80 protein-coding genes (2 of these 80 only partly in view) are annotated in these 115,343 nt (G+C 67.5%); 45 read left to right on the forward strand and 35 right to left on the reverse strand.

Going from position 1 to position 115,343, the window contains the following annotated elements; all coding sequences use genetic code 11:
- On the reverse strand, positions 1-514 hold the 5' portion of the coding sequence (locus tag DM194_RS17250) for a right-handed parallel beta-helix repeat-containing protein (protein WP_111068814.1). 1,364 nt of this gene lie to the left of the window's left edge; the window shows 514 of its 1,878 coding nt (coding positions 1-514); its start codon is at positions 512-514; the stop codon falls past the left edge of the window.
- Between the two features lie 414 nt (positions 515-928).
- Between DM194_RS17250 and DM194_RS17255 the strand changes: the two genes are divergently transcribed.
- A complete protein-coding gene (locus DM194_RS17255) occupies positions 929-1,558 on the forward strand; it encodes a cold-shock protein (RefSeq protein ID WP_246024433.1) in 630 nt (209 codons plus the stop codon).
- Between the two features lie 91 nt (positions 1,559-1,649).
- Here the strand turns inward: DM194_RS17255 and DM194_RS17260 are convergent, their stop codons facing one another.
- From DM194_RS17260 to DM194_RS17270, 3 genes are read right to left on the reverse strand one after another with little or no spacing between them, the layout of a single operon-like run.
- Entirely contained in the window at positions 1,650-3,365 is a 1,716-nt protein-coding gene (locus tag DM194_RS17260) for a ShlB/FhaC/HecB family hemolysin secretion/activation protein (protein ID WP_111068815.1), read from the reverse strand.
- 26 nt (positions 3,366-3,391) lie between these two features.
- On the reverse strand, positions 3,392-5,560 hold the full coding sequence (locus DM194_RS28980; protein WP_281280321.1) for an adenylate/guanylate cyclase domain-containing protein: 2,169 nt from the start codon (positions 5,558-5,560) through the stop codon (positions 3,392-3,394).
- A 10-nt stretch (positions 5,561-5,570) separates the two neighbouring features.
- Positions 5,571-6,296, reverse strand: coding sequence for a hypothetical protein (locus DM194_RS17270; RefSeq protein ID WP_111068816.1), 726 nt, complete (start codon positions 6,294-6,296; stop codon positions 5,571-5,573).
- A gap of 288 nt (positions 6,297-6,584) precedes the next feature.
- Here DM194_RS17270 and phoU point away from each other — a divergent pair, with 288 nt between their 5' ends.
- From phoU to DM194_RS17285, 3 genes are all read left to right on the forward strand, one after another.
- Positions 6,585-7,370, forward strand: coding sequence for a phosphate signaling complex protein PhoU (gene phoU, locus DM194_RS17275; RefSeq protein WP_111068817.1), 786 nt, complete (start codon positions 6,585-6,587; stop codon positions 7,368-7,370).
- Between the two features lie 219 nt (positions 7,371-7,589).
- Positions 7,590-8,744, forward strand: coding sequence for an ATP phosphoribosyltransferase regulatory subunit (locus DM194_RS17280; RefSeq protein ID WP_111068818.1), 1,155 nt, complete (start codon positions 7,590-7,592; stop codon positions 8,742-8,744).
- 102 nt (positions 8,745-8,846) lie between these two features.
- Entirely contained in the window at positions 8,847-10,139 is a 1,293-nt protein-coding gene (locus tag DM194_RS17285; protein WP_111068819.1) for an adenylosuccinate synthase, read from the forward strand.
- A 74-nt stretch (positions 10,140-10,213) separates the two neighbouring features.
- On the opposite strand, the gene DM194_RS17290 is transcribed toward DM194_RS17285, so the two are convergent.
- A complete protein-coding gene (locus tag DM194_RS17290; RefSeq protein ID WP_111068820.1) occupies positions 10,214-10,918 on the reverse strand; it encodes an SDR family oxidoreductase in 705 nt (234 codons plus the stop codon).
- 134 nt (positions 10,919-11,052) lie between these two features.
- Positions 11,053-11,505 carry an RrF2 family transcriptional regulator gene (locus DM194_RS17295; protein WP_111068821.1) on the reverse strand — a complete coding sequence of 151 codons (453 nt, stop codon included), beginning with the start codon at positions 11,503-11,505 and terminating at the stop codon, positions 11,053-11,055.
- Positions 11,506-11,763: 258 nt separating this feature from the next.
- Here DM194_RS17295 and DM194_RS17300 point away from each other — a divergent pair, with 258 nt between their 5' ends.
- Positions 11,764-12,396 carry an MBL fold metallo-hydrolase gene (locus tag DM194_RS17300; protein WP_111069207.1) on the forward strand — a complete coding sequence of 211 codons (633 nt, stop codon included), beginning with the start codon at positions 11,764-11,766 and terminating at the stop codon, positions 12,394-12,396.
- A 31-nt stretch (positions 12,397-12,427) separates the two neighbouring features.
- Here the strand turns inward: DM194_RS17300 and DM194_RS17305 are convergent, their stop codons facing one another.
- Positions 12,428-13,249 (reverse strand): ParB/RepB/Spo0J family partition protein, encoded by an 822-nt coding sequence (locus tag DM194_RS17305; protein WP_111068822.1) that lies wholly within the window; start codon positions 13,247-13,249, stop codon positions 12,428-12,430.
- Between the two features lie 432 nt (positions 13,250-13,681).
- On the opposite strand from DM194_RS17305, the gene DM194_RS17310 reads away from it, so the two are divergent.
- Together DM194_RS17310 and DM194_RS17315 are read left to right on the forward strand one after the other, a co-directional pair.
- Complete coding sequence (locus DM194_RS17310; RefSeq protein WP_111068823.1) at positions 13,682-14,158, forward strand: class I SAM-dependent methyltransferase; 477 nt, start codon at positions 13,682-13,684, stop codon at positions 14,156-14,158.
- Positions 14,159-14,167: 9 nt separating this feature from the next.
- Positions 14,168-15,499, forward strand: coding sequence for a class I SAM-dependent methyltransferase (locus DM194_RS17315; protein ID WP_111068824.1), 1,332 nt, complete (start codon positions 14,168-14,170; stop codon positions 15,497-15,499).
- A gap of 138 nt (positions 15,500-15,637) precedes the next feature.
- Here DM194_RS17315 and DM194_RS17320 read toward each other — a convergent pair whose 3' ends face one another.
- Positions 15,638-17,809 (reverse strand): malate synthase G, encoded by a 2,172-nt coding sequence (locus DM194_RS17320; RefSeq protein ID WP_111068825.1) that lies wholly within the window; start codon positions 17,807-17,809, stop codon positions 15,638-15,640.
- 159 nt (positions 17,810-17,968) lie between these two features.
- Positions 17,969-19,135: a hypothetical protein gene (locus DM194_RS17325; protein ID WP_111068826.1), complete on the reverse strand. Its 1,167-nt coding sequence runs from the start codon at positions 19,133-19,135 to the stop codon at positions 17,969-17,971.
- Between the two features lie 205 nt (positions 19,136-19,340).
- Between DM194_RS17325 and DM194_RS17330 the strand changes: the two genes are divergently transcribed.
- From DM194_RS17330 to DM194_RS17385, 12 genes are all read left to right on the forward strand, one after another.
- Positions 19,341-20,390 (forward strand): hypothetical protein, encoded by a 1,050-nt coding sequence (locus tag DM194_RS17330; protein WP_111068827.1) that lies wholly within the window; start codon positions 19,341-19,343, stop codon positions 20,388-20,390.
- A complete protein-coding gene (locus DM194_RS17335; RefSeq protein WP_111068828.1) occupies positions 20,387-20,812 on the forward strand; it encodes a phage holin family protein in 426 nt (141 codons plus the stop codon). The genes DM194_RS17330 and DM194_RS17335 overlap by 4 nt, the downstream gene beginning before the upstream one ends.
- Positions 20,813-20,822: 10 nt before the next feature.
- Complete coding sequence (locus tag DM194_RS17340; RefSeq protein ID WP_111068829.1) at positions 20,823-21,869, forward strand: hypothetical protein; 1,047 nt, start codon at positions 20,823-20,825, stop codon at positions 21,867-21,869.
- A gap of 304 nt (positions 21,870-22,173) precedes the next feature.
- Positions 22,174-22,644: an SUF system Fe-S cluster assembly regulator gene (locus tag DM194_RS17345; RefSeq protein WP_111068830.1), complete on the forward strand. Its 471-nt coding sequence runs from the start codon at positions 22,174-22,176 to the stop codon at positions 22,642-22,644.
- 45 nt (positions 22,645-22,689) lie between these two features.
- On the forward strand, positions 22,690-24,174 hold the full coding sequence (sufB, locus tag DM194_RS17350) for a Fe-S cluster assembly protein SufB (RefSeq protein ID WP_111068831.1): 1,485 nt from the start codon (positions 22,690-22,692) through the stop codon (positions 24,172-24,174).
- A gap of 91 nt (positions 24,175-24,265) precedes the next feature.
- On the forward strand, positions 24,266-25,018 hold the full coding sequence (gene sufC / locus DM194_RS17355; protein WP_111068832.1) for a Fe-S cluster assembly ATPase SufC: 753 nt from the start codon (positions 24,266-24,268) through the stop codon (positions 25,016-25,018).
- Positions 25,018-26,397 carry a Fe-S cluster assembly protein SufD gene (gene sufD, locus DM194_RS17360; RefSeq protein WP_246024434.1) on the forward strand — a complete coding sequence of 460 codons (1,380 nt, stop codon included), beginning with the start codon at positions 25,018-25,020 and terminating at the stop codon, positions 26,395-26,397. The genes sufC and sufD overlap by 1 nt, the downstream gene beginning before the upstream one ends.
- A gap of 2 nt (positions 26,398-26,399) precedes the next feature.
- Entirely contained in the window at positions 26,400-27,662 is a 1,263-nt protein-coding gene (locus tag DM194_RS17365; protein WP_111068834.1) for a cysteine desulfurase, read from the forward strand.
- Positions 27,659-28,126 (forward strand): Fe-S cluster assembly sulfur transfer protein SufU, encoded by a 468-nt coding sequence (sufU, locus tag DM194_RS17370; RefSeq protein WP_111068835.1) that lies wholly within the window; start codon positions 27,659-27,661, stop codon positions 28,124-28,126. The genes DM194_RS17365 and sufU overlap by 4 nt, the downstream gene beginning before the upstream one ends.
- A 16-nt stretch (positions 28,127-28,142) precedes the next feature.
- A complete protein-coding gene (locus tag DM194_RS17375; RefSeq protein ID WP_111068836.1) occupies positions 28,143-28,592 on the forward strand; it encodes an iron-sulfur cluster assembly protein in 450 nt (149 codons plus the stop codon).
- A gap of 22 nt (positions 28,593-28,614) precedes the next feature.
- Complete coding sequence (locus DM194_RS17380; RefSeq protein WP_111068837.1) at positions 28,615-28,959, forward strand: HesB/IscA family protein; 345 nt, start codon at positions 28,615-28,617, stop codon at positions 28,957-28,959.
- A 129-nt stretch (positions 28,960-29,088) separates the two neighbouring features.
- Entirely contained in the window at positions 29,089-29,904 is an 816-nt protein-coding gene (locus tag DM194_RS17385; protein ID WP_111068838.1) for a hypothetical protein, read from the forward strand.
- A gap of 70 nt (positions 29,905-29,974) precedes the next feature.
- Here DM194_RS17385 and DM194_RS17390 read toward each other — a convergent pair whose 3' ends face one another.
- Together DM194_RS17390 and hmuQ are read right to left on the reverse strand one after the other, a co-directional pair.
- Positions 29,975-30,868 carry a pirin family protein gene (locus tag DM194_RS17390; protein ID WP_111068839.1) on the reverse strand — a complete coding sequence of 298 codons (894 nt, stop codon included), beginning with the start codon at positions 30,866-30,868 and terminating at the stop codon, positions 29,975-29,977.
- 42 nt (positions 30,869-30,910) lie between these two features.
- A complete protein-coding gene (gene hmuQ, locus DM194_RS17395; protein WP_111068840.1) occupies positions 30,911-31,237 on the reverse strand; it encodes a heme-degrading protein HmuQ in 327 nt (108 codons plus the stop codon).
- A gap of 220 nt (positions 31,238-31,457) precedes the next feature.
- Between hmuQ and DM194_RS17400 the strand changes: the two genes are divergently transcribed.
- Positions 31,458-34,472, forward strand: a complete 3,015-nt coding sequence (locus DM194_RS17400) for a bifunctional diguanylate cyclase/phosphodiesterase (protein WP_111068841.1) — start codon at positions 31,458-31,460, stop codon at positions 34,470-34,472.
- A 62-nt stretch (positions 34,473-34,534) separates the two neighbouring features.
- Here the strand turns inward: DM194_RS17400 and DM194_RS17405 are convergent, their stop codons facing one another.
- The gene (locus DM194_RS17405) at positions 34,535-35,644 is read right to left on the reverse strand and encodes a branched-chain amino acid ABC transporter substrate-binding protein (RefSeq protein WP_111068842.1); all 1,110 of its coding nucleotides are present in this window, start codon (positions 35,642-35,644) and stop codon (positions 34,535-34,537) included.
- A 242-nt stretch (positions 35,645-35,886) separates the two neighbouring features.
- Here DM194_RS17405 and DM194_RS17410 point away from each other — a divergent pair, with 242 nt between their 5' ends.
- From DM194_RS17410 to DM194_RS17445, 8 genes are all read left to right on the forward strand, one after another.
- Positions 35,887-36,699 carry an IclR family transcriptional regulator gene (locus DM194_RS17410; protein ID WP_111068843.1) on the forward strand — a complete coding sequence of 271 codons (813 nt, stop codon included), beginning with the start codon at positions 35,887-35,889 and terminating at the stop codon, positions 36,697-36,699.
- The gene (locus DM194_RS17415; RefSeq protein WP_111068844.1) at positions 36,684-37,697 is read left to right on the forward strand and encodes a 2-dehydro-3-deoxygalactonokinase; all 1,014 of its coding nucleotides are present in this window, start codon (positions 36,684-36,686) and stop codon (positions 37,695-37,697) included. Before DM194_RS17410 ends, DM194_RS17415 begins: the two co-directional genes overlap by 16 nt.
- Positions 37,698-37,704: 7 nt before the next feature.
- Positions 37,705-38,358, forward strand: coding sequence for a 2-dehydro-3-deoxy-6-phosphogalactonate aldolase (locus tag DM194_RS17420; protein ID WP_111068845.1), 654 nt, complete (start codon positions 37,705-37,707; stop codon positions 38,356-38,358).
- Positions 38,359-38,427: 69 nt separating this feature from the next.
- A complete protein-coding gene (locus DM194_RS17425) occupies positions 38,428-39,417 on the forward strand; it encodes a tripartite tricarboxylate transporter substrate binding protein (RefSeq protein ID WP_111068846.1) in 990 nt (329 codons plus the stop codon).
- 68 nt (positions 39,418-39,485) lie between these two features.
- Positions 39,486-40,010 carry a tripartite tricarboxylate transporter TctB family protein gene (locus DM194_RS17430; protein ID WP_111068847.1) on the forward strand — a complete coding sequence of 175 codons (525 nt, stop codon included), beginning with the start codon at positions 39,486-39,488 and terminating at the stop codon, positions 40,008-40,010.
- A gap of 51 nt (positions 40,011-40,061) precedes the next feature.
- A complete protein-coding gene (locus DM194_RS17435) occupies positions 40,062-41,588 on the forward strand; it encodes a tripartite tricarboxylate transporter permease (RefSeq protein ID WP_111068848.1) in 1,527 nt (508 codons plus the stop codon).
- Between the two features lie 17 nt (positions 41,589-41,605).
- Positions 41,606-42,382, forward strand: coding sequence for an SDR family NAD(P)-dependent oxidoreductase (locus tag DM194_RS17440; protein WP_111068849.1), 777 nt, complete (start codon positions 41,606-41,608; stop codon positions 42,380-42,382).
- 79 nt (positions 42,383-42,461) lie between these two features.
- Positions 42,462-43,367 (forward strand): MBL fold metallo-hydrolase, encoded by a 906-nt coding sequence (locus tag DM194_RS17445; protein ID WP_111068850.1) that lies wholly within the window; start codon positions 42,462-42,464, stop codon positions 43,365-43,367.
- A 102-nt stretch (positions 43,368-43,469) separates the two neighbouring features.
- On the opposite strand, the gene DM194_RS17450 is transcribed toward DM194_RS17445, so the two are convergent.
- On the reverse strand, positions 43,470-43,850 hold the full coding sequence (locus DM194_RS17450; RefSeq protein ID WP_111068851.1) for a tautomerase family protein: 381 nt from the start codon (positions 43,848-43,850) through the stop codon (positions 43,470-43,472).
- Between the two features lie 94 nt (positions 43,851-43,944).
- Here DM194_RS17450 and DM194_RS17455 point away from each other — a divergent pair, with 94 nt between their 5' ends.
- A complete protein-coding gene (locus DM194_RS17455) occupies positions 43,945-44,802 on the forward strand; it encodes a LysR family transcriptional regulator (RefSeq protein WP_111068852.1) in 858 nt (285 codons plus the stop codon).
- Positions 44,803-44,875: 73 nt separating this feature from the next.
- Here DM194_RS17455 and acnB read toward each other — a convergent pair whose 3' ends face one another.
- On the reverse strand, positions 44,876-47,467 hold the full coding sequence (acnB, locus tag DM194_RS17460) for a bifunctional aconitate hydratase 2/2-methylisocitrate dehydratase (protein WP_111068853.1): 2,592 nt from the start codon (positions 47,465-47,467) through the stop codon (positions 44,876-44,878).
- Between the two features lie 202 nt (positions 47,468-47,669).
- Positions 47,670-48,176, reverse strand: a complete 507-nt coding sequence (gene rraA / locus DM194_RS17465; protein WP_111068854.1) for a ribonuclease E activity regulator RraA — start codon at positions 48,174-48,176, stop codon at positions 47,670-47,672.
- Positions 48,177-48,409: 233 nt separating this feature from the next.
- On the opposite strand from rraA, the gene DM194_RS17470 reads away from it, so the two are divergent.
- Complete coding sequence (locus DM194_RS17470; RefSeq protein ID WP_111068855.1) at positions 48,410-48,784, forward strand: hypothetical protein; 375 nt, start codon at positions 48,410-48,412, stop codon at positions 48,782-48,784.
- Between the two features lie 44 nt (positions 48,785-48,828).
- Here the strand turns inward: DM194_RS17470 and DM194_RS17475 are convergent, their stop codons facing one another.
- Entirely contained in the window at positions 48,829-49,707 is an 879-nt protein-coding gene (locus tag DM194_RS17475; protein ID WP_111068856.1) for a MurR/RpiR family transcriptional regulator, read from the reverse strand.
- A 381-nt stretch (positions 49,708-50,088) separates the two neighbouring features.
- Between DM194_RS17475 and pflB the strand changes: the two genes are divergently transcribed.
- Positions 50,089-52,374, forward strand: coding sequence for a formate C-acetyltransferase (pflB, locus tag DM194_RS17480; protein ID WP_111068857.1), 2,286 nt, complete (start codon positions 50,089-50,091; stop codon positions 52,372-52,374).
- Between the two features lie 157 nt (positions 52,375-52,531).
- On the forward strand, positions 52,532-53,293 hold the full coding sequence (gene pflA, locus DM194_RS17485) for a pyruvate formate-lyase-activating protein (protein WP_111068858.1): 762 nt from the start codon (positions 52,532-52,534) through the stop codon (positions 53,291-53,293).
- Between the two features lie 49 nt (positions 53,294-53,342).
- On the opposite strand, the gene DM194_RS17490 is transcribed toward pflA, so the two are convergent.
- The 4 genes from DM194_RS17490 to DM194_RS17505 all read right to left on the reverse strand — a co-directional run bounded on the left by DM194_RS17490 (position 53,343) and on the right by DM194_RS17505 (position 61,102).
- Positions 53,343-54,866, reverse strand: coding sequence for an FAD-binding oxidoreductase (locus tag DM194_RS17490; protein WP_111068859.1), 1,524 nt, complete (start codon positions 54,864-54,866; stop codon positions 53,343-53,345).
- 139 nt (positions 54,867-55,005) lie between these two features.
- Positions 55,006-56,070 carry a LacI family DNA-binding transcriptional regulator gene (locus tag DM194_RS17495; protein WP_111068860.1) on the reverse strand — a complete coding sequence of 355 codons (1,065 nt, stop codon included), beginning with the start codon at positions 56,068-56,070 and terminating at the stop codon, positions 55,006-55,008.
- Between the two features lie 236 nt (positions 56,071-56,306).
- Complete coding sequence (gene nifJ, locus DM194_RS17500; RefSeq protein ID WP_111069208.1) at positions 56,307-59,840, reverse strand: pyruvate:ferredoxin (flavodoxin) oxidoreductase; 3,534 nt, start codon at positions 59,838-59,840, stop codon at positions 56,307-56,309.
- Between the two features lie 575 nt (positions 59,841-60,415).
- On the reverse strand, positions 60,416-61,102 hold the full coding sequence (locus DM194_RS17505) for an HAD family hydrolase (RefSeq protein ID WP_111068861.1): 687 nt from the start codon (positions 61,100-61,102) through the stop codon (positions 60,416-60,418).
- A gap of 269 nt (positions 61,103-61,371) precedes the next feature.
- Here DM194_RS17505 and DM194_RS17510 point away from each other — a divergent pair, with 269 nt between their 5' ends.
- Positions 61,372-61,863: a MarR family winged helix-turn-helix transcriptional regulator gene (locus DM194_RS17510; protein ID WP_111068862.1), complete on the forward strand. Its 492-nt coding sequence runs from the start codon at positions 61,372-61,374 to the stop codon at positions 61,861-61,863.
- 43 nt (positions 61,864-61,906) lie between these two features.
- Here the strand turns inward: DM194_RS17510 and DM194_RS28985 are convergent, their stop codons facing one another.
- Positions 61,907-75,769, reverse strand: a complete 13,863-nt coding sequence (locus DM194_RS28985; RefSeq protein ID WP_111068863.1) for a tandem-95 repeat protein — start codon at positions 75,767-75,769, stop codon at positions 61,907-61,909.
- A gap of 340 nt (positions 75,770-76,109) precedes the next feature.
- Between DM194_RS28985 and DM194_RS17520 the strand changes: the two genes are divergently transcribed.
- The 5 genes from DM194_RS17520 to DM194_RS17540 all read left to right on the forward strand — a co-directional run bounded on the left by DM194_RS17520 (position 76,110) and on the right by DM194_RS17540 (position 87,081).
- Positions 76,110-80,237 (forward strand): peptidase domain-containing ABC transporter, encoded by a 4,128-nt coding sequence (locus tag DM194_RS17520; RefSeq protein WP_246024436.1) that lies wholly within the window; start codon positions 76,110-76,112, stop codon positions 80,235-80,237.
- A gap of 43 nt (positions 80,238-80,280) precedes the next feature.
- Positions 80,281-81,603, forward strand: coding sequence for an HlyD family type I secretion periplasmic adaptor subunit (locus DM194_RS17525; RefSeq protein WP_111068865.1), 1,323 nt, complete (start codon positions 80,281-80,283; stop codon positions 81,601-81,603).
- A 212-nt stretch (positions 81,604-81,815) separates the two neighbouring features.
- Positions 81,816-82,643: an alpha/beta hydrolase gene (locus tag DM194_RS17530; RefSeq protein ID WP_246024437.1), complete on the forward strand. Its 828-nt coding sequence runs from the start codon at positions 81,816-81,818 to the stop codon at positions 82,641-82,643.
- A 43-nt stretch (positions 82,644-82,686) separates the two neighbouring features.
- The gene (locus DM194_RS17535) at positions 82,687-83,871 is read left to right on the forward strand and encodes an efflux RND transporter periplasmic adaptor subunit (RefSeq protein ID WP_111068867.1); all 1,185 of its coding nucleotides are present in this window, start codon (positions 82,687-82,689) and stop codon (positions 83,869-83,871) included.
- 24 nt (positions 83,872-83,895) lie between these two features.
- Positions 83,896-87,081: an efflux RND transporter permease subunit gene (locus tag DM194_RS17540; RefSeq protein ID WP_111068868.1), complete on the forward strand. Its 3,186-nt coding sequence runs from the start codon at positions 83,896-83,898 to the stop codon at positions 87,079-87,081.
- 18 nt (positions 87,082-87,099) lie between these two features.
- Here the strand turns inward: DM194_RS17540 and DM194_RS17545 are convergent, their stop codons facing one another.
- From DM194_RS17545 to DM194_RS17560, 4 genes are all read right to left on the reverse strand, one after another.
- Positions 87,100-88,152 (reverse strand): serine hydrolase domain-containing protein, encoded by a 1,053-nt coding sequence (locus DM194_RS17545; protein WP_111068869.1) that lies wholly within the window; start codon positions 88,150-88,152, stop codon positions 87,100-87,102.
- A 269-nt stretch (positions 88,153-88,421) separates the two neighbouring features.
- A complete protein-coding gene (gene polA, locus DM194_RS17550; protein ID WP_111068870.1) occupies positions 88,422-91,316 on the reverse strand; it encodes a DNA polymerase I in 2,895 nt (964 codons plus the stop codon).
- Between the two features lie 76 nt (positions 91,317-91,392).
- Positions 91,393-92,145 carry a response regulator transcription factor gene (locus tag DM194_RS17555; protein ID WP_176581457.1) on the reverse strand — a complete coding sequence of 251 codons (753 nt, stop codon included), beginning with the start codon at positions 92,143-92,145 and terminating at the stop codon, positions 91,393-91,395.
- Between the two features lie 118 nt (positions 92,146-92,263).
- Positions 92,264-93,013 carry a substrate-binding periplasmic protein gene (locus DM194_RS17560; RefSeq protein ID WP_111068871.1) on the reverse strand — a complete coding sequence of 250 codons (750 nt, stop codon included), beginning with the start codon at positions 93,011-93,013 and terminating at the stop codon, positions 92,264-92,266.
- A gap of 539 nt (positions 93,014-93,552) precedes the next feature.
- Here DM194_RS17560 and DM194_RS17565 point away from each other — a divergent pair.
- The 5 genes from DM194_RS17565 to DM194_RS17585 all read left to right on the forward strand — a co-directional run bounded on the left by DM194_RS17565 (position 93,553) and on the right by DM194_RS17585 (position 97,942).
- Positions 93,553-95,229 carry a SpoIIE family protein phosphatase gene (locus DM194_RS17565; RefSeq protein ID WP_111068872.1) on the forward strand — a complete coding sequence of 559 codons (1,677 nt, stop codon included), beginning with the start codon at positions 93,553-93,555 and terminating at the stop codon, positions 95,227-95,229.
- A 19-nt stretch (positions 95,230-95,248) separates the two neighbouring features.
- Positions 95,249-95,794 (forward strand): SiaB family protein kinase, encoded by a 546-nt coding sequence (locus tag DM194_RS17570; protein ID WP_111068873.1) that lies wholly within the window; start codon positions 95,249-95,251, stop codon positions 95,792-95,794.
- Positions 95,795-95,814: 20 nt separating this feature from the next.
- A complete protein-coding gene (gene siaC / locus DM194_RS17575) occupies positions 95,815-96,189 on the forward strand; it encodes a biofilm regulation phosphoprotein SiaC (protein ID WP_111068874.1) in 375 nt (124 codons plus the stop codon).
- Positions 96,190-96,227: 38 nt separating this feature from the next.
- Positions 96,228-97,163: a sensor histidine kinase gene (locus tag DM194_RS17580; protein WP_111068875.1), complete on the forward strand. Its 936-nt coding sequence runs from the start codon at positions 96,228-96,230 to the stop codon at positions 97,161-97,163.
- 77 nt (positions 97,164-97,240) lie between these two features.
- Entirely contained in the window at positions 97,241-97,942 is a 702-nt protein-coding gene (locus DM194_RS17585; protein ID WP_246024438.1) for a diguanylate cyclase domain-containing protein, read from the forward strand.
- A gap of 22 nt (positions 97,943-97,964) precedes the next feature.
- Here DM194_RS17585 and DM194_RS17590 read toward each other — a convergent pair whose 3' ends face one another.
- The 9 genes from DM194_RS17590 to DM194_RS17635 form a co-directional block, all read right to left on the reverse strand.
- A complete protein-coding gene (locus tag DM194_RS17590; protein ID WP_111068877.1) occupies positions 97,965-99,866 on the reverse strand; it encodes an AI-2E family transporter in 1,902 nt (633 codons plus the stop codon).
- A 115-nt stretch (positions 99,867-99,981) separates the two neighbouring features.
- Positions 99,982-101,013: an agmatine deiminase family protein gene (locus DM194_RS17595; RefSeq protein ID WP_111068878.1), complete on the reverse strand. Its 1,032-nt coding sequence runs from the start codon at positions 101,011-101,013 to the stop codon at positions 99,982-99,984.
- A 561-nt stretch (positions 101,014-101,574) separates the two neighbouring features.
- The gene (locus tag DM194_RS17605; protein WP_111068879.1) at positions 101,575-102,408 is read right to left on the reverse strand and encodes an ABC transporter permease subunit; all 834 of its coding nucleotides are present in this window, start codon (positions 102,406-102,408) and stop codon (positions 101,575-101,577) included.
- Positions 102,405-103,337, reverse strand: a complete 933-nt coding sequence (locus tag DM194_RS17610; RefSeq protein ID WP_111068880.1) for an ABC transporter permease subunit — start codon at positions 103,335-103,337, stop codon at positions 102,405-102,407. The genes DM194_RS17605 and DM194_RS17610 overlap by 4 nt, the downstream gene beginning before the upstream one ends.
- Positions 103,334-104,485 (reverse strand): ABC transporter ATP-binding protein, encoded by a 1,152-nt coding sequence (locus tag DM194_RS17615; protein ID WP_111068881.1) that lies wholly within the window; start codon positions 104,483-104,485, stop codon positions 103,334-103,336. Before DM194_RS17615 ends, DM194_RS17610 begins: the two co-directional genes overlap by 4 nt.
- Before the next feature lie 99 nt (positions 104,486-104,584).
- Positions 104,585-105,682: an extracellular solute-binding protein gene (locus DM194_RS17620; RefSeq protein WP_111068882.1), complete on the reverse strand. Its 1,098-nt coding sequence runs from the start codon at positions 105,680-105,682 to the stop codon at positions 104,585-104,587.
- Between the two features lie 473 nt (positions 105,683-106,155).
- Positions 106,156-106,530 carry an EamA family transporter gene (locus tag DM194_RS17625; protein WP_111068883.1) on the reverse strand — a complete coding sequence of 125 codons (375 nt, stop codon included), beginning with the start codon at positions 106,528-106,530 and terminating at the stop codon, positions 106,156-106,158.
- A 41-nt stretch (positions 106,531-106,571) separates the two neighbouring features.
- Positions 106,572-109,496, reverse strand: a complete 2,925-nt coding sequence (locus tag DM194_RS17630) for a UbiA family prenyltransferase (protein WP_111068884.1) — start codon at positions 109,494-109,496, stop codon at positions 106,572-106,574.
- Between the two features lie 613 nt (positions 109,497-110,109).
- The gene (locus DM194_RS17635) at positions 110,110-111,453 is read right to left on the reverse strand and encodes a glutamine synthetase family protein (protein ID WP_111068885.1); all 1,344 of its coding nucleotides are present in this window, start codon (positions 111,451-111,453) and stop codon (positions 110,110-110,112) included.
- Between the two features lie 169 nt (positions 111,454-111,622).
- On the opposite strand from DM194_RS17635, the gene DM194_RS17640 reads away from it, so the two are divergent.
- The gene (locus DM194_RS17640) at positions 111,623-112,903 is read left to right on the forward strand and encodes an NAD(P)/FAD-dependent oxidoreductase (RefSeq protein ID WP_111068886.1); all 1,281 of its coding nucleotides are present in this window, start codon (positions 111,623-111,625) and stop codon (positions 112,901-112,903) included.
- A gap of 65 nt (positions 112,904-112,968) precedes the next feature.
- Positions 112,969-114,021, forward strand: coding sequence for a hypothetical protein (locus DM194_RS17645; RefSeq protein WP_111068887.1), 1,053 nt, complete (start codon positions 112,969-112,971; stop codon positions 114,019-114,021).
- Between the two features lie 42 nt (positions 114,022-114,063).
- On the opposite strand, the gene smc is transcribed toward DM194_RS17645, so the two are convergent.
- On the reverse strand, positions 114,064-115,343 hold the 3' portion of the coding sequence (gene smc, locus DM194_RS17650) for a chromosome segregation protein SMC (protein ID WP_111068888.1). The gene runs 2,182 nt beyond the window's last position; the window shows 1,280 of its 3,462 coding nt (coding positions 2,183-3,462); the start codon falls outside the window, past its right edge; it ends in the stop codon at positions 114,064-114,066.

The raw sequence follows: 115,343 nt of genomic DNA on the forward strand, positions 1-115,343 counted from the left end.
CCGCATGGGGCTTCAGCCCCGACGGGATGTCCCCGGCGGAAAAGTTGAAGCTGGTCTTGCTGGCGCCCGTGGACTCGGCCTTCAGCATGTGCCAGCCGCTGGTCGCCGGGTTGGCCGGGTCGAAGTCGCCGGTCTGGGCCGCATGCTGGCGGATGCCGCCGATGCTGACGTCCAGGCCGTTGGGCGAGGAGAGCTTGGCCGAATAGAGCCCTTCGCCCTCGCTGGTGAAGCCGGTCACCCATTCCCCACCGCTCAACACCGGCGTCTCATCTTGATAGGCGAGGAAGCTGTGGCCGTCGTCGCGGGCATCCAGGGTCAGGGTCTTGTCCAGGCGATAGGTGCCGCCGCGGACATAGGCAGTGTCGATATCGCTGGACCGCATGGCGTCGCGCGCCTTCTCGAGACTGGCGAAGGGACCATCGGTGAGGTCGGCGTTGGGCGCGGCGAGCCGCCCGGACCAGCTGTCATTGCCCATGGTGGACACGAAGAAAGCGGTCTGGTCGGTGGTCGGCATCAGTCATTCCTCCGTTTTGATGGAGGTATGAGTCGAATTTTTTGGTTAAATTTCTGTTTACGTACTTATTGCCTCTGATGATAAAGCTCGTCCTGAAAGATGGCATTTTTGCATTTCTCTACCCCATTCGAATTTGGAGAGCTTCATGTTCGGTTTTGTTTTTCGATCTTCGATCACATCGTTTGCCAATACACTCTCAACCGAGCATTTCCCGTTTTGCGTGTGTCGGCAAGCAATCGGCCTCCCGAGTCCGCCATGTAGGCGTTACAGGGCATCACCGCGCTGGTCATTTTCTGGAATTTTATGATAAGCTCGGGCCCGCCGGGGACTTGTTATTGGTCATTCAGCGGAGCCGCGCCCAGTTCAGCGTCAGAGCCGCCCACCCCGGCCTACAGGACGTGAAAGGGACCTGTCTTGAGCGAAGAGTTGAAGAACGTCACCGCGACGAACGTCACCGCGACGGTAAAGTGGTTCAAGCCGGAAAAAGGTTTTGGGTTCGTCCGCCTTGCCGATGGGTCCGGCGAGGCCTTCTTGCACGCTTCGGTCCTGGCTGCCGCCTCCCTGCCCAATCCGGCCGAAGGCACGACGGTCGTCTGCGATCTGGCCCAGGGTGCCAAGGGGCCCCAGGTCGTCGCCATCCACTCCGCGACGCCGCCTGAAAACCCGCCGCCCCCGCGGACACGCAACCAGCGGCCGCCCCGCCCCACCGCGTCGACCCTCCAGCAGTCGGCCGTCCAGCAATCGGCCCAGCCCGAGGATGGCGGAGAACCCCTCGTCCGTGCCCCCAAGCCGCCGCGTGAACGGCGCGAGCGTCAAGCCGAACCCACCGGGCCCGCCACCATGGCCTACGGCACCGTGCGCTGGTACAACCTGGACAGCCAGTCCGGCCTGATCGAACCGTGGGAAGACGGGGCGACCGTCTATTTCGACCGCGCCACCCTGCGTCAGTCCGGCCTGGACATCGTCGCCGACGGCGAAGACGTGCGGTATCTGGCGGTCGGGTCGGAAGATGCGCCGGTCGCTCAGCGCGTCGAGTTGATCTGACGAGTTGATCTGACGGCAGGCCGCCACCGGAAGGCAATGCCGTGCGGAGTCCCTGACAGGTCCTCCGCGCGGCTCTTTGCATTTGTTTCGATCAGAACCGCGTCGACAGGGTGAAGAAAACGCGCGGAGCGCGGTCCTGCGTGCTGAAAGGCGTGGTGATGAAGGGCTTCGCCACCTCCACGGCGCCGTCGATCCGCCGGAACACGCCGAAACGCAAGCCGACACCGGCAGAGGCGAGGGAGCGGCGGCCATGGCGCGTGCCGCCTTCATAATTATAGACGGCACCGTAGTCGCCGAAACCATAGGCGACGGCGTAATCCAGCCCCTCCTCCTGCACCGGCAGAATGTACCGCAGTTCCGCCCGCCCCGCGAAGCCGCTGTCGCCGGTGAGTTCCGACGGGTCGAAGGCACGGCCGTACTGCTTGCCGCCCACGCCGTACTCCTCCGACGACAGCAGTTGGTCGGGGCTGTATTGCGCTTCGGCGGACAGCGCCAGGATCAGCGAGTCGTTCAAAGGCTGGTTGCGCTGGGCCGAGACCAGCAGCTTGCAGAAATCGCTGCGCCCGCCGCTGCGCGTCAGGTTGGCGCTGCCGGAAGAGGTGGAGTTCAAGATGTCCAACCCCTTGGACAGTTCCGCCGTCAGCAGGTTCGCACCACCCCAATCGTCGGCGAAGTCATAGGAGACATTGGCGGCGACGATGCGCAGCCGGTCCTGCGAGAGCTTGTCGCCCAGCGCGTCGGTGCTGCTGTCGCGGATGGTGAAGCTGACGCCGGCCCGCAGGGTCTGCGCCCGGCTGCGGATGAAGGGATGCGCCACCGCGATGCGGGCGGAACTGGCCAGGCCGTACAGCTCCAGCGGACGCACGCTGTCGCCCGGCTCCGACCAGGACCTGCGGACGCCATACTCGACGGTCGTGCCCTCCGCATTCACCGGCACAAGTTGGGTGACGTCGAAGAAGCGCAGTTCGCGGAGCTGCGGGGTGACGATGCCCTGGACGGTGGTACGCTCGAACAGGCCGAGCTGGTCCTCTACGGCGACGACGCCGGTCATCTGCATCGGCCCGATCGGGCGGGTGCCACGATTGTCGAGCGCCACGAATCCGCTGAAAGGCGTGCGTTCCAGGGCCAGCGTCAGCCGGGAGGCGCCGGGGGTATCGGGAGAGGCCTCCAGCACCGTCTTCACAGCCACGCCCGGCAGATCGTCGGCCAGGAGCACGTAGCGCTCCATATCCGCCATGCGCAAGGGACGCGACGCCTTGATCTTCTCCCCCATCCGCCGCAGCAGGCCCAGACGGTCGGCCGCCTCGCCCTGGACGACCACCTCGCTGACATAACCCTCCACCACCTGCAGGCGGACCACGCCGTCGCGGATGCGCTGAGCCGGCACCACGGCCTGCGACAGCACATAGCCGTCGTTGCGGTAGCGCGCGGTGACGGCGTCGCGGATGGCATAGAGGTCGGCGAGCGTCACCGGCTTGCCCAGCTTGTCGCGCCACAAGGCGGACAGGCTGTCGGCGTCATAGACGCTGTTGCCGTCGATGCGGATTTCGTTAAGCGGCAGGGTGATGCGTTCGGCGTCGCGGGGCGGCGGGGCCTTCTCCGGCTCCGGCATCTCGATCTCGGGGACGGATTGCGGCACGGCCGGGCGCTCGAAGCGCTGCTCCAGCCGATTGGGGTCGAGCGAGGGCGGCAAAACCGGCGGAACCGACTGCGCCAGCGCCGGCAACGGAACGGCAGCACCGGCAAGCAGCAGAGCGGACAGGCGGGCCAGGCGCAGAGCGGAACTGGGAATGGAAGAACAGGGCATTGTGGAGATCGCGGTCCTGGGAAGGGCTATTTGTCGGTTAGCGCGGTCACGCCGGCCCAGCCCGGTTCGGCGGGATGGCCGACCCGCTTTTCCGCCTTGTGCAGCATCGCCAGCGCGGCGCCGTCGCCGGCCGCCAAGGCTCGGAAGCCGGATGCCGCCGCCTCGAAACGGCCGGCCCGCCAATGGTCGAGGGCGGCGGCATAGGCCGCCCGCTGGGCGCTATCCTCAGGATCGGCGCGGCGGGCCTCGGGGAGCGGCTCGAACACCTCGACAGGTTCGCTGCGGCCGACCACCTGAACGATGTCGAGGGCGCGGAAGGCCTCCGGGTCGCCATGGTGGCGCATGGTCTCGCCGCTGACCATCAGAGTGGTGTTGTAGTATTTGTTGGCCCCTTCCAGGCGGGAAGCCAGGTTCACCGTGTCGCCCATCACCGTATAGTTGAAACGCCGGGGCGAGCCGATGTTGCCGATCAGCGCCGGACCGGTGGCGATGCCGATGCGGTTGGAGCCGCGCCCGCTGGAGGTCGCCAGCAGGGTCGGGTCGTCCGCCATCGCCTGACGCATCGCCAGCGCCGCCGCCACCGCGGCGCGAGCATGGTTGTCGATGGCATAGGGGGCGCCGAACACTGCCAGAACCGCATCGCCGATGTATTTGTCGACGAAGCCGCCATGCTCCTCGATGATGTCGGTCATCACGGTGAAATAGCGGTTCAGCACGGTGACCAGGGCTTCCGGCTCCATCCCCTCCGACATCTTGGTGAAGCCGGCGATGTCGCAGAACAGGATCGACAGGTCGCGCTCCTCGCCGCCCAGGCTGGGCGATTGGCCCGAGGCGATCATGTCGTCGATCAGGGAACCGGGCAGGTAGAGCTTGAAGGCGTTGCGGATGCGCCGCTGGTCGCGGTCCAGCACGGCGAAGCGGAAGCCGAGCGCCAACGGGAAGACGAGCACCGCCGCCAGCGCCGCCTGCAGGTAGGGCAGGACCAGTCCGGCCTGGAACAGTTCGACCGCCACGCCGCTCCAACCCGCCAGCAGCAGGACCAGGCCGGCGGCGGCCACCGGCGGGCGGGTGGCCAGCGTCACCAGGGCGGCAAGCCCGGCCAGCAGCAGGACCAGCGATGCGCCGGCCGGTTTTCCCATCTCGGCCAGCGCATCGCCGGCCATCAGATTGGAAATGGCGGCGGCGTGGATGTAGACACCGGGGATGCTGTCGCGCGTGCGGCCGGAGACATACAGGTCGCTCATCACCGGCAGGGCGCAGCGTTCGGGCAGGTTCAGCCCCTCCGGCTTCGTCACCCAGCGGTTGGAGGAGAGCTTGCGGTCCTCCACGTCCAGCACGGTGCCGACCATCACCGCCTTGCCCTTGAAATGCCGGGCGAAATAGTCGGACTTGCCGGCCTCGGCGCAGGCGAACAGGTCGGCCAGCGAATAGGTCGGTATGGCACCGGGAGCCGTGGCGTGGTTGACCAGCAGCCGGTTGCCCTCCCCGCCCGGCAGCCGGTAGCCGCCCAGCGAGACGGAGCCGTCGGCCGCCCGCTCCAGCGGCGCCTTCAGCGCGCGGGACGCCACCTCCACCGCCATGCCCGGCTCGGCCTTCGTCTGGCCGCCCTGCTCGCCATTGGCGGGACCGGCCACGCTCAATGTCAGCGGCACGCGGCGAAGAACGCCGTCTGGATCCTCCACCAGATTGACCGAGCGGACATTGTTGACCCCTGCAGCGATCATGTAGCCGCGATAGGGCATCAGCGGGTCGCTCTGGTGCTGCACCTTGGCCAGCACCAGCCGGCCGTCCCTGCCGCCGCGGCGCAGGGTCAGCAGATAGTCGCGTTCGAAGCCGGGGATCAGCGTCTCGACCGAGGTCGGGTGGACGATGTCGAGTCCGACCGCCGCCGCCCCGCCGTCCAGCATCGCCCCCAGCACGACGCCCAGCCGCGGCCCCCACAGCGCCTGCGGCGTGCCGGCGAAGGGCTGGCGGCGGTAGGTCTCCTCGTCGATCCCGACCACGACGACCGGCGACGGATCGGGCGCCGGCCGCGGGCCGTTCAGATGCTCGCGCAGCCAGTAGAGGCTGTCGATCGATGGCCCCTGCAGGAGTGGCGAGACCGCCAGTGCCAGAAGCCCGGCGAGGACCGGTGCGACGGCGCCGAGCAGGACCAGCCTCACGCGCCGGGGCAGTTTGATCGTCGGCAGCCTCACGCCCGGCGGCTCAGAAACGGATCAGGCGGCCGAGAGCCGGACCGCCGCCGGCGACCGCCTTGTCGTCGATCTTGACGACGTAGGACTTCTGCCCGGCGGAGACCTTGTAGAGACCGCCGGGTTCCAGCCCGGTGCCCTGCTTGGCGGTGTCCAGCGTCGTGCCGGGGACGTTGACCGTGGTCAGCGCGATGCCCTGCATGTCCAGCCGGTCGATGGTGACCGGTCCGGGAGCGGACAGGATCAGCACCGGATGGGTCTTGAACAGCGTGAAGTCCGGCTTGGGCAGCGGCGCCTTCATTCCCGGCAGGGCGATGGGCGCGCTGCGGAAGACGGTCACCCCCGCCTTGCCCGCCTCGTTCGACACCAGCAGAAGTTTTCCGCCGTCGCAGGGCAGCGTATGGCGGTCGATGGTTCCGCCCTGCACCGCCGACTCCTGGGCGCCGACCGTCACCGAACCGCCGGTGATCGTCTCGTTCACGCAGGATTCCAGATAGCTCAGCGTCAGCGTCTGGCCCGACTTGAGCGTCACGGTGCGGCCGGCCGCCAGGTAATCCATCGGCTGCACGCCGTCGACGCCGTCCGACACATCCTCCACCAGCGCGGTGGGGGCGCCACCGGCGGCGGCACCCGCAGCGGACGGCGCCGGATCGGCGGCGAGCGCCGCCGGAGAGGCAGTCAGCAGAAGCAGGGCACCGGCGGCGAGCACGCGGGCGGGCATCTGGAACGCGACGGACATGAAAGCGGCCTCCCTGTCAATGCAACGGGGTACACCTGTTGCGGACGGCTTCAATATGGCTGCGCACCCTTTAGCGAAGTTACCGAGTTGATTCAAATCCAATACGTCGGCCCGACATACCATTGTCATGCGGCATCGCCCCTGCAACCGTCGCGGGATTGTCATTAATCCGCAATGAACCCGCCATTCCCGCGTCATCACCCGGCGATACTGTACGTGTCCCGCGCCCTGGCGACCGCTCCGGTCGCGGCGGCGGGAACGGGCATCAACGGGGCGTCGCGACCGATCATGGGCACCGAACACATCGTCCGCTCCTTCGCGCAGGAACTTCAGCGCCTGTCGAACCTCGTGACCCAGATGGGCGGCGTGGCGGAGGCGCAGGTGGAGGCCGCGGTGAAGGCGGTATCGCGCCGCGACGTCGGGCTGGCCACCCAGGTGATGCAGGCCGACGCCCGGCTCGACGCCTACGAACGCGACATCGACGCGGAAGCGGTGCGGCTTCTGGCCCTGCGACAGCCGATGGCCCAGGATCTGCGTGAAATCGTTTCGGCCCTGAAGGTCTCCGCCGACCTGGAACGCATCGGCGACTATGCCGCCAACGTCGCCAAGCGCTCGCTGGCCCTTGCCCAGGTGCCGGTGGTACGTCCGGCGGCCGGCATCCCGCGCATGGGCCGTCTGGTCGCAGCCATCCTGAAGGAGGTTCTGGACGCCTATATCGAGCGCGACGTGGGCAAGGCCATCGCCGCCTGGGAGCGCGACGAGGAACTGGACGACCTCTACACCAGCCTGTTCCGCGAGGTCCTGACCTATATGATGGAGGATCCGCGCAACATCACGCCCTGCACCCATCTGCTGTTCATGGCGAAGAACCTGGAGCGCATCGGCGACCACGCCACCAACATCGCCGAGATCATCCATTTCCTGGTGGTCGGCACCCCGCTGACCATCCTGCGGCCGAAGGGCGACGCCAGCAGCTTCGCCGTGGTGCCGCCCGCCGTGGTGCCGCCGGTCATGCCGCCTACGGATATCCCGGACCTGCCGGATGACGAAGCCGGGCCGGCGGACGCCGGCTGACGGCATACCCCCCTCGATTTCGCAGCGACGTTTTGTCCGGTGAGAGCCGGCGGAATCCCGCGGAATTCCTCATCCGCACAGGGGGCGCAGGGGAGATACCGCCGAAGTGCGGGGCTTTTCCGTTTGCATGCGGCGCGGGTGTCGGGTATTAGCCCGCCCCGTGTGTCCGACATTCGCCGCGGCACCCTGTTCCCTGCCTGAAACGAGACGACGCTGGTCATGCCCGCCGACGCATTGAGTTCCGCCCTGCTTCCCGCCGGACTGCACGACGTGCTGCCGTCCGAAGCGGCGCATGAGGCGGCCGCCGTCGAACGCCTGCTGGCGGAATTCGCCGCGCAGGGCTATCGCCGTGTCGACCCGCCGCTGGTGGAGTTCGAGGAGAACCTGCTCTCCGGCCCCGGTGCGGCGATGTCCAAGCAGACCTTCCGGCTGATGGACCCGCATTCGCAGCGGATGATGGCGGTGCGTGCCGACATCACCCCGCAGATCGCCCGCATCGCCACCACCCGCCTGAAGAACGAGGCCCGGCCGCTGCGCCTGTGCTACGCCGGGCAGGTGCTGCGGGTGAAGGGTTCGCAGCTGCGCCCCGAACGCCAGTTCACCCAGGTCGGCGTCGAGCTGATCGGCGCGCTGGAGGCGGAGGCCGATGCCGAGGTGGTGCTGCTAGCCGTCCAGGCGCTGACCGCCATCGGCGTGCCGCACCTGTCGGTCGACCTCTGCGTTCCCACCATGGTGTCGCGCATCTGCGCCGGGCTCGGCCTGGGCGAGGAGGAAATCCGGCAGCTGCGCGGCGCGCTCGACCGCAAGGACGCCGCCGCGGTGGCCGCCGTCGGCGGACCGGCGGCGACGCTGCTGGAATCGCTGATGAGCGCGTCGGGGCCCGCCGACCGCGCCATGCAGGCGCTGGCCGCCCTGCCGCTGCCGGAGGGGGCCGAGAAGGACCGCCGCCGGCTGACCGACACGCTGGCGCTGCTGCGCGCGGCGATGCCCGACCTGACGGTGACCGTCGATCTGGTCGAGCATCGCGGCTTCGAATACCAGACCGGCCTCAGCTTCACCCTGTTCTCCCGCGCGGCGGGCGAACTGGGCCAGGGCGGGCGCTATCGCGCCGGGGCGCAGGGCGAAGACCGCGGGGAGCCGGCGACCGGCTTCACGCTGTACATGGATACGCTGCTGCGGGCGGTGCCCGCGGCGAAGGCGCCGGGGCGCGTGTATGTGCCGCACGGCTCCGGCTGGGAATCGGCGCGCCGTCTGCGGGCCGAGGGTTGGGTTACGGTGGCCGGGCTCGCCCCGGTGGGTGATGCGGCCGCCGAGGCGAAGCGGCTCCAGTGCGGCCATTGGCTGGCCGGCGGAGACGTCAAGCCGGTCGGGTAATCCGGTTTTTTAGCGTGAACGGACCCCCACGCCGCGCGGATGGTGCCCTGCGGCGGATCGGGTGGTCGAGCGGTACCTTTTGAAGTTTTGCGGAGACGAGAGATGGCCAACGTTGCGGTGGTCGGCGCCCAGTGGGGCGACGAGGGCAAGGGCAAGATCGTCGACTGGCTGTCCAGCCGGGCCGATGTGGTGGTGCGCTTCCAGGGCGGTCACAACGCCGGCCACACGCTGGTGATCAACGGCGTCGAATACAAGCTGAGCCTGCTGCCGTCCGGCGTGGTGCGCCAGAGCAAGCTGTCGGTCATCGGCAACGGCGTCGTGTTCGACCCGTGGGCCTTCATCCGCGAAGTGAACGCGATCAAGGAAAAGGGCGTCTCCGTCACGCCGGAGAACCTGATCGTCGCCGAGAACGTGCCGCTGATCCTGCCGGTCCACAGCTCCCTGGACAAGGCGCGCGAAGAGGCCAAGGGCGCCGGCAAGATCGGCACCACCGGCCGCGGCATCGGCCCGGCCTATGAGGACAAGGTCGCCCGCCGCGCCATCCGCCTGTGCGACCTGACCGACGAAGCCGTGCTGGTGGAGAAAGTCGACGCCCTGCTGGCCCACCACAACGCGCTGTTCCGCGCGCTGGGCGCGCCGGAGATGACCCCTGCCGACATCCTGGACCCGCTGCGCGAAATCGCGCCGCAGGTGCTGCCCTATGCCGCCGTCGTCTGGAAGCAGCTGGACGAACTGCGCCGCGCCGGCAAGCGCATCCTGTTCGAAGGCGCCCAGGGCACGATGCTGGACATCGACCACGGTACCTATCCCTACGTCACCTCGTCCAACACGGTGGCCGGCAACGCCGCCGCCGGCAGCGGCATGGGCCCGCGCGCCGTCGGCTATGTGCTGGGCATCTGCAAGGCCTACACCACCCGCGTCGGCTCCGGCCCCTTCCCGACCGAGCTGACCGACGAGATCGGCGAGCTGATCGGCCAGAAGGGCAAGGAGTTCGGCGTCGTCACCGGGCGCAAGCGCCGCTGCGGCTGGTTCGACGCCGTCATGGTCCGCCAGGCGGTCAAGACCGGCGGCATCGACGGCATCGCCCTGACCAAGCTGGACGTTCTGGACGGCTTCGACGAGATCAAGGTCTGCGTCGGCTACCGCCTGGACGGCCAGGAGCTGGACTATTATCCGGCCAATGCCGGCGCCCAGGCCCGCGTCGAGCCGATCTACGAGACCTTCGAGGGCTGGAAGGACACCACCCGCGGCGCCCGTTCCTGGGCGGAGCTGCCGGCCCAGGCGGTCAAGTATGTCCGCCACATCGAGGAGCTGATCCAGGCCCCGGTCGCCCTGCTGTCGACCAGCCCGGAACGCGACGACACCATCCTGATGACGGACCCGTTCGCCGACTGAGGCGGCGGGGAGTTCCCAGGAAAGAAGGGCCGGCGCTTTGCCGGCCCTTTTTCGTTCTGGAAGGCCTGAAGCGATCAAACCGACCGCGTCAGCCCGCCATCGACCCGGATGTTCTGGCCGGTGATGTAGCCGGCCCCCGGCGAGGCCAGGAAAGCGACCGTGGCCGCGATCTCCTCGCTGCTGCCGTAGCGTTGCATGGGCACGCTCCGGCGGCGCTCCTCCGTCGCGGGCAGGCTGTCGATCCAGCCCGGCAGGACGTTGTTCATCCGCACATTGTCCGCCGCATACTGGTCGGCGAAGATCTTGGTGTAGGCCGCCAGACCGGCCCGCGCGACGGCGGAGGTCGGAAACATGGCGCTCGGCTCGAAGGCCCAGGCGGTGGAGATGTTGACGATGGAGCCCGACTTCTGCGCAACCATGACCGGCGCCACCAGCCGGACCGCCCGCGCGACGTTGAGGAAATAGACCTCGATCCCGCGGTGCCAGTCCTCGTCGCTGATCTCCAGCAACGGACCGCGCGGACCATGCCCGGCGCTGTTGACCAGCGCGTCGATGCGGCCCCAGCGCTCCATCGTGGCGTCGACCAGCCGCTTCAGGTCGTCGTTGGACTGGTTCGACCCGGTCACCCCGATGCCGCCCAGTTCCGCCGCCAGCGCCTCGCCCTTGCCGGAGGAGGACAGGATCGCGACCTTGAACCCGTCGGCCGCCAGGCGGCGGGCCGAGGCCGCCCCCATGCCGCTGCCCCCGGCCGTGACGACGGCCACCTTCTCTCCAGACATCCTGAACCCTCCCGAGATCATGTTGGACCCGCCAACCATAGGGAGACGGGAGCATGGCCTCAAACGCGATTTCAGGATGGGCGCGATTTCAGGATGGGCGCGATTCTAGGATGGGAGGGCGGAGGCCCGGATGGTCAGATGTCGAAGTTGGCGGCGATGCTGCCGGTGGACTGGCGGTGGCGCAGGGCGTCGGCCAGCGTCTGGTTGTCGAGCACCGCGGCGGTGGCGTCGCGGACCTGGACCATCAGCCAGCGGACAGAGCAGGTCTGCGTATCGATGCAATCCTCGCACGGCCGGAAGGAGGCCTTGCTGGCGCAGGGGATCGGGGCCAGATGGCCGTCGATCAGGCGAATCACCTCGCCGAAGGTGATCTGCGCCGCCGGCCGCGCCAGCCGGTATCCGCCGCTCTTGCCGCGCTTGGCGAACAGCAGCCCTTCCTTGCGCAGCTCCACCAGAATCGCCTCCAGGAACTTGCGCGGGATGTTCTCCCGCTCGGCGATGTCGGCGATCAGGATCAGATCGCCATTGTCCTTCTCCGCCAGCATGATCAGGGCACGCAACGCGTATTTGGCTTTCTGCGACAGCATTCCGGCGGAATCCGTATTATTTGCGGCAGCGGCTGGTACTGCCGCCCCGATCTAAAGCTTCAGTGGTTAACATTTGGTGCCGGCCCGGTATTCCACCCAAAGGCATGACACCCGGCCGGACCTGCGGACCTTAGCCAGAATCTCCGCCCAATGCGACCGGCTTTGCGCGAATGGTTTGCGGCCGCCGCCGTGGGCGCGTTAAGGTCGCGCAGCCCAATGGTCCGTTCCGCCAACTCCAAGCAGCCCGAAGGTCAGGACATGCAGTACGCCATCGTTCCGGTCACACCGTTCCAGCAGAACTGCACGGTGCTCTGGTGCCCCGAGACGATGAAGGGGGCGGCCATCGATCCCGGCGGCGACTTGAACCGCATCCTGGCCGCCGCGAAGGCGAAGGGCGTTACGCTGGAGAAGATCCTGGTCACCCACGGCCACATCGACCATGCCGGCGCCGTCGCCGATCTGGCCGACAAGCTGTCGCTGCCGATCGAGGGACCGCACCGCGATGACCAGTTCTGGATCGACGGCATGCCGATGCAGAGCCAGATGTTCGGCTTCCCGCCCGTCCGCTCCTTCACGCCCAACCGCTGGCTGGAGGAGGGCGATACGGTGACCGTCGGCAACCAGACGCTGGAGGTCCGCCACTGCCCCGGCCACACCCCCGGCCATGTGGTGTTCGTCCACCGGCCGTCGAAGCTCGCCATCGTCGGCGACGTGCTGTTCCAGGGTTCCATCGGCCGCACCGACTTCCCCAAGGGCAACTATGCCGACCTGATCGCCTCGATCCGCGACAAGCTGCTTCCCTATGGCGACGACATCGCCTTCATCCCCGGCCACGGCCCGATGTCCAGCTTCGGGCAGGAGCGGCTGTACAATCCGTTCCTGAACGACTGATTAGCCTCTCTCGCCCCGGCCACCCTCCCCTTCAATCCACCATCGGCTCATCGCCGAGCAGCAGATCGATGCGGCGCCGCAGGCTGATCAGTTCGCGGCGCTGCATGTCGTCGACATAGGCGCGGTGCTCGCGCGGGTCGCCCAGCCTGGCGGTGGCGCGGCGCAGCGCGTCGAGGAAGCGGCCGACCGCCGACATGGTGCGCAGCGAGGGTTCCTTGGCGGCGTCCTTGCGGCTGCGGGCGGCCTGGACGGTGCCGTCGCCGGCCTTCACCTGCTCCCACAGCGCCATCTGCTCCTCCAGATCCTTGATCCAGGCGATTTCGATCAGGGTGGAGCGGGAAACGTCGTGGTGGGCGGCGGCATATTCCTGCTTGATCGTCTCCGGCAGGGTGTTCAGCCGCAGGGTATGGCTGACGTTGCTCTGGCTCTTGCCGATGATTCGGCCGAGCTGCTCCTGCGTATAGCCGAAGCGCTCGATCAGCCGGGCCAGCGCCTCCGCCAGTTCCAACGCATCCAGATCGACGCGCTGCACATTCTCCACCAGCGACAGTTCGTCGGGATTGCCGGAGGTGACCAGCGCGTAGATGGTCGCCAGCCCCAGCATCTCATGGGCGCGCAGCCTGCGTTCGCCGGCGACCAGCCGATGGCCGCCCACGACCTCCTGCACAAGGATCGGCTGCTTCAGCCCATAATGCGCGATCGAGTCGGCAAGCCCCCGCATCTCTTCAGGGTCGAAGTGACGGCGCGGCATGGCCGGATTGCGCATGATCCTTGCCACGTCGAGCTCCAGCAGCCGGGGCGGCTTGCCCGTATCGTCGAACAGGTCCGAATGATCGGGCGCGAGCGTCGGCATGGCGTGTTCTGGTCCCCTGATTCCCAGTCCTTCCGGTTTCGCAACGGTGCCCCGGCGGTCCCGGCCATGTCAACGGTGGAGTGGAAGAAAAGGAGAACATTGCGGCCGCGATTCGCGGATGGGCCGGCATTCGCGGTTATTCTCCCGGTTCGGAGTACTCCCAGGGGCGTAGTCCGCCGAAATATTCGGCAGGCATGGAGCTTAACGACGTCTCTCCTGTTTTGTTAAACGATCGTTCAAAATCCATTCGGCTGGCGCAATGAAACGTAACTCAGTAGAAAGGGTTGAAGCAGAGCCGAGGAATTGATCCGGCGTCTGTTGGGAGGTCGGTAGATGTCACTTGCTGAGCGCAAGCTTTTTGTCGAGCGCTGGATTCGCTCACCCCTGAAGGTCGGGTCGGTAACTCCAAGCGGACCTGAACTCTGCCGCGCCATGGCGAAGGCCGCCAATTGCACTCCCACCCGGCGCATGGTGGAACTGGGGCCGGGCACCGGCCCGGTCACGTCGGCGCTGCTGGCCCATGGCGTCGATCCCGGCAATCTGCTGATGGTCGAACTCGACCGCGCCTTCGCCAATCAGCTGTCGATCCTGCACCCGGACGCCACCGTGGTGCATGGCGACGCGACGCGGGTGCATCGGATCGTCCAGTCCCATGGTTGGGAAACCTGCGACGCGGTGGTGTCGGGCCTGCCGCTGATCGCCATGCCTCTGTCTGTCCAGGCACGGATCGTGCGCGGCGCCTTTTCCGTACTGGCGCCCGATGGGGTTTTCGTGCAATTCACCTATGGCCCCTTCGCCCCGGTGAACCCGGAGCTGATCCGGCGGCTGCGGCTGAAGCCGCGGCGACATGCCTGGATCGCCCGGAACCTGCCGCCGGCGTCGGTGTGGACCTTCCGCCGGCTGCCCTGACGAGTTGTTTTGACCGCTGACACTGTATTTCCTGACACTGCTCTGGACGAGGCGCGCGCCCTGATCGACGCGCGCCGTTACCGCCCCGCCCTGCGCCTGCTGCGCGGCGACGCCATTCCCAACGGTCTGGAGCGGCTGCATCTGCTGGGGCTGGCCCATCTCGGCCGCCGCGATGCCCCGGCTGCCATCGCCTGCCTGCGCCGGGTGCTGGCCGACCGGCCGGACGACGCCGACCGCCTCGCCGTCCTCGCCTCGGCCCATCAGACCGACAACGCCCCCTTCCCCGCCGTCCGCTGGTTCGAACGCGCTGCCCGCGTCGCTCCCGACCACCCGGCCTTCACGACGGCGCTGGCCGGCGCCCTGCGCCGCGACGCCCGCTACGGAGACGCGCTGATCCTGGCGCGCGAGGCGCTGTCGGCGGGCGATCACTCTCCCGACATCCGCTACGAAGCAGCGATGGCGGCGGCCTATCTCGGCGACGATGCGGAGGCTCTGGGCCATTTCGACGCGCTGCTGGCCGACGATCCCGAACATGCCGCGGCGTGGTTCGGCAGCCATGCCCAGGCGTTGCACCATCACGGCGTGGATGCGGCGCTGCGCCGCCTGCGCCGCGCCACCCGCTGCGGTGGGGCCAATGGCAAATACTGGGGCTATCTCGCCGCCACCTTGCGGCTCCTCGGCCGCAGCGCGGAGGCCGACGCCGTCGAAGCGGCCGAGATCGGCGACAACCCGAAGCGCCGGCCGCTGCCTGACGGCGCCAGGGCGCTTTTGCCGAGGTTCTCATCCGACTTCCGCCTGTTCGGCAACAGCGGCCGGCTGCTGCGCCATGTGCTGGCCTGCGCCGACACGCCCGGACTGGTGCTGGAATTCGGCGTGCGGCGCGGCACCTCGCTCGACCACATCGCCGACGCCGCCGGGCAGGAGGTCCACGGCTTCGATTCGTTCGAGGGACTGCCGGAGGGCTGGGTGAACTCCCCCCGCGGCGTGCTGACCACCGGCAGCCAGCTTCCGCCGGTGCGCGGCAACGCCCGCCTGCATGTGGGATGGTTCGAGGACAGCCTGCCGCCCTTCCTCGCGGCCCATCCGGGGCCGGTGCGCTTCGTGAATGTGGACAGCGACATCTACGCCTCGGCCCGCACCGTGCTGACCGCGCTGGCGGATCGGGTGCGGCCGGGAACCGTCATCGTCTTCGACGAATATATCGGCAACCGCAGCTGGCGCGACGACGAGTACCGGGCGTTCCAGGAATTCGCCGCGGAGAACGCCGTGCGGTACGAGTATTTCGCCGCGAGCCCCTACACCAAGCAGGTGGCGGTGCGGGTTTTGGGAATCGGAATCTAGTTGCTGCTGCAGTAGCCCCCTCCCCATCCCTCCCCCGCTTTCGCGGGAGAGGGGGCGGGATTTTTGGGCGACTTGAACAATACGTGACTTGATCGCGAAGCGGGGGAGGGGGGATTGGCCCCTCCCACCGCCACGACCTCAATCCGCCGCCTTCACCTGACGGCGGCGCGCATGCAGGACCGGCTCGGTGTAGCCGTTCGGCTGGACGCGGCCCTTGAACACCAGATCGCAGGCGGCCTGGAAGGCGATGCTGCCGTCGAAGTTGCCGGCCATCGGCTTGTACAGCGGGTCGCCGGCATTCTGCTTGTCGACGACGGCGGCCATGCGCTTCATGACCTCCATCACCTGGGCCTCGGTGCAGATGCCGTGGTGCAGCCAGTTGGCGATGTGCTGGCTGGAGATGCGCAGCGTGGCACGGTCCTCCATCAGCCCGACGTCGTGGATGTCCGGCACCTTGGAGCAGCCGACGCCCTGGTCGATCCAGCGCACCACATAGCCGAGGATGCCCTGGGCGTTGTTCTCCAGCTCCTCCCGGATCTCGTCCTCCGACCAGTTGGGGCGGTCGGCGAGCGGGATGGTCAGGATGTCGGACAGGGCGGCGGCCTGGCGCTTGGCCAGCTGGTCCTGCACCTCGGCCACGTTCACGGCGTGATAGTGGGTGGCGTGCAGGGTGGCGGCGGTCGGTGACGGAACCCAGGCGGTGTTGGCGCCGGCCTTCGGGTGGCCGATCTTGGCGACCAGCATGTCGGCCATCTTGTCCGGCATCGCCCACATGCCCTTGCCGATCTGCGCGCGGCCCTTCAGGCCCGCCCTCAGGCCGACATCGACGTTGTTGTCCTCATAGGCCGAAATCCACTTGGTGGCCTTCATGGCCGCCTTGCGGACGACCGGACCGGCCTCCATCGAGGTGTGGATCTCGTCGCCGGTGCGGTCCAGGAAGCCGGTGTTGATGAAGACCACGCGGTCCTTGGCGGCGCGGATGCACTCCTTGAGGTTGACGCTGGTACGGCGCTCCTCGTCCATGATGCCGACCTTGAGGGTGTTGCGGGTCATCCCCAGCAGATCCTCGATGCGGCCGAACAGCTCGTCGGCGAAGGCGACCTCTTCCGGGCCGTGCATCTTCGGCTTCACAATATAGACCGAGCCGGCGCGGCTGTTGCGCAGGCCGCCATCAGCTTTGGAAGCGGCCTTCAAGTCATGCAGCGCGATCAGCGAGGTGAAGACGCCGTCCAGGATGCCTTCCGGCGCCTCGCTGCCGTCGGACAGCTTGACCATGTCGATGGTCATCAGGTGGCCGACGTTGCGGATCAGCAGCAGGCTGCGGCCATGCAGGGTGACGCTGCCGGTCGGCGTGGTGTAGGCGCGATCCGGGTTCAGCTTGCGGACGACGGTCTTGTCGCCCTTGGGGAAGCTGGCTTCCAGCGTGCCCTTCATCAGGCCCAGCCAGTTGCGGTAGGCGACGACCTTGTCTTCCGCATCCACGGTGGCGACGGAATCCTCGCAATCCTGGATGGTCGACAGCGCGGCTTCCAGCACCACGTCGGCCACGCCGGCCGCGTCGTCCTTGCCGATCACGCTGTTGCGGTCGATGCGGATCTCGATGTGGGTGCCGTTCTGGACCAGCAGCACCGCCGACGGTGCCGAAGCCTCGCCCTGCCAGCCGACGAAGGCGGCTTTGTCCTTCAGGCCGGTCTTGCCGCCGGACTTCAGCGTCACCGCCAGCGCGTCGCCCTCGACCGCGTAGGCCGTGGCGTCGGCATGGCTGCCCTCGGCCAGGGGAACGCTGTCGTCCAGGAACTTGCGCGCCCAGGCGATCACCTGCGCGCCGCGGGCGGCGTCATAGCCGCCGGGTGCCGGGGTGCCGGGGATGGCGTCGGTGCCATACAGCGCGTCGTACAGGCTGCCCCAGCGCGCATTGGCGGCGTTCAGGGCATAGCGGGCGTTGGTGATCGGCACCACCAGCTGCGGGCCGGCGAGATAGGCGATCTCCGGATCGACGTTGCCGGTGCCGACGGTGAAATCGCCGCCCTCCGGAACCAGATAGCCGATCTGGCGCAGGAAGGACTCGTATTCGGCCTGGTCCAGGACCTTGCCACGGCGGGCGGCATGCCACTCGTCGATCTGGGCCTGCAGGCTGTCGCGCTTGTCCAGCAGGGCCTTGTTGCGCGGCGCCAGCTCGTGCAGGAGCTGGTCGAGACCGTTCCAGAGACGTTCGGCGTCGACACCGGTCCCCGGCAGCGCCTCGTCGTTGATGAAGTCGTAAAGCGGTCGGGCGATTTCGAGGCCGCCGTGGCGGATCCAGTTGCTCATCTCGTTGCGTGTCCCATTCTCTTGCGCTCGGTTCGCAGACCCCTCTCCGGGAGTCTTGGTGCTTCGGTTATCGCGTCTTCCGCGCGAGCCGGTCAACACAATGTCGCACCGCAGCGTATGGAGAAATGGTAGCAGACCGCCGGTGCCCGGCGAGCCGCTTCAGGCCAGCAGATCGAGTACCGCGGCGGGCTGGGCGACGGAGGCGGACTGCGACAGGGCCGGGAGCCCTCCAGCATCCGCTTCGCCGCCCGGCGGCCCGGCCGCGCCGAGCGCCCCGCTGGAGCCGAAGGCGGCGGAGCGCAGGGCGTTGACCTCCTTCTGGGCGGTCTCGACCATCTTGTCGTCGGCCTTGAAGCCCTCCCTCCGCTCGCGCCGCCGCTTTTCCGACTCATCCAGCATGTTGGCGGCCTTGGCCTCGCCGATGATGCGCTTGGCGATGGCGAGCACCCCCTCCACCCGCTGACCGAAGGTATCCGCCTCGCGATAGCGTGACATCTTCATGGCGTTATCGGTCATCAGCTGCTGGATCATCGGGCCGTGGCCCCCGGTTTGACCGACCGCAGCCCCACCATTTCCGCTCAACCCGGCGGCGCCCAGCCCGGACAGAACATCCCGGACCAGCCGGGAGATGTCGTCGGGCAGTGCGCCGCCCCGAGGAAGCGCAGACCCGGACCCGGCGGCAGCCTCGGCACCGGCGGTCATCAGGTCGGCGGTCAGGTAGGCGGCCAAATCGGCGGCTGTCTGCCCAGCGGCCTGGGCAGTGCTTTGGGCCGGCTCACCCTCCCCGGTGGAAATTCCGATGGTCAGCGTCAGTTCGGTCTGCTGCAGGGTCAGGCTGGTGCTGCTGCGGGTTATGGTGGTTTCGCTGGACAGCATCGTTCCGCCGGCAGCCGCCGCACTGTCGCCGGGCAGCCCCAATTCCGCCGCGGCCTTGATGCCGGCGCCATATTCCTTGGCGGCGCGCCCGGCCTCGCGCGCCAGCAACGCCGCCTCCCGCGCCAGGGCCGCAAGCTTCTGCGGATCACTCTGGGCGAAGCGCATCGCCGTCTTCAGTTCTTCGATCCGGCGTTCGACCTGCTCCAGCCGGGCCGCCGCCGCGGCCTTCGGTCCGCCGACCCGCCGTGCCTCCTCCAGCGCGGCCCTGGCGGCGGAGTTGTCGCTCTGCCATTTGGCCGAGGGCCGGGTCAGGGCCTGCGCGCGCTCCGCCTTCTGGGCGAGCTGGCCCTGGGCGTCCTTCGCCTCCAGCTCCTTCTCCCAGGGCTTCTTGGCCTGCTTCAGACGGAAGAGACCGGACTGTCCATCCGCCACGACGCTGAAGACGCTCATGCCGCCACCCTCCGGCCCGGCCGAACAAAGATGTTCGCGGCAAAGTTTAGCACAATCTTCGCAACTGTCTATTTCGCGCGGGCCGCGCGTGGAACCCCAAGGCTTGGCTGGTGTTTCTCTTCCCGACACCCGATTCCGCAACGGGCGGTTCGATACCGCAGGCGCGGAGCCGCGGAATACCGGAATCCCCAGGAGGAAAAACACGATGCCGAACCGCGATATGACCGGCACCGGCGGAACGACCCCGACCGGCTCCACCACTGGACAATCGACCGCCGGCAGCTCCACCACCGCCAACACGCTGTCGGGTGAACGCGGCAGCGTCGAGGACATCAAGAGGACCGTCAACCGCGCCGCCGACGATGCCATGGAAACCGGCCGCGAAACGCTGGGCCAGGCCCAGGGCCGCATCCGTTCGCTGCTTGAACAGCAGACCGGCCGCGCCGCCGACCAGCTGGGCGGCGTCGCCCAAGCCCTGCACAAGGCCGCCGAGCAGTTGAAGGAGGAGAATGGCGGCGAGAATGGCGGCGTCGTCGCCGATTACGCCGTGCAGGCGGCCGACCGCGTCGAGCGCGTCGCCGACATGCTGCGCGACGCCACGGTCGACGACATCGTCGGCGAGGTCGAAGGCTTCGCCCGCCGCCAGCCGGAAGTCTTCATCGGCGCCGCCTTCGCCGTCGGCTTCCTGGCCGCGCGCTTCATCAAGAGCTCGGGCGAGCGCCGGATGCACCGCGCCTCGTCGCTGCGCGGCAACGCCCATCCGTCGCAGAGCGTGCGGAGCACCCGCGGCACCGCCTATGACGTCGGCCGTGACCGCGGCCGCGACATGAACCGCGACTCCGACCGCACGCCGAGCCGCGGCATGGCCGGCGGCATCGCCGAGTCCATCAGCCGCGGCACGCCGTCCCGCAGCGCCGACACCCCCGCCACCGGCTCCTCCGGCGTCAACACCGGTAGCCTCGCCGGCCGCATGGAGTCAGAGCGCGCCTCCGAGCGCCTGGGTGAGCCGAAGCCGGCCGCCGGCCGCATCGGCATGCCGCTGTCGACCGCGCCGGCCTCCGTCACCGGCCGCGCCGCCTCGCCCGCCGCCGACACGGCGCTGGGCACCAGCACGGTCAGCACGCCCGCCGGAGTTTCGGGCACCACCGGCAGCGCCGGCAGCACCGTGAATTCCGGCACCACCGGCGCCGGCGGAACCCAGGGTGGGGCCGCGGGCACCTCCTCCACCTCCAAGCCGCAGGGACCGCGTCCATGAGCGCCGCCGAGAACCGCTATGACGAGCCGCGGGATCCGCGGCAGGACCGGCCGCTCGCCGGCCTGTTCGCCGATCTCGCCCGCGAATCCGCCAACCTCGCCCGATCCGAGATCGCGTTGGCGAAGGCCGAGCTGACCGACAAGGCCACCGAGGCCGCGGGCGGCGCCGCCTTCATCGCCGTCGGCGGACTGGTCGCCTTCGCCGGCGTCCTGGTTCTGCTTGCCGCTGCGGTTCTCGGCCTGTCCAACGTCCTGGCCCCGTGGCTGTCCGCGCTGATCGTCGGCGTGGTGGTTCTGGCGGTGGGCGGCATCCTGGCCTATGTCGGCAAGAACCGGCTGAAGCCCGCCAACCTCCGCCCCCGCCGCACCATGAACACGCTGGAAGAGGACAAGCGCTGGGCCAAGTCCCAGCTTGCCCGCTAGGGGCCGGCCGATGACGGACGACAAACGCACTCCTGCGGCCGGTCAGCCCGCCACGCCGCAGAATCTCGACGCCCTGGAGGGCGACATCCGCGCCAGCCGCGCGCGCATCGACGGCACCGTCGAGGCGCTGCGCGACCGCACCTCACGTCTGCGCGACAGCCTGGCGCGGTGGTCGCCCCAATCCCTGATGGAGAGCACCATGAAGCACACCTACACGCCGGCGACGCCGGACAATCCGTCCCAGCGCGCCTACCAGCGCCAGTCCGACCGCTACGAGAGCGGCCAGACCGTCCACTACAGGGGGTCGCGCTCCGCTTCGGACGGCTCCGTGCTGAGCAACGTCACCAGCAACCCGATCCCGCTCGCCCTGGTCGGCATCGGGCTGGGCTGGCTCGCCCTGTCCAGCACCGGCTATGACCGCCGCATCGCCCGCTCCAGCACGGTCCGGTCGGCCCGCCACCGTATGGACGAGGCGGTGGATTACGCCCGCGAGTCGCTGAGCGAAGCCTCCGACAGCGTCCGCAACGCCGCCAGCTCCGCCTATGACAAGGCGTCGGGCGCGGTCAGCTCGGCCTACGACAGCGCTTCGGACACCGTCGGCGGCATGATGGGCGGTTCGGACAGCGGCCACGTGTCGGGACGCGGCGACCTCCAGGGCCAGCGGCAATCGCAGGGCTACGCCAGCCGCGGCATGTCGCGCCTGTCCGCGATGGCGCCGTCCGCCGATCATCTGCGCCACCGCGCCCATGACGTGAGCACCGGCTTCTGGGATCTGGTGGAGGAGCACCCGATCGTCGCCGGCGCCATGGGCGTCGCTCTCGGCGCGGCCATCGGCGCCGCCCTGCCCGGCACCCGCTATGAAAAGCAGTGGGTCGGCGAGTATGCGGACGAGGCGACCGAACGCGCCAGGGCAATCGCGAAGGACGCGATCGACCGCGGCACCCGCGCCGCCCAGGCCGCGGCCCAGACCGCCGTCGAGTCGGCCAAGGAGGATGTCCGCGAGGTCGTTTCCGAAGCCACCAACGCCGCCCGCGACGAGGTCAAGAAGCCGGGCTGATCCCCGCATCCCGGTTGAATCGGACAGACCCCGCGCCCTCCCGGCGCGGGGTTTTCCGTTCTTCCACCCATATCGCGACAAATTGCCGCATCGCGGGCGCCCGGCGCCGCCTTGTCTATAGCGTGAGCGACGGAGCGGCGCTATAACCAAGCAGCCTCGATGGGTATTCCCGGCGGATGAGCCATGCACCGGCGCCAAAGCCACGGAAACCCTGCATTTTAATCGACAAACGCCCCTTGCCCCCCGCACCAATCAGGACTAAATTGGTCCTGTATTCGAAACCGGGGTGAAACGGGGTACGGTCATGATCCGGCTGAGCAAGCTGACCGACTATGCCATCGTCGTGTTGAGCGAGATGGCGCGGCAGGTGGGTGCGGTCCATACCGTCACCCATCTGGCCGAACGCACCGGCGTGCCCGCCCCGACCGTCGCCAAGCTGATGAAGGCGATGACGCCGGCGGGCCTCACCACGTCGCAACGGGGGGCCGCCGGCGGTTATGCGCTGAGCCGGCCGGCCGATGCAATCTCCATCGCGGAAATCATCACGGCGCTCGACGGTCCCATCGCGCTGACCGCCTGCGTCGACGGCGCCGACAGCCAATGCGGGGTTGAGCAACTTTGCCCCATGCGCGGCGGTTGGGAAAAGGTGAACCGCGCCATCCGCGGCGCGCTGGAGGAGGTGACGCTGGCCGACATGATGGCCCCCATCACCTTCCCGGCGCCGGCAGCCGCAACGACTTCCACCGCCGCCCAGCCGGCCCGCCCTGCGCACTGAACGGCGCGCACCGAACAGCATTCTTGAGAAGGACGAGGCAAAGCCATGGCCGCCCAACCGGAAACCGTCGAGCAGGTCCGCGCCGTCACGGAGCAGAAGTACAAGTACGGCTTCACGACCGACATCGAGGCCGACGTCGCGCCGAAGGGCCTGAACGAGGACATCGTCCGCTTCATCTCCGCCAAGAAGGAGGAGCCGGAGTGGCTGCTGGAATGGCGCCTGAAGGCCTTCCGCGTCTGGCAGACGATGGAGGAGCCGCAATGGGCCGCCGTCAGCTTCCCGCCCATCGACTATCAGGACGCGCATTACTATGCCGCGCCGAAGAAGAAGGCCGGTCCGAAGTCGCTGGACGAGGTCGATCCGGAACTGCTGAAGACCTACGAGAAGCTGGGCATCCCGCTGCGTGAGCAGGAGATCCTGGCCGGCGTCGAAGGGTCGGAGGGCAAGAGCCCGGCCATCGCCGTCGACGCCGTGTTCGACAGCGTGTCGGTCGCCACCACCTTCAAGGCGAAGCTGGAGGAGATGGGCATCATCTTCTGCGCGATTTCCGAAGCGGTGCAGAAGCACCCGGAGCTCGTGAAGAAGTATCTCGGCTCGGTGGTGCCCTACACCGACAACTATTATGCGACGCTGAACTGCGCGGTCTTCACCGACGGCAGCTTCGTCTACATCCCCAAGGGCGTGCGCTGCCCGATGGAGCTGTCGACCTATTTCCGCATCAACCAGGCCAACACCGGCCAGTTCGAGCGCACGCTGATCATCGCCGACGAGGGCAGCTACGTCAGCTATCTGGAAGGCTGCACCGCGCCCCAGCGCGACGAGAACCAGTTGCACGCCGCGGTGGTCGAGCTGGTGGCGATGGACGACGCGACCATCAAGTATTCGACCGTCCAGAACTGGTACCCCGGCAACGAGGAAGGCGTCGGCGGCATCTACAACTTCGTGACCAAGCGCGGCGCCTGCCGCGGCAGGAACTCCAAGATCTCCTGGACGCAGGTGGAGACCGGCTCCGCGATCACCTGGAAGTATCCGAGCTGCATCCTGCAGGGCGACAATTCGGTGGGCGAATTCTATTCGGTCGCCATCACCAACAACCTCCAGCAGGCCGACACCGGCACCAAGATGATCCACATCGGCAAGAACACCCGCTCGACCATCGTGTCGAAGGGCATCTCGGCCGGCAAGGCGCAGCAGACCTACCGCGGGCTGGTGAAGATCCTGCCCAGGGCGGAGGGCGCGCGCAACCACACCCAGTGCGACAGCCTGCTGATCGGCGACAAGTGCGGCGCCCACACGGTCCCCTACATCGAGAGCCGCAACCGCTCCGCCCGCATCGAGCACGAGGCGACGACGGCCAAGATCAGCGAGGACCAGCTGTTCTACTGCCGCCAGCGCGGCATCTCGGAAGAGGACGCGGTGTCCCTGATCGTCAACGGCTTCTGCAAGGAGGTCCTGAAGGAGCTCCCCATGGAGTTCGCCGTGGAAGCGCAGAAGCTGGTGGGCATCAGCCTGGAAGGCAGCGTGGGGTAAGGGGAACCTCCCGCCCGCGCAAGGAAAACCGACAGAACGTGAAGCCCGGACGGCGTGCCGGAAGCCTGAAGAAGACAACGAGGCCAAGACGATGATCGAGATCAAGAACCTGCACGCCACCGTGGACGGCAAGGAAATTCTCAAGGGCGTCGACCTGACGATCCGCCCGGGCGAGATCCATGCCATCATGGGGCCGAACGGCGCCGGCAAGAGCACCATGTCCTACGTGCTGGCCGGCCGCGACGGCTATGAGGTCACGGAAGGTTCGGTCACCTATTACGGCAAGGACCTGCTGGCGATGGAGCCGGAAGAGCGGGCGGCCGAGGGCGTCTTCCTGGCCTTCCAGTACCCGGTGGAAATCCCCGGCGTCGGCAACACCACCTTCCTGAAATCCGCGATCAACGCCATCCGCAAGCATCGCGGCGAGAAGGAACTGGACGCCATGCAGTTCCTGAAGCTGATCCGCGCCAAGACCAAGGCGCTGAACATGTCGGACGAGATGCTGAAGCGCGCCGTCAACGTCGGCTTCTCCGGCGGCGAGAAGAAGCGCAACGAGACGCTGCAGATGGCGGTGCTGGAGCCGAAATTCGCCATCCTCGACGAGACGGACAGCGGGCTGGACATCGACGCACTGAAGATCGTGGCGGAGGGCGTCAACGCCCTGCGGTCGCCCGAGCGCTCGATGCTGGTCATCACCCACTACCAGCGCCTGCTCGACTACATCGTTCCCGACCATGTCCATGTCCTGGCCGCCGGCCGCATCGTGAAGTCGGGCGGCAAGGAGCTGGCGATGGAGCTCGAGAAGAACGGCTACCGCGACTTCGGCGCGAGCGAGGCTGCCTGATGTCGGCGCTCCTTTCCCAAGCCAACTCCCCCCTTCATCCCATGACCTACTCGACGCGGGGCGCCGATCCGGCGACGGCGCCGGCCTTCCTGGCCCCGCTCGACCAGATGGGCCCCGGCCTGCCCGGCAGCGGCCTGTCCTGGCTGAACGACCTGCGCGCCGCCGGGCGTGAGCGCTTCGCCGCCGTCGGCCTGCCGACGATCAGGAACGAAACCTGGCGCTACACCAACCTGCGCGACCTTGCGAAGACCGCCTTCCAGCCCGCCGCCCCCACCGCGGCGGTCATCGACCTGCTGCCGACCGTGCGGGCCGAGGGGCAGGACGGGCCGCGGCTGGTCTTCGTCGACGGCCGCTTCCGTGCCGATCTGTCGTCGGTCGACGGCCTGCCGCTCGGCGTGGAACTGCTGAGCCTCGAGGCCGCGCTGACCACCCATTCCGACCTGCTCGCCGACCACATCGGCCGCCTCGCCGCGGCGGACGACCGGCCGCTTGTGGCGCTGAACAGCGCCTATCTCGCCGACGGCCCGGTCCTGCATGTGCCGGCCGACGTGCAGGTGGAATGCCCCATCGAATTGGTCTTCGTCTCCGACGGGTCGCAGTCGCACGCAACCTCCTGCCATCCGCGCACCCTGATGATCGCGGAGGCCGGGTCGAGGGCGGTGGTGGTCGAACACCATGTCAGCCGCGGCGCCGGCACCACGCTGTCGAACCACGTCACCGAGGTGTTCGTCGGAAAGGGCGCGACGCTGCATCATTACAAGTCGCAGCGCGAAGGCGGCGGCGCCATCCACCTGTCGCACATCGCGGCGACGGTGGAGACCGGCGGCTGCTACGACAACTTCATCCTGACCACCGGCGCGAAGCTGTCGCGCAACGAGGTGGTCAGCCGGCTGGACGGCACCGAGGCGCGGACGCATGTCAGCGGCGGCTATCTGGTCCGCGGCACCCAGCACGCCGACACGACCACGGTGATCGTCCACGCCCAGCCGAACGGCACCAGCCGCGAGGTCTACAAGGGCGTCATCGACGACACGGCGCGCGCGGTGTTCCAGGGCAAGATCACGGTCTGCCCGGATGCGCAGAAGACCGACGGCTACCAGTTGAACCGCGCCCTGCTGCTGTCCGACGGCGCCGAGATCGACAGCAAGCCGGAACTGGAAATCCATGCCGACGACGTGAAGTGCAGCCACGGCTGCACCGCGGGCGAGCTGGACGACGACGCGCTGTTCTACCTGCGCGCCCGCGGCATCGACCGCGACACCGCCCAGGGCCTGCTGATCGGCGCGTTCCTGTCGGAATCCCTTGAGGAAATCGCCGAGGAGCCGATCCGCGAGGCGTTCCAGAGGATCGTGGCCGGCTGGCTGGAGGAGCAGAAGTAACCATGTCCGATGCCATCCTGAACCAAGCCTACGACGTGCAGCGGGTGCGGGAGGATTTCCCGATCCTCGCCCGCAGCGTCCACGCCAGGAAAGGAAAGCCCGGCAAGCCTCTCGTCTATCTGGACAGCGGGGCGTCCGCCCAGAAGCCGCGTCAGGTCATCCAGGCCATGACCCGCTTCCTGGAGGAGGACTATTCCAACATCCATCGCGGCGTTCATTTCCTGTCGCAGACCGCGACCGACCAGTTCGAGGCGGTGCGGACCAAGGTCGCGCGCTTCCTGAACGCGCCCAGCGACCGCTGCATCGTCTTCACCCGCAGCTCGACCGAGGCGATCAACCTCGTCGCCAGCAGCTATGGCCGGACCTTCCTGAACGAAGGCGACGAGGTCATCCTGTCGATCATGGAGCACCACGCGAACATCGTTCCGTGGCAGTTGCTCCAGGCCGAGAAGAAGATCGTCATCAAGGTCGTGCCCTGCGACGAGGACGGCGTCCTCGACATGGACGCCTACAAGGACCTGCTGTCCGACCGCACGAAGCTGGTGGCGATCACCCATTGCTCCAACGTCCTGGGCACCGTCACCCCGGCCAAGACCATCGCCAAGCTGGCGCATGAGCGCGGCGTTCCGGTGCTGTTCGACGGCAGCCAGGCGGTGGTGCATGGCATGGTGGACGTGCAGGACATCGACGCCGACTTCTATGTCTTCACCGCCCACAAGCTCTATGGCCCGACCGGCATCGGCGTGCTGTACGGCAAGTACGACCTGTTGAAGAAGATGCCTCCCTACCAGGGCGGCGGCGACATGATCGAGAGCGTCAGCTTCGACGGGACCACCTTCAAGGCGCCGCCGTCCCGCTTCGAGGCCGGCACGCCGCCGATCACCGAAGTCATCGGGCTGGGCGCGGCCATCGATTACGTCGAGGCGCTGGGCCGCGACGCCATCGCCGCGCACGAGCACGATCTGCTGCAATACGCGACGCAACAGCTGTCGCAGATCGACGGCCTGCGCATCGTCGGCACCGCGCCGGGCAAGGGGCCGATCATCTCCTTCGCGCTGGAGGGCGTGCATCCGCACGACGTCGGCACCATCGTCGACCAGTATGGCGTCGCCGTGCGCGTCGGCCGGCACTGCGCCGAGCCGCTGGCCGAGCGCTTCGGCGTCGGCCCCACCGTCCGCGCCTCTTTCGGCCTGTACAACACGCGGGAGGAAGCCGACGCCCTCGTCCAGTCCCTCCAGGCGGTCAAGGAGTTCTTCGGAGCATGATGGACGATCTGCGCGAGCTGTATCAGGAAGTGATCCTGGATCACGGCAAGAATCCCCGCAATTTCCGCCATCCCGACGACGCCAACCGCGAGGCGAAGGGCGAGAACCCGATGTGCGGCGACCGCTTCATGGTCTATCTGACCCTGAAGGACGGGGTGGTCGACGACGTGGCCTTCCAGGGCCGCGGCTGCGCCATCTCCACCGCCAGCGCCTCGATGATGACGGAACTGGTGCGCGGCAAGACGGCGGAGGAGGCCGAAAGGCTGTTCCACGCCTTCCACGAGCTGTGCACCCAGGACGAGCCCGACATCCCCGAGGGCGTCGATGACGAGACCATGGAAAAGCTGATGGTGATGTCCGGCGTGCGCCAGTTCCCGGTGCGGGTGAAATGCGCGACCCTGGCATGGCATGCGATGAACGCAGCGCTCCACGGCGAGGCTGCGGCCTCCAGCGACCAGTATTGAGGGAAGGGGGATCGAAATGCCCGATGAAGCCCTGACGCAGCGCCCGATCGCCCCGAACCCGGCCGAAGCCGAGGCGCATATGAAGGCCGAGGCGGCGAAAGAAGCCTCCGACTCCAAGGAGTTCGCGCCGATGCCCCAGCCGCCCGAGGGCTACGACCCGCGGGAAGAGATCATGGATCGCGTCGTGGCGGCCATCAAGACCTGCTACGACCCCGAAATCCCGGTCGATATCTGGGAACTCGGCCTGATCTACCGTGTGGACATGGATGGCCAGCGCAATGTCGAGATTGATATGACGCTGACCAGCCCCATGTGTCCGGTGGCCGGCGAACTGCCCGAGCAGGTCCGTCAGGCCGTGCTGGGCGTCGAGGACGTCAACGAGGTCAAGATCGACCTGGTGTGGGAGCCGCCCTGGCACCAGGGCATGATGTCCGAGGAAGCCCGCCTGCAACTGGATATGTTCTGAGCCGATTTAGGAGACCGTCACCATGGCCCGTTCCCTGCCCAAGGCGCTCACGATCACCGACGCCGCCGCGGAGCGCGTCAAGGCGCTGATGTCCAAGGCCACCGACGACATGGTCGGCCTGCGCATCGGCGTGAAGGCGCGCGGCTGCTCCGGCCTCAGCTACGACGTTCAGTATGCCAAGGAAAAGATGAAGTTCGACGAGGTGGTGGAGGACAAGGGCGTCACCATCCTGATCGACCCCGCCGCCGTCATGTTCCTGATCGGCAGCGAGATGGACTATGTCGACGACAAGTTCCAGACCGGCTTCGTCTTCAGGAACCCCAACGAGAAGGGCCGCTGCGGCTGCGGCGAGAGCTTCCACGTCTGAGGTCCGGCAAAGCCTCCACCGCTGCTCGCGGCGGTGGAGGAAGCATCGGTTTAATTCCCGCGTAGTTTTGACTCATACCCACGCTTGCGCTATGGTGATCGCATCGCCACGCAAGGTTGGGAGCGCGAGATGGTGCAGAGCGTTTACAACAGCGCCTGGGCGGCGCTGACCGGCAGGACCGCAGCGGCCCAGCTGTTTTCCAGCAAGACCGCATCTACCCCATCCTTAACCGCAGCGTCGGCCGGTGACAGCGTGACGGTCAGCAAGCTCGGCAAGGCCCTGACCGGCTTGGCGGCGAAAGCCTTCGAACATCTCGATTCCGACAGCAGGAAGCAGTTGGAGGGCCTCGTCGAATCCGGCCGCGTATCGGCGGACGACGCGGTGAAGGGGCTGCGGTCCCTGGCGAAGAATGCACTGTTCAATCGTTTCGCGACCGAGGGCGGCCACAGCGCCGAAGAGCAGCAGATGGCTGACCGCATGAAGGTCCAGCGCGAACAGAGCGCCGCCGCGAAAGCCGCCGAGAACCCGGACCATGGGGCGGCGCTCAAGGATCTCGACCAGTTGGGTGAAGTCCAGAAAAACGGATCGATCAGCCAGGAGGACGTGAGCGCCATACACCGATCGGTTTCCGAGCGCCTTAGGGGATTTGGAGTTTCAGGTAAGCTGCAGTTCGCCAGAGAAGAGGGCGCTTTGATGGAGGCGGTTTTCAAAAGCAAAACGAACCGCTTCGTCGATCTCGATTTTGGCGAGGACGATCGTGAAACAAGCGCGACCACGAACAAAATCGCAAGCAAGGATGAACTGGCGGCCGCTGAGCGGCTCTTCGCCGCCGGTTTCAAACTCGAGAACAATGCCATGGCGCGCTTTGCCGCCGATTACGACATTCCAGGTCTGGGCAAGGGCGCGATGCCGGCTTGGTCCAGCTTCAAACCGGTCAGCCGGTAGACGCTGGCGCCCCGATGCCGCGGAGTCGCCGGCCGTTCCCTCAGGATCCTCTCTTTCAGGAACCTCTCATTCAGGACATGGGATTGGGCGGCGGCTTCGGCATTTCCGGCAAGGGAATGAAGTCGCCGCTGTCCAGGTCGGGCAGTTTCATCCGTCCGGCCCGCCAGTCGGCCTTGGCCTGCTCGATCCGCTCCTTCGACGAGGATACGAAGTTCCAGTCGATGAAGCGCTGGCCCAGCGGCTCGCCGCCGACGGCCATGACGATGGAGTGCGTGGAGGCGGTCAGAACCGCCGGATGACCGGGGACGAAGACGGCCATCCGGCCCGCATCGAAGCGTTGCCCCTCGGCCTCCACCGATCCCGCCACCACATAGACCGCCCGTTCCCATCCATCCGCCGGCAGTTCCACCCGGGCGCCGGGGGCGAGATCCCAATGGATGTAGAACAGCGGTGAGTGCGTCCTCACCCCCGCCCTGGCCCCGAACGCCTCGCCCGCCACCAGCCGGCCGCGCACGCCGCCCTCCTCGAAGACCGGCAGGTCGCCGGTGCCGTAATGGCTGAAGGCGGGGTCGGTCTCCTCATCCGCTACGGGCAGGGCGACCCAGGCCTGAATGCCGTGCAACCGTCCACCCTCCATCCGCGCCCGCTCGAAGCGTTCGGAATGGGTGATGCCGCGGCCGGCGGTCATCCAGTTCACCTCGCCCGGCCGGATCGCCTGTTCGGAGCCCACGCTGTCGCGGTGCATGATCTCGCCCTCGAACAGGTAGGTGACGGTGGACAGGCCGATGTGCGGGTGGGGGCGTACGTCGACGTCGCGCGGCAGGCCCGGCTGGAAATCGACCGGCCCCATATGGTCGAAGAAGACGAAGGGGCCGACCATCCGCCGCCGAGCGAAGGGCAGAACCCGCCCCACCTCGAAGCCGCCCAGGCTCTTGCGGCGCTGTTCGATGACAAGTTCCAGCATCGGATTCCCTCCCGGCGGATGGTGTTGCGGCCCGATATGCGTTCAGGCGTCCGGATTGCGCGGCACGCTCTGGATGACTTCGAACCCTTCGAACTCCGGCGGCCCGACATACAGCGGCTTGCTGGTGCCGGCTTTGCCGTGGGCGGCACGGAAGGCCTCCGACCGCGTCCAGTCCTGAAACGCGGCTTCCGAATTCCAGACGGTGTGGGAGGAATAGAGCCGGTATTCCTCCCGGTCCGGTCCACGCAGCATGTGGAATTCGACGAATCCCGGAACCTTGTGCAGGTGAACCTCGCGGTTCAGCCAGAGCTCTTCGAAATCCTGCTCCGCCCCGTGGCGGACCTTGAAGCGGTTCATCGCGATGAACATGCGGTTTCCCTTCCCGGCGTTATCGGCAGGCACGGCCCCGGACCTGGCCCCGACCTTGACCAGGATAGAGGTTGGGGCCGCCGCAGTGCAATCAACCCGGTCTGTCGCCCGCTGTCTTCCTGAATGCTTACGATCCGTTAATACAAAGAAGCTCTAATATGGGATAACTGTATTATGGCTGGCGGCCGGATCGGTCGAGCACGCAGCCCTGAGGAAAGGCATGACCGGAACAAGCATAACGCAGACGGCAGCGGACAGGCTCCGCTATAAGCCGCCCGGCACCATTGCGACCATTCTCATCCTGGCTGTTCCGTTCCTGCTGGTTCTCGAAGCGGCATCGCTGACAGGCTCGGGCGATCTTGCCAACTACCTGCCTCTTCACACCTTCTTCGAGATCTTCGCCATCGCCGTGGCCGCCCTGATCTTCGCGATCGGCTGGCATTCCCACACGGATGAAACGCCGCCGGCCCTGCTGGCCCTGTCCACCGGCTTCCTCGGGGTGGCGCTGCTCGATTTCGGGCATCTGATGTCCTACGCCGGCATGCCCGATTTCGTTACCCCGTCGGGACCGGAGAAGGCCATCGCCTTCTGGCTCGCCGCCCGTGGGATGGCGGCGGCGGCGCTCCTGCTCGCCGCCGCCCTGCCTTGGCGTTCCGGATCTGCGGCGCTGCGATTTCCGCTGATCGGCGCCGTGCTGGCGATCACCGCGGCGGTCTACTGGGTCGTGCTTTGGCAGCCCGGCCTGCTGCCGCGCACCTTCATCGCCGGCCAGGGGCTGACGCCGTTCAAGATCGTGTTCGAATACGGGCTGGTTCTGCTCTATGCCGGCGCCGCCCTGAACTTCCACAGGAGGCGTCGCGAGGCCCGCGCGCTGGACGTCCACCGCATGGTGATCGCCGCCATCGCCGTCGCGATCAGCGAACTCTGCTGCACGCTCTACTTCAGCGTCTACGACCTCGCCAACCTGGCCGGTCACGTCTACAAGGTCATCGGCTACTGGTACCTGTACCGGGCCGTGTTCGTCACCGCGGTCCATTGCCCCTTCATCGCGCTGCACCAGTCGGAGCGCGACCTGTGGCGGGAGAAGGAGCGGGCGCGCGTCACCCTGCTGTCGATCGGCGACGGGCTGATCGCGACGGACACCGCCGGCCGAGTGACCCTGATGAACCCGGTGGCCGAGCGGCTGACCGGCTGGAACGGTGGCGAGGCGGCCGGACGGCCGGTGACAGAGGTCTTCGACATCGAGAATGCCGAAACCGGGGAGCGGGTTCCCGTGCCGGTCCAACAGGTGTTGGAGAATGGCCAACTGGTCGGTCTCGCCAACCACACGGTGCTGGTGGCGCGCGACGGCGGCCGCAGCCACATCGCCGACATGGCTTCGCCGATCCGCGACCTCGACGGAACCCTGCACGGCGTGGTCATGGTCTTCCAGGACGTGACCGAAACCTATGCCAGCCGGGAGGCGCTGAAGGACAGCCTGTCGCTCAACACCGGCATTCTGGAAAGCGCCGCCTGCGGCATCGTCGCCACCACGCTGGACGGCATCATCCGCGTCTTCAACCGTGAAGCGGAGCGGATCTTCGGCTATCCGGCCGGGGAAATGGTCGGCACGGCCTCCCTGCCCCACCTCTTCGACGGGGAAGAGCTTCGCGCCCATGCCGACCGGCTCGCCGCGGAGCTGGGGCACAGGGTTCCCGCGGGGTTCGAGGCCCTGGTCGCCCGTACCCGCGACAGCGGCCTGCCGGATTCCGGCGAATGGACCGGCCTGCGCAGGGACGGCGCCCGCATCGCCCTCTCCGCCGCCACCAGCGTTCTGCGCGACAGCGGCGGCGCGGTGCGCGGCTATCTGACCGTGGTGATGGACATCACCGAGAGGAAGCGGGCGGAACGGCAGATCGAAAGCCTCGCCCATTACGACCCGCTGACCAACCTGCCGAACCGCCGCCTCCTGCTGGAACGGCTGGACGGCCAGCTGCGCACGGCGCGGCGGAACGGTCGCTGCGGCGCGTTGATGTTCCTCGACCTCGACGACTTCAAGGGGCTGAACGACGCCCATGGCCATGTCGCCGGCGATACCCTGCTTCGTGAACTGGCGGGCCGGCTGAAGGCCGCGCTGCGCAGGGACGATCTGGTCAGCCGCCTGAGCGGCGACGAGTTCGTCATCCTGCTCCCCGACCTGGATGCGACGCCGGAAGGCGCCTCAAAGGTCGCGTGGCGGGTGGCGGAGAAGCTGCGGCAGGCCGTCGCCCGGCCCTTCCGCCTGGGCAGCCATGGACACAGCATCTTCGCCAGCATCGGCCTGACCGTCTTCCCCAAGACGGCGGAGGAAACGGTGGAGGATCTGCTGACACAGGCCGACATGGCCATGTATGCCGCCAAGGACGCCGGACGGAACACCATCCGCGACTATGATCCGGCTATGCTGGCCGATGCCCAGGCCCGGCTGGCGTTGCAGCAGGATCTGCGCAAGGCGGTGGATGCCGGAGAGTTCACGCTGTTCCTGCAGCCGCAGACCGGCGCCGACGGCACCCTGGTCGCTGCCGAGGCGCTGATCCGCTGGCAGCATCCGCAGCGCGGATTCGTGGCGCCCGGCGCCTTCATCGCGGTGGCCGAGGACTCCGGCCTGATCCTGCCGCTGGGGGACTGGATCCTGATGGAGGCCTGTCATGTCCTGCGCCGTCTGGCCGATGCTGGCTGCAATTGCCGCCTCTCCGTCAACATCAGTCCGCGCCAGTTCCGCCAGCCGAATTTCTGCGCCGGCGTCGTCGCCGCGGTCCGCGCCAGCCGCATCGACCCGCGCCTGCTGACGCTGGAGATCACCGAGGGAATCGCCATCGACGACTGTGCCGACACCGTCGCCAAGATGTCGGAACTGGCGGCGATCGGGATATCCTTCTCGCTGGACGATTTCGGCACCGGCTTCTCGTCGCTGTCCTACCTGAAGCAGCTGCCGGTGGGAGAGCTGAAGATCGACCGTTCTTTCGTCCAGGATGTGGACCGCAACAGCCACAACGCCGCGCTGGTGGAAACCATGCTGTCGATCGCCGGCCGGCTTGGATTGAAGGCGGTGGCGGAGGGGGTGGAAACCGCTGCCGAGCGGGATTTCCTGCGCGACCACGGCTGCGCCATCTTCCAGGGCTATTTTTTCGACCGGCCGATGCCCGTCGACGACTTCATGCGCAAATACGTCGTCCCGGCGGAGCGGGCCGCCGCCAGGGAGCCGGCGCTCACCTGAAACCATTACGCCTGAACCGGCGGGAGAAGGCCGCTTGGACCTCCCCCGAACCGGCATCCAGGTTACTTCTGGGCGACCATCTTGGGCTGGCCGTTGGTCCATTCATACATGACGTAGTTCGGCTTGGTGATGTCGCCCTTCTTGTCGAACTCGACCTCGCCGACGACGGTGTCGTAGCTGCCGGAATGCAGCGCGTCCGACAGCTTCTTCCCGTCGACGCTGCCGGCCTTCTGCAGGCCCTGCGCGATCACCTGCACCGCGGCGTAGCTGTAGAAGGCGAAGTTGCCCGGTTCCGGCAGGCCAGCCGCCTTGAAGGAGGCGATCAGCTCCTGCGCCTTGGGATCGCTGGCCGCCGACGGGCTGTCTGTGTACAGCGTGCCCTCGCCGGCCGGGCCGGTGATCGACCAGTATTCCTGGTTGTTCAGGCCGTCGCCGGCGATGAACTGCGGCTTCAGCCCCTGCTCCTGCGCCTGACGGACGATCAGGCCCAGCTCCGGGTGATAACCGCCGTAATAGACGGCATCGATCTTCTTGTCCTTCAGGCTGGTGATCAGCGCCGAGAAGTCGCGCTCGCCGGCGGTGACGGAGCCGCGATAGGCGACCTTGCCGCCGGCCTTCTCCAGCGTGTCGGCCACGACGTCGGCCAGCCCCTTGCCATAGGCCTGCTTGTCGTCGAGGACCGCGATGTTCTTGCCCTTGAAGGCATCGGCCAGATACTTGCCGGCGACCACGCCCTGCTGGTCGTCGCGACCGCAGACGCGGAAGATGTTCGGGTGGCCCTTGGAGGTCAGCAGCGGGTTGGTGGCGGTCGGGGTGATCATCACCACGCCCTCCTCCTGGTAGACGTCGGCCGCCGGGATGCTGGCGCCGGAGCACAGATGGCCGACGACCGCCGCGACCTGATCGCGGACGAACTGGTTGGCGACAGCCACCGCCTGCCGCGGGTCGCAGGCGTCGTCGCCCACCTTCAGCACCAGCTTCTGGCCCAGCACGCCGCCCTTGGCGTTGATATCCTCGATCGCCTGCCTGGCGCCGTACACCGACTGCTCGCCCAGCGCCGCCACCGGACCGGTGGTCGCCGTGCCGAGGCCGATGACGATGTCCGCCTGCGCCGTGCCGAAGCCGGCCAGCAGTGCCGTCGCACTGACGAAGGAAAGGACGGTGAGACGCATATTATTTCTCCTGGGATGACCATTTTGCGCCGGACCACGCGCAACGGCCCCGGCACATTCCCATTTCTGACCCAAGCGACAGGATTTTGAAAGCGCGATCATGGGTGGCCCGGCACGTGGACCACCCCCCGCGGCTCTTCGTCGTCGCCCAGAGATGTCTCACTATTTGGCATAGCACGAAACTATTTGACACATATTGAGACATACGCAAGCATGCAAAAAACGACGGCAACACACAAGTCATGGGCGGCATCATCCAAGGAAGCGAGCAGGAAGCGGAAGCCGGCAAGCCGCAGGGCGCCGGAACCCAAACCCTGCTGCGTGGTCTGGCCTTGCTGGAATGCGTGGCGGCCGGGGTCGGCGACGTGAAGGGGATCGCGGCGCGGCTCGGCACCCCGCGCAGCACCACCCACCGCATGCTCGTCAGCCTCGTGGCCGAAGGGTATCTGCACCATATCCCCTACAAGGGCTATCTGCTGGGCCCGAAGCTGATCCAGCTGGGGATGAAGGCGCTGGAGCAGCGCCCCCTGGTCGCCGTCGCCCGCCCGCATATCGAGGGGCTGGCACTGGCAACCGGCGACACCGTCCATCTCGGCGTCGAGGACAACGGCGAGGTCTTCTATCTCGACAAGATTCCCGGCACCCGCGGGCTGGAGATGCGGTCCCGCACCGGACAGCGCATGCCCATCGCCTCCACCGGATTGGGCAAGGCGCTGATGCTGGGCATGACCCCCGCCCGCTGGGCATCGCTGCACGCCCTGCTCTGCTCCCCCGACGCGCCGGCCGACCGGCCGCGTCCCGCGGACTGGCCGCAGTTCCGGATGCAGTTGGACCGCTACCTCGCCCAGGGCTGGGCGATGGATTTGGAAGAGAACGAACTCGGCATCCGCTGCGTCTCCGCGCCGGTGCGCGACGGCCGGAATCTGGTGGTGGCGGCGATCAGCGTCGCCAGCGCCGTCCCCTACATGCCCGACGACCGCATGGCCACTCTGGGACCGCTGGTCCGTGCCACGGCGGACGCGATATCCAAGGATCTGGGATGGATCTCACGATAACCTCCACCGCCGACGCCACCACCGAACCGGCGCTGGTCGCGCTGGACTGGGGGACGTCGAGCCTGCGCGGCTTCCTGATGGACAGCGACGCGCGCGTGGTTGCCGAACGGGCGTCCGCCCACGGCATCCAGAACCTGCCGCAGCCCGGCCCGGCCGGATTCGACGCCGCGCTGGCCGCCCTGTGCGGGGACTGGCTGGACGCGCATCCCGGCTTGCCGGTGGTGGCCGGCGGCATGGTCGGCAGCGCCCAGGGCTGGGTCGAGGCGCCCTATGTCACCACCCCGGCCGACGCGGCGACCCTGGCCGACAAGGCGGCGCGGGTGGTGACGGCGGCCGGCCGCCCCATCCTGATCGCCCCCGGCGTTCTGCACGACCCGGCCGGCGCGCCCCCCGACGTGATGCGGGGCGAGGAAATCCAGATCGCCGGCGCGCTGGCCCAGAATGCCGACTGGGCGCGGAACGCCTGCATCGCGATGCCCGGCACCCATTCGAAATGGGTCCGCGTCACCGACGGGCGCGTCACCGCCTTCTCCTCCTTCATGACGGGGGAGCTGTTCGCGGTCCTGAAGACCCATTCCCTGCTCGGCCGCCTGATGCCCGCCGACCGCGAGGCATCGCCCGAGGATGAGGCGGCGGCCTTCGCCGTCGGCATCCGCGCCGCGCAATCCGCCGGCCCCGGCGACCTGCCCCACCAGCTGTTCGCGACCCGCACGCTGGGCCTGACCAAACGCATGCCGGCCGAGGCGCTGGCGCATTACCTGTCGGGCCTGCTGATCGGGCACGAGCTGCGCGCCGGCCTCGCTCTGCTGGCGGAGATGCCGGCGGGCACGCCGCTGCTGCTGATCGGCGCCCCGGCGCTGTGCAGCCGCTATGGCCGCGGTCTGGCCGCCTTCGGCGTCACGCCGGCGGCACAGCTCGGCAATACCGCCCCGCGCGGCCTGTTCCAGTTCGCCGCCGCGGCCGGGCTGCTTCCGGCCGGCACCACCCCTGCACGATGAGCGCGCCATGACCGAGCTTTCGCTTTCCGCCCGCTTCGATGCCGCCTTCTCCGCCCTGCCGCTGGTCGCGATCCTGCGCGGCCTGACCCCGGCGGAGGCGGAGCCGGCGGCGGCGGCACTCTACGAGGCGGGATTCCGGCTGATCGAGGTGCCGCTGAACTCGCCCGACCCGTTCGACAGCATCGCCGCCATCCGCCGTGCCCTGCCCTCCGACGCCCTGGTCGGGGCCGGCACGGTGCTGACGCTGGATGCCGTGGAGCGGCTGTCCGCCATCGGCGCCGATCTGGTGGTGATGCCGCATGCCGACACCGCGATCATCCGTGCCGCCAAATCGCGCTCGATGGTCTGCACCCCCGGCGTCGCCACCGCGACGGAAGCTTTCGCCGCGCTCGCCGCCGGGGCCGACGCGCTGAAACTGTTCCCCGCCGAACAGATCCCCCCGACCGTGGTGAAGGCCCTGCGCGCGGTGATCCCGCACAGCGTGCGGCTGCTGCCGGTCGGCGGCATCACGCCCGACACCATGCAGCCTTTCCGCGCCGCCGGCGCTTCCGGCTTCGGGCTGGGTTCGGCGCTCTACAGCCCCGGCATGCCGGTGGCCGAGATCGCGGTCCGCGCCAAGCGCTTCGCCCAGGCCTGGGCGGAAGGTTCGTCCGGCCGCTGATCGACCTCCCTTCCTGATCGTCGTCTTTCAACGACCGGCGCAGAAGCCGGCACACCCAGAGGGATTGCCATGAAGGTCTCCACCCGCCTGACCCGTACCGTTCTGACGGCCGGCCTGTCCGCCGGCATGCTGTTCGCCGGAGCCATGACCATCTCCGGCGCCGCCATGGCCGCCGAGTATCCGGCCAAGCCCGTCGAGCTGATCGTTCCCTATGCCGCCGGCGGCGGCACCGACCTCGTCGCCCGCGCCTTCGCCGATGCGGCCAAGAAGCAGCTGCCGCAGTCGATCGGCGTGGTGAACAAAACCGGCGGCGGCGGCGCCGTCGGCCTGACCGAGATCATGGCCGCCCGTCCCGACGGCTACAAGATCGGCATGGGCACGGTGGAAATCACCCTGCTGCCGCACATGGGCGTCGCCCGCTTCACCGTCGACGATTACACCCCGATCGCCCGCCTGAACGCGGAGCCGAGCGCCATCACCGTCAAGGCCGACGCGCCGTGGAAGACGGTGGAAGAGTTCCTGGAGCATGCCAAGGCCAACCCGGGCAAGGTCCGCATCGGCAACTCCGGCACCGGCGCCATCTGGCACCTCGCGGCCGCGGCGCTTGAGGAGAAGTCCGGCACGACCTTCAACCATGTGCCCTTCGACGGCGCCAACCCGGCCGTGACCTCGCTGCTGGGCGGCCATATCGAGGCGGTTTCGGTCAGCCCGGCCGAGGTGTCGAGCCAGCTCGCCGCCGGCCAGCTGCGCATGCTCGCCGTCATGGCCGATGAGCGCAGCAAGACCTTCCCGGAGGTGCCGACGCTGAAGGAGAAGGGCATCGACCTGTCCGTCGCCACCTGGCGCGGCATCGTTGTGCCGAAGAAGACGCCGGCCGCGGTGGTCGACACCCTGCGCACCGCCAGCAAGGCCGCTGCGGAGGACCAGGCTTTCCGTGACCAGCTGGCCAAGATGAACCTGACCTGGGCCTATGCCGACGGTCCCGAGTTCGGTCAGGCCATGCAGAAGGACAACGCCTTCTTCAAGGATCTGATGACCAAGCTGGGCATGGCGAAGTAAAGCCGCAGCGACGCGGTTCCCGGCGGGTCGCCATCGGGAACCGCGTCATAGGTTGAGGAGACCGGATCATGAGCACCGCACCCGCAGGGGGAGCAGACCCCGGCCTTGGCAACGCCATGCCGCTGACGACGAAGATCGCGAACCTTGTCATTGCCGTCGTTCTGATCGCCATCGCGGCCTCGGCCATCGCCGCGACCGGCAATTTCCCCAAGAGCATGCTGGCGACCGACGTGGGTTCAGCCCGCTTTCCAATCATCCACGCCGGCGCGCTGATCCTGCTGTGCCTGATCCTGATCGCCAACACGCTGCGCACGCCAACCGCCCCGGCAGCCGCCGGAGCGGCGTCGGTCGGCATCGCCGGCTATGCCGGCGTGGCGCTGGGCATGCTGGCGACCGCCGGCTGCATCGCCGTCATGGGGTATGTCGGCTATGGCATCGCCACGGCCGTCTACATGGCGGTGATCCTGGCGCTGATGGGACAGCGCAGCCCGGTCTGGAACCCGGTGCTGGCGGTCGGCGTGACGGCGCTGGTCTATGGCGTCTTCCACTACGCGCTTCAGGTGCCGTTGCCGGTGGGGGTCCTGTTCGAATGAGCCACCCCACCCTTCTTATGGCCGCACCGATCGTCGGGGAGAATCGCCGCCATGCATGAACTCGATCTTCTGATGAACGGCTTCGCCACGCTGGCGTCGAACCCGCTGGCGCTGCTTCTGGCGCTGTTCGGCGTCACGCTCGGCATCTTCATCGGCGCCTTGCCCGGCCTGACGGCGACCATGGGCGTCGCCATCCTGCTGCCCTTCACCTTCGGCATGGATCCGGTGTCCGGCCTGCTGATGATCTCCGGCGTCTTCTTCGGCGGAATCTATGGCGGCTCGGTGACGGCGATCCTGCTGCGCATCCCCGGCACCCCGGCCGCCGCCGCCACCGCGATGGACGGGTTCGAGCTGACCCGGAAGGGCAAGGCCGGCGTGGCGCTGGGTACAGCGACCCTGTCCTCCTTCCTCGGCGGCACCGCCAGCATCGTCGTCCTGATCTTCCTGGCCCCGGTGCTGGCCGGCTTCGCCTTGAAGTTCAGCGCGTCGGAGAGCTTCGCGCTCGCCGTCTTCGGCCTCAGCATCATCGCCAGCATTTCCGGCCGGTCGGTCATCAAGGGCCTGATCGCCGGCTTCCTCGGGCTGCTGATCGCCACGGTCGGCATGGACCCGATGGACGGCTTCCCGCGCTTCACCGGCGGCTATACCGAGCTGTTCAATGTCCCCTTCATCCCGGTGATGATCGGCCTGTTCGCCGCCGCCGAGGCCTTCAAGTCGCTCGAGGATCCCAAGGTCCGCATGGGCATGGCCGCCGCGCTTGGCCGGATCATCCCGGAATGGGCGACCTTCCGCCCGCTGCTGGGTACGGTGGCGCGCTCCAGCGGTCTCGGCGTGGCGATCGGCATGATCCCCGGCGCCGGCGCCGACATCGCCGCCTATGTCGCCTACAACGAGGCCAAGCGGTTCAGCAAGACGCCGGAGAATTTCGGCAAAGGCGAACTGTCCGGCGTGGCCGCCTGCGAATCCGGCTCCAACGCCTGCACCGGCGGCGCGCTGCTGACCATGCTGACTCTGGGCATTCCCGGCGACGCCGTCACCGCGGTGATGCTGGGCGCCCTGACGCTGCAGGGGCTGCAGCCCGGCCCGCTGCTGTTCAAGGACCATGCCGAACTGGTGTTCACCCTGTTCGCCGGCATGCTGTTCTGCTACGTCGCCATGCTGGTGGTCGGGTTGGGGTCGCTGCGCGTCATGGGACGCGTCCTGCAGATGCCGAAATCGGTGCTGACCCCGGTGATCCTGGTCCTGTGCATCGTCGGCACCTATGCCATCAACAACAGCCTGTTCGACATCGGCATCATGCTGGCCGCCGGCGTCGCCGGCTACTTCATGCTGAAATGGGATTTCCCGGCCTCGCCGGTGGTGCTGGCGCTGATCATGGGTCCGATGGCGGAGGCCAATTTCCGCCGCGCCCTGTCGCTGTCGGGCGGAAGCTATGACTTCCTCTACACCCGTCCCATCACCGTCGTGCTTCTGAGCGTCGCCATCCTGACCCTGTTCCTGCCGCTGGTGAAGCGCTGGCGCAGCCATCGGTCGGAAACCCGGCGAACCGGAACCCAAAGCCCTCTGAATCAAGCCTGAGCACAAGGAAAGCAATCATGTTCGACGATCTGAAGGGCCGCCGTGTCCTGATCACCGGTTCGACCCAGGGGATCGGTCTGGCCGCGGCGCAGGCCTTCGCCCGCCACGGCGCCAAGGTCGGCATCAACGGCCGCAAGGCGCCGGCCGATCTCGACTCCATCCTCAAGGCGATGGAATCCGCGGGCGGCGAGGCGGCCTTCTTCGCCGGGGATCTGTGCAGCAGCGCCGCTTGCAAGTCCGTGGTGGACGCCTTCGTCGAGCGCTTCGGCGGCATCGACGTGCTGATCAACAATGCCGGCGGTCTGGTCGGCCGCAAGCCGCTGGAGGAAATCGACGACGAGTTCTTCGACGCTGTGACCGACCTGAACGCCCGTTCCGCCCTGATGACCACCAAGCACGCCCTGCCCCACCTGCGCCAGTCGGCCAAGGACAGCGGGCAGACGGCCTCGGTGATCCTGGTCGGGTCGGTCGCCGGCTATACCGGCGGCGGGCCGGGCGCCGGGCTGTACGGCGCCGCCAAGGCGTGGCTGCACAACATCCAGAAGAACTGGGTCGCCTTCCACACCAAGGAGGGCATCCGCTTCAACACCGTGTCGCCGGGCACCTTCGACACCGCCTTCCATGCCGACAAGGACGAGGCCGCCAAGGCCCGCGTGTCGACCGGCATCCCGATGGGCCGCTTCGGCAAGCCGGAGGAATGCGCCCCGACCTTCCTGTTCTTCGCCTCCCATGGCTGCTCGGGCTACATCACCGGGCAGGTTCTGGACGTGAACGGCGGCCAGTTCATGCCGTAAGGCCAGTACCGGCAGGGATCTGCAGGACAAGCGCCCTTTCCCGCTGTTGTCGGAAGACACGGCTTGGAGATGGACGACCATGGCCTCGCAGATCCCCCTGTCGGAGGACAGCAGCGCGATCGATCCGGCGCTCGACGCGCTGCGCAACGACCATACGCACGAGATCGCGCCCGACCTCGCCTATCGGCGGCTCGGCATCGTCAACGTGGTGTTCTGGGGTCCGCCCGGCGCCGGCGACCGCGAATGGGTGCTGATCGATGCCGGGCTGATGGGCACCAAGGGCTTCATCCGCGCCGCGGCGGCCGAACGTTTCGGTCGCGACTCCCGCCCCGCCGCCATCGTCATGACCCATGGCCATTTCGACCATGTCGGCGTGCTGGAGGATCTGGCGGAGGAATGGGACGCGCCGGTCTACGCCCACCCGCTGGAACACCCCTATCTGAACGGTCAGGCCGCCTACCCGCCCGGCGACCCCTCGGTCGGCGGCGGCGCCATGGCGGCATTGGCGCGCTTCTACCCCCGCAAGCCGGTGAATGTCGGACCGCGCCTGCGGAGCCTGCCGGAAGACCGCTCGGTGCCGGTCATGCCGGGCTGGCGCTGGGTCCACACGCCGGGGCACAGCGTCGGCCATGTCTCCTTCTGGCGCGAGCGCGACCGCTCGATGATCGTCGGCGATGCCTTCGTCACCACCGGGCAGGAATCGGCCTACGCGGTCGCCGTGCAGCGGGCGGAGATGCACGGCCCGCCGATGTATTTCACCGTCGAATGGGACAAGGCGCGGGAGTCCGTCGCCAAGCTGGCCGCGTTGGAACCGGAACTGGTCATCACCGGCCATGGCGAGCCGATGCGGGGAGCGGAGATGCGCACCGCCCTGCACCGGCTGGCGGACGAGTTCGACCGCATCGCGATTCCGCGCCGGGGCATCTATCTGGAAAAGCCGGCACGGGCGGAGGACGGGACCGCCTATTGCGGGCCGGAAGGTTGAATTTCGTACTGGGCATGAGGCACCGGGGCACACTGCCCCGGTTATCTCGCGATGAGCCGCGGCAGGCACCCAGATTGCTGATCCGGGGCGCCGGCTCGCGCCTCAGGCATATTGCGCAAGGCCGTTGCCGAGCGACCAGTTCTCCTTCGCCACTTCGACGATGTTGACGAACACGTCCTGCGGCCGAATGCCGGGATCTTCGCCGAGCAGTTCCACGATCCGCGCGAACAAAGCCTTTTTCTGTTCCACGGTGCGGGTGTTGCTCGCCGTGATCTGGATGTATACGAGGTCATCCCCTCGCGAGACGCCAAGATAAGATGAACTGTAGCGGAAGTTCACGGCATCGTGTTCGGTGATGGCCATGAACTGATCATCCTCCGGAACGTTGAAGGTTTCATGCATCGCGCGGTAAAGGCCATCGAATATTGCCTGCCGGTAGGCCTCCGGCTTTCCGGCGCGCAGGGAGATGTGAACGAGCGGCATCGTAGATCCTTTCCATGACGTCCTCGTTCAAAATAGCCGTGGAGCAGTCATTTCCATATGCTATGATTTTTTATATCTAAGATAATGGCTGGAAATGATGGACCAACCTCTCGACCTCGACGCGGTTCGGGCCTTCCTGCGCATTGCCGAACTGGAGAGCTTTACACGCGCGGCCGAAGCCATGCGGACGACGCAAGCTGCGGTCAGCCTGAAGCTGAAGCTTCTCGAAGATAGGCTGGGGTGCCGCCTGTTCGAACGGACGCCGCGGTATGTACAGTTGTCGCCACGCGGCGCCGCCTTTCTCGATCACGCTCGCGACCTGCTGGAGGCGCATGATCGCGCGCTCGCCTCGCTGAATGAGGGGCGCCGGCGCATAGCCATCGGCATCAGCGACCATGTGGCGGGGCCGGAGCTTCCCGCCCTGATCGCCCGGATGAACGCGCAGGATCCGCAACTGGTGATCGAGATCCGGATCGGATCGTCGGGGGATCTGCTTCAGAGCTTCGACCGCCGGGAACTCGACACCGTGATCGTCCGCCTGCACGCCGGGCGCAATGACGGCCAGCTACTCACCGAAGAACAATTCGGCTGGTTCGCGGCGCCAAGCTGGCAGCATCGGGCGGACGAACCTCTGCCGATCGCCACGATGGCCGAGCCCTGTGGAGTGCGGGCACTGGCCGGACAGCTTCTCGACGCGGCGGATGTGCCTTGGACGGAAATCTTCGTCGGCGGCGGCGTGGCCGCGGTGGCGGCGGCCGTCATGGCCGGACTAGGCGTCGCAGCATTGTCCCCACGCATGGTGCCATTCGGTGCCGTCGACGTCGGTCCCAGGCTCGGCCTTCCGGCCTTGCCGCGTCTGCCTGTGATCTTGCACACGAGGGTGAAGGATGGACGACCGCGCGAGGCGCTCGCCGGACTGGCTGCCGCCTTCAGGAGCGCGGTGCGAGGCTGAAAGCTCCACAATAGAAAACCCCCGCCGGAGCGCTCCGGCGGGGGTTTTCGTCACTGACCGCTGTGTCCGGCTATCAGGCCGGGACGGCGACCTTTTCCGCGACTTCCTGGAAAGCCGGGATCTGGTCGAAGTTCATGTAGCGGTAGACGTCGGCGGCGGCCTTGTTCACCACGCCGACCTGGGCCAGATACTCCTCGTTGGTCGGGATCTTGCCCAGCAGCGCCGCGACGGCGGCCAGTTCGGCCGACGACAGGTAGACGCGGGTGTCGATGCCCAGACGGTTCGGGAAGTTGCGGGTCGAGGTCGAGATGGCGGTCGAGCCCTTGCGGATCTGCGCCTGGTTGCCCATGCACAGCGAGCAGCCCGGCATCTCCATGCGCGCACCGGCCTTGCCGAGGGTGGCGTAATAGCCTTCCTCGGTCAGCATCATCGCGTCCATCTTCGTCGGCGGGGCGATCCACAGGCGGGTCGGGATGTCCGACTTGCCGTTCAGGATCTTACCGGCGGCGCGGAAGTGGCCGATGTTGGTCATGCAGGAGCCGATGAACACCTCGTCGATCTTGTCGCCGGCGACCTCGGACAGCGTCTTCACGTCGTCTGGATCGTTCGGGCAGGCCAGGATCGGCTCCTTGATGTCGGCCAGATCGATCTCGATCACCGCGGCATACTCGGCGTCGGCGTCCGGCTTCAGCAGCTGCGGATCGGCGATCCACGCCTCCATCGCCTTGATGCGGCGCTCCAGGGTGCGCGCGTCGGCGTACCCGTTGGCGATCATCCACTTCATCAGCGTGATGTTGGAGGTCATGTACTCGATGATCGGCTCCTTGTTCAGGAGCACGGTGCAGCCCGCAGCCGAACGCTCGGCCGAGGCGTCGGTCAGCTCGAACGCCTGCTCGACCTTCAACTCCGGCAGACCTTCGATCTCCAGGATGCGGCCGGAGAAGATGTTCTTCTTGCCCTTCTTCTCGACCGTCAGCAGGCCGGCCTTGATCGCGTAGAGCGGGATGGCGTTGACGAGGTCACGCAGGGTGACGCCCGGCTGCATTTCGCCCTTGAAGCGGACCAGCACCGATTCCGGCATGTCCAGCGGCATGACGCCGGTGGCGGCGGCGAAGGCGACCAGACCGGAACCGGCCGGGAAGCTGATGCCGATCGGGAAGCGGGTGTGGCTGTCGCCGCCGGTGCCGACGGTGTCCGGCAGCAGCAGCCGGTTCAGCCAGGAGTGGATGACGCCGTCGCCGGGGCGCAGCGCGACGCCGCCGCGGGTGGAGATGAAGTCCGGCAGCTCGTGGTGCATCTTCACGTCCACCAGCTTCGGATAAGCGGCGGTGTGGCAGAAGGACTGCATCACCAGATCGGCCGAGAAGCCCAGGCAGGCCAGATCCTTCAGCTCGTCGCGGGTCATCGGGCCGGTGGTGTCCTGCGAACCCACCGTGGTCATCTTCGGCTCGCAATAGGTGCCCGGACGGACGCCCTTGCCTTCCGGCAGACCACAGGCGCGGCCGACCATCTTCTGGGCCAGCGTGAAGCCCTTGCCGGTGTCGGCCGGGGATGCCGACTGGCGGAACAGGGTCGACGGGGCCAGACCCAGCGCCTCGCGGGCGCGGGCGGTCAGGCCGCGGCCGATGATGAGCGGGATGCGGCCGCCGGCACGCACCTCGTCGAAGATCACCTCGGACTTGACGGCGAACTCGGCGATGACCTCGCCGTTCTTCAGGGCCTTGCCTTCATAGGGGCGCAGCTCGATGACGTCGCCCATCTCCATCTTGTTGACGTCCAACTCGATGGGCAGGGCGCCGGCGTCTTCCATGGTGTTGTAGAAGATCGGGGCGATCTTGGTGCCGAGGCAGACGCCGCCGAAGCGCTTGTTCGGGACGAACGGGATATCCTCGCCCGTGAACCACAGCACCGAGTTGGTGGCGGACTTGCGCGAGGAGCCGGTGCCGACCACGTCGCCGACATAGGCGATCAGGTTGCCCTTCTTCTTCAGCTCTTCCAGCTGCTTCGTCGGGCCGCGCTGGCCCGGCTCGTCGGCCTCGATGCCCGGACGCGGGTTCTTCAGCATGGCGAGCGCGTGCAGCGGGATGTCCGGGCGGCTCCAGGCGTCCGGGGCCGGCGACAGGTCGTCGGTGTTGGTCTCGCCCGACACCTTGAAGACCGTCAGCGTCATCGAGGCCGGGACTTCCGGACGCGAGGTGAACCACTCCGCGTCGGCCCAGGATTGCAGGACCGCCTTGGCGTTGGCGTTGCCCTTGTCGGCCAGTTCCTTGACGTCGTGGAAGAAGTCGAAGACCAGCAGGGTCTTCTTCAGGCCTTCCGCGGCGGCGGCGCCGCATTCGGCGTCCGACAGCAGGTCGATCAGCGGCTGCACGTTGAAGCCGCCGAGCATGGTGCCCAGCAGTTCGGTGGCCTTCACCTTGGAGATCAGCGGCGAGCTGTCGTTGCCCTTGGCGACGGCGGCCAGGAAGCCGGCCTTGACGCGGGCGGCATCATCGACGCCGGCCGGGACGCGGTTGGTGATCAGGTCGAGGAGAAAGGCCTCCTCCCCCGCCGGCGGGGCCTTCAGCAGGTCGATCAGCTCGGACGTCTGCTTCGCGGTGAGGGGCAGGGCCGGGATTCCGAGGGCGGCGCGTTCGGCCGCGTGCTGGCGGTAGGCTTCGAGCACGGCAGGGTTCCTCATAAATGAAAGGCCGGCCCTTGGATGGGAACCGTGAGACGGCCCGCTTGAACTCAGGTCGGGTTTATATGCCCGCTTAAATGAAAGCGCAAGGGGGCGCCCCGCTTACGTGAAGCGGACAGGACGAAATGGCCTCTGCTTCTGCACTGGTATTACCGGTGTTTGGTATGACCACTTCCCCGCCCCGGGTTTATTTCAGCGCGGCGGCCTGCTCCGGCGTCAGGACGACGATGCCATCCTCGTCGGCGAACAGCATGTCGCCCGGCTGGACGAGGGCGCCCGGCAGTTCCACGGCCACGTCGACCAGCCCCTGGTCGCGCCGGGTCGAGGCGCGCGGAATCGATGCCAGCGCCTTGATGCCCAGCGGCAGGGTCGCCAGTTCGGCCACGTCGCGGACGCAGCCCCAGATCACCACGCCGGCCCAGCCGTTCCTGACCGCGGAGGCGGCGATCATGTCGCCCATCAGGGCGCAGCGCAGGCTTCCGGCGCCGTCCACCACCAGGATGCGGCCCGCACCGGGCGTCGCCAGCAGTTCCTTGACGCGGGAGTTGTCCTCCAGACACTTCACGGTGACGACCTCCCCGGCGAAGCGGGTGACGGCGCCGAAGTCGCGGAAGCCCGGCAGGACATAGCGGGCGGCGTCCTTGAAGCGGTCGAACAGGTCGCAGGTGGGGACGAAATTCTGGCCGGTGGACATGGCTTGCGGCTCCGCAGCGTGGACGTTGCAGGTGGTCTTCCCTCACCTCTTGCGCCAAAGGCGAGCGGGAGGCAAGACCCGGGATCCACTGCCGCGGCCGGCCGGCGATCATGCCGCAGGAGGCTTGGCCGCTATAGGTTTGGCGGCAAGGAGCTTGGCGAAGGTGCAATCGCCGGGTCGGCGATGCGCCCCCATATTCGGACAGGTGCAAAGAGAAGGAACGGTGCCCGCTCATGAGAACTCCGAGAATCCCCGCCGTTGCGGCGGCAGGCGCGCTGACCCTCGTGCTTGCGGCCTGCGGATCCATCGCTCCGCCACCGGTCGCCCCTCCTGACCCAGCCGTGCTGGCCGCACTGGACCGCAACGCCTCGAACAGCTGCAACCCGTCGGTGGCATCCGTGCTGACCGGCGCCGGCATCCCGGCTTCGGACATCCGTGGGTTGAGCTACGGCATCTACCGCGACGAACTCCGCGACAGAATCGTCCGCTGGGATGCCTGGGTGTACCTGAACGACCAGCCGGGCGCGGTGGTGGTCACGCTCGACGAGGATTGCCGGCCGATCCAGCTCTATGCCCGTGGGGGAGCGAAGCTACCGGGGGCGCGGTAAGCCGCGGTGTGGGGACATGCACCCGCCGGAACCTCTGACCTGTCTTAACTATCCTCGGCCGCCTGCCGCTCCGACACATGGGCATCCACGGCGCGGTCATGCCGCTTGAGGCGCTCCTGCAGGGTGTCGCCCATCCGCAGGGCCACGGCGATGGACAGGATGTCGCCCAGCACCAGATGCGCGATGCGGACGGTCATGGGAGAGTGGATGTCGAAATCGTCGGCGATGTCGGCCACCAGGCTGACCGTCGCCATCTCCGCCAACGGCGTGCCGGAGCGGGTCAGGGCGATGACGGCGGCGCCGGCCTTGCGGGCGTTCTGGACGGCATCCAGAATGTCGCGGGTCCGGCCGGTGCTGGACACCGCCACCACCGCATCGCCCTTCGTCAGCGTGAGGGCCGACGCGAAATAGAGGTGGGAATCGCTGTAGGCGACGGTGGGAATGCCCAGGCGGAAGAACTTGCGCTGGATGTCCTCCGCCACCGAGCCCGAATTGCCGGAACCGTAGAACTCGATCCGGCGCGAGGCCGCGAGAATGTCGGCGGCGCGGTCCACCGCATCCGTGGGCAGGTTGTTGCGCACCTGCATCAGCGTGGCGATGGTCCGGTCGAACAGCTTGCCGGCCAGCACCGCCCCGGGCACGCCGCCGTCGCCATCCAACTCCCCGCCGACCGACAGTTCCTGGTGCAGGAAGGGCATGCCGCCGGCGATGTCCTGCGCCAGTTTGATCTTGAACTCACGGAATCCGCGGCAACCGAGGGCCGAGCAGAAACGCGCCACCGTCGGTTCGCTTACTCCGGCGCGTTCGGCGAGCTCCGCCATCGATAGGTTGATGACATCACCCGGATGTGCAATTGCGTAGTCCGCCAACTTGCGCTCAGATGGGCGGATCTGGTCGCGGACGGCGGCGATTCTCGCCAGCATGTGGGGGAAACTCCATTGAGAATGGGCGTCAGTCTAGCATATGTAGTAAAGCTACATACATAGCGCTGCGAACGACCGATTCCAACCCGGCGGCGAGGCATGCTTCCCATGAATTGCCAGTATTTTGCACCGCACACTGCGACAAAATGTCCGGCCTCCCCTCTTGTCGAGGGGGTCGTGCGAGAGTATGTAGTAAAACTACAGAGTGGGGCGAAACGCGGCATCGACCGCGGCCGCCCCGCCTGAAAAATATGACGTGTATCAACGATTTCGGCGCCCTTCGCGCCTATGTTTCCTGTCGCCCCGCCGGTTTGCGGGCACCACGAGACCGCCGACACGGGATTCGATCCGCGCCGACGGTTTAATCTCTGAGGAGTCATCATGGACACCCTGCTGATGGACGGACTTGCCGAGGCCACGGAGCAGAAGTCCGCCGCCAACCCCTGGCGCGGCTTTGCCCCAGGCGTCTGGCGCCGCTCGGTCGACGTCCGCGATTTCATCCAGCGCAACCTGCGCCCCTATGAAGGGGACGCGGGCTTCGTCGCCGGCCCCACCGCCCGCACCACCGCGCTGTTCGCCAAGGTCACCGACCTGCTGAAGCAGGAACGCGCCGCCAAGGGCGGCGTGCTGGATGCCGACACCGAAACCTTCGCCTCGATCACCTCACACGCCCCCGGCTACATCGACCGCGATCTGGAGGTCATCGTCGGCCTGCAGACCGACAAGCCGCTGAAGCGCGCGATCATGCCGTTCGGCGGCTGGCGCATGGTCAAGAACGGCCTGGAGGCCTACGGCTTCACCCCGTCACCGAAGCTGGAGGAGGTGTTCCCGAGCCTGCGCAAGACGCACAATGACGGCGTGTTCGACGTGTACACGCCCGAGATGCTGCGCTGCCGCAAGTCCGGCGTCATCACCGGCCTGCCCGACGCCTACGGCCGCGGCCGCATCATCGGCGATTACCGCCGGCTGGCCCTGTACGGCGCCGATTTCCTGATCAAGGACAAGAAGGAGCAGCAGGCCTCGCTGGAGGTCAGCCGCATCGACGAGGACGTCCTGCGCCTGCGCGAGGAGATCTCCGAGCAGATCCGCGCGCTGAAGGAACTGGTCCAGATGGCCGCCTCCTACGGCTTCGACGTCAGCCGCCCGGCCTCCAACGCCCGCGAAGCGGTGCAGTGGACCTATCTGGCCTATCTGGCGGCGGTCAAGGAGGCCAACGGCGCGGCCATGTCGCTGGGCCGCGTGTCCAGCTTCCTCGACATCTACATCGACCGCGACCTGCGTGACGGCGTCATCACCGAGGCCGAAGCCCAGGAGATGATCGACCACTTCGTCATGAAGCTGCGCATGGTCCGCTTCCTGCGCACGCCGGAATACGACCAGCTGTTCTCGGGCGACCCGACCTGGGTCACGGAATGCCTGGGCGGCATGGGGCTGGACGGCCGGACGCTGGTCACCAAGACCAACTTCCGCATGCTGCAGACCCTGCACAACCTGGGCCCGGCGCCGGAGCCGAACCTGACGGTGCTGTGGTCGGAGAGGCTGCCGGAGGGCTTCAAGCGCTTCTGCGCCGACACCTCGATCAAGACCTGCTCGGTCCAGTACGAGAACGACGACCTGATGCGCGGCTATTGGGGCGACGACTACGGCATCGCCTGCTGCGTGTCCGCCATGCGCATCGGCAAGCAGATGCAGTTCTTCGGCGCCCGCGCCAACCTGGCCAAGACGCTGATGTACGCCATCAACGGCGGCAAGGACGAGGTTTCCGGCGAGCAGGTCGGCCCGGCCTTCGCCCCGATCACCGGCGACGTGCTGGACTATGACGAGGTCATGGCCCGCTTCGAGCCGATGATGGAGTGGCTGGCCAAGGTCTACATGAACGCGCTGAACTCCATCCACTACATGCACGACAAGTACATGTACGAGCGGCTGGAGATGGCCCTGCACGACCGCGACATCCTGCGCACGATGGCCTGCGGCATCGCCGGCCTCAGCGTGGTGGCGGACAGCCTGTCGGCGATCAAGCACGCCAAGGTCAAGGTCATCCGCGACGAGAAGGGCCTCGCCACCGATTTCGAGATCGAGGGCGACTATCCGGCCTTCGGCAACAACGACGCCCGGGTGGACGACATCGCGGTCTGGACGGTCGAGCGCTTCATGAAGGCCCTGCGCAAGCAGAAGCCCTACCGGAACGCCGTCGCGACCCAGTCGGTGCTGACGATCACCTCCAACGTGGTCTACGGCAAGAAGACCGGCAATACGCCGGACGGCCGCAAGGCCGGCCAGCCCTTCGCGCCGGGTGCGAACCCGATGCACGGGCGGGACAAGAAGGGTGCGGTCGCGTCGATGGCCAGTGTCGCCAAGCTGCCCTACGCCCATGCGCAGGACGGCATCAGCTACACCTTCACCATCGTCCCGGGCGCCCTGGGCCGGACGGAAGACGAGCGCGTGGACAATCTGGTCGGCATGCTGGACGGCTATGCCGCCCAGGGCGGCCACCACATCAACGTCAACGTCTTCGACCGCGACACGCTGCTGCATGCCATGGATCATCCGGAGCTGTATCCGCAGCTGACCATCCGGGTTTCCGGCTATGCGGTGAACTTCATCAAGCTGACGCGCGAGCAGCAGCTCGACGTCATCAGCCGCACGTTCCACGACAAGCACTGAGGACGTGCGGAAAGCGGCGGCGCCGGGTTGGTTTTCCCGGCGTCGTTGCCAGTTAAGGTTCCAGGCCCCTTCCCGGCCCTCTCCCGCCCTCGGCGGGAGGGGGCCGGACGGGCGCCGAGGGCTTCCGGCAAAGCCGCTTTTCGAGAGAGCAAGGTCCATGACGCAGGTACTTTCCCAAACCCGCCCCAACTCCGTTTCCGGCTGGATCCATTCGGTCGAAACCGGCGGCACCGTGGATGGGCCGGGGATTCGCTATGTGCTGTTCATGTCCGGCTGTCCGCTGCGCTGCCTCTACTGCCACAACCCCGACACCCAGCACATGCATGACGGAACGCGGACGACCTCCGCCGACGTGCTGGAGGACATCGCGCTCTACGCGGACTTCCTGAAGCGGGCCCATGGCGGGCTGACGTTGAGCGGTGGCGAGCCGCTGGTCCAGCCGGAATTCACCGCCGCCATCCTGCGCGGGGCGAAGGAGCTCGGTCTGCACACCGCACTCGACACGTCCGGCTTCCTCGGCAAGCATGCCGACGACCATCTGCTGGAGGACGTCGACCTCGTCCTGCTCGACATCAAGGCCTTTTCGGAAAAGTCCTACCGCCATCTGACCGGCGTTGCGCTGCGCCCGACACTGGAATTCGCCGAAAGGCTGGCCGAGCTGAACAAGCGCATCTGGCTGCGTTATGTGCTGGTCCCCAACCTGACCGACGACGCGGCCGAGATCGACGGGCTGGCCGATTTCGTGGCCGGGCTCGGCGTCGTCGACCGGGTCGACGTGCTGCCCTTCCACAAGATGGGCGAACACAAATGGAAGGCGCTGGGCCGCCGCTACACCCTCAGCGACACCGAGCCGCCCTCGCGCGAGCTGGTGGAGCGGGTGCGCGGGCAGTTCCAGGCGCGGGGGCTGCGGGCGGACTGATCCCGCAGGCCCCCATTCGACGGCCCAACGAGGCAATCGGGCCGGGCAATCAGGCCGGGCGGATCGCCTGCGCGAAGGTGAAGAGCATGGTCGGATCGACCGCCTTCTTCACCTCGGCCAGCTTGGCGAGATTCTCGCCGTAATAGGCCCGCTGCCAATCGGCCAGCGCCGGGTCGGGGAAGTTCTGGAAGGCGCCGGTCGCCTTGGTGCGGCGGTTGACGTCGTCGTAGAAGCGCTGCTGCCACTCCAGCGCCTGCTCGATCAGCAGGGCCGAATCCGTCGGCCGCCACCAGTTGGCCTCGACCGTGAACAGCCAGTCATAGCCGCGGTGGACATAGGCGGTCTCGGCCGGCCCGACCCGGTTGATGGCGCCGCCGACCTGGAAGAACTTGAAGGCCACCGGCATCGACGTGGCGGGCATCTTCGCCGCCCAGTCGAACATCGCGGCGATGGCCTCGTCGCCGATGTCCGCCGCCTTCATGTAGCTGGACTTTTCCTGGTAGTAATAGGGGAAGGTCGTCTCGACCAGGAAATCCTGCGCCGCCCAATAGGGCACATCCTCCAACAGCTCCGACTTGGACCAGTCGATCCACTCCCAGGTGGATTTGAAGATCTCCTTCAGCGTCACCTTCGACTTGTGAAGCTGGCCAAGGATGGAGACGCGGACCGGCGCCTTGTCGCACTGCTCCTGCCGGCTGGGGATGGTGACGTTGATCTTGCTGCCGAAATCGTCGGGCGCGGTCGCCAGTTCGGTCAGAAGAAGCTTCAGAACCTTCGGCAGATCCTTGGACCAGGTCAGGTTGAACACCGTCACCGCCTCCGCCGGGCGGGTTTCCAGGGTGAAGGAGGTGTTGATGCCGAAATTGCCGCCGCCGCCGCCTCGGCAGGCCCAGTAGAGGGCGGAGTCGGTGCCGGCATCGACCTTGACATGGCTGCCGTCGGCGGTCACCAGTTCGGTCGCGTGCAGCAGGTCGGAGGCCATGCCGTATTTGCGCATGTTGAAACCGATGCCGCCGCCCAGCAGGAAGCCGGCGGCGCCGACGGTATCGCAGCGCCCGTGGGTGATGGTCCGGCCCAGCCGTTCCATCTGCTTGTAGACGGCGGAGTTGAGCGTGCCGCCCTGGACCTCGACCAGCCCGTCCTTGCCCGGCAGCGGTTTCGCCCCCGTCATCCTGGTCATGTCGATCAGCAGGCCGGGCGTGGTGGAAAACCCGGCATAGCTGTGGCCGCCGGAGCGCACGGCGAAGGGCATGGCCTGCTGCTTCACCCATTGGATGCAGGCCTGGACATCCGCAGGGCTCGCGCAGCGGGCGATGCCGGCCGGCAGTGTGGCGCCATAGCGCAGGTTGTTGGGGCGGCAGACATCGGCGAAGAACGGATCCTCCGGCCGCAGCACCCCGCCCTTCACCGCCTTCGCCAGATCGGACCAGGCCGAGGGCGGCGGGCAGTACGCCCCACCCGCTTCCGCCGCGAAGGCGGCCCCCGGCATCAGCCGCGCCGCGGCGGCGGCCCCGGCGAAACCGCCGGCACCGACAAGGAAATTACGGCGGGATGAGTGCAGTCCGAGCGCCATGAGCGTAATCCACCCTGCGTTATGGGTTGTGTTTGAACTTACTTATTATCCTAATGATAATAGTAAGCGTCAACCACACGCGCGTGCGGATATGGGAATGGCGCTCCAAACCTTTGAAGGAAGGGCTGTCCCCCGCCTCCTACCCCTTCCCCACCGGCCGGGTGCTGCCGCGGATCACCAGTTCGCAATCGAGGTTGTGGTGCCGGGGCGTGGTGCGGACTCCATCCAGCGCCGCGAGAATCTGCGTCGCGCTGAGGCGGCCGATCTCGCGCTGGGGCGGGCGGACGGTCGTCAGCGGCGGCGGGCAGGAGTTGCTGAAGGGCAGATCCCCGAATCCCACCACCGCCAGATCCTCCGGCACCCGCAGGTCGCGGCGGGTCACCTCGAACAGGACACCCAGCGCCAGCGCGTCGTTGGAGCAGACCACGCCGTCGATGTCGGGATGGCGCGTCAGGATCTCGTCGATCAGCCAGCGCCCGACCTCCGTCGTTGCGGCGTCGGGAACGGTGAAGTCGATGGGCTCGTGCAGGCCGCGGCGCAACACTTCCGCCTCATAACCGTCGGTGCGGCTGCGCACGCGCAGGTCCTGATGGGCGGCGGCGCCGATATAGGCGACCTTGCGGCTGCCCTGGTCGTAGAGGTGGCTGGTCTGCATGCGGCCGACCTCGAAATGCGAGAAGCCGACGCTGATGCCGACCGCTTCGCCGGGATGGAAGGGCATATCCCACATCTCCACCACCGGCACCCCGCAGGAGGCCAGCATGGCGCGGGTGCGCTCGGTGTGGTGGAAGCCGGTGACCACCATCGCCGCCGGCGACCAGGCGAGGAAGGCGCGGATCAGGCTTTCCTCCTCCTCCGGGCTGAACTCGCTGACGCCCAGCAGGGTCTGGTAATGCGCCGCCTGGAACATGCCCTGCAGCGTGTTGTAGGTCTCGGCGAAGAAGGAGTTCAGGATACTCGGCAGGATGACGCCGACGGTGCGGCTGCGCGCCGCGGCAAGGCTGCCGGCCACCAGATTGGGCACATAGCCCATCTCGTCGATGACGCGGGCGACCCGCTCGGCAAGGTGCCGGGACACCGCCTCGGGACGGCGGAGGTAGAGCGACACGGTGCTGGGCGACACGTCGGCGGCGTTCGCCACGTCGGTCATGGTCACCCGTTGGGTGCCGCGGCGTGTCCGCTTCCTCGGTTCGGTCGTCTGCATCGCCGGTCTTCCTCGCGTATAGTCAATCGCCGCCCGATCATCCTGGGCTCGCCCAAAGGTCGCAATCTTCCTGCAGAGCCGGGGAGACATGCAACAGGCGATGGCGAAGCACCGCCGCGTCAAGCTCCAACTCGGCGATTCGAAGGGTCAAGGTCGGTGTCGCCGAAGCCGTGCCTTGCGGGACGCAACCGAACGGACGCGCCCCGACCTGCGATCACCCGACCCGGAGCTACCCCCTACTCCTTGAACCCCGCCATGTGCTCGAACATCTGGCGCTTGCGGCGGATCTCCGCCTCGGCCTCGTCCAGCAGGGCTTGGTAGCGCTCGGGGTTGCTGCGCTCCACCGCGCTGAAGCGCGACTCGCCGGCCATGAACGCCGCAAGCCCGGCGGAGGGGGCGCCGCTGTCCAACTGCAGGGCGGACTTGCCGGCGGCAAGGCGGCGCGGGTCGCGGCGGTAGAGCGACCAGTGGCCGCTGTCCACCGCCTGCTTCTGGTGCTCCAGCCCGTGCGACAGATCGAAGCCATGGGCGACGCAATGGCTGTAGGCGAGGACCAGCGACGGGCCGCGATAGGATTCCGCCTCCATCAGGGCGTTCAGCGTATGGCTGTCGCGGGCGCCGAAGGCGGTGCGGGCGACATAGACATGGTCGTAGGCCATCGCCATCAGCCCCAAATCCTTCTTGGCGGCGGACCGGCCGGCGGCTGCGAACTTGGCGGAAGCGCCGATCGGCGTCGCCTTGGACTGCTGGCCGCCGGTGTTGGAATAGACCTCCGTGTCCATCACCAGGATGTTCACGTCGCGCCCGGACGCCAGCGCATGGTCGAGCCCGCCATAGCCGATGTCGTAGGCCCAGCCGTCGCCGCCGACGATCCACACCGATTTGCGCACCAGATAATCGGCCAGCTGCTCCAGCCGGCGGGCCAGCGGATCCTTCACCCCGGCAAGCTGCCCCATCAGGGTGGCGACGCGGCCGCGCTGGGCGGCGATGCCGGCCGAATCGGATTGCTCGGCCTCCAGCAGCTCCGTCACCAGACCGGGTTCCAGCCGGGCGGACAGAAGCGCCAGCGTGTCGCGAGCCTGTTCGGCCATCTGGTCGATGGCGACGCGCATGCCCAGGCCGAACTCCGCATTGTCCTCGAACAGCGAGTTGGCCCAGGCCGGGCCGTGGCCGCTGGCGTCGGTGGTGTAGGGGGTGGTCGGCAGGTTGCCCCCGAAGATCGACGAGCAGCCGGTGGCATTCGCCATCACCATGCGGTCGCCGAACAGCTGGGTCAGCATCTTGATGTAGGGCGTCTCGCCGCAGCCGGCACAGGCGCCGGAGAACTCGAACAGCGGCTCCAGCAGTTGGGTGTGCTTGACCGTGGCCGGAACGGATTCGCGCGGGATGGCCGGCAGGCTGCGGAAGAAGTCGAAGGCCTCCTGCTGCCCGGCCAGCGCCTGGACCGGCCGCATCTCCAGCGCCTTGCGGCCGGAGCCGCCCTTCTCCTGGGCCGGGCAGACGGCGACGCAGAGCGTGCAGCCGGTACAGTCGGCCGGCGACACCTGCAGGCGATAGCGCCCGCCGGGGAACTCGCGGCCCTTGTAGGGGATGGTCTCGAAGCCGGCCGGCGCGCCGGCCAGGGCAGACTCCGGAACCACCGTGGCGCGGATCGCCGCATGCGGGCAGACCAGCACGCATTTGTTGCATTCGATGCAGAGGCCGGCGTTCCAGCCCGGCGCCTCCGCCGCGATGCCGCGGCGTTCGTATTTGGAGGTGCCTGTCGGCCAGGTGCCGTCCACCGGAAAGGCGGACACCGGCAGCCGGTCGCCATGGCCGGCGATCATCATGGCGGTGACGCGCTTGACGAAATCGGGAGCCGTTTCCGGCACCGGGGCCGGCCGGTCATGGTCGGCGGTGACGCGATCGGGCACCGGCACGGCGCGCAGATGGGCAAGCGCCTGATCGACGGCGGCGATGTTGCGCCTCACCACCTCCTCGCCGCGGCGGGAGTAGGTCTTGACGACGGCCGCCTTGATGTCGGCGATGGCGTCCTCGACCGGCATCACGCCCGATAGCGCGAAGAAACAGGTCTGCATGATGGTGTTGACGCGGCGGCCGAGCCCGACCTCGCGCGCGACCGCGCCGGCGTCGATGGCATGGAGCGACAGCCGGCGGTCGATGCAGATGCGCTGTACCTCGGCCGGCAGGGCGTCCCACACCTGTTGCGGCGTGCCGGGGGCGTTCAACAGGACCGTGGCGCCGGGGGCGGCCATCTCCACCACCTCCACCCGCTCCATCAGCGGCAGATGGTGACAGGCGACGAATTCGGCCTCACCGATCAGATAGGGCGCATGGATCGGTTCGCTGGCGAAGCGCAGGTGCGACACCGTGGTGGAGCCGGATTTCCGGCTGTCATAGACGAAATAGGCCTGGGCGTGGCCGCCGGTTCCGGATCTGGCGGCGCGGGCCTGGATGATCTTGATCGAATTCTTGTTGGCGCCCACCGTGCCGTCGGCGCCAAGCCCGAAGAAGACCGCGCGGGACACGCCCGGCTCCTCCATGCCCCAGGCCGGATCCCAGGGGATCGAATGGTGGGTGACGTCATCGGTGATGCCGATGGTGAAGCGGCGCTTCGGGCGTTCGCGCTTCAGTTCGTCGAACACCGCCTTCGCCATTGCCGGAGTGAACTCCTTCGACGACAGGCCGTAGCGGCCGGCGATCACCACAGGTTCGCCAAGCGCCGGGTTTTCCGCACGGGCCTCCGCCAGCGCCGCGACCACGTCGAGATAGAGCGGGTCGGCGACGGCGCCCGGCTCCTTGGTGCGGTCGAGAACGGCGATGCGCCGGACGGTCGGCGGCAGGGCCGAAACGAAGCCGGCGACGGCGAAGGGGCGGAACAGGCGGACGGTCAGGCAGCCGACCCGCTCCCCCTCCGCCGCGAGCCGACGGACCGCGCCGGCGCAGGTCTCGGCACCGGACCCCATGACCACCACCACGCGCTCCGCCTGCGGATGGCCGGCATAGTCGAACAGCCGATAGGCGCGGCCGGTGCGCGCGGCCAGCCGGTCCATCATCTCCTGCACGATGGCCGGGCAGGCATCGTAATAGGGGTTGGCGGCCTCGCGCGCCTGGAAGAAGACGTCCGGGTTCTGCGCCGTGCCGCGTATGACGGGATGGTCCGGGGTCAGGCCGCGGCGGCGGTGGGCATCGACGCAGGCGTCGTCGACCAGCGCGCGCAGATCCTCGTCCGACAGTATCTCGACGCAGTTGAATTCGTGCGAGGTGCGGAAGCCGTCGAAGAAATGCAGGAAGGGCACCCGCGCCCGCAAGGTGGCGGCATGGGCGACCAGAGCCATGTCGTGCGCCTCCTGCACATTGGCGGAGGCCAGCATGGCGAAGCCGGTCTGGCGGCAGGCCATCACGTCGGAATGATCGCCGAAGATCGACAGCGCATGCGTCGCCAGCGTGCGGGCCGCCACATGCATGCAGAAGGGCGTCAGTTCCCCGGCGATCTTGTACATGTTGGGGATCATCAGCAGCAGGCCCTGCGACGCGGTGAAGGTCGTCGCCAGCGCGCCGGCCTGCAAAGCGCCGTGAACGGCGCCGGCCGCACCACCCTCCGACTGCATCTCCACCACCTCGGGGACGCTTCCCCACAGGTTGGGACGACGCGCCGCCGACCATTCGTCGGCGAACTCCCCCATCGGCGAGGACGGCGTGATCGGATAGATCGCGATCACGTCGCTGGCGCGGTAGGCCACCGATGCCGCCGCCTCGTTGCCGTCCATGATGCGGACGGAAGTTGCGGCGGAACGCTGAGCGGCCTGGGTGGAGGCGGTCGGTGTCGGTGTGTTGGTCATGCCGGAAAAAGTCCTCTTGCGTGGCGGCGGCCGTCTCCTTGCTGCGCCTCCGCTGGGCAGGTCCGGCAATGGCGGAACCCGGCGGAGAACGCGGCAGGAAACGGCGGTCGGCCGGGGAAAGAGTCCGCTTCCCGATGGACCGACGCAATGACGCGTGTCATTTCGTCGCGGATTCCACTCCCGCCGCCGCACTGCGCTGCATAGCGACCTGATATATCACCTTTGCAAGATATGTGTCGCCCTGTCGCCTCACAACATGGGCCGGCGCCATTTTCGCCGAGGCCGAGAGGCGATCGGACAAAAAGGCTGACGGGCGGCCGAAGATGCTTGCCAAAATGATAAGATATTAGTATATTAGTCTTCGTACCGCTGGATGCGCCGTGGTCAGATCGCGGCACAACTTGTTGGACGTTCCTCTCGGACTTCAGAGCCGCCGGATTTCCGACGGCTCTTTTTTTTGTGCCGGATCGGGGCCGGAGGGCACACGGCAAGCCACCGGCCGTTCAGCGGCGCCCGCCGACCTCGTCCAGATGCTTCAGCATGTCGGCGGGATCCTCGTAGACGCGCAGGGCGCCGGAGCGCTCCAACTCCTCCCGGCCATAACCGCCCGACAGCAGGCCGATGCCGAGCGCACGCGCACGCTGGGCCGCGATCATGTCCCAGATGCTGTCGCCAACCACGAAAGCGCTCGCGATGTCGACGCCGATCCGGGCGGCGGCGGCCAGGAACAGGTCGGGGTCGGGCTTGGCATATTGGACCTCGCCACGGGTCACCACCGGGGCGCGGCCGGGATCGACGCCCAGCTTTTCCAGCGCCGGCCTTGCGGTTTCCATCCGTCCGCTGGTGGCGATCGCCCAGGGAATGCCCATACCGGTCAGCGCCTCCAGCAGATCCCGCGCGCCGGGCAGCGGCACGACCCCGGTGGACAGCCGCCTGTAGGCCTCCGCATGGCGGCGGCGCAGCCGGTCGAGAAGGTCCGGGTCGACGGCAAGGCCGGTTTCCCGCAGCAACATGTTGGTGAACAGCCCGCCGCTCATGCCGATCTTGCGGTGGATGCGCCACACCGACAACGCAATCCCCTCCTCGTCGAGCGCCTCCTTCCAGGCCAGCACATGCTGATACACGGTGTCGGTCAGCGTACCGTCCAGGTCGAACAGGAAGGCGTTGGTCGTGTGGGGAAAGCTGGTCATGTCCCTCTGGTCCATCGCTTGACTGGGCAAGATCGCCGATGCCGGCATGCCGGCCAGGAACAGACGTGGGAGCCGACCCCACGTTTCGCCAAATCTTTGCAGCGGATCGCGATGAGTTTCCCGCACCGATAATCCGCAAGAACTTTTAAAATACTTTTACTACGCCTGCGCGAGCACCTCCGCTTCCGCTGGTGTATTGACTCCGATACAGTCGCCGACAAAGCTTGCGGCCGGTCGGTTCAATGTGGTTTCGGGAGTGGGAGACGCGCGTGTTCGAAACGCCGCAGGGCGACGGCTGGTCTGCCGATGATGATCTGATCACCTTGCTGGATCATGTCAGCAGGCTTGTCTACGGCATCGGCTTCGCCGACGGGCTTTTCCCGGCGCAGTGGGTGGCGTTGCGCTATTTCCACGACTCGCCGGAACCGGCACGCACCCTGACGGCGCTGGCCCGGTTCCAGCGAATCCACCTCGCCCCGGTCTCGCGCACCGTCGCCACCCTGGTGGACAAGGGCCTGCTCGCCCGCCGGCCCCATCCGGGATTCAAGCGCGGCTGGCTGTTCGACCTGACCGACGAGGGCCGGGCATTGCTGGTCCGCGACCCGTTGCGCCAGTCGCTGGGTCCGCCCGTCGCCGGGCTGGCGGAGGACGAACGGGCGATGCTGGCCCGCCTGATGAAGCGGATCATCACCCACATGCAGGCCGGGCCGGAGGCGGAGGACAAGACGGGAGACAAGGCGGAAGAGCCGCCGGTCGCCTGAACCGGCGGACGCGTCGAATTTCCGCGCCCGCCGCACCTCCGCATCAGAAAGTCAGCCTTTCGATGTTCTGCAGAACCAGCTGATGTTGGTTCTGGTCCTCCAGCGTGACCGTCGTTTCGGTATCGAAGGTCAGGCCGCGGCCCGAAGGGTCGACGGTATAGGCAATGCCCTGGTCGTCGAGCTGCTCCATCCAGTTGCCACCGGCATTGGCGACGAAGGCCCCGACCTCGACCACATCGGTCCAATTGCCCGCGCCGCCATTGATCGTCAGGTCGCCGTTGAGCGGCGCGAAGATGAACAGGTCGTCGCCATCGCCGCCCGACATGCTGACCGTGGCGCTGCCGGCATAGAAGATGTCGGCGCCCGCGCTTCCGGTCATCGTCGCATCGCCCGAAACCAGTACCTCCAGCGCCATCGGGTCGCTCGACAACCCCTGGTCGTCGCTGACCGTCACCTCCAGCGTCCGGGCGCCGGTGCCGCCGGGCGTCAGGGCCATATGGCGGAGGATTTCGGTGTAGGTGGCGGTCGGTGCGGCTCCGGCCAGGGTAAGCTGGTGGGTGGCGTCGTTCCAGCTGACCTCGATCCCCGTACCGGACACGGTCTTGTGGCCGGTGGCCGGATCGGTGTCGATGGTCATTCCGGCCAGGGTCAGCGTGTCGCCGGCCTGCGAGCCGGCGGCGATGCGGATCGACATGCCGGACATGACGCTGCTGTCCACGTCGGTGATCGTCGCATCGGCGGCCACCGCCGGATGGTCGATGGCGCTGGCTGCGATGACGACGGCGGCGTGGCCGGCGGCCAGGGTCGGCTTGTCGTTCACCGGATCGACGGTCACCGTCACGGTCCTGGTCACCTCGGCGCTGTCGGTCCCGTCCTGGGCGATCGCCGTGACCGACAGGATGACCTGTCCGGTCGCGTCGGCCGGCGGGGTGTAGGTCAGGCCCGCCAGCTGTGCGGTGGTGAGGGTCCAGCTGCCGTCCGCATTGTGGGTGCCGTGATTCAGGCTGGCGCCGCTCGGCACGCCGGTGATCCGCACGCTGACCGTTTCCGACCCGTCGATGTCGGTGGAGGCGGCGGTGATCGTCAGGGCGATCGCCGTATCCTCACTGCCGTTGACCGCCGGGACCACGGTGAGATCGGGCGTATCCGCCTCCGGGGTCACCGTCACCGCCAGCGTGCCGGAGGTGGTGGCCGCCGGCGCGTCGCCGTCCTTCGACGTGGCGGTGACGGACAGGGTGAAGCTGGCGCCGCTGTCGGGCGCCGGCTTGATCGCCAGCCCGGCCAACTGGTCTGGGGTCAGCGTGATCGAACCGTTGGAATGGGTCAGCGTCTCCCCGGCGGCATTGGACAGGGTGGCTTTGGCCGGGATGCCGCTGATGGTGACGGTCAGCGTCTCCGAAGGATCTATCAACGCCGGAGTGATCGACAGCGGGATCGTCCCGTCCTCCACCCCCGTGGCGGGGAGGAGAACCAGGGTCGGCGCGTCGGAGACGGCCGTCACCGTAACCGGCAGCTGCGCCACGACGAAGGCCGGGGTGGCGCTGCCGTCGGTGGAGGTGGCGGTCACGGTCAGGGTGAAGTCGGTGTCGTCGTTCGGCGGCGGGGTGATCTTCAGACCGGCAAGCTGGCCGGGGTTGAGGGTGATGCTGCCCCCGGTGATGGTCAGAGTCTCGCCCGCGGTATTGGTCAGCCTGGCGCCATCCGGGATGCCGCTGATGGTGACGGTCAGCCTCTCCGAACTGTCGGTCAGGGCCGGGTTGATGGTCAGCGCGATTGCCGAGTCCTCGTTGCCCGAGGCTGCCGCCACGGTCAGGGTCGGGGTGTCCGAAACCGGGTTGACCGTCACGGACAGGGTCTTGCTCACCTCGACCGGAGCGGCGACGCCGTCCTTGGCGATGGCCTTGACGGTCAGGGTGAAGTCGTTGTCGTCGTTCGGAGGCGGCTTGATCTCCAGACCGGCCAATTGCTTCGGATTAAGCGTGATCTTGCCGCCGCTGATGGTCAGGGTGTCGCCGGCGGAGTTGGAGAGTTTCGCACCGCTGGGGATGCCGCTGATGGTGACGCTCAGTGTCTCCGAGCCATCGGTGTCGCCCAGCAGCGCGCTGATCGACAACGGAATGCGGGTATCCTCGTCCCCGGTCGCAGGCGCGACATCCAGGGTCGGGGTGTCGGTCACCGGCGCGACGGTCACCGGCAGCTGCGCGCTGGTGCTGACCGGCAACGCATTGTTGCGGTCGGTCGCCGTCGCCGTGACGGTCAGGGTGAAGTCGGCGTCGTCGTTCGGCGGCGGGGTGATCGCCAGACCGGCAAGCTGGTCCGGTTTCAGGGTGATGCTGCCGCCGGTGATGGTCAGGGTTTCGCCCGCGCTGTTGGCCAGCCTGGCGTCATCCGGGATGCCGCTGATGGTGATGGTCAGCGTCTCCGAGCCATCTTTGTCGGTCAGCGCCGGATCGATCGTCAGCCTGATCGCCGTGTCTTCGTTCCCGCTGGCGGCGGTGACCGCCAAGGTCGGGGTGTTGGACACCGCGTTCAGTGTGATCGGCACGGTCACCACCTTGGTCGCCGTGCTGCCGTTGGACTCGATGCTGACGGCGGTGACGGTCAGGGTGATGGCCTCATCGCTATAAGCCGGCGGGGTCAGCGACAGGCCGTTCAACTGGGCCGGCGTCAGGGTCCAGCTGCCGTCGCCGTTACGGGTGCCCGCCGACAGCAGCGCGCCGGCGGGCACGCCGGTGATGGTCACCAGCCCCAGCCGCTCCGACCCGTCGGTATCGGACAGGGCGACCGACAGGTTCAGCGGCAGAACGGTGTCTTCCGTCCCGATCAGCGCACCGGCCGTGATGATGGGCTGGTCGGCGACCGGATCGACGCTGACGCGGAACAGCTGACTGGTGGTGGCGGTGGCGCCGGTCGATTGCTCCTTCGTCGTCGCGGTCAGGGTCAGGTTGAAATCGGTGCCGCTGTTGGGGGGCGGCAGCAGTTTCAGCCCGCTCAGCTGCTCCGCGGTCAGGCCGACCGCGCCGGCGACGGGCGCCAGCCTGTTGCCGTTCGCATCGATCAGCACCGCCCCGTCCGGAATGCCGGACAGGACGATGGACATCGTCTCCGACCCGTCTGTATCGACGAGGGACGCCTTGAGGTTCAGTGCGATTTCCGTGTCTTCGCTGCCCGAGGCGTTGGCGACGATGACGGTAGGCGCGTCGGCCACCGCCGTGACGTCGACATGGATGTTGGCGGTGGTGATGGCGGTGCTCTTGTTGGAGCTTTCAAGGCTGGTGGCGGTCAGCGTCAGGTCCATGCCACCGGAATAGTTGCGCGGCGGCGTGACGGTCAGGCCGGACAGTTCCGAGGGCTTCAGCGTCCAGGATCCGTCGCCGTTGTTGGAGCCCCTGTTCAGCACCGCGCCGTCCGGCAGGCCGGACAGGATGACCGCCATCGTCTCCGACCCGTCGGTATCGACGAGGCTTGCGGACACATTCAGGGCGATGGCCGTATCCTCCGCCCCCGTCGTGTCCTCGACGATGACGCGCGGCGCGTCGGCGACGGCGGTGTAGGTGACGTCGAGGGTCTTGGACGACCAGGCCTCCGCCGCCGTGCCGTCCCTGGCTGCGGCGGCGACGGTCAACGTCACCGTGCCGGCGAAGTTGGCCGGCGGCGTCAGGGTCAGGGCGGAACGCTGCGCTGGGGTCAGGCCGGACAGATCATAGACGCCGTTGCCGAGCGACGTGCCCTCCGACAGGGTGAAGCCGGCCGGAACCGTCACCCGGAGCGCGGTGATCGCCTCGCCGCCGACCATATTGGCGACCGCAGCCGAAATCGACAGGCCGGCGGCGTGATCCTCCTGCGCCGTGACCGAACTGGCGGAAATCGACGGCGCGTCGCTGACCGGCGCCACATCGACAGTCAGGGTCTTCGTCGTCGTGGCCCGGTCGGCGTTGCTGATCTCGCGCGCGACCGCGGTGACGGACAATTGGAAGGTGCCGCTCGCGTCTTTCGGCGGGATGAATTTCAACCCGGCGAGCTGGTCGGGGGTCAGAACCCAGCGTCCGGTGGAGGCGTCCAGATATCCGGCCGACAGCGTGGCGCCGGCCGGCACCCCTTCGATGACGACGCTGGCCAGGATTTCCGAGCCGTCGGTGTCCTTCAGAGCGGCGGCGATGTTCAGCGCGATGGCCGTGTCCTCGTCGCCGGAAGCCGGTTGCACGGTCAATTCCGGGCTGTCGGCGACGGCGGTGACGATCACGTCCTGCGTCAGCCTGGTGCTGGCGTTGCCGCCCGAGGCCACATCGAGGGTGAGCGTGAAATCGGCATCGCTGTCGGAGGCCGGCTTGAGCGTCAGGCCGGCCAACTGCGCCTTGGTCAACGTGATGGAGCCGTTGACGACGATCAGCGTGTCACCGGCGGTATTGGTCAGGCTGGCACCCGTTGGAATGCCCGACAGGACGACGGCGGTTACATCCGACAGATTTGACAACCCGGCCTCGATGCCCAGGGCGACCGCGGTATCCTCGGCGGTGGTCACGGCCGCCAGCCGGCCGCTGCCGGCGTCGGGGTCCAGCGGAGGAGGCGGGGGCGGTGGAGGGGGCGGGGGCGGCGGAGGGGGCGGAGGCGGACTGGTGCCCCCGCCATTGTCCCCACCGTTCGAACCGCCCGGATCGGGCGAGCCGCCGCCGGGGCTGGTCGAGGTGGTCCAGCGCACCACGAAACTGTCGGACACGCTGGTGTTGCGGTCGCCCTCGCTTTCGATGGTGTAGGGGTTGACCGTCAGCGTGATGCTGGCCGTGTCGGCGCTGTGGACGATACCGGCGGCATTGACGTCCTTGACTGTCAGCCTCAGGCCACCGCCGCCGCCCTCTTCCTCGGAAATCGCCTTGGCGTACTCCTCCGCCGTCAGCGTCCAGGTGCCGTTGCCGTTGTCCAGGCCGTGGGACAGCACCGTGCCCTTGGGGACTCCGGAGATGGTGACCGCCAGTTTTTCAGAACCGTCCATATCCTGCAGGTGGGCGTTCAGGTTCAGCACAAAGTCGGTCGGCACGCCGCCCGTCAGCGTGTGGTCGTCGACGTGATAGGCCACGAACGACCCATCGGCGGCTTTCGACACCGGCGCATCGGCCACGGCGGTGATGGTGACGGTCGGGGTGTAGGTCTTGGTCAGGCTGTCGGCGCCGTCGACCACGGTCACCTTGACCGTGATGGTGAAGTCGCCGGCCCGGTGCTGCGGCACGATCAGCCGCAGATTGTCGAGCCTGGATGGATCGACGCTCCAGTTTCCGTCGCCATTGTCGGTCAGCGCACCCGCGTCCGTGCTGGTCAGCTTTGCCCAGGACGGCAGGCCGGAAACGACGATCGCGGAGATTCGCTCCGAATTGTCCACATCGCTGGTAAGCGCCCTGATGTGCAGGGGAATGCCGCCGACTGCATCCTCCAGCGCGCTGGCGCTGATGGAGACGCTCGGTTCATCCGCCTTGGGATCGACGGTGACGATCAGGTCGCGGGTGTCCTTCAGCACCCCGCCCGAGGTCACGCCGTTCACCGTGACGACCGGCGCGCCGTTGCTGTCGGTGGTGATGACGTCCACCTTCAGCGAAACGGTGCCGGCGAAGTCCTTCTTCGTCGTCAGGGTCAATTCGTCGCAGTATTCGACATCGACCGACCAGCGGCCGTTGCCGAGATAGACCAGACCGCTCTCGTGCCCCGCCGCCAGCGACAGCCAGGAATCGGCCGGCAGGTTGCTGATGACCAGAGACAGGCGCTCCGACCCGTCATTGTCGAACAGCTTCAAATCGCCGAGGCGCAGGTTGATCGCCGTGTCCTCGTCGCCGCAGGCGCTGAGCGGGCCGTTCGGCGTCACCACGTCGGCGACGCCCTGCACCTCGACACGGACGGTCACCGGGTCGGCATCGGCGAAGGAGCCGTTGGAGGTTTCCGTCGCCCGGGCGGTGAAGGTCAGATCGAAGGCCGTATTGCTGTTCAGCGGCGGCGTGACCTTCAGACCGGCGAGCTGCTCCGGCCTCAGGGTGATCGACCCATTGCTGACGACCAGCGTATCCCCGGCCGCGTTGCTGAGGCTGGCGCCGTCCGGGATGCCGCTGACGTGGATGGTCAGCGCCTCCGACCCGTCGCGGTCGGTCAGGGCGGCGACCACCGACAGCGGAATTGCGGTATCCTCGCGCCCAACCGCGTGGGAGGCCGACAGAACGGGCGTATCGGCGACCGCGGTAACGGTCACCACCAGCGACACAGGCTCCGAGGTGGCGGTTGTCGTCCCCTCCACCGAGGTGGCGGTGATCTTCAAGGTCACCGCGCCCGAATAGTTGGAAGGCGGCGTGAAGCTCAGGTTGCTCAGTTGCGCCGGCGTCAGCGTCCAGCTGCCGTCGGCGTTGTGAATGCCGGCGGACAGCTTGGCCCCTTCCGGGACGCCGGTGATGGTGATGCGATCGAGCGTCTCACCCGTCAGGTCGGACAACCGGGCGTCGATGACCAGCGGAATTGCGCTGTCCTCATAGCCGGATGCCGGCTGGGGCGTGACGATGGGGGCGTCGGCCACGCCAGTGACGGTGATCTTCAGGTTGGCCTTGGCCGAATCGGCGGTGGAGCCGTTCTCCCTCTCCTTGGAGGTGGCGACGACGCCCAGCGTGATGGTGCCGGAGAAGTCCTTCGGCGGGGTCAGCCGCAGATCCGCCAGCTGCTCCGGGGTCAGCGTCCAGGTGGTGCTGCCGTCCGACTGGGTGCTCACCACAGCGCCGGCACTAAGGCTCGCGCCCTCCGGCACGCCGCTGATGGTGATCTGGCTGATGGACTCAGACCCGTCGGTATCGGTGAGGGTCGGTTTGATGGAGAGAGCGACCGAGGTATCCTCGGTCGTCCGGGCCGTAGCGGCCGTCACCTTGGGAGCGTCGGCGACGGCGTCCACGATGATGGTGCCGGTCGCCGTCTGCTCGAGGCGGCTCGCGCCGGATCCGCTGCCGTCGACCGTACCGACCTTCAGCGTGTAGTTGAGGTCGGCATCGGAATCGGGGTCGGTGACGATCTTCAACCCCTGGATTCTCCAGACCCCGGGAGTGGTGCCGTCGGCCTGCAATGCCGTGGTCGGAATCGTCCAGCTGAAGCCGCCGCCATCGCGGAGTTCGACGCGGTCCAAAAGCTTGCCGTCGAGATAGAGATTGGCACCAGCCGCATCCAGCTGCGCCGGAATCGTCAGGGTGATGCTCTCCACCTTTTCCGGGCTGGCGTCATCGACGTCCTTCAGCGTGATGGTGGGGGCGAGCGGAATACCGCCCGCCGCATCCTCGTTGCCGCGCGCGTCCAGCGTGGTGATCTGGAACGGGTCGGCGACCGGGGCGACCGTGATCGTCTGCGTGGCGGTGGAGGTGCCGCCATAGCGATCCGTCACCGTGAAGGTGAAGGTTTCCGTCCCACTGAAATCTGCGTCCGGCCTGTATTCGAATTCGCCGTTGGACTTCACCACCAGCGTGCCGTGCTGCAGGCGCACGGATTCACCGTCCGCACCGGGGCCCTTGTAGGTCAGCGTGTCGTCGGTGCGGCCATTGACCGTGTCCTGGTCCGTCGCGCTCAGCCGGCCGGTGACGGTGACGTCCTCGTTGGTTCTGGTGGTGGCGCCCTCCGCGGCCGGGGCGTAATTCAACGCGGTCCGCACATCGACCGGCTGACCGTCGACATACAGCTCCAGCCTTTCGAAGTCCGCAACCTTGATGCCGAGCGCGGACAGGGTGGCAGCCTTGGTGACATCGGTGTCCCTGGTCGCGGCATCGGGTCTTGCAGCCGCCTCCTCAATCCGGTCGCGCAGGGTGCGCAGATCGGCCAGGATCGACGCATCAGACAGCTGGGCCGTGGTCAGCATGACCCGGAAGGTGTCTATACCGGTGTCGCCGTCCTGAAGTTCGGGCGTGGACGAGGTGCCGCCATCGGTGCCCACGGTGAAGATCGACAGGTCGTCGCCCGCTCCGCCCTGGATGGTGTCCACCCCGGCCCCGCCGGTGATGGTGTCGTTGCCGGCGCCACCTTCCAGTTTGTTGGCACCGCCGTCGCCGGTGATGACGTCGTTGAAATCCGAGCCGATGACGTTCTCCAGATTGCGAAGAACGTCGGTGCCGTCGCCCGTGCCGACTCCGGTCGTCAGATTGGCATTCACCGGGCCAGCGGAGGAGGCATAGGTCACCGTGTCGTTGCCGGCGCCGCCGTCGATGGTGTCGTTGCCGGGACCGCCCGCCAGCAGATCGTTGCCGGTTCCGCCGTCCAGGCTGTCGTCGCCCTCTCCGCCGATCAGGGTATCGTTGCCGGCGCCGCCGAAAATGGTGTCGTTGCCGTCACCGCCGTCCAGGCTGTCGTTGCCTTGCGGCGTACCGGTGAAGTTGATGGTCAGCGTCTTGGGCTCGCTGTCCGCGGTGCTGGTGTTCTCCGCCTCGGCCGAGGTGGCGACCACGGTCAGGGTGATCGGCCGGTTGCTGTCGCCTTCCTTGGCGGTCAGCGTCAGGCCGACCAACTGGGCCTCGGTCAGGGTCCAGGTGCCGTCGGCGTTGCGGGTGCCGGCGCTGAGGGTGGCGTCGGCCGGCACGCCGGAGATCGTCACCTTGGAGATCGTCTCCGAGCCGTCGATGTCCTTCAAGGCGGCGGCGATGGACAACGCGGTCGTGAAGGTTCCTGTGCCGTCGCCATAGATGACGTCGTCGCCCCCACCGCCCCGAATGGTGTCGTTGCCCGCACCGCCCGACAGCGTGTCGTTGCCGGAGGTTCCTGTCAGCGTATCGTTCTGGCCGGTCACCAGTTTGTAGGTGACGTTGGTGACGGAGACCGTCGGCTTGTCGGCCACCGCGACGACGGTGACAGCCAGCGTCTTCTCGACCGAAACTGGGGAAAGCCCGCGGTCAAGGGCGGTCGCAGTGACGGTCAGGGTGAAATCGTCGCCGCTGTCCTCCTTCGGCTTGATCTTCAGCCCGGCCAACTGATCCGCCGTCAGGGTGATCGAGCCGTTGGTGACCGTCAGCGTGCCGTTCTTCGTATTGGACAGCGTGGCGCCGCTGGGAATGCCGCTGATGACGATGCTCAGCGTTTCCGACCCGTCCTGATCGGTCAAGGCGGAGGTGATGTCCAGTGCGATGGCAGTGTCTTCATTGCCGCTCGCCGGATTGACCGTCAGCGTCGGTGTATCAGTTACCGGATTGACGGTAACATGGAGGTTTTCGGTCTTCGTCGCCTCTGCCGCATCGCGGTCCTTGGCGATGGCCGTCACACTCAGCGTAAAGTCCTGATCGCTGTGCTCCTTCGGCGTGATCCTCAGCCCGGCCAGCTGCTCCGGCGTCAGGGTGATGGTGCCGCCGGTGACCGTCAGCGTGCCGTCCTGCGTGTTCTCCAGCTTGGCGCCGTCCGGGATGCCGCTGATGCGGATGGTCAGCGTCTCCGACCCGTCGGTATCGGTCAGCGCCGGGCTGATCGTCAGCGGGATCGCCGTGTCCTCGTTGCCGGTGACGGCCTGCACCGTCAGCGTCGGCATGTCGGTGACCGGATCGACGGTGACGCGCAGCGTCTCGCTCTTGGTCGCCTCGACCGCGCTGCCGTCCTTGGCGATGGCGGTGACGGTCAGATCGAAATCGACGTCGCTGTTCAGCGGCGGCGTGATCCTCAGCCCGGCCAGCTGCTCCGGCGTCAGGGTGATGGTGCCGCCGGTGACCGTCAGCGTGCCGTCCTGCGTGTTCTCCAGCTTGGCGCCGTCCGGGATGCCGCTGATGCGGATGGTCAGCGTCTCCGACCCGTCGGTATCGGTCAGGGCCGGGCTGATCGTCAGCGGGATCGCCGTGTCTTCGTTGCCGGTGACGGCCTGCACCGTCAGCGTCGGCATGTCGGACACCGGATCGACGGTGACGCGCAGCGTCTCGCTCTTGGTCGCCTCGACCGCGCTGCCGTCCTTGGCGATGGCGGTGACGGTCAAATCGAAATCGACGTCGCTGTTCAGCGGCGGCGTGATCCTCAGCCCGGCCAGCTGCTCCGGCGTCAGGGTGATGGTGCCGCCGGTGACCGTCAGCGTGCCGTCCTGCGTGTTCTCCAGCTTGGCGCCGTCCGGGATGCCGCTGATGCGGATGGTCAGCGTCTCCGACCCGTCGGTATCCGTCAGCGCCGGGCTGATCGTCAGCGGGATCGCCGTGTCCTCGTTGCCGGTGACGGCCTGCACCGTCAGCGTCGGCATGTCGGACACCGGATCGACGGTGACGCGCAGCGTCTCGCTCTTGGTCGCCTCGACCGCGCTGCCGTCCTTGGCGATGGCGGTGACGGTCAAATCGAAATCGACGTCGCTGTTCAGCGGCGGCGTGATCCTCAGCCCGGCCAGCTGCTCCGGCGTCAGGGTGATGGTGCCGCCGGTGACCGTCAGCGTGCCGTCCTGCGTGTTCTCCAGCTTGGCGCCGTCCGGGATGCCGCTGATGCGGATGGTCAGCACCTCGGTGCCATCGGTATCCGTCAGCGCCGGGCTGATCGTCAGCGGGATCGCCGTGTCCTCGTTGCCGGTGACAGCCTGCACCGTCAGCGTCGGCATGTCGGACACCGGGTTCACTGTTACCTGCAGCGCCTCGGTCCGGGTCGCCTCGACCGCGTTGCCGTCCTTGGCAATCGCGGTCACGCTCAGCGTGAAGTCCACATCGCTGTTCAGCGGCGGCGTGATCTTCAACCCGGCCAGCTGCTCCGGCGTCAGGGTAATCGTGCCGCCGGTGACCGTCAGCGTGCCGTCCTGCGCGTTCTCCAGCTTGGCGCCGTCCGGGATGCCGCTGATGCGGATGGTCAGCGTCTCCGACCCGTCGGTATCGGTCAGCGCCGGGCTGATCGTCAGCGGGATCGCCGTGTCCTCATTTCCCGTCGCGGCCTGAACGGTCAGGTCGGGAGTATCCGACACGGGGTTGACAGTCACCGACAGCGTCTCGCTCACCGAAACCGGATCGGCGACGCCGTCCTTGGCAGTGGCGGTCACCGTCAGGTCGAAATCGACGTCGCTGTTCAGCGGCGGCGTGATCTTCAGCCCGGCCAGCTGCTCCGGCGTCAGGATGATCGAGCCGTTGTCGATGACCAGCGCGTCGCCGGCCGTGTTGCTGAGGCTCGCTCCGGCCGGAATGCCGCTGATGGTGATCGTCAGTGTTTCCGAGCCGTCCAGATCCGTCAGGGCCGGGTCGATGGTCAGCGGGATGCCGGTGTCCTCGTTGCCGGTGACGGCCTGCACCGTCAGCGTCGGCATGTCGGACACCGGGTTCACCGTTACCTGCAGCGCCTCAGTCCGGGTCGCCTCGACCGCGCTGCCGTCCTTGGCAATCGCGGTCACGCTCAGCGTGAAGTCCACATCGCTGTTCAGCGGCGGCGTGATCTTCAACCCGGCCAGCTGCTCCGGCGTCAGGGTAATCGTGCCGCCGGTGACCGTCAGCGTGCCGTCCTGCGTGTTCTCCAGCTTGGCGCCGTCCGGGATGCCGCTGATGCGGATGGTCAGCACCTCGGTGCCATCGGTATCCGTCAGCGCCGGGCTGATCGTCAGCGGGATCGCCGTGTCCTCATTTCCCGTCGCGGCCTGAACGGTCAGGTCGGGAGTATCCGACACGGGGTTGACAGTCACCGACAGCGTCTCGCTCACCGAAACCGGATCGGCGACGCCGTCCTTGGCAGTGGCGGTCACCGTCAGGTCGAAATCGACGTCGCTGTTCAGCGGCGGCGTGATCTTCAGCCCGGCCAGCTGCTCCGGCGTCAGGATGATCGAGCCGTTGTCGATGACCAGCGCGTCGCCGGCCGTGTTGCTGAGGCTCGCTCCGGCCGGAATGCCGCTGATGGTGATTGTCAGCGTTTCCGAGCCGTCCAGATCCGTCAGGGCCGGGTCGATGGTCAGCGGGATGCCGGTGTCCTCGTCCCCGATAGCGGCGGCGACGCTCAGCGTCGGCGTGTCGGTGACCGGATTGACCGTGATCAGCAGCGGCGCGCTGGTGCTGGCGGGATCGGCTCCGCCATCCCGAGCGGTGGCGGTGACGGTCAGGGTGAAATCGACATCGCTGTTCAGCGGCGGCGTGATCGTCAGGCCGGCGAGCTGGCCGGGCGCCAGCGTGATGGCGCCGTTGCTGATCGTCAGCGTCTCGCCGGCCGTGTTGCGCAGGCTGGCGCCGGCCGGGATGCCGCTGATGGTGATGCTCAGCGACTCCGAACCGTCGGTATCGGTCAGGGCCGGATCGATGACCAGCGGGATGCCGGTGTCCTCGTCCCCGGTGGCGGAGGTGACGCTCAGCGTCGGGGTGTCGGACACCGGATTGACGGTGACGAGCAACGGCGCGCTGGTGCTGACCGGCGTTGCGGTCCCGTCGGTGGCGGTGGCCGTGACGGTCAGGGTGAAGTCGGCATCGCTGTTGTAAGGCGGCGTGATCGTCAGGCCGGCGAGCTGCTCCGGGGTCAGCGTCACGCTGCCGTTCACCACCGCCAGCGCACCGCCGGCATTGCGCAGCACCGCCCCGTCCGGGATGCCGGACAGGGTGATGGTCAGCGTCTCCGACCCATCGGTGTCGGTCAGGGCCGGGTTGATCGTCAGCGGGATCGCCGTGTCCTCGCTGCCGCTCGCCGCCTGGACGGCCAGGGTCGGCATGTCGGAAACCGGGTTGACCGTGACCAGCAGCGGGGCGCTGGTGCTGGCTGGAGCCGCGGTGCCGTCGGTGCTGGTCGCCGTCACCGTCAGGGTGAAGTCCACGTCGCTGTTCAGCGGCGGGATGATCGCCAATCCGGTGAGCTGGCCGGGCGTCAGCGTGATGGAGCCGTTGGCGATCGTCAGCGTCTCGCCGGCCGAATTGGTCAGGACCGCGCCGGGCGGGATGCCGCTGATGGTGACGCTCAGCGTCTCCGAGCCGTCGGTGTCGGTCAGGGCCGGATCGATCGTGAGCGGAATCGCCGTGTCTTCCGCCCCGGTGGTGGCGGCGACGCTCAGCGTCGGGGTGTCGGACACCGGATTGACGGTGACCGGCAGGGTCGCGGTGACGCTGTTGGGGGCGGCGGTGCCGTCGGTGCTGGTCGCCGTGACGGTCAGGGTGAAGCTGTCCCCGCTGTTCGGCGGCGGCGTCAGGGTCAGACCGGGAACCTGCGATGAGGTCAGCAGGATGGTGCCGTTCACCACCGTCAGGATGGTGCCCGCGGCGTCGCGCAGGATCGCCCCATCCGGGATGCCGGACAGGGTGATGGTCAGCACCTCCGTCCCGCCGGTGTCGGTCAGGGCGGCATCGATGTTCAAGGCGATGGCCGTGTCTTCGTCGCCGGACACGCCGTTCACCGACAGGTTCGGCGTGTCGGAAACCGGGGCCGGCGGCGGGGTCGGGGCAGTCCCCCCACCGGCGGTCGCCGGCGCGGCCTGGACGGCTACTGGCGCCACGATGTCGGGGAGGACCGCGGTGGCGATCACCGGGTCGGGCGCCTCCGCCACCGGGGTGTCGGACAAGTCGGCGGACAGTTCGGTGAATGTCGTGGTGGTGCGCGCGTTGGACAGCAGATCAACCCGCTCAGCCGGCGCGGCGGCCGTTCCGCGGCGCTCCTCCGTCAACAGGCCCGATCCGTCGGGGCCGGAGGGGCCGGAGCCCAGCGTGCCCGGCGTACGCAGCACGTCGCCGGCCAGCAGTTCGGCCACTTGCGCCTGGTCGGTCGCCACCGCCACCGATTCGCCGGCCACCTCGCCGGTCTGCACGATGCCGCCGATCATGAGTTCTTCGGCGCCGCGATAGTCGGTCTGGACATAGCCGAGCGTGTCGTCCGGCCGCTGAAGCTGTACGGAGCTCGCCTCGTGGATCAAGCCGCCCAACCGCGTCGAGTCGACCTGCTGCAGGAGGGTCAGATCGTCCAGGATCTGACGGTCGTCCACCGACGGGGTGTTGCCCTCAACCGCTTCCTCAGCCATCGGACCGCTCCATAAGTCGGGTGCAAAATCGCGCCACGCTACACGTCACGACGCTAGGTTCTAGCGCCCCCACTTGCTTGTGATAAGAAATTTCCTGTGATGATTTTCAACAGCTTGGCTGGCATCCCACCCGCCGCCGCCCCGCGGCCATAGGTGCCCGAAGGACGGAAAAGCATTTTGGAATAAACATTTAACACCCCTTTCGCGCAGTTTCGAAAGGGGTGCGCGAAGGAAGCTTTGCCACTCGGTTGCCTTTTGTTGCTATTCGTGGATTTACCTATCACTAGCAATTATGCTGTTGATTGGCTGCTAGGTTAACCCTGTGCCCAGGTTGGTCGTTTTGCAGCCCGCATCCCCCTCTGCCACCCGCATCGAACCGTCCGCCGCCCACGCATCGGCGAAGACCGCATCGGCGAAAGCCGCCGCCGCCCACGACCGGGCGGCGGAAAAGGCCGCGCGTCGTCTGCTGTCGGGCATGTTGGGTCCGCGCCGTGACCGGGCCATGCTGGTGCTGGCTTCCTTCGCGCTGAACGTCTTCGGGCTGGCGCTGCCGGTGACGCTGCTGCACGTCTACGACCGCATCCTGCCCAACGAGTCCTACGGCACCATGCTGCTGCTCGGCATCGGCTGCGGGGTGGCGGTGGTGATGGAGGCGATCCTGCGGGTGGCGCGCTCGGCGCTGACCACCTGGATGGGCGCCCGGATCGAACACCGGTCGAGCGCGTCGCTGATCGACCGCCTGATGCACATGCCGCTGAACGCCTTTTCCCAGCAAGGGATCGGCACTCATTTCGAGGTCTACCGCGCCATCAAGATGGTGCGCGAGTTCTACTCGGGCCAAGCGCTGCAATCGGCCATCGACATCCCCTTCGCCGTGCTCTACCTGGGGCTGATCGCGCTGCTGGCCGGCTGGCTGGTGCTGATCCCGCTGGGCGTGCTGGCGCTGTTCCTGGTGGTCGGCGCCGTCCTGGGCCGCCGGATGCGCCGGGCGCTGGAGAACCGCCATGTGCTGGAGGAGCGCCGCCTGAACTTCATCAGCGAGGTGCTGAGCGGCGTCCACACGGTCAAGGGGCTGGGGGCGGAGGCCGGCCTGCTGCGCCGCCACGAGCGCCTTCAGCAGGGCTGCAGCGAGGAGGACTTCAACGTCGCCCGGCTGAGCGGCTCCGCCTCCGTCGTCGCAACCACCCTGTCGCAGGCGACGATGATGCTGGTGGTCATCCTGGGCAGCGTTTCGGTCATCGACGGGATGATGACGACCGGCGTGCTCACCGCCTGCTCGATGCTGGCCGGGCGCTGCGTCCAGCCGGTGCAGTCGCTGTTCGACCGCTGGGTGCGCTATCAGTCGGTGACGCTGTCGCTGCGCCGCATCGGCCATGTCCTGCTGGAGGTCGGGTCCGACGGGGGCACGCTGCGGGCTGGGGATCAGACTGGGAATGGGGCCGCGGACGCGGTGGAGGAGCCGCTCCTCCCCGGCACGATCGAGATGGACAAGGTCCGCTTCGCCTATGAGCGCGGACCGGAGATCCTGACCGACCTGTCGCTGAGCGTCGGGCCGGGCGAGTTCCTGGGCATCGTCGCGACCAATTCGACGGGCAAGACGACCCTGCTGCGCCTGATCCTGGGCGTGCTGCGGCCGAACTCCGGCGAGGTGCGGGTGGGCGTGCGCAGCCGGACCGACACCGACGCCATGATCGGCATCGGCGGCGTCGTCTATGTCGGCGAGCATCCGGAGCTGTTCAAAGGCACCATCCTGCAGAACCTGACCCTGTTCGACCCCGGGCGGGCCGATCTGGCGATGGAGGTCTGCCGCCGCCTCGGGCTCGACCGCCGCATCGCCAGCCTGCCGCAGGGCTACGAAACCATCGTCGGCGACGCCTCGCAGGAGGCGCTGCCGCGCGGCGCCCGCCAGATGATCTGCCTCGCCCGCGCGCTGGTCCGCGAGCCGGCGGTGCTGCTGCTGGACGAGCCGAACTCCTCCCTCGACACCGAATCCGACCGGCAGTTCCGCCGCGCGCTGGAGGAGCTGCGGGGCAGCGTCACCATCCTGCTGGTGACCAGCCGCCCGTCACTGCTGACGCTGGCCGACCGGGTGGTGCAGATCGTCGAAGGCCATGCGGTCAGCCGCGGCCCGGCCGGCGGTGAAGCCGCAGGCGCCCAGCCCGCCCTCCCCGCCCCCAACGCCGGCACGCCGCCGGCCGGCGGGACCGCCGTGCCGGATGCCGAACCCATCCGCGCCGCCCACGACGATGGCGACATCCTGCGCCGCCGCCTGTCGGAGGCGTCGGCGGTGGGCGCCTGCATGGTGCCGCTGCTGGATGCGCTCGGCTGGCGCGGCGCCCCGCAGACCCTGGCGGAAGCCCTGCCGCACTTCTCCGAGGTGCAGACGGTGGAGGAGATGTGCGACGTCCTCCAGCGCCTTCATTTCGAGGGGCGCAGCCTGCGCATCGACCTCGCGCGGCCTGATCCGTCGCTGATGCCCTGCCTGTTCCGCAGCCGCGATGGCGGCGTCTACACCCTGCTGTCCGCCGATGCCGACGGCGTCGTCGCCTTCAGCGGCCAGTCGCGCGACACGATGACGCTGAATTTCGGCAAGGGAACCGCCTATGCCTTCAACCCTCTGGAGACCACGACCGGCGCCGGGACTCAGAACTGGGTCGGCACGGTCATCCATGGCTACATGCCGCTCCTATGGGCCGTTCTGGGGCTGAGCGCCGTCATCAACCTGCTGTCGGTCGCCGCCCCGCTGTTCACCATGGCGATCTACGACAAGGTGATCGGCACGGGATCCTTCGACACGCTCGCCACCATCGCCGTGGGCGCGGCGCTGGTGATCGGCGGCGATTTCGCCCTGCGCCAGATTCGCGGCCGGGCGCTGGCCCATGCCGGATCGCGCATCGCCCGGACCATCAGCAACGCCACCATCGACCGCATCCTGATGCTGCCGGTGGGCATGAGCGAGCGTGCCGCCATCGGCACGCAGATCGCGCGGGTGAAGGATCTGGAATCGATCCGCGATTTCATCAGCCAGGGACAGGTTGCTGCCCTGTTCGACGTGCCCTTCGCCCTGTTCTACCTGGGCGTCCTGGCGGTTCTGGGCGGCCCGCTGGCGCTGGTTCCGCTGGGCGCCGTGCTGATCATCGCCGCCATCGGCGCCGCCGTCCATCCGCTGGTGCGCGCCCGCACCGGAACCACCGCCCGCGCCGACACCGAGCGGCAGGAATTCTTCGTGGAGATGGTCGCCAAGATGCCGGCGCTGCGTGCCATCGGCGGCCTCGCCCATTGGCGCGACCGCTACGATCGCCTCTCCGCCCGCACCGCCCGGTCGGGCCACACCGCCGCCAACCTGTCGGCCACCCATGCGGCGCTGGCCGGCCTGGTGGTGCCGATCGCCGGTCTCGCCACCGTCGGCGTCGGCGCGCTCCAGGTCTTCACCGGCACGATGACGCCGGGCGCGCTGATGGCGTCGATGATGCTGCTGTGGCGGGTGATGGTGCCGCTGCAGACCGCCGTCTCCATGCTGCCGCGCATCGAGCAGCTGCGCGCGAACGCCCGCCAGATCAACGGCCTGATGAGCATCCGGCCCGAGCGCGAGCCTCGTTGCGCCACCCTGCCGCCGCGCAAGCTGAAGGGCGAGGTGTCCTTCTCCCGCGTTTCGCTGCGCTATCGGAACGATGCCGATCCGGCCCTGGTCGGCGTGTCCTTCACGGTCAAGCCGGGGCAGATCGTCGCCATCGTCGGCTCGGACGGCGCCGGCAAGTCGTCGCTGCTGAAGGTGATGCTGGGGCTCTACGCGCCGCAGGCCGGCAACGTGCGCATCGACGGGATCGACATCCGCCAGATGGACCCGATCGACCTGCGCAAGTCGGTCGGCTATGTCCCGCAGGCCAGCACCCTGTTCTACGGCACCATCGCCCAGAACCTGCGCTTCGCCGACCAGACCGCCGACGATTCCGAACTGCGCTGGGCGCTGTCGCTTGCGGGCGCCCTGGACGAGGTGGAGGCGCTGCCGCGCGGCCTGGACACCCGCATCGGCGACAACCAGTCGCTGCGCCTGTCCCCCAGCCTGACGCAGAAGATCTGCCTTGCCCGTGCCTATATCCGCCGACCGCGCATCCTGCTGCTCGACGAGCCGGCCAGCCGGTTGGATTTCGAGGGCGACAAGGCCCTGCTTGCAGCGCTGTCCGCGTTGCGCGGACACAGCACCATCTTCCTCGTCACCCACCGGCCGAGCCACCTGACGCTGGCCGACACGGTGCTGACCATGGATGCCGGCATGATCGCCCCGGCCGGCCCGGCCGGCGGGCTGCCCGGCCCGCGGCCCGCCGCTCCCGGAGCGGGGCCCGCAACCGGACCGATGGGCGGTCCGGCCGGCGGCGGCAACAGCGTCGCCAACACCATCGCCGGGGCGCTGCTGGGCGGGATCGGGTTGCCTCGCCCGCCCGGCGGCGTCGCCACGCGCCAGCACTGATCCGCCTTTCCCCATTCCTCTCCGATCGCGTGTGAACAGCAACATGGCCGCTTCAGACCTCGCCCGCCCCACCGGCAAATCGCTCAGCGCCGACGATGCGACGCTGTCGCTGGTCCGCGCCACCATCGTCGTGCTGGTCCTGCTGATGGGGGCCCTGCTCGCCTGGGCCACGATGATGCCGGTCAAGGAGGCCGTCGTCACCGCCGGGCAGGTGGTGCCGTCCGGCAACGCCCAGGTGGTCCAGCATCTGGAAGGCGGCATCGTGTCCACCATCCTGGTCAAGGAGACCGATCTGGTGGAGGCCGGCCAGCCCCTGATCGTCTTCGACCCCAAGCAGGTCCAGGCGGAGCGGGAGCAGATGAACGCCCGCCTGCTGACGCTGGAACTGCGGGCGGAGCGGCTGCGCGCCTTCGCCGCCGGGCGGGAGCCGGAATTCCTGCGCGTCGCCGGCGCCGACACGCCGCAGGCGGAGGCGCAGATCGCCGACCAGCGCCTGATCTACGACACCCAGAGCCAGGCCCGCGACACCGCCATCGCCGTGCTGCGCGCCCAGGTCTCCCAGCGGGAGGCGGAACTGGCGCTGTATGAGGGCCAGCTCGCCAGCATCAAGGACCAGATCACCTTCATCACCGGATCGGTCGACATCCGCAACAAGCTGGAATTGATGGGGCTGTCGTCCAAGCTGCAATCGCTGGAAACCCAGCGCGAACAGTCCCGCCTAATGGGCGAGCAGCGGCGGATCGAGGGACAGATCATCGCCACCCATCAGGCGATCACCGAGGCCGGCAACCGCATCCTCGACCAGACGGCCAAGCTGGCGCAGGACGCGGTCAACGAGATGGGCACCGTCACCGCCGAGATCGCCCAGCTGCGCGAGGCCCGCGCAAAGCTGGACGACCGTTCCCAGCGGCTGACCGTGCTGGCGCCGGTGCGCGGGCTGGTGCAGGATCTGCGCATCAACACCGTCGGCGCCGTGGTGCCGGAGGGCGGCGTGCTGATGCAGATCGTCCCGATCGACCATGAGATGACGGTCGAGGCCCATGTCACCCCGCGCGACGTCGGCCACCTTCATGTCGGGCAGGAGGCGACGGTCAAGGTGCTGACCTACGACTTCGCCCGCTACGGCGCCATCACCGGCACGCTGCAGCGCATCTCCGCCTCCACCTTCCTGGACGAGCAGCACCGCCCCTACTACAAGGCGGTCATCGCGCTCAGCCGCAACCATGTCGGCCGCGACGATGCCCAGCACCCGATTCTGCCCGGCATGACGACCCAGGTGGAAATGACCACCGGCGAGCGGTCGCTGCTGGAATACCTGCTGAAGCCCATCTACTTCGCCCTGTCCGACAGCTTCAACGAGCGGTGAGGATCGCCCTTCGCCGGCCCTGCCCGACAAATGGCCGGCGATTGTTCATCCCAGCCGAATTGTGTTGCCGCTGACCCGGTATTTATTGGCATGCCCACGGGAGCCACACTCTACCGCATTGCAATGCGGGAGGGGTGCCACGGCACCGGACGGCGATGGGACGGTCGACGAGCACAAAAACGACGGGCGCGGAGCGCGGCGGGGCACCGGACATGGCGCCCTGCCCCTTCGCGGTCGACGACCGGACCATCGCCGGCCATGTCCAGGACATCCGGCTGCGACTGTACCGGCCGCTGATCGGACTCGCGGTTCCGGCGCTGCTCTATCTGCATGGCGGCGGCTTCACCTCCGGCTCTCTGGAGGAGGCGGAGGAAACGGCGGCGGCCATCGCCGCCGAAACCCCGGCGCTGGTGGTGTCGGTCGGCTACTCCCTGGCCCCCGCCCACCCCTTCCCCACCGCCGCACAGGACGCCTACCGCGCGGCGCTGTGGACCGCCGAGGCGGCGCCGTCCCTGGGCGTCGGCCGCGGCGGGCTCGGCGTCGTCGGCTATGATGCCGGCGGCCATGTCGCCGCCTCCCTGACCTTCCTCGCCCGCGACCTGGGCGGGGTGAGCCTTGCGGCGCAGGCGCTGCTCGGCCCGATGCTGGACCCCAGCCTGACGCGGGCCAGCCGCAGCGGCATCGGCGATGGCGACCGGAAGGGCGGCGCCACGGCACGCCTGTTCGACAGCACGATGGCCGACTGCGCCCGCTGCTACCGCGCCTATCTGCCCGAGGCGGCGCAACGGCTGCACCCCTATGCCGCGCCGCTGGAATCGCGCCGGCTGGGCGGGCTGCCGCCGGCCCTGATCGTCACCGCCCAGAACGACATGCTGCGCACCGAGGCCGAGCAATACGCCGCCGGCCTGATCGCCGCCGGGGTACCGACCGAGGTCACCCGCTTTCCCGCCATTTCCCACGACGCCCTGCCCGGCCACCGGCCGGCGTTGCAGGCCGTCACCGACTTCCTGCGCCGCCGGCTGCCCGCCGCGCGCGCCTGACATTTTCCTCACCCTATTCACCTCCAGGCCGGAGTCAGACCTCATGACCAAGTCACGTTCCAAACTCGCCCTTCTCCTGATCGCCGGGGTCGCCGCGGCGGGTGCCGCCGGGGTCGTCGTCACCCAGGGCCATGCCGACGCCCCGCAGACGGCCGCCACCGCCCCGCCGCCGCCCGAGGTGGACGTCGCGCCCGTCGTGGTCCGCAAGATCACCGACTGGCAGTCCTATTCCGGCCGGCTGGAAGCGGTGGACCGGGTGGAGGTGCGGCCCCAGGTGGCCGGCGCCATCACCGCGGTGCATTTCCGCAACGGCGCGCTGGTCCGCCAGGGCGACGTGCTGTTCACCATCGACCCGCGCCCCTTCGCGGCGGAGGTCGCCCGGCATGAAGCGCAGGTCGCCGCCGCCCAGGCCCGCGTCCGCTTCACCGCGGCGGATCTGGAACGCGCCCAACGGCTGGTCCGCGACGACACCATTTCCCGCCAGTCCCTGGAGAGCAAGGAGAACGAGGCCCGCGCCGCCGCCGCCAATTTGAAGGCCGCCCAGGCGGCGCTGGAGATCGCCCGAATCGACCTGGAGCACAGCCAGGTCCGCGCGCCCGTCTCCGGCCGCGTGTCGCGGGCCGAGGTGACGGTCGGCAATGTGGTGGCGGCGGGCGCCGCCGCGGCGCCGCTGACCACGCTGGTGTCGGTTTCGCCGATCTACGCCTCCTTCGATGTCGATGAGCAGACCTACCTGACCCACATCGCCGGGGTGAAGGACGCGGCCGGCGTGCCGGTGCAGCTGGGTCTCGCCAACGAGGCCGGCTATTCCCGCGACGGCGCGGTGGAGCATGTCGACAACCGCATGGACGCGGCGTCCGGCACCATCCGCGTGCGCGCCCGCTTCGACAATGCCGACGGGCTGCTGGTCCCCGGCCTCTACGCCCGCATCAAGGTCGGCGGCAGCCAGCCGCATGAGGCCCTGATGGTGGACGACCGCGCCATCGGCACCGATCAGGACAAGAAATTCGTCCTGGTGGTGGCGGAGGACGGCACCGTCGCCTACCGCGCCATCGTGCCCGGCAGCCAGCAGGCCGGCCTGCGGGTGGTGAAGAGCGGGCTGGAGCCCGGCGAGCGCATCGTCGTCAACGGCCTTCAGCATGCCCGTCCCGGCAGCCGCGTCAGCCCGCGCACGGTCGCGATGAACGGCACGCCGGAATCCATCCGCACCGCATCCACGGCGCAGTAATCCACGCCCGCCGGGAGAGCCGTCATGAACATCTCGAAATTCTTCATCGACCGCCCGATCTTCGCGGGGGTCCTGTCCGTGGCGCTGTTCCTGGCGGGTGCGATCTCGCTGTTCCAGCTGCCGATCTCCGAATATCCAGAGGTGGTCCCGCCCTCCGTCGTCGTCCGGGCGCAGTATCCGGGCGCCAACCCCAAGGTCATCGCCGAGACCGTCGCCGCTCCGCTGGAGGAGCAGATCAACGGCGTCGAGAACATGCTGTACATGCAGTCGCAGGCCAACAGCGACGGCAACATGGCGCTGACCGTCACCTTCCGGCTCGGCACCGATCCGGACAAGGCGCAGCAGCTGGTGCAGAACCGCGTCTCCCAGGCCCTGCCGCGATTGCCGGAGGATGTGCAGCGCCTGGGCGTGACGACGGTGAAGAGTTCGCCGACGCTGACCATGGTCGTTCATCTGCTGTCGCCCAACGACCGCTATGACATGACCTATCTGCGCAACTACGCCATCCTGAACGTCAAGGACCGGATCAGCCGCATCCAGGGTGTCGGCGAGGTGCAGGTGTGGGGTGCCGGCGACTATTCCATGCGCGTCTGGCTCGACCCCAACAAGGTGGCGGAGCGCGGCCTGACCGCGTCGGACGTGGTGGCGGCGATCCGCGAGCAGAACGTGCAGGTCGCGGCCGGCGTCATCGGCGCCTCGCCCAGCCTGCCGACCACGCCGCTGCAGCTGTCGATCAACGCGCAAGGCCGGCTGAAGACGGTGGACGAGTTCGCCGGCATCGTCCTGAAGATCGGCAAGGACGGCGGCGTCACCCATCTGCGCGACGTGGCGCGGGTCGAACTGGCGGCGGCGCAATACGGGCTGCGGTCGCTGCTGGACAACAAGCCGGCGGTGGCGCTGGGCATCAACCAGTCGCCGGGTGCCAATGCGCTGGCGATCTCCGACGCCATCCGCGCGACGATGGCCGAGTTGAAGGCCGACATGCCCGACGGCATCGATTTCAGCATCGTCTACGACCCGACCCAGTTCGTGCGGTCGAGCATCGACGCGGTGATCCACACCCTGCTGGAGGCGGTCGCCCTGGTGGTGCTGGTGGTGATCGTCTTCCTGCAGACCTGGCGGGCCTCGATCATCCCGCTGCTGGCCGTGCCGGTGTCGATCGTCGGCACCTTCTCCCTGATGCTTCTGCTGGGTTACTCGATCAACGCGCTGTCGCTGTTCGGCATGGTGCTGGCCATCGGCATCGTGGTGGACGACGCCATCGTCGTGGTCGAGAATGTCGAGCGCAACATCGAGTCCGGCCTGTCGGCCAAGGAAGCCACCTACAAGGCGATGCAGGAGGTCAGCGGACCGATCATCGCCATCGCGCTGACCCTGGTCGCCGTCTTCGTGCCGCTGGCCGCCATGAGCGGCCTGACCGGCGAGTTCTACAAGCAGTTCGCGATGACCATCGCGATCTCCACCGTCATCTCCGCCTTCAACTCGCTGACCTTGTCGCCGGCCCTGTCGGCGGTGCTGCTGCGCGGACACGACCAGCCGCAGGACTGGCTGACCCGCGCCATGAACCGGGTGTTCGGCGGCTTCTTCCGCCTGTTCAACCGGGTGTTCCATCGCGCCTCCACCGGCTATGGCCGCGGCGTCGGCGGGGTGGTGCGGCACAAGGGCATGATGATGCTGGTCTATGTGCTGCTGCTGGGCGCCACCGTCCTGCTCGGCCGCGCGGTGCCGATGGGCTTCGTCCCGGCCCAGGACAAGGAATACCTCATCAGCTTCGCCCAGCTTCCCAACGGCGCCTCGCTCGACCGCACCGAGGCCGTCATCCGCGAGATGACCGACATCGCGCTGAAGCAGCCGGGCGTGCAGAGCGCCGTCGCCTTCCCCGGCCTGTCGGTCAACGGCTTCACCAACAGCTCCAGCGCCGGCATCGTCTTCGTCACGCTGAAGCCCTTCGCCGAGCGCGGCGACGCCAGCCTGTCGGCCGACGCGATCGCCGCCACCCTGCAACAACGCTATGCCGGCCTGAAGGAAGCCTTCGTCGCAATCTTCCCGCCGCCGCCGGTGATGGGCCTCGGCACGCTGGGCGGCTTCAAGATGCAGTTGGAGGACCGCGGTGCGCTGGGCTACGAGGCGCTGAACGCGGCGGTGAACGCCTTCGTCACCAAGGCGATGCAGACGCCGGAATTGGGGCCGACCTTCTCCAGCTACCAGATCAACGTGCCGCAACTGGACGTCGATCTCGACCGGGTGAAGGCCAAGCAGCAGGGCGTGGCGGTCGGCGAGGTGTTCGACACCATGCAGATCTATCTGGGCTCGCTATATGTCAACGATTTCAACAGCTTCGGCCGCGTCTACCAGGTGCGGGTGCAGGCGGACGCGCCGTTCCGGGCCGAGTCCGGCGACATCGGCCTGCTGAAGACCCGCAACGACCGCGGCGACATGGTGCCCTTGTCCTCGCTGGTGCGGGTGGCGCCCAGCTACGGCCCGGAGATGGTGGTGCGCTACAACGGCTACACCGCCGCCGACATCAATGGCGGGCCGGCGCCGGGCTTCTCCTCCGGTCAGGCGCAGGCGGCGGCCGAGCGCATCGCGGCGGAGACCCTGCCGCGCGGCGTGCGGTTCGAGTGGACCGACCTGACCTATCAGCAGATCCTGGCCGGCAACTCCGCGCTGTGGGTGTTCCCGATCAGCATCCTTCTGGTCTTCCTGGTGCTGGCGGCGCAGTATGAGAGCCTGACCCTGCCGCTGGCGATCCTGATGATCGTGCCGATGAGCCTGATGTCGGCGCTGGCCGGCGTGTGGATCACCGGCGGCGACAACAACATCTTCACCCAGATCGGCTTCATGGTCCTGGTCGGCCTGTCCGCCAAGAACGCCATCCTGATCGTCGAGTTCGCCCGCGAACTGGAGGAGCAGGGCCGCAGTACCGTCCAGGCCGCCATCGAGGCCAGCCGCCTGCGCCTGCGCCCGATCCTGATGACCTCCATCGCCTTCATCATGGGCGTGGTGCCGCTGGTGACCTCCACCGGCGCCGGATCGGAGATGCGGCACGCCATGGGCGTGGCGGTGTTCGCCGGCATGATCGGCGTCACCCTGTTCGGTCTGGTGCTGACCCCGGTCTTCTACGTCCTGCTGCGCCGGCTGGCCGGCGCGAAGGCGGAGCGGTCGGCGGACCTCCCCTCCACCCCGGCGGGAGCGGTGACGCACCACTGACTGCTCGCCATTGACCGCTTACCGTCTGAAGACTTCCTCCGCAACGGCATCCAGCAGGGCCTCGTCGCTCTGCTGGTTTCCGTTCGTCAGGAAGATCAGCGCGGTGCGGCGGCCGGGGTAATAGCGGACATCGGCCTCGAACCCGTCATAGCGGCCGTCATGGCCGACGCTACGCCCCCAGCGGTCCTTCGACAGCGCGACGCCCAGCCCCTGCCCCTCCTCGTTCTCCGACGGGGTCATCATCCGCCGGACCGTCTCGGGTTTCAGCAAGCGGTTGTCGCGGAACAGGGCGAAGACGAAGCGTTCCAGATCGCCGGCGGTGGTGACCAGCGGCCCGTCGCCGGTGGTCGCCGCCCAGGACCGGCGGCTGACGTCGCCCTCCTCGGTATAGCCATGGGCAAGGCTGCGGTCGCGCGGATCGGCACCCACGGTGGTCGAGTTCATCCCGGCCCGCTCCAGCACCCGGCTGCGCAGCACCTGCGCGAAGGGAACGCCATCGCGCAATGCCGCGATGTGGCCGAGCAGGACATAGTTGCTGTTGGAATACCCGTAATGCCCGCCGACCGGCCCGGTCGCCTCCTCCCCCGCCGCATAGGCGAGCAGAGCGCCGCTGCGCGGCAGCCGTTCCGGCTTGGCCGCCTCGTCCTCTTCATAGGCATCGGTGATGTAATCGGGAATGCCCGAGCTGTGGTCGAGCAGATGGACCAGCCGCGCCCGGTTGGCATTGGCGACCTTGCCCAGCGGCAGATCCGGCGCCAGTTCCCGCACGGGCCGGTCGAGCGAGAGCAGCCCCTCCTCCACCTGCTGCATCACGACGGCGGCGGTCGCCATCTTGCCGACGGAAGCGACATAGAAGCGCGTCTCCTCCGTCACCGGCCGCTCCCCCCGCCGGTCGGCGATGCCGGAGACGACGACTCGCCGGAGGTCGGGGCCGGACACCAGCAGGACGCCGCCGTCGAGTTCCTCCTCGGCGATGAAGCGGTCGAGGAGGCGTTGGAGGTGGTCGGCCGCGTGAGCGGGGGTGGAGGCGAGGCCCAACAGAAGCGCTAGGGTCAGGAGTTGCCCGATCAAGCGCCCAATCCGGGCTGGTACCCGGTCAGGCTGGCATTCTCCACACCTCTGCATAGCCCTGCCCCTTCGCAATCCGGCGGGTTTAGGCCCAAAGTGGTGGCTGCATTCGAAGCTACGCAGGGCAATCAGGAAACGGCAAGAGGCCAGACGAGCGGCTTAGGTGAAGCTGTCGCTCAGCCAGATGGTCTTCAGATTGGAACCGGCATCCTCGCAGGACTGACGGAGCTTGCGGACGATGGGACGGGCAAGGCGAGTGCCGCCATTTCCCCTCAATGCGCCTCCTCCCAATTGTCCCCGATCCCCGCCTCCGCCACCAGCGGCACGCCGAGATGCGCGGCGCCCTCCATCACCCCGCGCACGATGCGCGCCGCGTCCTCGGCCTCCGCTTCCGGGACCTCGAACAGCAGTTCGTCGTGCACCTGCAGCAGCATCCGCGCGCTGCTCCCCGCTGCCGCCAAGGCTGCGGGCATGCGGTTCATGGCGCGCTTCATGATGTCGGCGGCGGTGCCCTGGATGGGGGCGTTGATGGCCTGGCGCTCGGCGAAGGCGCGGCGGGCGGCGTTCTTGTCCTGGATGCCGGGCATGTAGCAGCGGCGGCCGAACAGGGTCACCACATAACCGTGCTGGCGGGCGAAGGCCTTGATCGACTCCATCCACACCTTCAACTCGTGGAAGCGCTCCAGATAGGTCTTGATGAAGGCGTTGGCCTCGCCGGGCGTAATGCCCAGCTGGCGGCCCAGACCGAAGCCGGAGATGCCGTAGATGATGCCGAAGTTGATCGCCTTGGCCTTGCGGCGGATGTCCGGCGTCATCTGCTCCAGCGGGATGCCGAAGACCTGGGCGGCGGTGGCGGCGTGAATGTCCAGACCGTCGCGGAAGGCGTCCTTCAGCGCCTGGATGTTCGCCATCTCCGCCACCAGTCGCAGCTCGATCTGCGAATAATCGACGCTCAGCAGCTTGTGGCCGGGTGACGCCACGAAGGCGCGGCGGATCTTCTTGCCCTCCTCCGTCCGCACCGGGATGTTCTGCAGGTTGGGATCGGTGGAGGACAGGCGGCCGGTGTTGGTCGCCGCCAGCGCGAAGGCGGTGTGGACCCGGCCGGTGACGGGGGAGATCTTCTCCTGCAGCGCGTCGGTGTAGGTGCTCTTCAGCTTGGCGAGCTGGCGCCAGTCCAGAACGCGCTGGGCGATGGTGTGGCCCTGCTCCGACAGCTCCTCCAGCACGCTGCTGTCGGTGGAATAGGCGCCGGTCTTGCCCTTCTTGCCCGTGCCGAGCTTGAGATTGTCGAACAGGATCTCGCCCAGCTGCTTGGGCGAGCCGATGTTGAAGCTCTGGCCGGCAAGGGCGTGGACGTCCTTCTCGATCTCGGCGAGGCGGACGGACAGGCTCTGCGACAGGTCGGACAGCGCCTTCTTGTCGATGCGCACGCCGGCCCGCTCCATGTCCGCCACCACCGGGACCAGCGGGCGGTCCAGCGTCTCGTAGACGGTGACCATGCGGTCGTCGACCAGCCGCGGCTTCAGCAGCGTCCACAGGCGCAGCGTGATTTCGGCGTCCTCGGCGGCATAGGCCAGCGCCTTGTCCAGCGGCACGCGGTCGAAGGTGATCTGGTTCTTGCCGGTGCCGCAGACCTCCTTGAAGGGGATCGGCGTGTAGGCGAGGTGCAGCTCCGCCAACTCGTCCATGCCGTGGCCGTGGGCGCCGCCGTCCAGCACGTAGGAGATCAGCATGCTGTCGTCCACCGGCGACACCTTGATGCCGTTGCGGGCGAACAGCTGGTGGTCGAACTTGAAGTTGTGGCCGATCTTCATGACCGACGGGTCTTCAAGCACGTCCTTCAGGATCGCCATCGCCTCGGCCGTCGGGATCTGCACCGGGGGCGGCGGGGCGTCGAAGTCCAGCTGGCCGGCGGCGGCGCCGGACGCGACATGGGCCAGGGGGATGTAGCAGGCGATGCCGGGCTCGGTCGACAGCGACACGCCGACCAGCGTGGCGGTGGCCGGGGTAAGGCTATCGGTCTCGGTATCCACCGCCAGCACGCCGGTTTCCCGCGCCCGCTCGACCCAGCGGCGCAGCGTGTCGGCGTCCTGCACCAGCTCGTAGCGCACCTCCGGCACATGCAGCACCGTCTTGCGGGCCGGACGCTCCGCCGCTTCGTCGGACGGCACGGCGGCGAGGGCCTTCGCCGCCGGGGCGGACGAGACGGAGGGGGCGGACTCCCCGGCGCCGTCGGCGATGCGGCCATCCTTCTGCATCTCCATCTCGACGCGGGAGACGATTGTGCGGAAGCCCTGCGCCTTCAGGAAGTCGATCAGCCGCTGATGATCGGGTTCGCGCACGCGCAGCTCGTCCAGGGGCTTGGGCGGCGGCACGTTCTCGTCCAGAAGGACCAGACGGCGGGAGATACGCGCCTGCTCGGCGAACTCGATCAGCTTCTGGCGGCGGGCCGGCTGCTTGATCTTCCCGGCATTGGCCAGCAGGGCTTCCAGGTCGCCATATTCGGTGATCAGCTGCGCGGCGGTCTTCACGCCGATGCCGGGCACGCCGGGGACGTTGTCGACACTGTCGCCGGCCAGCGCCTGGACGTCCACCACCTTTTCCGGCGGCACGCCGAACTTCTCGAACACCTCGTCGGGGCCGATGGACTTGTTCTTCATCGGGTCGAACATGCCGACTCCGGGGCGGACCAGCTGCATCAGATCCTTGTCGGACGACACGATGGTCACCTTACGCCCGGCCTCCTGCGCCAGACGGGCATAGGTGGCGATCAGGTCGTCGGCCTCATAGCCCTCAAGCTCCAGGCAGGGCAGGCAGAAGGCCTCCGTCGCCTCGCGGATCAGGGCGAACTGGGGCTTCAGCTCCTCCGGCGGTTCCGGGCGGTGGGCCTTGTAGTCGGGATAGAACTCGTTGCGGAAATTCAGGCGCTTGCTGTCGAAGACGACCGCCACGGCTTCCGCCCTGGCGTCGGCCAGCAGCTTCAGCAGCATGTTGGAAAATCCCAGCACCGCGTTGACCGGCGTGCCGTCCGGCCGCGTCAGCATCGGCAGCGCATGGAAGGCGCGGAAGATGAAGCCGGAGCCGTCGACCAGATACAGGCCGCTGCCGTCGCCGTTGGAGGCGGTTTCGGAGGCGTCGTTCTTGGAGGCAGCGGTGGCGTCGGTCATGATGGTCTCTCGTCCCTTCCTTGCGGGCGCTACCATCGCCGAAGGAGGCCCGGGAGTCGAGTGCCGAGACCGGAATCTAGGGCGTGCTGTCCTCGACCACGCTGCTGACCACCGGACCGACGAAGGCATAGCCGACGCCGTGCACCGCCTGAACCGGTAGGGCGCAGCCGCTGCGCTCCTCCACCTTGATGCGCAGGCGGCGGACCAGCGAATCGATGGAGCGGCTGTAGGGATCCCAGTCGCGGCCGGTCAGTGCGACGGAGATGTCCTGCCGTGTCACCGGCTCGCCCGGAACGGTGACCAGCAGGGAGAGGAACTTGTACTCGGTCGCGGTCAGCGGCACGGCGGCACCGGTCGGCGGCTGGATGCGCCATTCGATGTCGTCGAACACCCAGGCCTTGCGCGCGTCGCCCATGGCCGCCGGTGCGGCGGCCGGCGGCTCCGGCGCCGCCGGCGGGGTGGCGCCCCTCTGCATCCGGCGCATCAGCGCCTTGACCTGCGCCTCGACTTCGCGGAAATCGACGGGCTTGACCAGATAGACGTCGGCGCCCAGCTCCAGCCCGATGACCCGGTCGATCAGGCTGGACCGCGCCGTCAGCATGATGATGGCGGCATGGGACGAGGCGCGGATGCGCCGCGCGACCGAGAAGCCATCCTCGTCGGGCAGGTTTACGTCGAGCACGATGACGTCGGCCGGGCCGCTTTCCAGCAGCCGGTCCAGTTCCGCGCCCCGCGACGCGCCCCGCACCTCGAATCCACAACGATCGAGGTATTCGACGAGATCGTCACGAAGGTCGGCTTCGTCTTCGACCACAATGATCCGGGCCACGACGCCTATGCCCCCATTCACATTCGTATGAGGTTATCTTAAACACCCAATCGGGTTACGCAAACCCAATCAGCACGGTCGGACCAAACCGGGGCCGCGCAAGATCGGTTCCGCAACTTTACCTAAAGGACAGGTACTGGTCGCCCACGGTCGCGGAGTAGCGCGCCACCGCGGCCTTGTCGATGGCATCGATCCGGCCCTTCTCCTTCAACTCGGCAAAGCAGCGGTCGAAATCGCCGCGCAACGATTCGTCGCGGAACACCATGCTGTAGGGCGTCGGCGGGAAGATGGCGGTGAACTGCACCGGCTGGGCCGGGTCGAAGGGCAGGCCGCCGCCAGCCTTCACCTTGTCCTGGAGCTGGCGGTTGTATTCGGCGAAGATCAGCCCGTCGGCCAGGACCGCGTCGACCCGGCCGGCGAACAGCAGGTTGGAATGCACCAACTGGTCGGCGCGTTCACGGAAATCGCCGAAGCTCGGGATCGCCTCCCGCAATCCGGGCAGCACATCGGGCGCGCCGGAGAATGTGACCACCCGCTTGCCCGCCAGATCGGCCAGCGACGTTACCGCCAAGCCGCTGCTCTTCAGCACCGACGCGCCGTTCTGATACAGGATGTAGGGGGCGGAGCGCGCGCCCTGCATCTCCATGCCCGCCGGCACGGTGGTGACGGCGTCGGCCTGGGCGCCATCGCGGAATTCGTTCCAGTGACGGCCGAAGGGCACAACCTTGAAGCGCGCCTCATGCCCGCAGGCCGCCAGCGTCTCCGCGATGATGGAGGCCTCCCGCCCGGTGCCGTCGGCGGTCATCATCGGCGGCAGTTCCGGCGCCAGCACCGTCACCGGACGGGCCGCGGCGGGTGACGCCGCCATATGAAGGGCTGCGGCGAGCGTGGCGGAAAGGATCCCTGCGGCACCGAATGCACGAACACCGAACGCCATTCCTCGCCCTCCACGTTTGCGGTACACGCCGCGACCGCCCTACCGGGATGCGGCGGGCGGGAAGGTAGCATGGGCGACTGTGCGGCCGTCCACCGAAAACCCATTCCCTGCAATGGCTTCTCCCCACCCAGGCCACAATTCGGCCCATGTCCGTTACAGTTCGTCGCAATTGGACAAGATTGGTCGCCCCTAGTTACCGGACGTTCGCATTCTCTTGGGCTTTTCGACAATGTAGAAAGCCGTTGCCGAATGTTATTTCACGACTGGTTAAAACGATCGTGTTATGAATAGCTCATTCGCCGCATGCATCATGCCCGCCGGCCTTTATCGATGACTGTCGGCGCAGCGCAAGCGGGGGTTGATTTACTGATGGGCGTGGGACTACCGCAGCCCCGATCGACCGGATCGGGTCTGACTTGAAATCCGTCATGAACGAACACGCCCCGGTCGGCCGGGTCAGGAGGATGTGGATGAGCGTCACGGGATGGGACGACACCGAATCCTACACGCTTCGCGGCACCGGTCCCGGCGGCACGGACGAGGATGCGGTCACCGCGGGCGGATCGTCGCTGCTGACCCGCGTCATCCTGATGATCGTCGGCTGCACCCTGCTGGTCGGGCTGGTCGCCATGGGCGTTTCGTCCCTTCTGGTCGGCCGCCAGCAGCGTGAGGCGGTGACCCACCGCGCCATGCTGGTCGGCACGCTCCAGGCCTCGGCCATGGGGCAGGCGGTGTGGGAGTTCGATACCCGCGCGGTGGAGGGAATGATCCGCGGCCTGATGGCCGAGGATCCCGCGGTGCGAAGCGTCAAGGTCTGGGCGGCATCCGGCGGCCGCGGCAGCCATGGCGAGCCGCTGGTGGCTCTGGACCGTCCCGCCGGCCGGGCGGAGTTGACCACCGTCGAACGGCAGATCGCGATTTCCGGCAGCGACGGCGAACGCAACATGGTCGGCCTGCTGCGCCTGACCTACTCGCTGGAAGAGGCGGAAAGCGCCACCATGACGGCGCTGGCCCCGATGGCCGGACTGGTCTTCTTCTCGCTGCTGGCCGTCATCGGCATGATCAGCATCCTGCTGAACCGGCTGGTCCTGGCGCCGCTCGCCCGGCTGACCCGTTCGGCCGGCGCCATCGCGGCCGGCGACTACCGGGTGCGGCTGCGCAACCGCCGCGCCGACGAGATCGGACAGCTGACCGTCGCCTTCAACCACATGGCGGAGACCGTCCACGACTACACCGAGCGGCTGGAACAGCGCGTCGCCGAACGGACGGAGGAGCTGCGCCAGTCCAACGAACAGCTGGCCGTGGTCAACCGTCAGGTCATGGACAGCATCCAGTACGCCAGCCTGCTGCAGTCCGCCATCCTGCCGGACGAGCGCGAGATGGCGCGGCGGCTGGACGGTGTCTGCGTGCTGTGGCGGCCGCGCGACGTGGTGGGCGGCGATTTCCACATCTTCCGCGAACTGGAGGACGGCCGCTTCCTGATCGGTGTCGCCGACTGCTCCGGCCACGGCGTGCCCGGCGCCTTCATGACGATGACGGTTTCGGCCATCCTCGACCATGTGCTGTCCGACATGCCCGACAGCGACCCCGCGGCGATCCTGGGGCGGCTGAACCGCATGGTGCGCGCTGCGCTGGCCCGCGGGCGGGACAACCCGCGCTTCGACAACGGTCTGGACATCGGGCTGTGCCTGGTACGGCCGGACCGGGGCGACCTGCTGTTCGCCGGCGGCCGGATCGGGCTGCACATCGTCGACGCCCAGGACGGCGCCGCATCGGTCAACGAGGTGAAGGGCGACGCCCAAAGCCTGGGCTACCGCCGGTCGGACATCGGCCACCGCTTCACCACCCACCGGGTGGAACTGGCACCGGGGCGCAGCTTCTACCTGACCACCGACGGATTCCTCGACCAGGCCGGCGGCGCCCGCGGTTTCGGCTTCGGCAACCGGCGCTTCAACGCCATGCTGCTGGAGCACGACGGCATTCCCATGGCAGACCGCAAGGCCGCCTTCGCGCAGGCTCTGGCCGACCACCAGGGCGACCGCGCCCAGCGCGACGACATCACGCTGATCGGCTTCTCGCTGTCTCCGGCACCGGCCGCAGCGGTTTCCGAGGCCGCCGGCCCCTCCTCCCACTTCATCCACCCGTAAGGCAGGTCGTCAGGCTACGATGAAAGGCAACGAACTCTTCAACCTTCAGGAACTGCTGTCGCGCCAGAAGCTGCTGATCTGCTTCAGCGGCCCCTTCAGCCACAGCGTCATCGAAGAGCTGGGCAAGGCGGTCCGCAACCACCTGGAAAACGAGCAGATCGAGAAATCGGCGATCATGGACGTCTTCTCCGTCTATGTGGAGCAGGCGCAGAATGTCCGCAACTATGCCGCGTCCCGTGATGCGCTGGGCCGACCGGTCCCCGCCAACACCGGCATTGTCGTGATCGGCAAGGAGGGCGAGCATTACGTCGTCAGTTCCGGCAATCTGGTCGAGGCGGAGGACGTTCCCGGCCTGTCGGCGACGCTGGAGAAACTGCGCGGCCTGGACAAGGCGGGGCTCAAGGCCGCCTACAAGGAACAGTCGCGCAAGCCGCGCGAAGCGGGCGCCAGCGGCGCCGGCCTTGGCCTGATCGACATGGCGCGCAAGGCCACCCGGCCGCTTGAGTATTCTCTGCGCGCGGTGGACGAGCGCTATTTCTTCTTCAGCCTTGAAGTCCAGCTATAAGAAATCACGGAACACGCATAATGGACAGTTTGCGGATCGAGGCAACCTCCTGCTCGCCCCTGATCGATTTCGATCCGGCGGCGGGCCTCCTGCGCATCGAGGGGGAGTCCTACCCGGAGAACTCCTTCGATTTCTATGCGCCGGTGTTCAGCTGGCTGGAGGAGTACTTGAAGGAACCTGCCCCGGCGGTGGTGCTCGACATCGGGCTCAGCTATCTGAACACCAGCAGCATCAAATGCATGATCGACGTGCTGGAGATGCTGGACGTCGCCCATCAGAAGGGTCAGGCCGTGTCGGTGCGCTGGCATTACGACAGCGACAACGACCGCGCTCTCGACATGGCGGAGGAGTTCGCGGAAGACGTCTCCCTGCCCTTCGAGATCTGCGCCCATTGATGACCCGTCATTCAGACGAGATGAACTGAGCACCAGAGATGACGATGCGGTCGCAGGAACAGGAGCTTCGTCAGTGGATCGAGCGGCTGGCCCAGGATCCGGCCAATGCCGACAATCCTCTGCTGCCGGAATTCCAGAAGCTGGCGGAACGGCACGGCAAGCTGCTGCAACAGTTCCGCAAGATCGCCAAGATCAGCGACCGCCTGCAGACGGAGACCAAGGACATGGCGCGCCAGCAGCGCCAGTTCGTTCTGATGGTCAGCCACGAGTTCCGCACGCCCCTGGCGATCATCGACAGCGCCTCGCAGTTGCTGGAAATGGAGCCGAAGCTGCCGGTCTCGGCCATGCCGCGGGTGGGAAAGATCCGCAACGCGGTGCAGCGGATGCTTCACCTGATCGAACGCTGCCTGACCGATGAACGTCTGGGAACCGCCGCCGCCCGGCCGATGTCCTTCGACCTCGCCGCCATGCTGACGGGGCTGGTCGGGGACATGGGGGCGTCGCCGGCCCGCCACAGGTTCGAATTGCACGGTGTCGATCGCCCGGTGCCAATTCCCGGCGACCGCGACCTTTTGGCCGTTGTGTTTTCCAACCTGCTGGAAAACGCTGTGAAATACTCGCCGAACGGCGGGACGATCCGCCTCGACCTCTCCACTGGCGAGGGGCAGGTGACGGTGCGGGTCGCGGACGAGGGGATCGGTGTCAATGCGGCCGACTCCACGCGGCTGTTCGACAAGTATTTCCGGGCGTCCAACGCCGCGGGCACCACCGGAGCCGGTCTGGGTCTCCACCTCGCCCGCTGTATCGTCGACACCCATGGCGGCGGGATCGCGGTGGCGAGCCAGCCGGGCCAAGGCGCCGCCTTCACGGTCCGCCTGCCGCTCGCCCGCGCCGCTCCCGCTCAGCCGGCGTCAGCCGTGGCTGCGACGGAAACGCCGGTGCTGGTGCCGTCCCTGACGGAACCGGCCTCATGAGCCGCGGGGCGGTATCCGGTGACGCAAGGGCAACGGGCCTGCCCAGAAGATGGGCGCTGCGGCGGGGAACGGTGGGAATGATGCTGCAGGAACAGAAACTCCGGGACTGGATCGCCCGCCTCGCCGAAAACGAGGACTACGCAGCCCACCCGCTGATGACCGAATTCCGCGCCCTGGCCGACGAACACCTGAAGCTGATGCGCCAGTTGACGAAGATCGCCAAGATCAGCGACCGCATGCAAACCGACACGCGGCAGATGGCCCAGGCGCTGCATGCGGCCTCGCAGACCGATCCGCTGACCGAACTGCCCAACCGCCGCCAAATGGTCGACCGCCTGGAAGCCGAGCTGTGCCGCCTCGGCCGGAACGGTGGCGGTAGCGGCAGCTTCGCCCTAATCATGCTGGACATCGACCATTTCAAGGAGGTCAACGACGCCTTCGGCCATGCCGCCGGCGATCACGTTCTGGTGGAAGCCGCCGGCCTGTTCCGCCGCAATCTGCGTGGGCAGGATCTGTGCGCCCGCTGGGGCGGCGAGGAGTTCCTGATCCTTCTGCCGGAAACGGATCAGCTCCAGGCGGAAGCGGTGGCGGAAAAGCTGCGCGGGCTGATCGCCCACCATTCCATCACCCACCAGGGGCGCAGCATCGCCATCACGCTGAGCCTGGGGGTCGCCGCCTACCGCCCCGGGCGGACCGCAGACGACTGCATCCAGGCCGCGGACGATGCGCTCTATATCGCCAAGCGCGCGGGACGGAACAGGTGGGCTGCGGCGGCGTAAGCCATCGCGATGCCGTCCTTTCTCAATCCGCATCGACCTGCGGCTCGGCGGCGGCCGGTGCCGTAACGCCGATCTGCAACTCCTCCAGCTTCGCCAGGGCGCCGGCCATCCCGGTGGCGACCATGTTGGCATCGGTCTCCGCGCCGGCGCGCTTGGGGACTTCGGCTTCGGGGTGTGCGCTCCATAGGCAAAGCAGGATCGGCACGTTGGGACCGAAATGCAGGCGCAGCCGGTGCAGCAGCCGGCGCGAACTGCCGAGCGACGAGGGGTTGAGGGAGGACAGAACCACCGCGTCGATGCCCGCCGTGCCCAGGCTGGCGACGGCGCGGGCGGACACCTTCTCGGCCGGGATCACGTCGCTGCGGACGCCGCGGCCGGTCAGCAGATAGGCGAGCAGCCCGGCCGCCGCCTCGTCCAGGGTGTTGCGGGCGCCGATGCAGAGCACGCGCGGCGCATCCTCCGGCAGGGTGCCGGATTCCGACAGTTCGTCGAGCAGGCTCGCCATCCCGTCCGCCACCGCCTGACGGCCCTCCGGATTCAGGGTGCCGCGCTGGCGCTCCTGCTCGGCCAGCGACAGGGCGGGCAGCAGCAAGTCGTCCGCCATCTGCACCGGGGTGCCCTTGCCGAGCCTTTCCTCCGCGATCTCGGTCGCCTCGACGGGATCGCGGGCCAGCAGGCGCTGATAGACCTTCGCCTCGTCGGGCAGGACGGGGCGGTCGCCCAGCATCACCTCCAGGAAATGCAGCTGCGGCACATGGCGGCCCAGCACCACGAGGCAGACGGTCAGGGGGGTGGCCAGCAGCAGGCCGATCGGCCCCCACAAGGTCGTCCACACCACCGCCGCGACGATGATGGCGAGGGAGGACAGGCCGGTCGCCGTCCCGTAGAGCCAGGGCTCCACCACATTGTTGGAAAACAGCTCCACCGCCACGAACAATGCGATGCACAGCAGCGGCAGGGTCCAACCGGTGTCGACCGCGAAGGACAGCAGAATGGGAAAGGCCGAGGCGATCACCGGCCCCAGGAAGGGGATGAAGCGCAAAACCGTGGCCAACAACCCCCACAGCAGCGGATTCGGCACGCCGAGCAGCCACAGGCCGACGCCGATCGGAATGCCGTAGGTGACATTGACCACCACCTGCATCAACAGGTAGCGGCTGACCCGCTCGCCCGCATCGTTCATCGCCTCCGTCGTCCGGCTGAGGTCGCCGGACCCGACAAGCCGGATCATGCGGTCGCGCAGATCCTCGCGCTGCAACAGCATGAAGATGGTGAAGACCAGCACCATGCCGGCCGTGGCGATCGGCGTCATCGCCGGGCCTAGGACCCGTTGGACGAGGTCGAAGACACCCGCGTCGGGCTGGTCGAGGCGGACCGGAACCGGTTCCCGGCGCTGCTGACCGGCGGTCGTGCCGGAGGGCTGCGCGGTCGGAGCCGCACTGGCCGCGGGCGGCGCCGGCTGGCCGCCGCCGGTCGCCTTCTCCAACTCCTGCTGCAGGTCGCGGAAGGCTTCGGTCGCCTGCTTCAGCGGGCCGTGGTCCTCGGCCGTGGAGGTCGCGGTGCGCAGGGCCTCGATCTTGGTGTGGATATTGCGTTGGTAGGTCGGCAGATTCTCCGCCAGATCACCAAGCTGGCTGCCCACCACCGCACCGAAGCCGATGATGGCCATGAACACCAGGACCACCACCGCCAGCACCGACGGCACCCGGCCCAGGCGCCAGCGCTCCAGCCGGCTTACGATCGGCGTCAGCACGAAGCCGAGCAGAACCGCCAGCGCGATCGGCATCAGGATGTCCGCCGCCAGATAAAGCGTAACCACGATCAGCGTGATGATCAGCAGGATCGTCTGGGTCGAGGCGGGCGGAGCGGCCTTTGTCACCGCGATAGGGCGTGCCTTCAGCCGGCGGGCGGTGTCCTCGGCCATGGTCTCGGGCTTTCCGGAAAGGAGAATGCCCGAGAAGAACACCGGCCTTGCGGACGCGTTCCCTCTCGCACCGAATACCGGTGACGGAGAGGGAGGCGCCGTCGGAACGCCGCCGTCAGGGAAGCGGCTGCTGCTGGGTGATGCAGTGGATGCCGCCGCCGCCGCGGACGATGTCCATGGCCGCGATCTGCACCACCTCGCGGTCGGGGAAGGCCTTGCGGACGACGCGGTAGGCCTCGTCGTCGGCCGGATCCTCGAAGGCCGGCATGACGATGCCGCCGTTGGCGATGTAGAGGTTGGTGTAGGACAGCGTCAGACGCACGCCGTTCTCGTCGCGGCGGGCGGGCTGCTGGATCGGGATGACCTCCAGCGCGCGGCCCCTGGCGTCGCGGGCGCGCTTCAGCCGGTCGAGATTGTCCTGGAAGGCCTTGAAATTGGCGTCGTGGGGATCGTCGGTGGTGATCGCCATCACCACGCCGGGCCGCACGAACAGCGCGATCTCGTCGATGTGGCCGTCGGTTTCATCGTCCTGATAGCCCTCGCCCAGCCAGATCACCGCCTCGATGCCGAGATGGTCCTTCAGGTTCCGCTCGATCTCCTCCTTCGACAGGCCGGGATTGCGGTTGGGGTTCAGAAGGCATTGTTCGGTGGTGAGCAGCGTCCCCTCCCCGTCCACATGGAACGAGCCGCCCTCCATCACCAGCGGGGCGGAAAAACAGGGGAGCTTGAGGTGGTCGAGGATCAGGCGGCCGACCTGCCGGTCCTTGCCGCAGCCGTCGTAATTGCCGCCCCAGGCGTTGAAGCCCCAGTGAACGCCGGCCAGCCCCCCCTTGCCGTCGATGACGAAGCTGGGACCGGTGTCGCGAATCCAGGAATCGCTGATCGGCAGCGGCAGGATCTGAATGCCGGGACCGCAGGCGAGCGAGGCCTCGGCCACATCCGCCGGGTCGCACACCATCGTCACCGGCTCGAACCGGGCAATGGCCTGCGCGACCTCGGCGTAGGCGTCGCATGCCGCATCGAAAGCGCCCTCCGGCCAGGTTTCCGGCCGGCACGGCCACGCCATCCAGCAACCGCTGTGGCGAGCCCATTCGCCGGGCATGTGAAAGCCTTGACCCGTCGGCGTCGGGGCGTTCGGTGTCGTCATGCGTCGATCCCTCTACCCTTTTGTTCTCTCGCGCACATCCATTGGGCGCACATCCCCCGGCCCATTACGGCGGCGGCACCAACGCTGGCCGACACACCGAATGGTCGGGACATTTTTCATCCCAACCCACCCTAACCACGGGAACGCGCGTTTGGCAATCGCGTCCGCGAAGCGGGCATTTGGCCTGATGGAAGAGAAACTTTTCAAAGGACGCGATCAAGCTTTCGCGTCGGCATGCCGGGAGAGGGAGCCGGCATGAAGTCCGGTCAATAGCCGGACGGCGGGCGCAGGGCGCGGCGGGCGGTAACCGTACGAGTCGTTGAATAAGCGGTAGAAACGGGATTAAAAAATCCGAGCCTCAACAAGGGGAACCACAGGAGTGCACGCATGGCACAGCCTCTTTCGCTGTTGACGATGGTTTCAACATAGCAAAAGAAACGGACGATTGCCATCCGTAGCGGCACGGGTCTGCCGAGCGCGGATGGGTAGGCTGGCGAAAGCGACTGCGGACCGGCCGGCATATGCTTCGGGCCGGTCCGCATCGATTCTCAAAATTGCGAATCAACCATTCTGGATCGCCATTTGCTCGTCACGCTTGCGCTGGCGTTCCTGGCGGGCCAGGACGATGCTGGCGATGAAGATACCGGTCGCCACCACCAGAACCATCAGGGTCGCCAAGGCGTTGATCTGCGGGCTGATGCCGAACTTCACGCTGGAGAAGATCACCATCGGCAGCGTCGTCGATCCGGGACCGGACACGAAGCTCGCCACCACCACGTCGTCCAGCGACAGGGTGAAGGCGAGCAGCCATCCGGCGACCAGCGCCGGGGCGATCAGCGGCAGGGTGATGACGAAGAACACCTTGGCCGGGCGGGCGCCCAGATCCATCGCCGCCTCTTCCAGGCTGCCGTCCATGCCGGCCAGCCGCGACTGGATGACCACCGCGACATAGGACATGGTGAAGGTGGTGTGGGCGATGGTGATGGTGGTGACGCCGCGTCCGCCGGGCCAGCCCAGCCATTGCTCCATCGCTACGAACAGCAGCAGAAGCGACAGGCCGGTGATGACTTCCGGCATGACCAGCGGCGCCGTGATCATGCCGCCGAAGAGTGTCCGGCCGCGGAACCGCCCGAATCGGACCAGCGCCAGACCGGCGCAGGTGCCGAGCAGCACCGCCAGCGTCGCCGACACCGCCGCCACCCGGAAGGACAGCAGGGCCGCGTCCAGCAGCGTGTCGTTGTTGATCAGCTCCGCATACCATTTGGTCGAGAAGCCGCTCCACACCGTCACAAGGCGCGACTCGTTGAAGCTGTAGACGATCAGCAGCGCGATGGGCACATAGAGGAAGGCATAGCCGAACCACAGCGCCCAGGAGAGGAAGCCCAACCTTTTCATCGGCCGGCCTCCGCCTGTTTGCCCTGCACATGCTGGAAGATCATGATCGGCACCACCAGGACCAGCAGCAACGCGATGGCGACGGCCGAAGCCACCGGCCAGTCGCGGTTGGCGAAGAACTCGTTCCACAGCACGCGGCCGATCATCAGCGTGTCGGGACCGCCCAGCAACTCCGGCGTCACGAACTCGCCCACCGCCGGAATGAAGACCAGCAGTGAACCGGCGATGATGCCCGGCAGCGACAGCGGCAGCGTGACCGACAGGAAGGACTTGAAGGGCCGCGAGCCGAGATCGGCCGCCGCCTCCAGCAGGCTGGGATCCATCTTCTCCAGCGTCGAATAGAGCGGCAGCACCATGAAGGGCAGATAGCAGTAGGTCATGCCGATATAGACCGCCCAGTCGGAATAGAGGATCTCCACCGGACCGCTGGTGATGCCCGTCCATTCCAGCAGGTTGCTGATGACGCCGTTGCCCTTGAGGATGCCGATCCAGGCATAGATGCGGATCAGGAAGCTGGTCCAGAAGGGCAGGATCACCAGCATCATCAGCGGCCCGCGCCGCGACGGCTCGGCCTTGGCGATGGCGTAGGCCATGGGATAGCCGATGGCCAGGCACAGCAGCGTGGTGACCGCCGCGATCCGCAGCGAGTTCAGGTAGGCGAGGATGTAGAGATTGTCCTCGCCCAGCCGGAAGTAGTTGCTGATGTTCAGCAGGATCTGCAGCTTCGCTGTCTCGGCATCCTCATCGATCAGCCATTCCACCAGCGACGAATAGGGTGGCTGGGCGATGATCGATTCGGAGAAACTGATGCCGAAGACGATCAGGAACGGCACCAGGAAGAACAGCAGAAGCCACAGGTAGGGGACGGCGACGACCACGCCGCGGCCCCACAGCCCGATCCGGCTGAGGATGGAAAGGACGCTCCTCATTGGGTCAGCACCACGCCGGCGAAGGGGTGCCAGCTCAGGGTCACCTCGTCCTCCCAGGTGATCGGCATTTCGGTGCGGCGGGTGACGTTGGGGGCGGTGACGCGCACCGTCTTGCCGGTCGGCAGCTGCACCAGATAGATCGACACGTCGCCGAGATAGGCGATCTCCCGCACGATGCCGGTGGTCCGGTTGCGGCCGTCGCCGACTGCGACCGGATCCTTCGACAGGGCGATCTTCTCCGGCCGGATGGCGACGGAAACCGGCGACCCGGCAGGCGCCGGAGTGGCGTGGGCGATCAGCAGCTCGCAGCCGGCCTCTTCCGACGCGACGATCACCTGATCGCCGTCGGTCTCCACGACGCGGCCGTCGAACATGTTGATGGAGCCGATGAACTCCGCGACGAAGCGGCTGTGCGGATATTCATAGATCTCGGTCGGCGTGCCCACCTGCGCGATGATGCCATGGTTCATCACGGCGATGCGCGAGGACATGGTCATCGCCTCTTCCTGGTCGTGGGTCACGACGATGAAGGTTACGCCCAGCTTTTCCTGGATGTTGACCAGCTCGAACTGCGTGCGTTCGCGCAGCTTCTTGTCCAGCGCACCCAGCGGCTCGTCCAGCAGCAGCAGCTTCGGCCGCTTGACCAGCGAACGGGCGAGCGCCACGCGCTGGCGCTGGCCGCCGGACAGCTGATGCGGGCGGCGCTTGCCGAAGGCCGACAGCTGGACCATCCCCAGCATCTCCGCCACGCGGTCGCGGATCTCCGCCTTCGCCACCCCGTCCTGCTTCAGGCCGAAGGCGACGTTCTGCTCCACCGTCATGTGCGGGAACAGGGCATAGGACTGGAACATCATGTTGACCGGCCGCTCATAGGGCGGGATGCCGGCCATATCGACGCCGTCGATGAAGATCTTGCCCTCGGTCGGCTGTTCGAACCCCGCCAGCATGCGCAGCAGCGTCGTCTTGCCGGAGCCCGAGCCGCCCAGCAGGGCGAAGAACTCGTTGCGGTAGATCGACAGACTGACCTCGTCCACCGCAACGAAGTCGCCGAACGTCTTCGTCACCTTTTCGATGCGGACATAGGGCGTCTGGCCCGCGTCCTGCCACGGTTCCAGGCGGGTGGGCTTGCGAATCGGCTGACCGGCCATCCGATATCCTCTTTCATGACAACGCCCCGGCCGTTCCCCATCGCTGGGGATCGGCCGGGGCGGGCCGGCGCCACGGAACGGCGCCTCAGGGTGTCCGGCTTACTTGCCGGTCTTGACCTTGGTCCACACGCGGGTGCGCGCGCGGTCGGTGGCCTGCTTGATCTGCTTCAGCGAGAAAAGCTTCACGTCGCTGTTGGCAGGCAGGAAGATGCCGGGGTTCGACTTGATGTCGTCCGCGACCGTCGCCAGCGACGCCGGGACCGCGTTGGCATAGCTGACCTGGTTGGAGATGTTCGCCATGTTGGCCGGGTCGAGCACGAAGTTGATGAACTCGTGCGCGCCGTCCTTGTTCGGCGCATCGGCCGGGATGGCCAGCGTGTCCCACCAGACCTGCACGCCTTCCTTCGGCGTGATGTATTCCACCTTGGCGCTGTTGGCCTCGGCGGCGCGGGCGGCACCCTGGATGGCGTCGCCGTTGTAGGCCATCACGACGCAGGCATCGCCGCCGGCGAGGATGTTGATGTTCTCACCCGTGACGAAGCGCTTGATGTAGGGGCGGACCGCCATCAGCGTCTTTTCGACCTTGTCCAGATCCTCCTTCTTCTCGGAGTTCGGATCCAGGCCGAGATAGTTCAGCACCGACGGGATGACGTCGATGGCCGAATCCATGACGGTGATGCCGCAGGCCGAAACCTTCTTCGCCACTTCCGGGTTGAAGATCAGATCCCAGCTGTCGAGCGGAACGTCGGGAGCGACGGCCTTGATCTTTTCCGGGATGATGGCGATGCCGACGGTCCCGCCGAGATAGGGCACGGAGAACTTGTTGCCCGGATCGGAATTCTCCAGCAGCTTCAAGACCTTCGGGTCGATGTTCTTGTAGTTGGGGATCTTCGACTTGTCGAGCGGCCCCACGACCTTCGCCTGGATCAGGCGCGACAGGGTCGGCTCCGTGGTCGGCACGATCACGTCGTAGCCGGACTTGCCGACCAGCACCTTCTGCTCCAGCAGTTCCAGGCTGTCGTACAGGTCGACCTTCGTCTCAGCGCCCGTGGCCTTGGTGAAGTCGGCGAGGGTCGTCTCACCCAGATAGTCGTTCCAGATGTAGATGTTGACCGGCTTCTTGGCCTGGGCCATCGCCGGGCCGGCGATTGCAATCGCCGCGACCGCGCCGATGAGGCTGAGAGCGAATTTTTTCATGGTTTGCCCCGACCTTTTCGTCTGTGTTGAGGGCGCCGCCACATCCCGACGGCACACCCGGCTCGCGGGCGCTATTGCACCCAGGCCCGGGTGTGTTGTCAACGGTTTGGGTCGAGTTTCAAGTTACCTGCGGCTCATGCCTGCGGCATCGGGGCGAGCCGAAACGAGGGTGGCGGCCGGCCGCGCTGCCAGAAGGCCGAAAAGCCCATCTGGCAGCGCGGCCGGGAAGGCCCAGCCTCTCCCCGATCGATGGCCTGGCAGCCGGCAACCGGGTCGCCCACGCTGAAATTGCATACGGCAGTATTTTCGCTCGCGACTATGCGGACAGTTATATCCATCGCAACTTTCGGGTCAATGCCACAATTGTCGCGGCTTGTTTCCGATCTGAAAGACGAAACGATACAAAACGCTTCCAGACAGAAGCATGCAGTTCCACGGGTGCGGATGGAACCGGCGGTCTCCCGCCACCTCCCTCAGCTCTGCGCCGTCAGCACCACGCCGAGCACGACCAGCAGCGTGCCGATCAGGCGCGTCGCGCTCATGGTTTCGCCCAGCAGCAGGACGCCGAGCGCCAGCGTGACCAGAAATCCCAGCCCGACGAAGGGATAGGCCATGGTGACGTCGACCTTCGCCAGAACGGCCAGCCACACCACCATGCCCAACCCATAGCAGGCGAGGCCGGTCAGGATATGCGGCGTGGCGACGACCGACAGGGCGATGCGGCCCGCCTCCCCCTGCGCCAGGGCGGTCGATACCGCCGGGCTGGACATGCCGATCTTCAGGGAAATCTGGGCAATGGCGGACAGCGTGACGCTCAGCAGGATCAATCCGACGACGGCGATGGGCATGGGAACTCCGGCAGGGTGGCGGAAGACAGGGGGCCGGCTGTTCAGGTCCGGCCGAAGACGAGCACGACGGCGCAGACCAGACCGATGACGAGGCTCCACTTGTCGCGGGCGGCGAACACCACCGGATCGTCGTGCATAACCCCGCGGTGGGTCTGCAGCCACACCCGCCCGATCCAGAAAAGCAGGAGCGGGCAGATGATCCACAGCACCTGCGGATGGTCATAGATGCGCCCGACCTCCGGGCTGTTGATGTAGAGCGCCATCACCAGCACCGAGAGAAAGCCGGCGGACACGCCGATGGATTGCAGGACCGGCATGTCGGCGGTCAGGTAGCCGCGCCCTTCCGCCTGCTCCAGCCCAAGCTTCTGCATGCTGTCCATCTCCGAATAGCGCTTCACCATCGCGAGGCTGAGAAAGAGGAACATGGAGAAGGCCAGCAGCCAGAAGGACGGGACGATGGCCGTCGCCGTGGCGCCGCCCAGCACGCGCAGCGAATAGAGCCCGGCCAGCAGCATCACGTCCCAGATCACGCGGTTCTTGGCGAACAGGTTGTAGAACAGCGACGAGGCGGCGTAGGTCGCCAGCGCCGCCAGGAACAGGGGCGGCAGGGTCAGCATCGACAGGACGACGCTCGCCAGCAGCAGGCCGGGGATCAGCGACAGTCCGAGATCGAGCGGCAGATCACCCGCGGCGAATGGGCGGCGGCGCTTGCGCGGGTGGCGCCGGTCGGCCGGCAGGTCGAGCAGGTCGTTCAGCACATAGATGCTCGACGCGCACAGCCCGAAGGCGAAGAAGGCCGCGACAGCCTGCAGGGTCGGACCGACCTCCCCCAGCTTCTGGCCGGCCAGCAGCGGCACGAAGACCAGAAGGTTCTTCAGCCACTGGTGCAGACGCAGCGCCTTCAGGATCGACAGCAGGCGCGGCCGGCACGGTGTTGCGATGGTCTCCATCGGGCACAGGGTCGCGGCATGGCGCAGCACGGCGGCGGACGCATCCACCGCGATGCCGCGGCGGGCGGCACTCCAGACGGCATAGTCGGCCTCGTCATTGCCGATGTAGTCGAAGACGCCGGACGGAGCCTGCGCCCGGATCGCCTCCAGTTTGCGCTCGCTCTTCAGGTTGATTTCGTCGCTGCTGGCGAGGACCTGATCGAACAGGCCCAGATGGCGGGCGATGGCATCGGCATAGCGGTGGTGTGCGGCCGTGGCCAGCACCAGCCGGCGGCCGCCTTCGCGCTCGGCCCGCAGCCGCTCCAGAACGGCCTGGTTGTAGACCAGACCGGCCGGATCGATGTCCACCCGCCGGGCCAGTTCCGCCTTCAGCCGCGCCTTGCCCCCGGCCAGCCAGACCGGCACCAGCAGTGCGGTCCAGGGCCGCGCCTTGATCAACCCGAACAGGGATTCGTAGAGCAGGTCGGTCCGCAGCAGCGTGCCGTCGAGGTCGACGAACAGCGGGGGCTCCGCGGCGGCCGGCGATGCCGGCATCTCGGCCGCGTCAGCCGCAGAAAACGAGGCGACGTGGGGAACGGCAGCGGGAGCAGCGGCAGCGGCAGGGAAAGCGGCAGGGGAAGCGGCAGGGGAAGCGGCAGTGCCTGCTTCGGCCTCCCCCCGGCCCGGTCCGAGCGTTGCGGTTCGGTCATGCCGGCCGGCCAGCACGAACACCATGCCCAGCAGCATCAGCGTGGCGAAGAACAGGTAGGACTGCAGGATGTTCAACGGCGTCGCCGCCAGCGCATTGACCGGCCAGAACAGCAGGTTGCCGGCCAGGAAAAAGGCGGTCGCCAGCAACGCGAAGGCTCCCGCGGGACGCTTCACGCCGGGCTCCAGCAGGACGAGGAAGGCCAGCGCGAAGGCCGGCAGCAGAATGCCGTAATGATGCACCCAGGCGACGGGCGACCCGGCGGTGAAGCAGATGCCGGCGACCGCGAAGGCGACGACCCGGTCCGGGCCGCGTTCGCGGCGACGCCACAGCAGGCCGAACACGAAGAAGGCGATGCCGGAAAGCTGTGTCGCGATATGCACCGCGGGGTGATAGGGGGCGAAGGCATCCGCCGACCAGTCCAGATTGTTGCCGTTGTACAGCAGGCGGTTGACCAGTCCGTTGACGGTCTGGTTGACGTGATAGCTCTCGCCATGGCGGCCGATGAACAGCAGCACGTCGAGGTAATCGATCATCGGCGCGAAGCCGTAGAGCAGGGTCGCCACCGCCACGCCGGGAACCACCACGGCCGCCCAGCCGGCCGCCATGCGCCAGTCCCCCCGCAGGACCGCCCAGGCCAGGAACAGCGACATCTGCGGCTTCATCAGCGTCGATGCGCCGAGCAGCGCGCCGCACAACACCCGGCGGTCGCGCAGTAAGGCAATGCAGGCGAAGACGAAGGCGGCATTCAGCCAGACCTGCACCTGCCCGAGCGAAAAAGCCTTCAGCACCGGATAGAAGCACAGGGTCGCGGCAAAGCCGAACCCGCCCAGCAATACCTGCGTGATCCGATCCTCGCGCACGCCGGGCAGGCGCAGCCACGCCGCCAGTTCCAGCATCAGGATCGCCATGCCGGCCGCCGTCGCCAGGACGAACAGCAGGTTGATGCGTTGGAACGTGAAAAGGTCCAGCACCCCGAACGCCTGCATCGCTTCCAGCGGCGGAAGCGAGGTCACGGGATACTGGAACTTGATGCGCTGCTGGAAGAACACCCCTTCATAGACGTTATCGCCGGGATGCTCGTGCAGCCAGTTCAGCGCGGCGATCATCGGATCCCAGGAATCGACCGGAATCAGATCCGGATTCTCCAGCACGAACAGGTTCTGGATGTCGGTCAGGTTGCTGGCATGGCCGCCGCGGTGAAGCGCCAGACCGAGAAGGCCGGTGGTCAGCACGACGAACAGCATCGCCAGAACGACGACGCGCTGGATCCGCCCGGCTCGATGGACACCGGTTGGAAGGGATGTGATCGCGGGCTGCATACTCATGCGTGGCCATCCATCGGTTGGGGCGAAACGATGCGTTTCCGCCGGTTCGACAATCCGGCAGAACAAAAAGGGCGCATGCCACCGCGACGCGGCGTGCAATGCCCGCGGCAAATGCAGTCGAGATGCTTGATTATTTTCAAACGAGATAATAAATTGGCCACTGCGGCATCACCGGGTGGCGCCAGAACTTTCCTTTTCTCAGTCCGACGACATGGCTGAAAAATACACCACTGTTTTATTTTGAAAGTCTTCGATTTCGTGTGCCGCCGCCCATAATCTAGATATCCTCAACCTCGCGTTTTTCTGTTTTTCGCCCACGGCCGTGCCGCGCGGATGGGGAATCCGCGGCACCCCATGCCTGGATGGGGTGGGAACGCCTCTCCGCCGGGTTAAGACCTGGGCCGGAAAGCGCCCACAGGCCGGGACGCTCCGCCGGATGTCGGGGAAACCGGGCCGGATGGCCTCACGAAAGGGGAATCGGCCGGCGCAAGGCGGCAGACGGCGGCCGGGCTTGGCCGGAGAGGAAATGCGCAGGAGCCGGAATTCGGATACGTAAAGGGGCGGCCTGCGGAAACCCCGCCGGCCGCCCCTGTCGTCTGCCGGAGCGTTCGGATCAGACGTTCAGCAGCAGGTTTTCCCGCTCCCACGAGCTGATGACGCGGTTATAGGCCTTGTACTCCGTCTCCTTCACGCAGGTGACGGCGTCGATGAAGCGTTCGCCGAGGATTTCCTTCAGCGGCTTGCAGGCGTTGAACTTGGTCAGCGCCTCCGACTGGTGGCGCGGCAGGGTGAAGGCGAGGCGATAGGCCGATCCCTTGATCGGGTCGTTCGGCTCCAGCCCCTGGGTCATGCCGATGAAGCCGCAGGCGAGCGACGCGGCGATGGCGAGATAGGGGTTGGCGTCGGCGCCGGCCACCCGGTTCTCCACCCGGCGGGCGTCGGGCTGCGACACCGGCACGCGCAGGCCGGTCGTGCGGTTGTCGCGGCCCCAATGCACGTTGATCGGCGCATCGGAGTTCGGGACCAGCCGGCGGTAGCTGTTGACGTTGGGCGCCAGCAACGGCATCGCGTAGGGCAGGTATTTCTGCAGGCCGGCGATATGCGACATGAACAGGTCGCTGTCGGTGCCGTCCGGGTTGGCGAACAGGTTGCGGCCGGTATCGGTGTCCACAACCGACTGGTGGATGTGCATGGCGCTGCCCGGTTCGCCCTGCATCGGCTTCGCCATGAAGGTGGCGTAGACCTGATGGCGGATCGCCGCCTCGCGCGCCGTGCGCTTGAACAGGAATGCCTGATCGGCCAGTTCCAGCGCGTCGCCGTGGTTGAAATTGATCTCGATCTGGGCGGCGCCGGCCTCGTGGGTCAGCGTGTCGATGTCGATGTCCTGCTTTTCGCAGAAGTCATAGACCGCCTCGAAGATCGGATCGAATTCGTTGACCGCATCGATGCCGAAGGCCTGCCGGCCGCTCTCCATCCGGCCGTTGCGCCCGACCGGCGGCACCAGCGGGTAATCGGGATCCTTGTTGACCTGGACCAGGAAGAACTCCAGTTCCGGCGCCACGATCGGCTTCCAGCCGCGATCCTCGTACAGCGCCAGAATGCGCTTCAGGACATGGCGGGGCGAGACGTCCACCGGGCGGCCGTCGGCATAGACGCAATCGGTGATCACCTGCGCCGTCGGCTCGTTGTACCAGGGGACGAAGCGGATCGTGCGTTCGTCCGGGATCATGTAGATGTCGGAATTCTCGTCCGAGGTGATGTCCTCGTCGTCGGGGAACTCACCGGTCACGGTCTGGACGAAGATCGCCTCTGGCAGGCGCAGGCCACGGTCGCGCAGGATGCGGAGGAACTTCTCGGCGGGAACGATCTTTCCCCGCGCTATGCCCGACATGTCTGGCACCAGACATTCGACTTCGGTAATGCGGTTCTTCTTGATGAAGTCTTCCATAAAACCCATGGGTATGGCGGACCGCTCCGGACGATGGGCAGCCCCCTCCGTGCTGTGGACGACAGCGACACTATGACGCCGTTCCGGCGGACCGCGCCAGAGGGTTCCGCATGACCGTTTGGTGAAACACCCGCCTTTCCATTGACCTCCCCCATCGGCAAGGACTTAACTGCCCCCCATGCCGAAAGCCTCATACCTGAACAGCTGGTACGCGGCCTCCGCCGCTCCCCGAGCCGACCGCCCGATCCTGGAGGGGGAGGTCGCCTGCGACGTCTGCATCGTCGGCGGCGGCTATACCGGCCTGACCGCGGCGCTGGAGCTGGCGGAGCGCGGCTTCGACGTCGTGCTGCTGGAGGCGGAGCGCTGCGGCTGGGGCGCTTCGGGCCGCAACGGCGGGCAGATCATCACCGGCTACAACAAGCCGATGGCGACGATCGAGGGTTGGGTCGGCAAGGAGGATGCCCGCCGCCTGTGGGAGTTCGGGGAGGAGGCCAAGGCCCAGCTGGCCGAGCGGGTGGAGCGCCACGCCATCTCCTGCGACCTGACCTGGGGCTTCGCCTATGCCGCGTTGAAGCCGCGCCACATGCAGGACGTCGCCGCGCTGGAGCGCGAGATGCGCGACGGCTACGGCTATGACCGGGTGAGGCGGCTGGACCGCGCCGGCATCCGCGCGCATGTCGGCAGCGATGCCTATATCGGCGGCCTGCTGGACGAGGGCAGCGGCCATCTGCACCCGCTGAACTACGCGCTCGGCCTCGCCCGCGCCGCCGACGCCGCCGGGGTGCGCATCTTCGAGAACAGCCGCGCCACCGCCATGGACAGCGGGCCGAAGCCCTGGGTCGGCACCGGGCGCGGCCGGGTGACGGCGAAGCACCTGATCCTGGCCGGCAACGCCTATCTCGGCGGGTTGTCGCCGCCGCTCGACCGCAACATCATGCCGGTGGCGACCTACATGATCGCCACCGAACCGCTGGGCGAGGAGCGGGCCGCCGCGCTGCTGCCGACGAACATAGCGGTTTCGGACATGAAATTCTCGCTCGACTACTTCCGCCGGTCCGCCGACCACCGGCTGCTGTTCGGCGGCGGCGTCAGCTATTCCGGGGTGGACGCGCCGGGGCTGAAGCAGGGGATGCGGCAGAAGATGCTGGCGATCTACCCCGAGCTGAAGGACGCCCGCATCGATTACTTCTGGGGCGGGCGGGTCGCCATCACCATGAACCGCATGCCGCATCTCGGCCGGCTGTCGCCGACCACGCTGTTCGCCCACGGTTATTCCGGCCATGGCGTGGCGCTGGCCGGCATGGCCGGGCGGGTGATGGCGGAGGCGGTCGGCGGCAGCGCCGGGCGTTTCGACGTGTTCGCCCGCATCCCCCACACGCCCTTCCCCGGCGGGCGGCGGTTCCGCACCCCGGCACTGGTCCTCGCAATGATGTGGTTCCGTCTGCGAGATCTGCTGTAGTCTGAGGCAATCCGCAGTTTCCTTCCCTCCCCGCTCCTTCATACCGCCGAGTACCGCACCCGCCCATGACCGACACTTCCGGCAGCGACGAGACCACCCTCTCTTCGGAGAGCCCCCCGGCCCCGGATGCCGCCCCGGACGAAACCGTCGCCGAAAAAGCCGCGCAGGAGAATGTGCTGGTCCAACCCATGCGGGACACGCATTTCGACTTCCAGCACAAGGTGTTCAGCCTGCCCGGCGCCTTCTTCTGCCAGGAGCCGAACACCAAGGAACCGGTGCTGAACATCCTGCTGGGCGATCTGAAGGCGGCGCTGGCCTTCCCCACCCTGATGGAATCCTTCCAGATCGAGGAGGGCACCCACGACGCCCGCCTGCTGGAGATCATCGAACAGGGGCTGGCCTTCGTGAAGAAAATCCGCCCGGGCGAGGAAATTCCCGGCGAACTGCTCGACGGGCGCGCCTCCTGGTCGGTGGAGGACAAGCACCGCATCATCGCCAAGGGCCGGCTGACCGTGCAGATCGTCTCGTCCTTCACCGGCAACGAGATGATCGTGTCGGACATCGACGAGCTGGAACAGGTGGTGGAGGATCCGCAGACCAAGGAACGGTTGAAGGCCGCCTTCGCCAAGATCGCCGAGCGGCTGAAGCTGACCAACAACGCCGAACAGTATCTGAGCGACCGCATCGACGATCTGGCGCAGGAACTGTCCTACATCGAGGCGCTGCGCGACCGCTTCAAGCATATCCGCCGCATCGATCAGGCGATGGCGAAGCTCGCCACCATCTACCGCACCGACCGCACCTTCTGCAGCGAGTTGAACCGGATGCAGGGGCTGATCCGCAAGCCGTTGCGTGAGTACGACCTGATTTTCGATCAGGCCGACGCCCAGACCGGCGACATCGTCGGCGCGCTGCGCAACTTCCACCCGACCATTCAGTTCATCCGCAAGATCCGCGACGACCTGCGCGCCAAGCTGCTGGAATGGGAGGACCTGCTGCAGGGCTGGGACGAGGTCACGATGGAACGCTCGCCGAAGGTGGAGGCGTTGCAGAAGCAGACCTACCGTTTCCTGGCGAGCCGGTACATCGAGACGACGGTTTGGAAGCGAGGGGGGTGAAGGGCTGGCGGTGCAACTTTTGCCCCACCTTGATCCTCCCCCTCACGCCACCCCGCGAAGCTCCTCCGCGCCGCTCAAGTCCACGCTGACCAGCTGCGACACGCCGCGCTCCACCATGGTCACGCCGAACAGGCGGTCGACGCGCGCCATGGTCAGGCGGTGGTGGGTGATGATGAGGAAACGGGTGTCGCCTTCGCGGGCGATGTCCTCCACCAGATCGCAGAAGCGCCCGACATTCGCCTCGTCCAGCGGGGCGTCCACCTCGTCCAGCACGCAGATCGGCGCCGGGTTCGACCGGAAGACGGCGAACAGCAGCGACAGCGCGGTCAAGGCCTGCTCGCCGCCCGACAGCAGCGAGAGCACCTGCAGCTTCTTGCCCGGCGGGCTGGCGTAGATCTCCAGTCCGGCGTTCAGCGGATCCTCGGCGTTGACCAGCTCCAGATAGGCCTTGCCGCCGCCGAACAGGCGGGTGAACAGCTCCTGGAAGTCGCGGTTGACCACGTCGAAGCTGGCGACCAGCCTTTCGCGCGCCTCGCGGTTCAGGCTGGAAATGCCCTGGCGCAGGCGGGCGATGGCCGCGGTCAAATCCTCGCGCTCGCCATGCAGGCTGGTGATCTGGGTTTCCAGTTCCTCCGCCTCGATCTCGGCGCGCAGGTTGACCGGCCCCATGTTCTCGCGCTCGCGCGTCAGCTTGTCGAGCCGGGCCTCCACCGCCGCCGCATCGGGCATCGGCTCCGCAGGGTCGAGGTCGGCGGCGGCGCGGGTATCCTCCGGCCGGCAGTCCAGCCGTTCGGCGATGCGCTCCGTCAGGGTGCGTTCCTGCTGGAGAGCGGCGGACACCGCGGCCTCGGCCCGCGCCCGCGCCTCGCGGCCGTCGGCCAGCGCCGCTTCGGCATCGCGCAGCGCCTTTTCGGTCTCCGCCAGCCGGGACTCGGCCTCTGCCAACCCATCGGCCGCAAGCTTGCGGTCGCGCTCCGCCATGGCGATGCGGTCGAGCAAATCCTGGCGCTCCGCCGCGATCGCCGCGGGCCGCCCGGACAGCTGGGCGAGTTCGCCCTCGGCCTCGTCGGCGCGCTGGCGCAGTTCGGCCACCCGCCCCCCGGCCCCGGCGGAGCGGGTGTCCCACGACGCCGTTTCGGCCTCGATCGCCGCCAGACGCTGACGCCGGGCCTGGGCCTCGCGCGTCAGACGGTCGACGGCATTCTGCCGCTCGGCCAGCATGGCGCGGCGTTCGGCCAGTGCGGCACGCTGGTCGTTCACCCGTTCCCGGCCCTCGCGCGGGTCCGGCAGCGACTCCAGCAATTCCAGCACCTCGTCGCGCC

This window comes from Azospirillum ramasamyi, from assembly GCF_003233655.1.
Classification (GTDB): domain Bacteria; phylum Pseudomonadota; class Alphaproteobacteria; order Azospirillales; family Azospirillaceae; genus Azospirillum; species Azospirillum ramasamyi.

Coding starts and splice junctions, on each gene's coding strand:
- DM194_RS17260 (WP_111068815.1), bottom strand. CDS start 3,365: ATGCCCTGTTCTTCCATTCCCAGTTCCGCTCTGCGCCTGGCCCGCCTG.
- DM194_RS17270 (WP_111068816.1), bottom strand. CDS start 6,296: ATGTCCGTCGCGTTCCAGATGCCCGCCCGCGTGCTCGCCGCCGGTGCC.
- phoU (WP_111068817.1), top strand. CDS start 6,585: ATGGGCACCGAACACATCGTCCGCTCCTTCGCGCAGGAACTTCAGCGC.
- DM194_RS17280 (WP_111068818.1), top strand. CDS start 7,590: ATGCCCGCCGACGCATTGAGTTCCGCCCTGCTTCCCGCCGGACTGCAC.
- DM194_RS17285 (WP_111068819.1), top strand. CDS start 8,847: ATGGCCAACGTTGCGGTGGTCGGCGCCCAGTGGGGCGACGAGGGCAAG.
- DM194_RS17290 (WP_111068820.1), bottom strand. CDS start 10,918: ATGTCTGGAGAGAAGGTGGCCGTCGTCACGGCCGGGGGCAGCGGCATG.
- DM194_RS17295 (WP_111068821.1), bottom strand. CDS start 11,505: ATGCTGTCGCAGAAAGCCAAATACGCGTTGCGTGCCCTGATCATGCTG.
- DM194_RS17300 (WP_111069207.1), top strand. CDS start 11,764: ATGCAGTACGCCATCGTTCCGGTCACACCGTTCCAGCAGAACTGCACG.
- DM194_RS17305 (WP_111068822.1), bottom strand. CDS start 13,249: ATGCCGACGCTCGCGCCCGATCATTCGGACCTGTTCGACGATACGGGC.
- DM194_RS17310 (WP_111068823.1), top strand. CDS start 13,682: ATGGCGAAGGCCGCCAATTGCACTCCCACCCGGCGCATGGTGGAACTG.
- DM194_RS17320 (WP_111068825.1), bottom strand. CDS start 17,809: ATGAGCAACTGGATCCGCCACGGCGGCCTCGAAATCGCCCGACCGCTT.
- DM194_RS17325 (WP_111068826.1), bottom strand. CDS start 19,135: ATGAGCGTCTTCAGCGTCGTGGCGGATGGACAGTCCGGTCTCTTCCGT.
- DM194_RS17330 (WP_111068827.1), top strand. CDS start 19,341: ATGCCGAACCGCGATATGACCGGCACCGGCGGAACGACCCCGACCGGC.
- DM194_RS17335 (WP_111068828.1), top strand. CDS start 20,387: ATGAGCGCCGCCGAGAACCGCTATGACGAGCCGCGGGATCCGCGGCAG.
- DM194_RS17340 (WP_111068829.1), top strand. CDS start 20,823: ATGACGGACGACAAACGCACTCCTGCGGCCGGTCAGCCCGCCACGCCG.
- DM194_RS17345 (WP_111068830.1), top strand. CDS start 22,174: ATGATCCGGCTGAGCAAGCTGACCGACTATGCCATCGTCGTGTTGAGC.
- sufB (WP_111068831.1), top strand. CDS start 22,690: ATGGCCGCCCAACCGGAAACCGTCGAGCAGGTCCGCGCCGTCACGGAG.
- sufC (WP_111068832.1), top strand. CDS start 24,266: ATGATCGAGATCAAGAACCTGCACGCCACCGTGGACGGCAAGGAAATT.
- sufD (WP_246024434.1), top strand. CDS start 25,018: ATGTCGGCGCTCCTTTCCCAAGCCAACTCCCCCCTTCATCCCATGACC.
- DM194_RS17365 (WP_111068834.1), top strand. CDS start 26,400: ATGTCCGATGCCATCCTGAACCAAGCCTACGACGTGCAGCGGGTGCGG.
- sufU (WP_111068835.1), top strand. CDS start 27,659: ATGATGGACGATCTGCGCGAGCTGTATCAGGAAGTGATCCTGGATCAC.
- DM194_RS17375 (WP_111068836.1), top strand. CDS start 28,143: ATGCCCGATGAAGCCCTGACGCAGCGCCCGATCGCCCCGAACCCGGCC.
- DM194_RS17380 (WP_111068837.1), top strand. CDS start 28,615: ATGGCCCGTTCCCTGCCCAAGGCGCTCACGATCACCGACGCCGCCGCG.
- DM194_RS17385 (WP_111068838.1), top strand. CDS start 29,089: ATGGTGCAGAGCGTTTACAACAGCGCCTGGGCGGCGCTGACCGGCAGG.
- DM194_RS17390 (WP_111068839.1), bottom strand. CDS start 30,868: ATGCTGGAACTTGTCATCGAACAGCGCCGCAAGAGCCTGGGCGGCTTC.
- hmuQ (WP_111068840.1), bottom strand. CDS start 31,237: ATGTTCATCGCGATGAACCGCTTCAAGGTCCGCCACGGGGCGGAGCAG.
- DM194_RS17400 (WP_111068841.1), top strand. CDS start 31,458: ATGACCGGAACAAGCATAACGCAGACGGCAGCGGACAGGCTCCGCTAT.
- DM194_RS17405 (WP_111068842.1), bottom strand. CDS start 35,644: ATGCGTCTCACCGTCCTTTCCTTCGTCAGTGCGACGGCACTGCTGGCC.
- DM194_RS17410 (WP_111068843.1), top strand. CDS start 35,887: ATGGGCGGCATCATCCAAGGAAGCGAGCAGGAAGCGGAAGCCGGCAAG.
- DM194_RS17415 (WP_111068844.1), top strand. CDS start 36,684: ATGGATCTCACGATAACCTCCACCGCCGACGCCACCACCGAACCGGCG.
- DM194_RS17420 (WP_111068845.1), top strand. CDS start 37,705: ATGACCGAGCTTTCGCTTTCCGCCCGCTTCGATGCCGCCTTCTCCGCC.
- DM194_RS17425 (WP_111068846.1), top strand. CDS start 38,428: ATGAAGGTCTCCACCCGCCTGACCCGTACCGTTCTGACGGCCGGCCTG.
- DM194_RS17430 (WP_111068847.1), top strand. CDS start 39,486: ATGAGCACCGCACCCGCAGGGGGAGCAGACCCCGGCCTTGGCAACGCC.
- DM194_RS17435 (WP_111068848.1), top strand. CDS start 40,062: ATGCATGAACTCGATCTTCTGATGAACGGCTTCGCCACGCTGGCGTCG.
- DM194_RS17440 (WP_111068849.1), top strand. CDS start 41,606: ATGTTCGACGATCTGAAGGGCCGCCGTGTCCTGATCACCGGTTCGACC.
- DM194_RS17445 (WP_111068850.1), top strand. CDS start 42,462: ATGGCCTCGCAGATCCCCCTGTCGGAGGACAGCAGCGCGATCGATCCG.
- DM194_RS17450 (WP_111068851.1), bottom strand. CDS start 43,850: ATGCCGCTCGTTCACATCTCCCTGCGCGCCGGAAAGCCGGAGGCCTAC.
- DM194_RS17455 (WP_111068852.1), top strand. CDS start 43,945: ATGATGGACCAACCTCTCGACCTCGACGCGGTTCGGGCCTTCCTGCGC.
- rraA (WP_111068854.1), bottom strand. CDS start 48,176: ATGTCCACCGGCCAGAATTTCGTCCCCACCTGCGACCTGTTCGACCGC.
- DM194_RS17470 (WP_111068855.1), top strand. CDS start 48,410: ATGAGAACTCCGAGAATCCCCGCCGTTGCGGCGGCAGGCGCGCTGACC.
- DM194_RS17475 (WP_111068856.1), bottom strand. CDS start 49,707: ATGCTGGCGAGAATCGCCGCCGTCCGCGACCAGATCCGCCCATCTGAG.
- pflB (WP_111068857.1), top strand. CDS start 50,089: ATGGACACCCTGCTGATGGACGGACTTGCCGAGGCCACGGAGCAGAAG.
- pflA (WP_111068858.1), top strand. CDS start 52,532: ATGACGCAGGTACTTTCCCAAACCCGCCCCAACTCCGTTTCCGGCTGG.
- DM194_RS17490 (WP_111068859.1), bottom strand. CDS start 54,866: ATGGCGCTCGGACTGCACTCATCCCGCCGTAATTTCCTTGTCGGTGCC.
- DM194_RS17495 (WP_111068860.1), bottom strand. CDS start 56,070: ATGCAGACGACCGAACCGAGGAAGCGGACACGCCGCGGCACCCAACGG.
- nifJ (WP_111069208.1), bottom strand. CDS start 59,840: ATGGACGGCAACGAGGCGGCGGCATCGGTGGCCTACCGCGCCAGCGAC.
- DM194_RS17505 (WP_111068861.1), bottom strand. CDS start 61,102: ATGACCAGCTTTCCCCACACGACCAACGCCTTCCTGTTCGACCTGGAC.
- DM194_RS28985 (WP_111068863.1), bottom strand. CDS start 75,769: ATGGCTGAGGAAGCGGTTGAGGGCAACACCCCGTCGGTGGACGACCGT.
- DM194_RS17525 (WP_111068865.1), top strand. CDS start 80,281: ATGGCCGCTTCAGACCTCGCCCGCCCCACCGGCAAATCGCTCAGCGCC.
- DM194_RS17530 (WP_246024437.1), top strand. CDS start 81,816: ATGGCGCCCTGCCCCTTCGCGGTCGACGACCGGACCATCGCCGGCCAT.
- DM194_RS17535 (WP_111068867.1), top strand. CDS start 82,687: ATGACCAAGTCACGTTCCAAACTCGCCCTTCTCCTGATCGCCGGGGTC.
- DM194_RS17540 (WP_111068868.1), top strand. CDS start 83,896: ATGAACATCTCGAAATTCTTCATCGACCGCCCGATCTTCGCGGGGGTC.
- polA (WP_111068870.1), bottom strand. CDS start 91,316: ATGACCGACGCCACCGCTGCCTCCAAGAACGACGCCTCCGAAACCGCC.
- DM194_RS17560 (WP_111068871.1), bottom strand. CDS start 93,013: ATGGCGGCGTCACCCGCCGCGGCCCGTCCGGTGACGGTGCTGGCGCCG.
- DM194_RS17565 (WP_111068872.1), top strand. CDS start 93,553: ATGAGCGTCACGGGATGGGACGACACCGAATCCTACACGCTTCGCGGC.
- DM194_RS17570 (WP_111068873.1), top strand. CDS start 95,249: ATGAAAGGCAACGAACTCTTCAACCTTCAGGAACTGCTGTCGCGCCAG.
- siaC (WP_111068874.1), top strand. CDS start 95,815: ATGGACAGTTTGCGGATCGAGGCAACCTCCTGCTCGCCCCTGATCGAT.
- DM194_RS17580 (WP_111068875.1), top strand. CDS start 96,228: ATGACGATGCGGTCGCAGGAACAGGAGCTTCGTCAGTGGATCGAGCGG.
- DM194_RS17585 (WP_246024438.1), top strand. CDS start 97,241: ATGATGCTGCAGGAACAGAAACTCCGGGACTGGATCGCCCGCCTCGCC.
- DM194_RS17590 (WP_111068877.1), bottom strand. CDS start 99,866: ATGGCCGAGGACACCGCCCGCCGGCTGAAGGCACGCCCTATCGCGGTG.
- DM194_RS17595 (WP_111068878.1), bottom strand. CDS start 101,013: ATGACGACACCGAACGCCCCGACGCCGACGGGTCAAGGCTTTCACATG.
- DM194_RS17605 (WP_111068879.1), bottom strand. CDS start 102,408: ATGAAAAGGTTGGGCTTCCTCTCCTGGGCGCTGTGGTTCGGCTATGCC.
- DM194_RS17610 (WP_111068880.1), bottom strand. CDS start 103,337: ATGAGGAGCGTCCTTTCCATCCTCAGCCGGATCGGGCTGTGGGGCCGC.
- DM194_RS17615 (WP_111068881.1), bottom strand. CDS start 104,485: ATGGCCGGTCAGCCGATTCGCAAGCCCACCCGCCTGGAACCGTGGCAG.
- DM194_RS17620 (WP_111068882.1), bottom strand. CDS start 105,682: ATGAAAAAATTCGCTCTCAGCCTCATCGGCGCGGTCGCGGCGATTGCA.
- DM194_RS17625 (WP_111068883.1), bottom strand. CDS start 106,530: ATGCCCATCGCCGTCGTCGGATTGATCCTGCTGAGCGTCACGCTGTCC.
- DM194_RS17630 (WP_111068884.1), bottom strand. CDS start 109,496: ATGAGTATGCAGCCCGCGATCACATCCCTTCCAACCGGTGTCCATCGA.
- DM194_RS17635 (WP_111068885.1), bottom strand. CDS start 111,453: ATGGGTTTTATGGAAGACTTCATCAAGAAGAACCGCATTACCGAAGTC.
- DM194_RS17640 (WP_111068886.1), top strand. CDS start 111,623: ATGCCGAAAGCCTCATACCTGAACAGCTGGTACGCGGCCTCCGCCGCT.
- DM194_RS17645 (WP_111068887.1), top strand. CDS start 112,969: ATGACCGACACTTCCGGCAGCGACGAGACCACCCTCTCTTCGGAGAGC.